The sequence below is a fragment of the Simplicispira piscis genome (genome assembly GCF_054783455.1).
This window is the reverse complement of sequence record NZ_BAAGQN010000007.1, coordinates 306,194-420,709: the sequence shown is the minus strand read 5'-3', so window position 1 is coordinate 420,709 and position 114,516 is coordinate 306,194. Positions and strand designations below refer to the sequence as shown.

General features: G+C 63.7%; 97 protein-coding genes, 1 other RNA gene and 1 riboswitch (1 of these 99 running past the window's edge). Of the genes, 36 read left to right on the top strand and 62 right to left on the bottom strand.

Annotated features, from left to right (window positions below; all coding sequences use genetic code 11):
* On the top strand, positions 1-2,953 hold the 3' portion of the coding sequence (locus ACYVOC_RS05325) for an EAL domain-containing protein (protein ID WP_461161088.1). 887 nt of this gene lie to the left of the window's left edge; 2,953 of the gene's 3,840 nt are visible here — the last part of the coding sequence; the start codon falls outside the window, past its left edge; the stop codon is at positions 2,951-2,953.
* A gap of 18 nt (positions 2,954-2,971) precedes the next feature.
* Here the strand turns inward: ACYVOC_RS05325 and argH are convergent, their stop codons facing one another.
* Entirely contained in the window at positions 2,972-4,447 is a 1,476-nt protein-coding gene (gene argH, locus ACYVOC_RS05320) for an argininosuccinate lyase (protein ID WP_461161087.1), read from the bottom strand.
* 51 nt (positions 4,448-4,498) lie between these two features.
* Between argH and ACYVOC_RS05315 the strand changes: the two genes are divergently transcribed.
* Together ACYVOC_RS05315 and ACYVOC_RS05310 are read left to right on the top strand one after the other, a co-directional pair.
* Positions 4,499-5,626, top strand: coding sequence for a sensor histidine kinase (locus tag ACYVOC_RS05315; RefSeq protein ID WP_461161086.1), 1,128 nt, complete (start codon positions 4,499-4,501; stop codon positions 5,624-5,626).
* The gene (locus ACYVOC_RS05310) at positions 5,623-6,387 is read left to right on the top strand and encodes a LytR/AlgR family response regulator transcription factor (RefSeq protein ID WP_461161085.1); all 765 of its coding nucleotides are present in this window, start codon (positions 5,623-5,625) and stop codon (positions 6,385-6,387) included. Before ACYVOC_RS05315 ends, ACYVOC_RS05310 begins: the two co-directional genes overlap by 4 nt.
* A gap of 16 nt (positions 6,388-6,403) precedes the next feature.
* Here ACYVOC_RS05310 and ACYVOC_RS05305 read toward each other — a convergent pair whose 3' ends face one another.
* Both ACYVOC_RS05305 and ACYVOC_RS05300 read right to left on the bottom strand, forming a co-directional pair.
* Positions 6,404-7,105, bottom strand: coding sequence for an MOSC domain-containing protein (locus ACYVOC_RS05305; protein ID WP_461161084.1), 702 nt, complete (start codon positions 7,103-7,105; stop codon positions 6,404-6,406).
* A 2-nt stretch (positions 7,106-7,107) separates the two neighbouring features.
* Complete coding sequence (locus tag ACYVOC_RS05300; protein WP_116002866.1) at positions 7,108-7,593, bottom strand: CZB domain-containing protein; 486 nt, start codon at positions 7,591-7,593, stop codon at positions 7,108-7,110.
* Positions 7,594-7,781: 188 nt separating this feature from the next.
* Between ACYVOC_RS05300 and ACYVOC_RS05295 the strand changes: the two genes are divergently transcribed.
* Positions 7,782-8,813: an LLM class flavin-dependent oxidoreductase gene (locus tag ACYVOC_RS05295; RefSeq protein WP_116005896.1), complete on the top strand. Its 1,032-nt coding sequence runs from the start codon at positions 7,782-7,784 to the stop codon at positions 8,811-8,813.
* 24 nt (positions 8,814-8,837) lie between these two features.
* On the opposite strand, the gene ACYVOC_RS05290 is transcribed toward ACYVOC_RS05295, so the two are convergent.
* Positions 8,838-9,587: an SDR family oxidoreductase gene (locus ACYVOC_RS05290; protein WP_116002864.1), complete on the bottom strand. Its 750-nt coding sequence runs from the start codon at positions 9,585-9,587 to the stop codon at positions 8,838-8,840.
* 233 nt (positions 9,588-9,820) lie between these two features.
* Between ACYVOC_RS05290 and gspF the strand changes: the two genes are divergently transcribed.
* The 3 genes from gspF (at position 9,821) to ACYVOC_RS05275 (ending at position 12,582) form a co-directional block, all read left to right on the top strand.
* A complete protein-coding gene (gene gspF, locus ACYVOC_RS05285; protein ID WP_461161083.1) occupies positions 9,821-11,047 on the top strand; it encodes a type II secretion system inner membrane protein GspF in 1,227 nt (408 codons plus the stop codon).
* A 183-nt stretch (positions 11,048-11,230) separates the two neighbouring features.
* Positions 11,231-12,148, top strand: coding sequence for a 5'-nucleotidase (locus ACYVOC_RS05280; RefSeq protein ID WP_116002860.1), 918 nt, complete (start codon positions 11,231-11,233; stop codon positions 12,146-12,148).
* Between the two features lie 38 nt (positions 12,149-12,186).
* On the top strand, positions 12,187-12,582 hold the full coding sequence (locus ACYVOC_RS05275; protein ID WP_461161082.1) for an EF-hand domain-containing protein: 396 nt from the start codon (positions 12,187-12,189) through the stop codon (positions 12,580-12,582).
* 120 nt (positions 12,583-12,702) lie between these two features.
* Here ACYVOC_RS05275 and ACYVOC_RS05270 read toward each other — a convergent pair whose 3' ends face one another.
* From ACYVOC_RS05270 to ACYVOC_RS05260, 3 genes are all read right to left on the bottom strand, one after another.
* Positions 12,703-13,134, bottom strand: coding sequence for a hypothetical protein (locus ACYVOC_RS05270; RefSeq protein ID WP_116002859.1), 432 nt, complete (start codon positions 13,132-13,134; stop codon positions 12,703-12,705).
* 135 nt (positions 13,135-13,269) lie between these two features.
* On the bottom strand, positions 13,270-13,755 hold the full coding sequence (locus ACYVOC_RS05265; RefSeq protein WP_116002857.1) for a cyanophycin metabolism-associated DUF1854 family protein: 486 nt from the start codon (positions 13,753-13,755) through the stop codon (positions 13,270-13,272).
* Positions 13,756-13,774: 19 nt separating this feature from the next.
* On the bottom strand, positions 13,775-16,093 hold the full coding sequence (locus tag ACYVOC_RS05260) for a cyanophycin metabolism-associated ABC transporter (protein ID WP_116002855.1): 2,319 nt from the start codon (positions 16,091-16,093) through the stop codon (positions 13,775-13,777).
* Between the two features lie 237 nt (positions 16,094-16,330).
* On the opposite strand from ACYVOC_RS05260, the gene ACYVOC_RS05255 reads away from it, so the two are divergent.
* Complete coding sequence (locus ACYVOC_RS05255) at positions 16,331-18,535, top strand: cyanophycin synthetase (RefSeq protein WP_461161081.1); 2,205 nt, start codon at positions 16,331-16,333, stop codon at positions 18,533-18,535.
* 48 nt (positions 18,536-18,583) lie between these two features.
* Positions 18,584-21,151 carry a cyanophycin synthetase gene (cphA, locus tag ACYVOC_RS05250; protein WP_461161080.1) on the top strand — a complete coding sequence of 856 codons (2,568 nt, stop codon included), beginning with the start codon at positions 18,584-18,586 and terminating at the stop codon, positions 21,149-21,151.
* Positions 21,152-21,301: 150 nt separating this feature from the next.
* Here cphA and ACYVOC_RS05245 read toward each other — a convergent pair whose 3' ends face one another.
* Positions 21,302-22,816 carry a CoA-acylating methylmalonate-semialdehyde dehydrogenase gene (locus ACYVOC_RS05245; protein ID WP_116002849.1) on the bottom strand — a complete coding sequence of 505 codons (1,515 nt, stop codon included), beginning with the start codon at positions 22,814-22,816 and terminating at the stop codon, positions 21,302-21,304.
* A 110-nt stretch (positions 22,817-22,926) separates the two neighbouring features.
* Positions 22,927-24,141, bottom strand: coding sequence for an ABC transporter substrate-binding protein (locus ACYVOC_RS05240; protein ID WP_116002847.1), 1,215 nt, complete (start codon positions 24,139-24,141; stop codon positions 22,927-22,929).
* A gap of 151 nt (positions 24,142-24,292) precedes the next feature.
* Between ACYVOC_RS05240 and ACYVOC_RS05235 the strand changes: the two genes are divergently transcribed.
* Together ACYVOC_RS05235 and ACYVOC_RS05230 are read left to right on the top strand one after the other, a co-directional pair.
* Positions 24,293-25,222 (top strand): LysR family transcriptional regulator, encoded by a 930-nt coding sequence (locus tag ACYVOC_RS05235; protein WP_116002845.1) that lies wholly within the window; start codon positions 24,293-24,295, stop codon positions 25,220-25,222.
* Positions 25,223-25,354: 132 nt separating this feature from the next.
* A complete protein-coding gene (locus tag ACYVOC_RS05230) occupies positions 25,355-25,804 on the top strand; it encodes a CreA family protein (protein ID WP_116002844.1) in 450 nt (149 codons plus the stop codon).
* A gap of 64 nt (positions 25,805-25,868) precedes the next feature.
* On the opposite strand, the gene ACYVOC_RS05225 is transcribed toward ACYVOC_RS05230, so the two are convergent.
* Complete coding sequence (locus tag ACYVOC_RS05225) at positions 25,869-26,516, bottom strand: DsbA family oxidoreductase (RefSeq protein ID WP_116002842.1); 648 nt, start codon at positions 26,514-26,516, stop codon at positions 25,869-25,871.
* Between the two features lie 305 nt (positions 26,517-26,821).
* Here ACYVOC_RS05225 and ACYVOC_RS05220 point away from each other — a divergent pair, with 305 nt between their 5' ends.
* The 4 genes from ACYVOC_RS05220 to ACYVOC_RS05205 all read left to right on the top strand — a co-directional run bounded on the left by ACYVOC_RS05220 (position 26,822) and on the right by ACYVOC_RS05205 (position 30,496).
* Positions 26,822-27,106: a DUF4148 domain-containing protein gene (locus ACYVOC_RS05220; RefSeq protein ID WP_116002840.1), complete on the top strand. Its 285-nt coding sequence runs from the start codon at positions 26,822-26,824 to the stop codon at positions 27,104-27,106.
* 71 nt (positions 27,107-27,177) lie between these two features.
* On the top strand, positions 27,178-27,468 hold the full coding sequence (locus tag ACYVOC_RS05215) for a DUF4148 domain-containing protein (RefSeq protein ID WP_461161079.1): 291 nt from the start codon (positions 27,178-27,180) through the stop codon (positions 27,466-27,468).
* A gap of 104 nt (positions 27,469-27,572) precedes the next feature.
* Positions 27,573-28,844 carry an SPOR domain-containing protein gene (locus ACYVOC_RS05210; protein ID WP_461161078.1) on the top strand — a complete coding sequence of 424 codons (1,272 nt, stop codon included), beginning with the start codon at positions 27,573-27,575 and terminating at the stop codon, positions 28,842-28,844.
* Between the two features lie 128 nt (positions 28,845-28,972).
* On the top strand, positions 28,973-30,496 hold the full coding sequence (locus ACYVOC_RS05205; RefSeq protein ID WP_461161077.1) for an AMP-binding protein: 1,524 nt from the start codon (positions 28,973-28,975) through the stop codon (positions 30,494-30,496).
* Positions 30,497-30,514: 18 nt separating this feature from the next.
* Here the strand turns inward: ACYVOC_RS05205 and pgi are convergent, their stop codons facing one another.
* From pgi to tal, 3 genes are all read right to left on the bottom strand, one after another.
* Positions 30,515-32,080, bottom strand: a complete 1,566-nt coding sequence (gene pgi, locus ACYVOC_RS05200) for a glucose-6-phosphate isomerase (protein ID WP_461161076.1) — start codon at positions 32,078-32,080, stop codon at positions 30,515-30,517.
* Between the two features lie 97 nt (positions 32,081-32,177).
* Positions 32,178-33,299, bottom strand: coding sequence for a beta-ketoacyl-ACP synthase III (locus ACYVOC_RS05195; RefSeq protein ID WP_116002834.1), 1,122 nt, complete (start codon positions 33,297-33,299; stop codon positions 32,178-32,180).
* Positions 33,300-33,359: 60 nt separating this feature from the next.
* Positions 33,360-34,307, bottom strand: coding sequence for a transaldolase (tal, locus tag ACYVOC_RS05190; RefSeq protein WP_461161075.1), 948 nt, complete (start codon positions 34,305-34,307; stop codon positions 33,360-33,362).
* A gap of 126 nt (positions 34,308-34,433) precedes the next feature.
* Between tal and ACYVOC_RS05185 the strand changes: the two genes are divergently transcribed.
* Positions 34,434-35,279 carry a MurR/RpiR family transcriptional regulator gene (locus ACYVOC_RS05185; protein ID WP_116002830.1) on the top strand — a complete coding sequence of 282 codons (846 nt, stop codon included), beginning with the start codon at positions 34,434-34,436 and terminating at the stop codon, positions 35,277-35,279.
* Positions 35,280-35,385: 106 nt separating this feature from the next.
* Here ACYVOC_RS05185 and ACYVOC_RS05180 read toward each other — a convergent pair whose 3' ends face one another.
* The 9 genes from ACYVOC_RS05180 to ACYVOC_RS05140 form a co-directional block, all read right to left on the bottom strand.
* Entirely contained in the window at positions 35,386-35,880 is a 495-nt protein-coding gene (locus ACYVOC_RS05180) for a YbhB/YbcL family Raf kinase inhibitor-like protein (RefSeq protein WP_461161074.1), read from the bottom strand.
* Positions 35,881-35,974: 94 nt separating this feature from the next.
* Complete coding sequence (locus ACYVOC_RS05175) at positions 35,975-36,991, bottom strand: ABC transporter ATP-binding protein (protein ID WP_116002826.1); 1,017 nt, start codon at positions 36,989-36,991, stop codon at positions 35,975-35,977.
* Positions 36,988-37,968 carry an ABC transporter ATP-binding protein gene (locus ACYVOC_RS05170; RefSeq protein ID WP_116002824.1) on the bottom strand — a complete coding sequence of 327 codons (981 nt, stop codon included), beginning with the start codon at positions 37,966-37,968 and terminating at the stop codon, positions 36,988-36,990. The genes ACYVOC_RS05175 and ACYVOC_RS05170 overlap by 4 nt, the downstream gene beginning before the upstream one ends.
* A gap of 172 nt (positions 37,969-38,140) precedes the next feature.
* On the bottom strand, positions 38,141-39,052 hold the full coding sequence (locus ACYVOC_RS05165) for an ABC transporter permease (RefSeq protein ID WP_116002823.1): 912 nt from the start codon (positions 39,050-39,052) through the stop codon (positions 38,141-38,143).
* A gap of 91 nt (positions 39,053-39,143) precedes the next feature.
* Entirely contained in the window at positions 39,144-40,724 is a 1,581-nt protein-coding gene (locus tag ACYVOC_RS05160; RefSeq protein WP_461161073.1) for an ABC transporter substrate-binding protein, read from the bottom strand.
* Positions 40,725-40,758: 34 nt separating this feature from the next.
* Positions 40,759-41,979: a M20 aminoacylase family protein gene (locus ACYVOC_RS05155; protein WP_116002821.1), complete on the bottom strand. Its 1,221-nt coding sequence runs from the start codon at positions 41,977-41,979 to the stop codon at positions 40,759-40,761.
* Position 41,980: 1 nt separating this feature from the next.
* Complete coding sequence (locus ACYVOC_RS05150; RefSeq protein ID WP_116002820.1) at positions 41,981-42,961, bottom strand: ABC transporter permease; 981 nt, start codon at positions 42,959-42,961, stop codon at positions 41,981-41,983.
* A 120-nt stretch (positions 42,962-43,081) separates the two neighbouring features.
* Positions 43,082-44,662 carry an ABC transporter substrate-binding protein gene (locus ACYVOC_RS05145; protein WP_116002818.1) on the bottom strand — a complete coding sequence of 527 codons (1,581 nt, stop codon included), beginning with the start codon at positions 44,660-44,662 and terminating at the stop codon, positions 43,082-43,084.
* Between the two features lie 412 nt (positions 44,663-45,074).
* Complete coding sequence (locus ACYVOC_RS05140; protein WP_116002816.1) at positions 45,075-46,013, bottom strand: porin; 939 nt, start codon at positions 46,011-46,013, stop codon at positions 45,075-45,077.
* A 294-nt stretch (positions 46,014-46,307) separates the two neighbouring features.
* On the opposite strand from ACYVOC_RS05140, the gene coq7 reads away from it, so the two are divergent.
* Positions 46,308-46,949, top strand: coding sequence for a 2-polyprenyl-3-methyl-6-methoxy-1,4-benzoquinone monooxygenase (gene coq7, locus ACYVOC_RS05135; protein ID WP_461161177.1), 642 nt, complete (start codon positions 46,308-46,310; stop codon positions 46,947-46,949).
* A gap of 53 nt (positions 46,950-47,002) precedes the next feature.
* Here coq7 and ACYVOC_RS05130 read toward each other — a convergent pair whose 3' ends face one another.
* The gene (locus tag ACYVOC_RS05130) at positions 47,003-47,452 is read right to left on the bottom strand and encodes an OsmC family protein (RefSeq protein WP_116002812.1); all 450 of its coding nucleotides are present in this window, start codon (positions 47,450-47,452) and stop codon (positions 47,003-47,005) included.
* 318 nt (positions 47,453-47,770) lie between these two features.
* On the opposite strand from ACYVOC_RS05130, the gene ilvA reads away from it, so the two are divergent.
* From ilvA to ACYVOC_RS05115, 3 genes are all read left to right on the top strand, one after another.
* The gene (gene ilvA / locus ACYVOC_RS05125; protein WP_461161072.1) at positions 47,771-49,348 is read left to right on the top strand and encodes a threonine ammonia-lyase, biosynthetic; all 1,578 of its coding nucleotides are present in this window, start codon (positions 47,771-47,773) and stop codon (positions 49,346-49,348) included.
* Between the two features lie 63 nt (positions 49,349-49,411).
* Complete coding sequence (cobS, locus tag ACYVOC_RS05120) at positions 49,412-50,227, top strand: adenosylcobinamide-GDP ribazoletransferase (RefSeq protein WP_461161071.1); 816 nt, start codon at positions 49,412-49,414, stop codon at positions 50,225-50,227.
* The gene (locus ACYVOC_RS05115) at positions 50,224-50,808 is read left to right on the top strand and encodes a histidine phosphatase family protein (RefSeq protein WP_116002807.1); all 585 of its coding nucleotides are present in this window, start codon (positions 50,224-50,226) and stop codon (positions 50,806-50,808) included. The genes cobS and ACYVOC_RS05115 overlap by 4 nt, the downstream gene beginning before the upstream one ends.
* On the opposite strand, the gene ACYVOC_RS05110 is transcribed toward ACYVOC_RS05115, so the two are convergent.
* From ACYVOC_RS05110 to mraZ, 19 genes are all read right to left on the bottom strand, one after another.
* On the bottom strand, positions 50,801-52,468 hold the full coding sequence (locus ACYVOC_RS05110; protein WP_461161070.1) for a methyl-accepting chemotaxis protein: 1,668 nt from the start codon (positions 52,466-52,468) through the stop codon (positions 50,801-50,803). The two genes, ACYVOC_RS05115 and ACYVOC_RS05110, sit on opposite strands and share 8 nt — an antisense overlap.
* A 178-nt stretch (positions 52,469-52,646) precedes the next feature.
* The gene (gene thiC / locus ACYVOC_RS05105) at positions 52,647-54,542 is read right to left on the bottom strand and encodes a phosphomethylpyrimidine synthase ThiC (RefSeq protein ID WP_461161069.1); all 1,896 of its coding nucleotides are present in this window, start codon (positions 54,540-54,542) and stop codon (positions 52,647-52,649) included.
* A 108-nt stretch (positions 54,543-54,650) separates the two neighbouring features.
* Positions 54,651-54,770, bottom strand: a riboswitch (TPP riboswitch).
* Between the two features lie 29 nt (positions 54,771-54,799).
* Positions 54,800-54,976, bottom strand: coding sequence for a hypothetical protein (locus ACYVOC_RS05100; protein WP_165829141.1), 177 nt, complete (start codon positions 54,974-54,976; stop codon positions 54,800-54,802).
* Between the two features lie 24 nt (positions 54,977-55,000).
* Positions 55,001-55,924: a UDP-3-O-acyl-N-acetylglucosamine deacetylase gene (gene lpxC / locus ACYVOC_RS05095; protein WP_461161068.1), complete on the bottom strand. Its 924-nt coding sequence runs from the start codon at positions 55,922-55,924 to the stop codon at positions 55,001-55,003.
* A 91-nt stretch (positions 55,925-56,015) separates the two neighbouring features.
* Positions 56,016-57,239, bottom strand: a complete 1,224-nt coding sequence (ftsZ, locus tag ACYVOC_RS05090; RefSeq protein ID WP_116002800.1) for a cell division protein FtsZ — start codon at positions 57,237-57,239, stop codon at positions 56,016-56,018.
* 157 nt (positions 57,240-57,396) lie between these two features.
* Positions 57,397-58,626 (bottom strand): cell division protein FtsA, encoded by a 1,230-nt coding sequence (gene ftsA / locus ACYVOC_RS05085; RefSeq protein ID WP_116002799.1) that lies wholly within the window; start codon positions 58,624-58,626, stop codon positions 57,397-57,399.
* A gap of 32 nt (positions 58,627-58,658) precedes the next feature.
* Entirely contained in the window at positions 58,659-59,453 is a 795-nt protein-coding gene (locus ACYVOC_RS05080) for a cell division protein FtsQ/DivIB (RefSeq protein ID WP_116002797.1), read from the bottom strand.
* Positions 59,450-60,436 carry a D-alanine--D-alanine ligase gene (locus ACYVOC_RS05075; protein WP_116002796.1) on the bottom strand — a complete coding sequence of 329 codons (987 nt, stop codon included), beginning with the start codon at positions 60,434-60,436 and terminating at the stop codon, positions 59,450-59,452. The genes ACYVOC_RS05080 and ACYVOC_RS05075 overlap by 4 nt, the downstream gene beginning before the upstream one ends.
* Entirely contained in the window at positions 60,433-61,866 is a 1,434-nt protein-coding gene (gene murC, locus ACYVOC_RS05070) for a UDP-N-acetylmuramate--L-alanine ligase (RefSeq protein ID WP_461161067.1), read from the bottom strand. Before murC ends, ACYVOC_RS05075 begins: the two co-directional genes overlap by 4 nt.
* The gene (gene murG / locus ACYVOC_RS05065) at positions 61,863-62,936 is read right to left on the bottom strand and encodes an undecaprenyldiphospho-muramoylpentapeptide beta-N-acetylglucosaminyltransferase (RefSeq protein ID WP_461161066.1); all 1,074 of its coding nucleotides are present in this window, start codon (positions 62,934-62,936) and stop codon (positions 61,863-61,865) included. The genes murC and murG overlap by 4 nt, the downstream gene beginning before the upstream one ends.
* A gap of 112 nt (positions 62,937-63,048) precedes the next feature.
* Positions 63,049-64,359, bottom strand: a complete 1,311-nt coding sequence (ftsW, locus tag ACYVOC_RS05060; protein WP_461161065.1) for a putative lipid II flippase FtsW — start codon at positions 64,357-64,359, stop codon at positions 63,049-63,051.
* Positions 64,356-66,350 carry a Mur ligase family protein gene (locus ACYVOC_RS05055; RefSeq protein WP_461161064.1) on the bottom strand — a complete coding sequence of 665 codons (1,995 nt, stop codon included), beginning with the start codon at positions 66,348-66,350 and terminating at the stop codon, positions 64,356-64,358. Before ACYVOC_RS05055 ends, ftsW begins: the two co-directional genes overlap by 4 nt.
* Positions 66,347-67,525: a phospho-N-acetylmuramoyl-pentapeptide-transferase gene (mraY, locus tag ACYVOC_RS05050; protein ID WP_461161063.1), complete on the bottom strand. Its 1,179-nt coding sequence runs from the start codon at positions 67,523-67,525 to the stop codon at positions 66,347-66,349. The genes ACYVOC_RS05055 and mraY overlap by 4 nt, the downstream gene beginning before the upstream one ends.
* On the bottom strand, positions 67,519-68,949 hold the full coding sequence (locus tag ACYVOC_RS05045) for a UDP-N-acetylmuramoyl-tripeptide--D-alanyl-D-alanine ligase (RefSeq protein WP_461161176.1): 1,431 nt from the start codon (positions 68,947-68,949) through the stop codon (positions 67,519-67,521). Before ACYVOC_RS05045 ends, mraY begins: the two co-directional genes overlap by 7 nt.
* Entirely contained in the window at positions 68,946-70,439 is a 1,494-nt protein-coding gene (locus tag ACYVOC_RS05040; protein ID WP_461161062.1) for a UDP-N-acetylmuramoyl-L-alanyl-D-glutamate--2,6-diaminopimelate ligase, read from the bottom strand. The genes ACYVOC_RS05045 and ACYVOC_RS05040 overlap by 4 nt, the downstream gene beginning before the upstream one ends.
* Positions 70,439-72,184, bottom strand: coding sequence for a peptidoglycan D,D-transpeptidase FtsI family protein (locus ACYVOC_RS05035; protein ID WP_116002782.1), 1,746 nt, complete (start codon positions 72,182-72,184; stop codon positions 70,439-70,441). Before ACYVOC_RS05035 ends, ACYVOC_RS05040 begins: the two co-directional genes overlap by 1 nt.
* Positions 72,181-72,477 (bottom strand): cell division protein FtsL, encoded by a 297-nt coding sequence (ftsL, locus tag ACYVOC_RS05030; RefSeq protein ID WP_461161061.1) that lies wholly within the window; start codon positions 72,475-72,477, stop codon positions 72,181-72,183. The genes ACYVOC_RS05035 and ftsL overlap by 4 nt, the downstream gene beginning before the upstream one ends.
* Positions 72,478-72,480: 3 nt before the next feature.
* Positions 72,481-73,404, bottom strand: a complete 924-nt coding sequence (gene rsmH / locus ACYVOC_RS05025; protein ID WP_116002778.1) for a 16S rRNA (cytosine(1402)-N(4))-methyltransferase RsmH — start codon at positions 73,402-73,404, stop codon at positions 72,481-72,483.
* A 9-nt stretch (positions 73,405-73,413) separates the two neighbouring features.
* Positions 73,414-73,842 carry a division/cell wall cluster transcriptional repressor MraZ gene (gene mraZ / locus ACYVOC_RS05020; protein WP_461161060.1) on the bottom strand — a complete coding sequence of 143 codons (429 nt, stop codon included), beginning with the start codon at positions 73,840-73,842 and terminating at the stop codon, positions 73,414-73,416.
* A 591-nt stretch (positions 73,843-74,433) separates the two neighbouring features.
* Between mraZ and ACYVOC_RS05015 the strand changes: the two genes are divergently transcribed.
* From ACYVOC_RS05015 to ACYVOC_RS05005, 3 genes are read left to right on the top strand one after another with little or no spacing between them, the layout of a single operon-like run.
* Positions 74,434-76,698, top strand: a complete 2,265-nt coding sequence (locus ACYVOC_RS05015; RefSeq protein ID WP_461161059.1) for a type I secretion system permease/ATPase — start codon at positions 74,434-74,436, stop codon at positions 76,696-76,698.
* Positions 76,695-78,203, top strand: coding sequence for an HlyD family type I secretion periplasmic adaptor subunit (locus ACYVOC_RS05010; RefSeq protein WP_461161058.1), 1,509 nt, complete (start codon positions 76,695-76,697; stop codon positions 78,201-78,203). The genes ACYVOC_RS05015 and ACYVOC_RS05010 overlap by 4 nt, the downstream gene beginning before the upstream one ends.
* Positions 78,204-78,221: 18 nt before the next feature.
* The gene (locus ACYVOC_RS05005; RefSeq protein ID WP_461161057.1) at positions 78,222-79,016 is read left to right on the top strand and encodes a hypothetical protein; all 795 of its coding nucleotides are present in this window, start codon (positions 78,222-78,224) and stop codon (positions 79,014-79,016) included.
* A gap of 443 nt (positions 79,017-79,459) precedes the next feature.
* Here the strand turns inward: ACYVOC_RS05005 and ACYVOC_RS05000 are convergent, their stop codons facing one another.
* Entirely contained in the window at positions 79,460-79,801 is a 342-nt protein-coding gene (locus ACYVOC_RS05000; RefSeq protein ID WP_461161056.1) for a hypothetical protein, read from the bottom strand.
* A 342-nt stretch (positions 79,802-80,143) separates the two neighbouring features.
* On the opposite strand from ACYVOC_RS05000, the gene ACYVOC_RS04995 reads away from it, so the two are divergent.
* Complete coding sequence (locus tag ACYVOC_RS04995) at positions 80,144-83,680, top strand: calcium-binding protein (protein ID WP_461161055.1); 3,537 nt, start codon at positions 80,144-80,146, stop codon at positions 83,678-83,680.
* A gap of 94 nt (positions 83,681-83,774) precedes the next feature.
* Complete coding sequence (locus tag ACYVOC_RS04990; RefSeq protein WP_461161054.1) at positions 83,775-84,161, top strand: hypothetical protein; 387 nt, start codon at positions 83,775-83,777, stop codon at positions 84,159-84,161.
* Between the two features lie 79 nt (positions 84,162-84,240).
* Here ACYVOC_RS04990 and hslU read toward each other — a convergent pair whose 3' ends face one another.
* From hslU to dapF, 8 genes are all read right to left on the bottom strand, one after another.
* Positions 84,241-85,563 (bottom strand): ATP-dependent protease ATPase subunit HslU, encoded by a 1,323-nt coding sequence (hslU, locus tag ACYVOC_RS04985; RefSeq protein ID WP_116002774.1) that lies wholly within the window; start codon positions 85,561-85,563, stop codon positions 84,241-84,243.
* An 82-nt stretch (positions 85,564-85,645) separates the two neighbouring features.
* Positions 85,646-86,209, bottom strand: a complete 564-nt coding sequence (hslV, locus tag ACYVOC_RS04980) for an ATP-dependent protease subunit HslV (protein WP_116002773.1) — start codon at positions 86,207-86,209, stop codon at positions 85,646-85,648.
* Between the two features lie 64 nt (positions 86,210-86,273).
* Positions 86,274-88,010, bottom strand: a complete 1,737-nt coding sequence (locus tag ACYVOC_RS04975; RefSeq protein ID WP_461161053.1) for an STAS domain-containing protein — start codon at positions 88,008-88,010, stop codon at positions 86,274-86,276.
* 45 nt (positions 88,011-88,055) lie between these two features.
* Positions 88,056-88,784, bottom strand: coding sequence for an RNA polymerase-binding protein DksA (gene dksA, locus ACYVOC_RS04970; RefSeq protein WP_116002769.1), 729 nt, complete (start codon positions 88,782-88,784; stop codon positions 88,056-88,058).
* A 181-nt stretch (positions 88,785-88,965) separates the two neighbouring features.
* Positions 88,966-90,033 carry a CobW family GTP-binding protein gene (locus tag ACYVOC_RS04965; RefSeq protein ID WP_116002768.1) on the bottom strand — a complete coding sequence of 356 codons (1,068 nt, stop codon included), beginning with the start codon at positions 90,031-90,033 and terminating at the stop codon, positions 88,966-88,968.
* Between the two features lie 179 nt (positions 90,034-90,212).
* Complete coding sequence (locus ACYVOC_RS04960) at positions 90,213-91,175, bottom strand: tyrosine recombinase XerC (protein WP_461161052.1); 963 nt, start codon at positions 91,173-91,175, stop codon at positions 90,213-90,215.
* Between the two features lie 165 nt (positions 91,176-91,340).
* Positions 91,341-92,027: a DUF484 family protein gene (locus ACYVOC_RS04955; RefSeq protein ID WP_116002764.1), complete on the bottom strand. Its 687-nt coding sequence runs from the start codon at positions 92,025-92,027 to the stop codon at positions 91,341-91,343.
* Entirely contained in the window at positions 92,024-92,902 is an 879-nt protein-coding gene (gene dapF, locus ACYVOC_RS04950) for a diaminopimelate epimerase (protein WP_461161051.1), read from the bottom strand. The genes ACYVOC_RS04955 and dapF overlap by 4 nt, the downstream gene beginning before the upstream one ends.
* Positions 92,903-92,976: 74 nt before the next feature.
* On the opposite strand from dapF, the gene ACYVOC_RS04945 reads away from it, so the two are divergent.
* The 5 genes from ACYVOC_RS04945 to ACYVOC_RS04925 all read left to right on the top strand — a co-directional run bounded on the left by ACYVOC_RS04945 (position 92,977) and on the right by ACYVOC_RS04925 (position 99,313).
* The gene (locus ACYVOC_RS04945; protein ID WP_461161050.1) at positions 92,977-93,681 is read left to right on the top strand and encodes a glutathione S-transferase N-terminal domain-containing protein; all 705 of its coding nucleotides are present in this window, start codon (positions 92,977-92,979) and stop codon (positions 93,679-93,681) included.
* 177 nt (positions 93,682-93,858) lie between these two features.
* Complete coding sequence (locus ACYVOC_RS04940) at positions 93,859-95,541, top strand: MBL fold metallo-hydrolase (RefSeq protein ID WP_461161049.1); 1,683 nt, start codon at positions 93,859-93,861, stop codon at positions 95,539-95,541.
* A 127-nt stretch (positions 95,542-95,668) separates the two neighbouring features.
* The gene (locus tag ACYVOC_RS04935; RefSeq protein ID WP_461161048.1) at positions 95,669-96,436 is read left to right on the top strand and encodes an rRNA pseudouridine synthase; all 768 of its coding nucleotides are present in this window, start codon (positions 95,669-95,671) and stop codon (positions 96,434-96,436) included.
* A 266-nt stretch (positions 96,437-96,702) separates the two neighbouring features.
* A complete protein-coding gene (locus ACYVOC_RS04930; RefSeq protein WP_461161047.1) occupies positions 96,703-97,944 on the top strand; it encodes a YjgN family protein in 1,242 nt (413 codons plus the stop codon).
* 178 nt (positions 97,945-98,122) lie between these two features.
* Entirely contained in the window at positions 98,123-99,313 is a 1,191-nt protein-coding gene (locus ACYVOC_RS04925; RefSeq protein ID WP_461161046.1) for a M48 family metallopeptidase, read from the top strand.
* Positions 99,314-99,370: 57 nt separating this feature from the next.
* Here ACYVOC_RS04925 and rnpB read toward each other — a convergent pair.
* Positions 99,371-99,806, bottom strand: an RNA gene (rnpB, locus tag ACYVOC_RS04920) — RNase P RNA component class A.
* Positions 99,807-99,867: 61 nt separating this feature from the next.
* Between rnpB and ACYVOC_RS04915 the strand changes: the two genes are divergently transcribed.
* The 4 genes from ACYVOC_RS04915 to ACYVOC_RS04900 all read left to right on the top strand — a co-directional run bounded on the left by ACYVOC_RS04915 (position 99,868) and on the right by ACYVOC_RS04900 (position 104,647).
* A complete protein-coding gene (locus tag ACYVOC_RS04915; RefSeq protein ID WP_116002751.1) occupies positions 99,868-100,476 on the top strand; it encodes a class I SAM-dependent DNA methyltransferase in 609 nt (202 codons plus the stop codon).
* Positions 100,477-100,634: 158 nt separating this feature from the next.
* Positions 100,635-101,552, top strand: coding sequence for a cysteine synthase A (gene cysK / locus ACYVOC_RS04910; protein WP_461161045.1), 918 nt, complete (start codon positions 100,635-100,637; stop codon positions 101,550-101,552).
* A gap of 135 nt (positions 101,553-101,687) precedes the next feature.
* Positions 101,688-103,442, top strand: coding sequence for an NAD(P)/FAD-dependent oxidoreductase (locus tag ACYVOC_RS04905; protein WP_116002748.1), 1,755 nt, complete (start codon positions 101,688-101,690; stop codon positions 103,440-103,442).
* A gap of 185 nt (positions 103,443-103,627) precedes the next feature.
* A complete protein-coding gene (locus ACYVOC_RS04900; protein ID WP_461161044.1) occupies positions 103,628-104,647 on the top strand; it encodes a formylglycine-generating enzyme family protein in 1,020 nt (339 codons plus the stop codon).
* 31 nt (positions 104,648-104,678) lie between these two features.
* On the opposite strand, the gene htpX is transcribed toward ACYVOC_RS04900, so the two are convergent.
* The 10 genes from htpX to ACYVOC_RS04850 all read right to left on the bottom strand — a co-directional run bounded on the left by htpX (position 104,679) and on the right by ACYVOC_RS04850 (position 113,148).
* On the bottom strand, positions 104,679-105,557 hold the full coding sequence (htpX, locus tag ACYVOC_RS04895; RefSeq protein WP_461161043.1) for a protease HtpX: 879 nt from the start codon (positions 105,555-105,557) through the stop codon (positions 104,679-104,681).
* Positions 105,558-105,620: 63 nt separating this feature from the next.
* The gene (locus tag ACYVOC_RS04890; protein WP_461161042.1) at positions 105,621-106,376 is read right to left on the bottom strand and encodes a DUF3025 domain-containing protein; all 756 of its coding nucleotides are present in this window, start codon (positions 106,374-106,376) and stop codon (positions 105,621-105,623) included.
* Positions 106,361-107,401, bottom strand: a complete 1,041-nt coding sequence (pyrC, locus tag ACYVOC_RS04885) for a dihydroorotase (protein ID WP_461161041.1) — start codon at positions 107,399-107,401, stop codon at positions 106,361-106,363. The genes ACYVOC_RS04890 and pyrC overlap by 16 nt, the downstream gene beginning before the upstream one ends.
* Positions 107,402-107,472: 71 nt before the next feature.
* The gene (locus tag ACYVOC_RS04880) at positions 107,473-107,664 is read right to left on the bottom strand and encodes a DUF7706 family protein (protein ID WP_133243655.1); all 192 of its coding nucleotides are present in this window, start codon (positions 107,662-107,664) and stop codon (positions 107,473-107,475) included.
* 143 nt (positions 107,665-107,807) lie between these two features.
* Positions 107,808-108,545 carry an amino acid ABC transporter ATP-binding protein gene (locus ACYVOC_RS04875; protein ID WP_116002736.1) on the bottom strand — a complete coding sequence of 246 codons (738 nt, stop codon included), beginning with the start codon at positions 108,543-108,545 and terminating at the stop codon, positions 107,808-107,810.
* A gap of 34 nt (positions 108,546-108,579) precedes the next feature.
* Positions 108,580-109,245 carry an amino acid ABC transporter permease gene (locus ACYVOC_RS04870; RefSeq protein ID WP_116002734.1) on the bottom strand — a complete coding sequence of 222 codons (666 nt, stop codon included), beginning with the start codon at positions 109,243-109,245 and terminating at the stop codon, positions 108,580-108,582.
* Position 109,246: 1 nt separating this feature from the next.
* Entirely contained in the window at positions 109,247-109,999 is a 753-nt protein-coding gene (locus tag ACYVOC_RS04865; RefSeq protein WP_116002733.1) for an amino acid ABC transporter permease, read from the bottom strand.
* Positions 110,000-110,086: 87 nt separating this feature from the next.
* Entirely contained in the window at positions 110,087-110,986 is a 900-nt protein-coding gene (locus tag ACYVOC_RS04860; protein ID WP_116002731.1) for an amino acid ABC transporter substrate-binding protein, read from the bottom strand.
* A gap of 127 nt (positions 110,987-111,113) precedes the next feature.
* Positions 111,114-112,001: an amino acid ABC transporter substrate-binding protein gene (locus tag ACYVOC_RS04855; RefSeq protein WP_461161040.1), complete on the bottom strand. Its 888-nt coding sequence runs from the start codon at positions 111,999-112,001 to the stop codon at positions 111,114-111,116.
* Between the two features lie 196 nt (positions 112,002-112,197).
* Complete coding sequence (locus ACYVOC_RS04850) at positions 112,198-113,148, bottom strand: LysR family transcriptional regulator (protein WP_116002729.1); 951 nt, start codon at positions 113,146-113,148, stop codon at positions 112,198-112,200.
* Positions 113,149-113,312: 164 nt separating this feature from the next.
* Here ACYVOC_RS04850 and ACYVOC_RS04845 point away from each other — a divergent pair, with 164 nt between their 5' ends.
* Together ACYVOC_RS04845 and ACYVOC_RS04840 are read left to right on the top strand one after the other, a co-directional pair.
* On the top strand, positions 113,313-113,858 hold the full coding sequence (locus ACYVOC_RS04845; RefSeq protein WP_116002727.1) for a TRAP transporter small permease: 546 nt from the start codon (positions 113,313-113,315) through the stop codon (positions 113,856-113,858).
* Positions 113,855-114,516: TRAP transporter large permease subunit (locus tag ACYVOC_RS04840; RefSeq protein WP_461161039.1), on the top strand; the 662-nt coding region annotated here is incomplete at its 3' end. The genes ACYVOC_RS04845 and ACYVOC_RS04840, both read left to right, overlap by 4 nt.

Genomic DNA, 114,516 nt, shown 5'->3' with positions numbered 1-114,516 from the left:
GCTGCGCACCCGTACGCTGGCGGATTTTGCCAACCTCTCGTCGGACTGGTTTTGGGAACAAGACACCGCGTTTCGTTTCACCCGGTTTTTCGGGCACTCGATAGAAAAGCTGCACCGAGAGCCCGGCTACTTTCTGGGCAAACGGCGCTGGGACATGCCTATTCGCGGCATCACCGGCGAACAGCTTGCCGAACACATTGCCTGCCACGAGCGACATGGGCTTTTCCGCCATTTCGAGTACGAAATCGACGCACCAGATGGCTGCACACAGTATTTTTCCGTCAGCGGTGCCCCCCGGTTTGACGACCAAGGCCACTTCGTGGGCTACCACGGCATCGGCAGCAACATCACCGGTTTGCGGCACGCCGAACTGGCCATCCGCGAGCGTGAACGCCAGCTCGCACAAATTGTGGACGGCAACCCGCTGGCCACCTTCGTCATCGATGCCCACCGGCACATCACCCACTGGAACCGCGCCTGCGCAGCACTGACCGGGATGGAGGCTGCCGCGATGCTGGGGCACCACGAACCCTGGCGCGCCTGGTACGAGAGCCCCCGGCCCACCTTGGCCTGTCTGCTGGTCAACCAAGCCACGGACGAAATGCTGGCCACCTACTACCCCGATTTCCGCCACTCCACGCTGATCGCCGGCGCACTGGAGGCCGAGGTGCATCTCCCTGGCCGGGGCAACGACGAGCGCTGGCTCTCCATGATGGCGGCTCCGCTGCGCAATGCCCAAGGCACGCTGACGGGCGCGATCGAAACCGTGCAGGATGTCACCGCGCGGCGGCGAGACCAGCAACTGCTGGAAGATCGCAGCGCAGCGCTACAACAGGCCAATCTGGTGATGGAAGAGCGCGTGCACATGCGCACCGAGGAGCTGTCCCGGCAGCTGGGCTTCATGCACCAACTGATCGAGGCGATTCCCAGCCCCGTGTTCTACAAGGACGCCCAGGCCCGCTACCTGGGTTGCAACAGCGCGTTCGAAGCCTTCATCGGAAGCCCCGCAGCCCACCTGATTGGCAAAACTCCCCACGACATTGCCCCCAAGGAGCTGGCAGACCGATACCTGGCCGCAGACCGATCCATTCTGGACCACCCCGGAAAACAGATTTACGAAAGCGACGTCCGCCACGCCGACGGGCAACGGCACCGCGTCATCTTCCACAAGGCCACGTTCACCCACCCTGACGGCAGCGTGGGTGGGCTGGTTGGCGTCATGCTCGACATCACCGATCGCATACGCATGGAAGACGATTTGCGCCAGGCTGCCACGGTGTTTGACAACATCGCCGAGGGCGTGACCATTGCCGAGCGTGACGGCACCATCATTGCCGTTAACCGTGCGTTCAGCGCCATCACCGGCTACGACCGCACAGAAGTGATTGGCCAAAACCCCCGCATATTCCAGTCGGGGCGGCACGATCGCAAGTTCTACGCCGACATGTGGACGGCCATCACCAGCCACGGCCGCTGGCAGGGCGAGGTCTGGAACCGGCGCAAGACGGGCGAGATCTATCCGCAATGGCTCTCCATCACGGCGGTGCATGCTCCTCAGGGCCCAACAACCCACTATGTCGCCACGTTCTCCGACATCACGCACCAGAAACAGAACGAAGAGCGCATCCAGTTGCTGGCCTTCTCCGACCCACTGACCGGCCTGCCCAACCGGCGGCTGTTGCTCGACCGCCTGGAACACGCGCTCATCGTCAGCACACGCAACCAGCGCCGGGGCGCGCTGTTCTTCATCGATCTGGATGACTTCAAGGGCTTGAACGACACGCGCGGCCACCACATGGGCGACCTGCTGCTGCAGCAGGTCGCCCAGCGCCTGGTGGCCTGCGTGAGCGAAGGCGACACGGTGGCCCGGCTCGGAGGCGACGAATTCGTGGTCATGCTCGAAGGTCTGAGCCCGGGCACCCTGGAGGCCGTCAAGCAGGCCGAGGCGGTTGGCAACACCATCCTGCACGCCCTCAACGAACCCTATGTGCTGCAGGACAACGTGCACCACAACACCCCCAGCATTGGCGTGGTGCTGTTTGGGGAGCCTCAAGGCTCGGTGGAAGAACTGCTCAAGCAGGCCGACCTGGCGATGTACCGCGCCAAGGCCTCAGGGCGCAACGCCATGTGTTTTTTCGACCCGCAAATGCAGTCCGTGCTGGCCGAACGGGTGGCGCTTGAAAAGGAACTACGCATCGCACTGCAACGGCAGCATTTCGTGCTGCACTACCAACCCCAGGTGAACGAGGCTGGCGCCATGGTCGGGGTGGAGGCGCTGGTGCGCTGGCAGCACCCCGAGCGCGGCATGGTTTCGCCGCTCGACTTCATTGCGCTGGCAGAGGACACCGGCCTGATCCTGCCGCTGGGCCACTGGGTGCTGGAAACCGCATGCACGCAACTGGCCGCATGGGCACAGCGCGCAGACCGCCAGCACCTGACGATGGCCGTCAATGTAAGCGTGCGGCAATTCCACCATGCCGATTTCGTGGAGCAGGTGCTCAGGGTGCTGCAGGCAACCGGCGCCAACCCGCAGCGGCTCAAACTTGAACTGACAGAAAGCCTGCTCATCACCCAGGTTGACGAAGTGGTGGCCAAAATGAGCGCCCTCAAAGCCCGGGGCGTGTGTTTCTCGCTCGATGATTTCGGCACGGGGTATTCATCGTTGGCCTACCTCAAGCGCCTGCCGCTGGATCAGCTGAAAATCGATAAAAGCTTTGTCTCACATGTGCTGACGGACACCAACGATGCGGCCATCGCCCGCATGATCGTGGCCTTGTCTGAAAGCCTGGGCCTGGAAGTGATTGCCGAAGGGGTGGAGCACGCCGACCAGCGGGATTTTCTGGCGCAGCACGGCTGCCACGCTTACCAGGGCTACTTCTTCAGCCGCCCTCTGCCGCTGAACGCCCTGGAGGCCTACGCCGATGCCCATAGGCTGGCAAGTGCCCCCGCTTGAAGCATCCATCGCAAGGCGTCAAACCAGCCTTGCGCGGTGACGCTCGATCTGCGCCTGCACCTGGATGGGTGCCGTGCCCCCCAGCGTGCTGCGGGCGTTGAGCGAACCGCGCAGGCTCAGGCACTCATACACATCTTTTTCAATCTGCGGGTGAAAACCTTGCAGAACGGCCAGGGGCAGTTCGGACAGGTCGCAAGCGTGTGACTGGGCCGCCTTGACGGCATGTGCCACGGTTTCGTGCGCGTCGCGGAACGGCAGGCCCTTTTTCACCAGGTAGTCGGCCAGGTCTGTGGCGGTGGCGTAGCCCTTCTTGGCGGCGTCTTCCATGGCCTGGGCGTTGACGGTAATGCCACCCTCCTTCTGGCCCGTGGCGGGGTTGAGCTGGCCACCCACCATCTCAGCAAAGATGCGCAGCGTGTCCTTGAGCGTGTCGACGGTGTCGAACAGCGGCTCCTTGTCTTCCTGGTTGTCCTTGTTGTAGGCCAGGGGCTGGCCCTTCATCAGTGTGATCAGGCCCATCAGGTGGCCGACCACACGGCCGGTCTTGCCGCGCGCGAGTTCCGGCACGTCGGGGTTTTTCTTCTGCGGCATGATCGATGAGCCGGTGGTGAAGCGGTCGGCAATCTTGATGAAGCCGAAGTTCTGGCTCATCCAGATGATGAGTTCTTCGCTCAGGCGGCTCACGTGCACCATGCACAGGCTGGCGGCAGCAGTGAACTCGATGGCAAAGTCGCGGTCGCTCACGGCGTCCAGGCTGTTCTGGCACACCACGGGGAACCCGTTCACATCCACCATGCCCAGCGTTTTCGCCACGCGCTCGCGGTCCAGCGGGTAGGTGGTGCCGGCCAGCGCGGCGCTGCCCAGGGGCAGCACGTTGGTGCGGCGGCGCACATCCTGCATGCGATCAAAGTCGCGCGCAAACATTTCCACATAGGCCAGCAGGTGGTGGGCAAAGCTGACGGGCTGGGCCACCTGCAGGTGGGTAAAACCGGGCAGGATCACCTCCACGTTGCGGCTGGCCACTTCCACCAGCGCCTTCTGCAGGTCGGTGAGCAGGCCGGCAATCAGATCGATCTCGCCGCGCAGCCACAGGCGCACATCGGTAGCGACCTGGTCGTTGCGGCTGCGGCCGGTGTGCAGGCGCTTGCCCGCATCGCCCACCAGTTGTGTGAGGCGTGCCTCGATGTTCAGGTGCACATCTTCCAGGTCCAGCTTCCACTCGAACTGGCCGGACTCGATTTCCTGCGTGATTTGCGCCATGCCGCGCTCGATGTCGGCCCGGTCCGAAGCGCTAATGATGCCCTGGGCAGCGAGCATTTCGGCATGCGCCAGGCTGCCCGCAATGTCGGCCTGCCACAGACGCTTGTCAAAGAAGACGCTGGAGGTATAGCGCTTGACGAGGTCGCTCATGGGTTCGGAAAACAGCGCCGACCACGCCTGCGCCTTGGTATCGAGCTGATTGTGTGACGGGGCGGAGGCTTGGGCTTTGGGCATGGCAGGGCAATAATCCAGTGAAACAGACACCCGGAACACCCGGATGCCGCAATGCAAGAGACGCAAATTTTATCGACCCTTCCGGGCGATCCCCCTACAACCGCTTTCACGGCACGCTCCAGCGTGCCTGCGGGGCGTGCGCTGGTGTTCGATGCCTGCCATGCGGGCGTGGTGCTGCGCGCGGTGATGTTCGTGGAAGTGGTGCTGGCCGTGGGCGTGCTGTATGGCGCGGAAAACCTGCCCGACTGGGTGGCTCGGCTGGCTCTGCTGACCGGCGTGGCCCTGCCCGCCACGCTGGCCTGGCTGGTCGCCGCCTGCAGCCTCAAGCAGGTGCTGCAACGCTTGCCCACCACCGGCCAGTATCTTGCGGGTGTGCTCCTGGGGGCGCTGGCGGGTGCCGGGGCCTGCGGCATGCTCTTTTTGGTGGGCGCTGCATTGCAGCCCCCGTGGGTAGCCAGCGCCGCCTCGGGCGCACTGCTGGCCGCGCTGCTGGTCGCCGCCCTGGTACTGCGCGCGCGCGGTCGCACGCCCGCCGCCACCACGGCCCGCCTGACCGAACTGCAGTCCCGCATTCGCCCACACTTCCTGTTCAACACACTCAACAGCGCCATCGCCCTGGTGCGCGAGGAACCCGCCAAGGCCGAGTCGCTGCTCGAAGACCTGAGCGACCTGTTCCGCCACGCACTGGTCGAGCAGGGCGAGGCCGTGACCTTGGCCGAAGAGATCCAATTGGCGCGCCGCTACCTGGCCATCGAACAGGTGCGCTTTGGCGACCGGCTGCGCGTGCAGTGGCAGCTCGACCACCGCACCGACGCGGCACTGCTGCCCCCGTTGCTGCTCCAGCCCCTGGTAGAAAACGCCGTCAAGCATGGCGTGGAGCCCAGCGCCCGGGGCGGCAAACTGCGCGTGCTGACCGAATTGCGGGGCAGCCGCGTGGTCGTGCGCATTACCAACACCTTGCCCGAAGGCCAGCCCAACCACAGTAGTGCATCGCGCGGTCATGGCATTGCCCTGGCCAACGTGCGTGCCCGCCTGGCCCTGCTGCACGACGTACAGGGCGAATTCAGCGCAGGCATCGAGGAAGGCCTGTACCAGGTGCGCATCACCCTGCCCGCGCCCCTGTTCACACCCGAAAAACCACCCGCCGCCACGCCCCGCCAACGGGCACGCACGCCATGAACATCCTCATCGTTGACGACGAAACCCTGGCCCGCAACCGCCTGCGCACTTTGCTGGGCGATTGCGCCGACACCGAACGCCACAACCTGGCAGAAGCCGCGACGGCCGCCGAGGCTCTGGCCCTGCTGGCCCCCAGCGGCGGACGGGCGTTTGATGTGCTTTTGCTGGACATCCACATGCCTGGCCAGGACGGCCTGTGCTTGGCGCAGGCCATTCAGACGCTGAGCTACCCGCCCGCCGTAGTGTTCGTGACAGCCCATGCCGACCATGCCGTCAGCGCATTCGAACTGGACGCCGTCGACTACCTCACCAAGCCTGTGCGGCTAGAGCGCCTGCAACAGGCCCTGGCCAAGGTGCAGCGTGCTCTGGGCCCCGCCACTGGCACCACGGGGAATGCGCCAGCGGCCACCTTGCCAGCAGGCGAGGCCCTGGTCATCCAGGACCGAGGCCGCACCGAGCGTGTGCCACTGGCTGAAGTGCTTTTCCTCAAGGCTGAGCAGAAGTACGTGACCGTGCGCACCACAGCACGCAGCTACATCCTGGATGGCTCGCTGAACGAACTCGAAGCCCGCTATCCTGGACAATTCCTGCGCATCCACCGCAATGCCCTGGTCGCCCGCCGGGCCGTGCGTGCCCTGGAAAAGCACTATGACCCCGAGGAAGGCGATGGCTGGGCCGTGCGCCTGCATGGCCTGGCGCAGTTGCTGACGGTGTCGCGGCGACAAGTGATTGCGGTGCGCGAAGAAATCGCACACCGCTGATCTGCTCCCCGGCCCATCAGGCGGGCGGGCCGACCAGACGAGGCGCCCAATCTTCCACGGCACCGCTGTCGAGTCGGCGCTGCAGCAGGCGCTGCCAGGAAGCAGGCAAGGGCAAAGCCAGCGCAGCCTGTAGCTGCGCACCATCCAGCACCGGGCGGTACAGCAGATCGAGCAGACGCTCCAGAGTCCACAAGGGGAAAGGCCGCGCCTCCAGCACCAGCGCGGCCCCTGCCCCAAAATCCCCCTCCTCCAGCACGCGGTAGTACCAACCCGTGCGGTGTGTCTGCTGCACGCGCCGCGCCATGTCTGGCAGGCCAAACCGTTCGTTGAGTTTCCAGCAAGGCTGGCGGGCCTGGGTGACCTCCAGCAGCACATCCCCCACGCGCCACTGGTCACCCAGGCACACCGTGGCCTCGGTCACGCCCTGGCTGTGCAGGTTCTCGCCAAAAGCGCCCGGGGCATCCAGCATGGCGTGGGCACCCAGTTCGGTACGCCAAGCGGCATAGTGCTCCTGGGGATAGTGGTGTACGGCCTTTTCCACACCGCCATGCAATCGAAGGTCGCCCTGCGCGTCACCCTGCAGACCCAGCGCAGTGGCACGCACGCGGCCTTGCACGGGCGTCTTGTGAATACCGCTGAGGCTGCCCCTGGCAAAAGGCACGGCAGCACCGGCACACACCACCAACAAAGCGGCCGCCGGTGTGACAGCATCGCTCATGGTCAACGCCCCAGGCTGCGTTTGAGTTCCTTGAGCAACAACGTCACCTGGTTGGAAGCGTGCCGATAGCCTCCCTTGAAGACCTGATGGGCTTTCTCATGTTCGCCTGCCTGGCTCAACGCCACCACGCTGGCCGCCTGGCCGTGGAAATACGCATGCCGCTGCACCAGCATCTCAAAAGCCGGGTAGTGGCCCAGACGGTCGCGCCCCTCGCCCTGCAGCCACTGGCCCAGGGGGCAGTGCTCGTACTGGCGAACCTGCTCGGGATCGAGGTTTTCTTCGGATTGCCCCGCCAGTAACTTTTCCAGGCGCAGCTTCCATTCTTCATGGCTGGCGATGGCCGCATCGATATCGAATTCGGTCATCAAGGTGGCTGCGTATTCCGGGTCGAGAATCAGCTCGCTGGCATTGTCCTCATAAGCCCAGGTGGTTTCGGGACTGGACGAATCCTGCTCCCGTATCTTGAACATGCGACTGAAGAAACCCATAACTTCCCTCGTTGTGATTCGAACGACCCGCTGTGGGCATAAATCGCTTTATGGCGATATATATGGATACATTCTGTGCCAGCTGGCGCGATTTGAACAGGCACTCGCACTGACGCATATTTTTTTGCGGAACTCAACTTCCCAGGCACTGCCATGGCAGCCGGGGCAATCTGGGCAACAATCGCCCCATGACAACCTCCCATCGCCCCGCACTGTCCATGCTGGACTTGGTGGCCGTCCGTGAGGGCGGCACCGTGGCCCAAGCGCTGGCCATTGCCCTGCGCACCGCTCAGCACGCTGAATCCTTGGGGTTCCAGCGCTATTGGCTGGCCGAGCACCACAACATGGCAGGTATCGCCAGTTCGGCCACGGCAGTACTGGTGGGCCACATCGCGGGAGGAACGCAGCGCATGCGCATCGGCTCCGGCGGCGTGATGCTGCCCAACCACGCACCGCTGGTAGTGGCCGAAGCTTTTGGTACGCTGGCCGAGTTGTACCCCGGCCGCATTGACCTGGGCCTGGGTCGCGCACCCGGCACCGACCCGCTGACCATGCGTGCCCTGCGCCGCGATCGACCAGAAACGGCAGAGGATTTTCCGCACGATGTAGCCGAGCTGCAGCGCCTGCTGGCACCCGCGCAGCCCGGCCAGCGCCTGGTGGCTACGCCTGGCGCTGGCACCCAGGTGCCCATCTGGCTGCTCGGCTCCAGCCTGTTCTCGGCCCAGCTGGCGGCAGAACGCGGGCTACCCTATGCTTTTGCCTCGCACTTTGCACCGCGTCTGCTGCTGCAGGCCATCGAGCTGTACCGCCGCCTGTTCAAGCCTTCAGCAGCACTGGCCAAACCTTATGTGGTGATCGGTGTACCCCTGGTCGCAGCCCCAACAGACGACGAAGCCGCCTACCTGGCCAGCAGCACCGGACAGCGCGTGCTCGGTATCCTCAAGGGCGAGCGGCTTCTGCTGCCACCCCCCATCAAAAACTATTCCGCCCAACTGCAACCGCAGGAACGTGCCGCGATCGACGACTTCCTGGCCGCCGCCGTGGTCGGTGGCCCGGATACTGTGCGCGCGGGCCTGGAGAAGCTTGCCCAAGCCACCAGCGCGGATGAACTGATGCTGGTGTGCGATGTGTTCGACCCAGCGCTGCGCCTGCGCTCGCTCGACATCGCGGCGCAGGCACACAGCGACATGCGGGTCACAGGCTCTTCGATGTCCGCCTGAGAAGGGCGCAACGAATCCCTGCGTTTACCGCGCCAGGTAGCCGCCATCCACGGGATAGTAGGCTCCGGTGACGAACGAGGCCTTTTCGGAGGCCAGCCAGGTCACCAGTTCGGCGACTTCTTCCGGGCGGCCCAGGCGTCCAATCGGGTGTGCAGCCACTAGCATGGCGTTGATGCCAGCATCCTGCTCCAGCGCACTGATCATGGGGGTGTGAATAAACCCCGGGCCCACAGAGTTGAGGCGCACGCCTTGCGCGCTGTACTCCAGCGCCGCGGCTTTTGTCAGCCCCAATACGCCATGCTTTGCCGCCGAATACGCGGGTGACGTGGCAAACCCCACCGATCCCAGGATGGACGCCATGTTGATAATGGAACCGCCGCCGTGCTTGAGCATGGCGGCAATCTGGTACTTCATGCCATAGAACACGCCCGAGAGGTTGATGTTGATGACCTGGGCCCAGCCGTCCAGCGGATAGTCGGCCGTGGGGGCCTGCGGACCACCGATGCCGGCGTTGTTGCACGCCACATCCAGTCGGCCGTATTGGGCCACGGTGCGATTCACCAGGGCTTCGCAGTCCCCAGGCTTGCCCACATCGGCCGCAACAAAAAGAGCATCCCCACCTGCTGCGCGCACCAGAGCGGCCGTTTCTTCGCCTGCCTGCGCATCGATGTCAGACACGACAACCTTGGCGCCTTCGCGTGCCCACATCAAAGCAACCGCGCGCCCGATACCCGACGATGCGCCGGTAACGATTCCCACCTTGTTCTTCAGCATGAAGGCTCCTTATCCAAAACGCCTGCAACCCATTGCCACAGGTTATGTTCCATTCTGCGACTTCTGCACGCCAGGACCTTGACATTGGTCATGTCCTTGGCGCAGCCACCATGCGTCCGCAGGAGCCGCGGACAGCAGCTACCATCGCAGACTCGCATATCTTTTGTTTGCGTACGCTTGTTGTGTAATCCACAGTCCGTCCGACCCCATTCTCACCACCTTGCCCGCATCGCATGCCCGCTTTTTCCTTCGAAGCCCTTGACGACCAGGGCCTGACCCGCAAGGGCGTGGTCGAGGCCGATACGGCCAAGGCCGCCCGCGGCCAGCTGCGCGCGCAGGCACTGGTGCCGCTGGTCGTGGAGCTGGTGGGCGACCAGGCCAGCAACGGGGTGGGCGCCGCAGGCCGCAGCCTGTTCACCCGTCCGGTCTTTGGCGCCACGGCCCTGGCCATTTGGACGCGCCAGCTCGCCGGGCTGGTCTCCTCGGGTCTGCCGCTGGAGCGTGCACTGACGGCCCTGTCCGAAGAGTCTGACAACGAACGCCAGCGCCACCTGGTGGCCGTGCTGCGGGCCGAGGTCAACGCCGGCTCCACGTTTGCCCGGTCTTTGCAGCAGCACCCACGCGAGTTTTCCGACATCTACTGCGCCGTGATTGGCGCCGGTGAACACAGCGGAAAACTCGGCCTGGTGCTCGAACGCCTGGCCGATGATCTGGAAGAGCGCCAGGAACTCAAGGCCCGGCTGGTGGGCGCCGCGCTGTACCCGGCCATCGTCACGCTGGTGGCCATCGCCATCGTGCTGTTTCTGGTCAGTTACGTCGTGCCCCAGGTGGCCAGCGTCTTTGCGGGCAGCAAACGCGCATTACCCTTTCTCACCGTGGCCATGCTGGCCATCAGCAGCTTTGTACGCACCTACGGCGCGTGGATGTTGATTGCTCTTGTTTTAATAGCTATTGGCGCCCGCTGGTCCTTGTCTATTGAGGCTTTTCGTGAAAAATTCGATGCGGCCTGGCTCAATGTCCCAGTGGTGGGGCGACTGGCGCGGGGCTACAACGCGGCCCGCTTCGCCAGCACGCTCGCCATGCTGGCAGGGGCGGGCGTGCCCATCCTCAAAGCCTTGCAAGCCGCCGCTGAAACCCTGCACAACCGCGCCTTGCGCGCCGACGCCCTGGATGCCTTGGTGCTGGTGCGCGAGGGCGCGCCCCTGGCCTCGGCCCTGGCCCAGAAGCGCAAATTCCCCAGTCTGCTGCCCATGTTTGCGCGCCTGGGCGAACAGACAGGCCAGTTGCCCGTGATGCTGCAGCGAGCGGCTACTCAGCTTTCAGCCGAAGTGCAGCGGCGCTCCATGCAGCTGGCTACCATCCTCGAGCCCCTGCTCATCGTCACCATGGGCGTGGTCGTGATGCTGATCGTGCTGGCCGTGCTGCTGCCCATCATCCAGCTCAACCAGTTCATGAAATAAGGCACGCCCCCCTGTGTCGCTTCGCTCCTTCCCCCCTCTCTCGCCCCGCTGTGCGATGCGGGAGGGGGGACGCCACCAGCGCGGCGGGGCGGCCCTTGCGCGGTGGCCGCTGGCCTGGGCCGCGCCATTTCGTGCGCTGCACATAGCGCGAGCACACAGTGAAGCCCCTTACGGAGATCCGCAATGGCCGTAACAATGGACGACAAGCTAGTGGTGGCGATTTCGTCGCGCGCCCTGTTCGACTTCGAGGAGGAAAACCGTCTGTTCGACCAGGGCAACGCGCAGGCCTACATGCAACTGCAACTCGAACGCCTCGATGTACCGGCGCCGCCGGGCGTGGCGTTCTCGCTGGTCAAGAAGCTACTGGCCTTCAACGAGCCCGGCCAGCAACGCGTGGAGGTGGTGGTGCTCTCGCGCAATGACCCGGCCAGCGGCATGCGCGTATTCCGCTCGGCCCGTGCGCACGGTCTGGCCAGCGTGCAGCGCGGCGTGTTCACGCAAGGAGCGGCACCTTTTCGCTACCTGCGCCCCCTGGGCGCGCACTTGTTCCTCTCGGCCAATGCCACCGACGTGAGCGAGGCCCTGGCCATGGGTTACCCAGCGGCACGGGTGGCCACCCAGTCGGTACAGGCCAGTGTGGCGCATCCGCACGAGGTGCGCATTGCCTTTGACGGAGATGCCGTACTGTTCTCTGACGAGGCCGAGCAGGTGTTCCAGTCTGCAGGGCTCGATGCTTTCCAGGCACACGAGCAAGAAAAGGCCCTGCTGCCATTGCCCCCCGGTCCGTTCAAGCCCTTTCTGTCGGCCCTGCACCGCCTCCAGCACAGTGGCGCGCCCAGCATGCGCATCCGCACCGCATTGGTCACGGCGCGTGGTGCGCCAGCGCACGAGCGCGCCATCCAGACATTGATGAGCTGGAAAATCACCGTGGACGAAGCCATGTTTCTCGGCGGCATGCCCAAAGGGGAGTTCCTGCGCGAGTTCGAGCCCGATTTTTTCTTTGACGACCAGACGGGCCACGTCACTTCAGCTGCGCTGCACGTGCCCGCCGGTCATGTGAGCAGTGGCATTGCCAACCGGCCGGTCAACACAAACAGGTGAGGAGGGGAACTTCCTGCGCCGACGGATGCCCTACTGCGGTGAATCACTTCGACACTCCTCTCAATCAACGCAATGGCAGTGCGCGCGTGCTTGCGGCGCGCACTCTCCTGGGCAGTGCCATCGCACTGCTCATCGCGTTGCCCGCACAAGCCGACAACCCAGCACCCGAACCTGCGCAAGCAGGTTTGAGCAAAGGTGAAATCAAGGCCCAGCGGGAATTCAAACTGCTCGACTTCAATGGCGATGGCCAACTGAGCCGCAGTGAAGTACGCCTGTTCCCCCGCCTGGCCGCGGCCTTTGACAGCGCGGATACGAACCACGACGGGCAGATTTCTTACGAAGAAGTGCGTGCTTTTGCGGCCACCTACCGGGCCGAACGGGCCCGACTGCGTGCTGCGCAGGCCAATACGATGCCGCCAAGCGAGGAGAAATGACCGGTGGCTGGCGAATCTACCCACCGAGCAAGCGGTAAAAAATTATACAAAAGTGGCTTGAACGCTTTATGGACAAGCGTTTGAAGCTACAAAAAAAAGAGCGCTAAACCGGCAAACCCATTACCCCCCGGTACGCTTGACCTTGGGATCGGAATACGTGAGCGGCTCGTCGTTGCGGGCCTGCTGGGCCATGCGCTCTTGCAGCGTCGTTTTGTTGACATCCTGCGCTAACTCGATGGCACTGCCGCTGGCACGCCACATCGATTGCAGGAATTCCAGCAACTGCTTGTAAATCGGCTCCTTGGGCGGCTCAGGCGGTTCTTCGACCGTGTCCTTTTTCTTGACCTCCGTCCAGTCGCGGTTCGACGTGTCCGGGGCGGACGGTTTGTCCGGCGTTTTCACGACGGCCCCCTCACCCAGTCGGTCCATGGACTCGACGGGGTTGGCGGCGTTGATCGGGCGCACTGGTACAGCTCCAGATGCCCCGGTGGAGTACAAATCAGCGCCCTGGGGGCGCCAGATCGGTGATCGGTCTACAGGTGGCAGTTGCATGACAGTGGCCTCGGTAAATGGAAAAACCGGGGAGGCTTTATCCCCTTCTCGTACCTCTATTACGGCAAAAAGAAGGGGGAGTTAAGCCTTTTTTCAACGATCAATGCAAAAAAAGGGAATTTACCGGGTTTGTACTTACAAAAACCGCTCCAGCAGGCGGCGCGACGCCCGGTCCAGGGCTGTGCTGTCGGCAATCGCATACTGCACACCCGAGGCGCTGGCAATCAGCAACGCGGTGCGGCCGCGCAGCCGACGAATATCCTCTTCGGCCTTCAACACCAGAGCGCTTGTGCCGCGGTCAGTCTCCACTTCCCAGGTGCTGGGCGTGGAAAAACTCGAAACACTGAGGATTTTTTGGATAGTGGGCACAAACTCCCGTGCGGCCAGCTCCTCCCGAACCAGCGCGAGTGCAGGTGCCGGCAGGTCGTCCAGGCGGTCCAGCCACAGCAGTTCGTGTCCATCTGAGCCGACCAGGGACAAGCCCTCATCGGGCGCCGCCAGCGGGAAGGCTCGCACGGGCAGCACACCGGCATGCACCGTGCCATTAGGCAGGGTCAGCACCAGGCGCCCATGGGCGTCGCGGTGCATTTGCGGAAGAAGTGACGGGGTGGCGTTCTGCATCAGGGGCCTCGCAGGCATATCAAGAATTGCCGGCCGGATGGGCCGGGTGCAGCAAGCTGCTGTCAAGGATGAGCACGCCCGCGGCCTGGGCATCTTCCTCTGCGCGGCGTGCCTGCGCCTCATACAGCCGCCAGTAGGCGCCCTGCTTTTCCATCAGTGCGTCGTGCGCACCGACCTCGACCACTTCGCCCCGGTCCATGACCACCAACCGGTCGGCCTTGCGCAGGGTGGAAAGACGGTGGGCAATGGCAATGGTGGTGCGGCCTTGCACCAGGTTGTCCAGCGCCTTCTGGATTTCCTTTTCAGTTTCGGTATCCACGGCAGAGGTCGCCTCATCCAGGATCAGGATGCGCGGATCAATCAGCAACGCGCGGGCAATGCTGATGCGCTGGCGCTCGCCTCCCGACAGGCCCTGGCCGCGCTCGCCCACCAGCGAGTCATAGCCGTGCGGCAGGCGCAGGATGAATTCGTGCGCATGGGCGGCACGCGCGGCCGCAATGATCTCGGCGCGCGTGGCTTCGGGTTTGCCGTAGGCAATGTTCTCGGCAATCGTGCCGAAAAACAGGAAGGGCTCCTGCAGCACCAGGCCGATGTGGCGCCGGTAGTCAAGCACGGAGAAACGCCGGATGTCGATGCCATCGAGCTGGATGGAGCCCTCGCTCACGTCGTAAAAGCGGCAGATCAGATTGACCAGGGTGCTTTTACCCGAGCCGCTGTGGCCCACCAGGCCGATCATCTCGCCGGGGCGGATATCGAGATCTAGGTTCTTGATAACGGCCCGGCTGCCATAGCGGAAACCCACGCCGCGCATGGCGATGGCCCCTTGCACCTTGCCCACCTGCACCGGCTGGGCCGGGTCGGGCACGTTGCTCACGTGGTCCAGGATATCGAAGATGCGCTTGGCGCCGGCAGCAGCCTTTTGCGTGACAGAGACGATGCGGCTCATGGAGTCGAGCCGCCCATAGAAGCGCCCGATATAAGCGATGAAGGCGGTCAACACACCCACAGTGATCTGGCTTTTGGACACCAGCCAGATGCCGAAGCCCCAAACGACGAGCAGACCGATCTCGGTCAGCAAGGACACCGTGGGCGTGAACAGCGACCAGGTCTTGTTGAGCTTGTCGTTGACTTGCAGGTTGTGCTGGTTGGCATCGTGAAAGCGCTGGGCCTCGCGCTTCTCCTGGGCGAAGGCCTTGACGACGCGGATACCAGGAATGGTGTCCGCGAGCACGTTGGTCACCTCACTCCATACACGGTCAATTTTCTCAAACCCGGTACGCAGACGGTCGCGCACCGTGTGGATCATCCAGCCGATGAAAGGCAATGGCACCAAGGTGACCAGCGCCAACCAGGGGTTGATGGAAAACAGGATGGCTGCCGTCATGCAGATCATCAGCACATCGGTGACGAAATCGAGCGCGTGCAGCGACAGGAAAACGTTGATGCGGTCGGTCTCCGAGCCAATGCGTGCCATCAGGTCGCCCGTGCGTTTTCCACCGAAATAATCGAGTGAGAGTCTGAGTAAATGCTCATACGTGGTGGTGCGCAGGTCGGCGCCAATGCGCTCGGACACCAGCGCCAGGATATAGGTACGCGCCCAACCCAGCCCCCACGCCAGCAACGCCGATGCCAGCAGGCCGCTCAGATACATCAGCACCAGAGCAGGATCGATCTGCTTGCCGTTCTGGAACGGGATCAGGATGTCATCCATGATCGGGATGGTCAGGTACGGCGGCACCAGCGTGGCGGCCGTGGAGGCCAGCGTCAGCCCGAAACCGGCAGCGAGTTGCATTCGGTAGGGATGCGCAAATCGCCACAGGCGCAGCAGCACCCAGGTCGACGGCTGAGGCGTCTGCGCGCGCGCGCAGGCCGGACATTCTTCGGTATCGGGCGGCAGCAAAGCCTGGCACACGGCGCAGCGGGCTTCGTCAAGCTCCTCGGCCAGAGCGCCGCCCTGGACGGCCAGGCGCTCGGTCAACTGCTCGAAGCGCTGCGCGAGCTGCAAAGCCTGCGCCTGAGCGCCCAGGGTGAAACGCCAGAACGCCAGGCGCTGTTGCGCATCGTGCAGCTCGATCGTGCCAACGCCTCCATGGTCCAGCAGGCGCAGCGACTGGCCCGGCGTCAGTGCCCACTCGCGCCAGGTAACAGCCCCGGGGTCGCAGGCCAGCAGGCGGCGCTGCGTCACGACCAGCATGCCCGTGCCAAAGTGCAGATGGGCGTCCAGGTCAACCGCCAGGGCTGCCCGCACGTTTTCGTCGGAAGCGAGCATGGCCCGCAAACCGGCCCCGAAAGGGCTATTCAAGACACCGAAGGCGTCCTCAAGATGGTGATGTTGCATTTTGGTTGGTATTTCCTCCGCCCCCGTCGGCGTAGCGTGCCGAACGTTGCGCTTACGCGGATTCTCCCTGATGGGGGCCAGCCGGGTGCACAGCGCACACATGGCCTGGAATGGAGATAACGTCTGCCCCCCCGCATTCGATGACAGTGCCCACCAGACTGGCGCACAATCCTCTCGTCTCTCTTTCCCTTATTCTGCAACGTCCGCACCCGGCAGGCCCTTCTTCCGCAGCACTCCATGGCGAAATTCAACGACATCCAACTCCTGCGCATCAACTACCTGCGCGGCCCCAATATCTGGACTTACCGTCCTGCGCTTGAAGTCTGGCTGGACCTCGGGGCTCTCGAAAACCATCCTTCGCACCAGATTCCAGGGTTCAATGAACGGCTGACAGCCTGGCTGCCTGCACTGATCGAACACCACTGCGGTGTGGGCGAACGGGGCGGTTTCATGCAACGCCTGCAGGAAGGCACCTGGTGCGGTCATGTACTGGAGCACATCGTCATCGAACTGCTCAATCTGTCGGGCATGCCCACGGGCTTCGGACAGACGCGCAGCACCTCGGTGCACGGCGTATATCGCATGGTTTTTCGGGCACGCGACGAGCAGGTGGCGCGCATGGCGCTGGAGCAGGGCCACCGCCTGATCATGGCGGCCATCAACGACGAACCATTCGATGTGCCAGCCGCCGTGGCCAAGGTCCGCACCGAGGTCGATGACTGTTACCTGGGCCCCAGCACCGCCTGCATCGTGACCGCCGCCACCGACCGCGGAATCCCGCACATCCGCCTGAATGACGGCAACCTGGTGCAGTTGGGTTACGGCGCCAGCCAACGCCGCATCTGGACGGCCGAAAGCGAATTCACCAGCGCCATTGCCGAGGGCATCGCCTCGGACAAGGACCTGACCAAGTCCCTGCTGAAATCCTGCGGCGTACCCATTCCCGAAGGCCAGGTGGTACACAGCCCCGAAGAAGCCTGGGAAGCAGCGCAGGACATCGGCCTGCCCGTGGTCGTCAAGCCTTCGGATGGCAACCACGGCCGGGGCGTGACACTGGACCTGCGCAAGAGGGAAGACATCGAGGCCGCCTTCCATGTGGCTTACCCCGAAGGCAGTGACGTGATGGTCGAGCGCTTCATCCTTGGCGATGAGCACCGCCTGCTGGTGGTCAATGGCAAGGTAGTAGCCGCCGCACGGGGCGAAGTGGTGGGCATCACCGGCAATGGCCGCTCCACCGTGGCTGAGCTGATCGACAGCCAGCTCAACTCTGATCCGCGCCGGGGTTACGAAGAAGAGTACCCCTTAGAGATCATCGATGCCAACACCAACGTGGCCGTGCAGCTGGAACTCAAACGCCAGGACCTCGATGCCCAGGCCGTGCCGACAGCGGGACGCCAGGTGGTGGTGCAGCGCAACGGCAACGTGGCGGTGGACTGTACCGACGAAGTGCACCCTGAAGTGGCCTACATCGCAGGCCTTGCAGCCCGCGTCGTAGGCCTGGACATCGCCGGCATCGACATGGTCGCGCAAAACATCGCGCGCCCCTTGCACAGCCAAGGCGGCGCCATTGTCGAAGTGAACGCAGGCCCCGGACTGCTGATGCACCTCAAGCCCGCCGTGGGCGCGCCCCGCCCTGTGGGCCAGGCCATCGTGGAACACCTCTTCCCTGCAGAAGAGCAGGCTGGCGAGGCAGGCCGCATCCCCGTCGTGGGCGTGGCCGGCACCCGTGACAGCGCAACGATTGCACGCCTGGTAGCCTGGCTGCTGCACCTGAGCGGCAGACACACGGGCGTCGCCTGCCGCGATGGCCTTTTCCTAGACCGCCGCCGCGTGGAGGCCGCCGACAGCGCCCACTGGGAAGCCGCACACCGCCTGCTGATGAACAAGACCGTGCAGGCCGTGGTGATCGAAAACGATGCCCGCACCATCTTGCGTGACGGCCTGGCCTACGACCGTTGCCAAGTGGGCGTGGTGACCGACATGGACGGCATGGAAACGCTGGCCGAGTTCGACGTGCACGCGCAAGAGCAGATGACCCGGGTGCTGCGCACCCAGGTCGATGTGGTGCTCGCAGGCGGCGCGGCTGTGCTGCATGCCGCCATTGCCCAAGTGGCCGAACTGGCACCCCTGTGCGACGGTAGCGTGGTGTTGTACGCCCAGGATCCCGGCCTTGCCACCGTTGCGCAGCACCGCGCCGAGAACAACGGCCGCGCCGTAGTGCTCAAGAACGGCCGCGTGGTGCTCGCCACGGGCAATGCAGAACACGTGCTGGGCGCCCTGAGCGATCTGACCTTTGGCCGCAATGCGGTGGTGCCCGATACCGACGCCCTGTTGGCCGCCGTAGCCACAGCCTGGGCGCTGGACATTGCCCCCGACCTGATCGGCGCGGGCATCAAGACCTTCGAGCCTGAGCTGAACGCCCAGGAAATCCTCCGCACCTGAACACCGCCCCGGCCCTTTCCTCCGGCAGATTTCTGAAAGAACGACCCCATGGATGTCACCCGCATCAGGGCCCTGCGCGGCCCCAACCTCTGGAGCCGCAACCTGGCCATCGAGGCCGTGGTTTCCTGTGCCGAATCCGAACGCGCCATGGCGCAGATCGAAGGCTTTGAAACCCGCCTGCGTGCACTCTTCCCGGCCATCGGTGCACTGCACCCCGAAGGGGGCGACACCGACCTGTCCCTGGCCCATGTGTTGCAAACCGCCGCGCTGGCTCTGCAGGCGCAGGCGGGCTGCCCCGTCACCTTTGCCCGGACCACGGCCACCGTCGATCCTGGCGTCTACCAGGTGGTGGTGGAATACAGCGAAGAATGCGTGGGCCGCCAGGCCTTTGCCGACGCGCAGCAGCTGATTGAAGCCGCCCTGAACCATGGCCATTTCGACGCCGAAGCGGCCATTGCCCATTTGCGCGAGCTGGACGAAGACGAGCGCCTGGGCCCCAGCACCGGAGCCATCGTCGAGGCAGCGGTGGCGCGCGGCATTCCGTACCGGCGCCTGACCCAGGGCAGCCTGGTGCAATTTGGCTGGGGCTCCCGGCAGCGCCGCATCCAGGCCGCCGAGATCGACTCGACCAGCGCTGTAGCCGAATCGATTGGCCAGGACAAAGACCTCACCAAACGCCTGCTGCACGCCGCTGGCGTGCCCGTGCCATTGGGCCAGCCGGTGGAATCGGTCGACGAGGCCTGGGCCGTGGCCCAGAAAGTGGGCTTGCCCGTGGTGGTCAAACCCCAGGACGGCAACCAGGGCAAGGGCGTCACGGTCAATATTTCCGACTTCGCACAGCTGGAAGAGGCTTATCGCAACGCCGTGGAATATGGCACGGTCATGGTCGAACGCTTCCTGCCAGGCCAGGACTACCGCCTGCTGGTGGTGGGCGACCAACTGGTCGCAGCCGCGCGCCGCGAGCCACCGCAGGTGCTGGGCGACGGCGAGCGCACCGTGCACGAGCTGGTGGACATCGTCAACCAGGACCCGCGCCGCGGCGAGGGCCATGCCACATCGCTCACCAAGATCCGGCTCGACGACATTGCGCTGGCCCGCCTCACGCAGCAAGGCCTGACGCCCGATTCCGTGCCCGAAAAAGGCCAGCGCGTAGTGCTGCGCAACAACGCCAACCTGTCCACCGGCGGCACCGCCACCGACGTGACCGACGACGTACACCCCGAGGTGGCCGCGCGCGCCGTGGCTGCGGCCCAGATGGTGGGCCTGCACATCTGCGGTGTGGACATGGTGGCCGAGACCGTGCTGCGCCCGCTCGAAGAGCAGGGCGGCGGTTTTGTCGAAGTGAACGCCGCGCCCGGACTGCGCATGCACCTTGCACCGTCCTATGGCAAGCCCCGCGCCATTGGCCAGGCCATCGTGGACCGCCTTTATGCCCCTGGCCAGGACGGGCGTATTCCCGTAGTGGCCGTCACCGGCACCAACGGCAAAACCACAACCGCCCGCCTGATTGCCCACCTGTTCGCAGCCCAGGGCCTGCGCGTGGGCATGACCAATACCGACGGCGTCTATGTGAACGGCCGCCAAATCGACAGCGGCGACTGCTCGGGCCCCAAGAGCGCTCGCAACGTGCTGCTGCACCCCGACGTGGACGCCGCCGTCTTCGAGACGGCCCGCGGCGGCATTTTGCGCGAGGGGCTGGGTTTTGACCGCTGCCAGGTGGCCGTGGTGACCAACATCGGCGCCGGCGACCACCTGGGGCTGAACTACATCACCACAGTGGAAGACCTGGCGGTGCTCAAGCGCGTGATCGTGCAGAACGTCGACCCGGCGGGCTACGCGGTGCTCAATGCCACCGACCCCATCGTGGCGGCCATGGTGAGTGCGTGCCCCGGCAAGACCATCTTTTTCGCCAGCGACCGCCACCACCCCGTGATGGCCACGCACCGCGCCCAGGGCCACCGCACGGTGTATGTCGATGGCGACTCCATCGTCGCTTCTGAGGGCTCGTGGCGCGAGATCATCCACCTGCGCGACGTCCCCATCACGCGCAACGGCAAGATTGGCTTCCAGGTCGAGAACGTCATGGCCTCCGTCGCAGCAGCCTGGGGCGTCGGGCTGCCCTGGCAGACCATTCGCCGCGGCCTCTCGGGTTTTGTCAACGACAGCGACAACGCGCCTGGCCGCTTCAACATCATGGACTACCGCGGCGCCACGGTGATTGCCGACTATGGCCACAACCCCGACGCCATGCGCGCCCTGGTGGCCGCCGTCAACGCCCTGCCTGCCCAGCGGCGCAGCGTGGTCATCAGCGGTGCGGGCGACCGGCGCGACGAGGATATCCGCGAGCAAACGGTCATTCTGGGCGCGGCATTTGACGATGTGATCCTGTACCAGGACGCCGCCCAGCGCGGCCGGGCCGACGGCGAAGTCATGGCCCTGCTGCGACAGGGCCTGGCCGGGGCCGCTCGCACCAGCCACGTGGAGGAAATCCGCGGCGAGTTCATCGCCATCGACACCGCCCTCGCGCGCCTGCAGCCCGGAGACCTGTGCCTGGTGCTGGTCGACCAGGTGGAAGAAGCGCTGGCCCATCTTGCCCAGCGCTGCGCCGAGGCCTGAGCGCCCTACGGTACGTAAAAAGAGCCCTGCACCACGCAAAAAGGCCCCGCCGCTCGATGCGCCGGGGCCTTTTTATTTGATACATTGCTATTACTAAAATAGCTTACAGCGCTTGCTCCATAAGCGCTAAAGCCCTATTTTGCTTGAAATTTATTTCATCGAAATAGTGGTATTCAGCCCCTCGGAAGCGCTGCCATCCTCAAACCAGCGCGCCGTCACCGTCTTGGTCTGTGTCCAGAACTGCACGGCCTGCTTGCCGTTGGGGCCCAAATCGCCCATTTTGGAAGCACGCGACCCGGTGAAGCTGAAATAGGCCACCGGCACCGGGATCGGCACGTTGATGCCGACCTGGCCGACGTTGATGTCGTGCTGGTACTTGCGCGCCGCCCAGCCACTGGAAGTAAAGATGGAGGTGCCATTGCCGTTCGGGTTGGCATTGATCAGGGCAATGGCCTCTTCCAGCGTCTCGACGCACACCACATTCAGCACCGGACCAAAAATCTCCTGCTGGTAAATGTCCATTTCGACTTTGACGTCGGAAAAAATCGTCGGTCCCACGAAGTTGCCGCTCTCATAGCCTGGCACCGTGCACTGGCGGCCATCGAGCAGCAGGCGCGCACCCTGCTCCACGCCCGAGTCAATCAAACGCAGCACGCGCTGGCGCGCATGGGGGTTGACCAGCGGCCCCAGATCCGCCTGGCGGTCGCTTCCCGGGCCGACCTTGAGCGCTCCGGCGCGCTCGGTCACCTCGGGCAACCAATCGCGCGCAGCGCCCACCAGCACGGCCACCGAATTGGCCATGCAACGCTGGCCGGCAGCGCCAAAGGCCGAACCCAGCAGGTTGTTGATGGCCTGCTCCTTGTGCGCGTCCGGCATGACGACGCAGTGGTTTTTCGCGCCCATCATCGACTGCACACGCTTGCCGGCATCTGAAGCGCGGCGGTAGATGTGCTGGCCGACATGGGTCGAACCGATGAACGACAGCGCGGCAATGTCCGGATGGTCGCAAATCATGTCCGCCACCTGCGCGCCGCCATGCACCACGTTGAGCACGCCGGGCGGAATGCCCGCTTCGTGCGCCAGCTCCACCAGGCGCATGGTCGAGCTGGGGTCTTGCTCGGACGGTTTGAGCACAAAAGTATTGCCGCAGGCAATGGCCATCGGGAACATGAAGCACGGCAGCATGACCGGAAAGTTGAACGCCGTGATGCCAGCGCCCACGCCAATCGGCTGGAGCAGGTTGTACACATCCACACCCGTAGCGGCGTTTTCTGCGATCTCGCCCAGTTGCAAGGTGGTGATGGAGCAGGCGTGCTCAATCACTTCCAGGCCGCGTGCCACCTCGCCCTCGGCGTCGGGCAAGGTCTTGCCATGCTCCAGGGTGATGAGCTGCGCCAGCTCGGGCAAGTGCTCGCGCACCAGGTGCTGCAGCTTGAGCATGATGCGCATGCGCGCGCCCAGCGACGTGGAACGCCAGGTCTGGAACGCCTCGCGGGCACTGGCTACGGCCAGGTTGACCTCTTCAGGTGTGGCAAAGGGCACGCGCGCCACCACTTCTTGGGTAGCCGGGTTGGTGACATTACGCCACTCAGTGCTTTTCGACGGGTAGGCTTTGCCGCCGATGAAGTGGTGGATGGTGGCGGGGGTGGAGGCAGGGGTGTTCATGGCAATCTATCGTGAAAAACAGGCAGGGAGGCGCCACCCTTGCGCACGCATGCCGCACGCCAGGGAGTCGTGGTGGCACCACCAACACGGCGCCAGGGGAAGGCCGGGCCTTACTTCTTGACCAGCGGGCAGGTCGAATCGGCCAGGGGTTTAAAAGCGATTTGCGCAGGCACGGTGCTGACCGTGTTGTAGTAGTCCCACGCGCCCTTGGACTCGGAAGGCTTCTTCACCTGGAAGAGGTACATGTCATGCACCACGCGGCCATCAGGGCGAATACTGGCGTTGCGCATGATGGGGTCCTGGATCGGCAAGTCGCGCATCTTTTGCGCCACGGCCTTCCAGTCATCGGTCTTGGCCGCCGCCACCGACTTCAGGTAATGCAGCACGCTCGAATACACGCCCGCCTGCACCATGGTGGGCTTGTAGCCTTTGTGCAGTTTTTCAAAACGTGCGGCGAAGGCGCGGGTTTTGTCGTCCATATCCCAGTAAAAGCCCTCGGAGAACAGCAGGCCCTGCGCCTGGTTCAGACCCAAAGAGTGCACGTCCGTCAGGAACATCAGCAGCGCAGCAACCCGCTGGTCCTTGCCGTCCACGCCAAACTCCCGTGCCGCCTTGATGGCATTGACCGTGTCCTGCGCGCCGTTGGCCAGGCCAATGACCTGGGCCTTGGAGTTTTGCGCCTGCAGCATGAAGGACGAAAAATCGCTCGCATTAAGCGGATGGCGCACGCTGCCCAATACCGTACCGCCCTGGGCCTTGACCACGTCCGAGGCGTCTTTTTCCAGCGAGTGGCCAAAAGCGTAGTCGACGGTGAGGAAGTACCACGATTTGAAGCCCGCCTGCGTGAGCGCCGCTGCCGCACCCGAAGCCGACGAATAGGTATCAAACATCCAGTGGAAACCGTTGGTTGCGCAATCCTCATTGGTCAGCCGCGTGGTGGCGGGGCCGCTGTAGAGCGCAATGCCGCCTTTTTCCTTGATCAGCTTCTGGATTGCCAGGGCGCCTGCCGAATTGGTCAGGTCGGCCAGGGCATCGACCTTGTCGCGGTCCATCCACTCGCGCGCCCGGGTAGCGGCGATGTCGGCCTTGTTCTGGTGGTCGGCACTCACCACCTCGATCTTCATGTCCTTGCATTCAGCCTTGAGGCAGTCCTCGACCGCCATGCGCGCTGCCACTACCGAGCCTGCACCGCCCATGCCCGAATAAGGTCCGGCCATGTCAGTCAAAACACCAATCTTGACCACGCCATCCGAGATTTGCGCCTGTGCACCGGCGCAAAGGGCCAACACCCCCACCGCAACCGAATTTCTGATGAATGTCTGCATATTTGTCTCCTTGTTTTGTACGGCCTGAACCTGCAGTCTGTGGACTACGGATTCACTCTATCATTGTGTTTATGCATTCGGATATAGCACTTATGAATTCATAGAATGCAAATTTGCACCACCACAGCGACCCCATGACCGGACTCCATCCATGACACAAGCGGGCATCAACTGGGACAACCTGCGTCTCTTTCTGGCGGTGGTGCGCGCCCAATCGGCCCAGGAAGCCGCGCGGCGCCTGGACGTAGACCACTCCACCGTGACGCGCCGCCTGCACCGCCTGGAAAAAGAACTGGGCACCCAACTGTTCGAGCGCACTCCGGCCGGGCACGTCATGACCGCTGCCGGCCATCGGCTGCTGGAACATGTGGAACGCATCGAGAGCACGGTCGCCCTGCTGGACGAAGACATCGGCGACGACAGCCAGATGCTGACAGGCCATGTGCGCCTGGGTGCGACGGAAGGTTTTGGCAGTTTTTTTCTGGCGCCCCATCTGAGCCATTTTTGTGACCGCCACCCCGCCATCACGGTCGAGTTGCTGGTGGTGCCCCGGTTCATCAACCTGTCGCAGCGCGAGGCCGATCTGGCCATCAACATCGAGCGCCCGCGCAGCAGCACCCAGGTCACCAGCAAACTGTCGCAGTATCGGCTGCAGCTTTACGCCTGCAGGCGCTACCTGGCCCGTCATCCAGGCATCCATTGCGTCGCCGATCTGGCCGAGCATCGCCTGTTTGGCTATGTCGACGAACTCTCGTTCAGCCCCGAGTTGCGCTACCTCGAAACCATCGCACCGCACGCCCACACCCCGCTGCGCAGCACCAGCATCGTGGCCCAATACAACGCCGTGCGCGAAGGCCAGGGCCTGGCGGTGCTGCCATGCTTTCTGGCCGCACAATGCCCCGACCTGGTGCCCGTTCTGCCGGCAGACATCGACATCATTCGCACCTTCTGGATCGCAGCGCCCAGCGAGCGGCGCGAACTGGCCCGCGTGCGCGCACTGTGGGACTATTTGCGCGAGGCCACCCAGCGCAACCAGGCTTTTCTCATGGGAGAAACCCACACCATGCAGCGCATGGACTGAGACAATGAGGGCACCGCACCAGAGACCCCTCCTCCATCCCTGCAACGCCGCCACACGCCCATGAAAACATCCCTCTCACGCTTTCGCCCTTCCATTCGCCGCCCTGCACGGCACCTTTGGCTGGGGCTTGCCATGGCCTGCTGCAGCGTCGCCGCGCTGGCTTCGTCCGGCGAGAAAATCGGCACGGTGGACACCGCCTTCCAGTGGCTCGGCCGCGACCACGACATCATCGTGGAAGCCTATGACGACCCCGGCGTACAGGGCGTGACCTGCTATGTCTCGCGGGCACGCATCGGCGGCATCAAAGGCACGCTGGGCCTGGCCGAAGACCGCGCTGAAGCCTCCATTGCCTGCCGTCAGGTGGGCCCGCTCAGTTTTCCGGGGCCACTCAAAAAGCAGGAAGAAGTGTTCAGCGAACGCATGTCCATCCTGTTCAAGCGCCTGCGCATCGTGCGCATGGTGGATCCGGCACGCAATGTGCTGGTCTATCTGACGTATTCGGAAAAGCTCATCGACGGCTCGCCCCAGAACAGCGTGACGGCGGTGCCGGTGGACCGGGCCTTGGCCATCCCGCTGAAATAATAGTAAAAATGGCTATAACGCTTACATATAAAGCGTTAGAAGCTATGTTTTAAATAGCAATCCGTCATTCTGCCGCAACAATCTGCCGCAGCGCCTGCTCGAACACTTCGACCGGCTGGCCACCCTGAAGGAGGTGGCGGTCGTTGATGACGATGGCGGGCACCGAGTGAATGCCTTGCTGCTGATAGAACTGCTCCCGCTCACGGACTTCATCAGAAAAGCGGCCGGACGCCAGCAGTGAGCGCGCTTCGTCCTCGTTCAGTCCCACCCCACCCGCAACACGCACCAGCAGGTCGTGGTTGCTCGGGTCTTGCCCATCGGTGAAATAGGCCTTGAACAAGGCCTGCTTGAGCGCAAGCTGACACCCCTGCAGCTCTGCCCAGTGCAGCAGGCGGTGTGCATCAAAGGTGTTGTAGATGCGGCCACGGGCGCCGGGGGTAAAGGTAAAACCCAGTTCCGCGCCGCGCGCAGCAATGGCCGCGCGGGTAGCTTCTCGCTGCTCGGCCGAGGCGCCGTATTTTTCCTGCAGATGCTCGCCAATGTCCTGCCCTTGCGGCCCCATCTGCGGGTTGAGTTCAAACGGCTGGAAATGCAGGTCCAGCGTTACTTCGTCCTTCAGCCGATCTGCCGCCTGCTGCAAGGCCCGCAGGCCAATGACGCACCAGGGGCACGATACATCGGACACAAAGTCAATCTTCAAGGTCTTGGTCATGGCAGCCCACGGCAATGGTTTTGGGCCTGCCATGGTAGGGCGAACGCAATGCCCTTGCCCTCCAAACGCCTTGTACCGATACCAGGATGCCAGCTGCCACGCGCCCCTCGATTTCAAGATTTTGATTGTGTCGAATACTGGAACAGTTAGTTTGTGACTTGATAGTTTTTCTTTGGCCTAGATGGGATTAAAGTTCACCCATCGATGAGACGCAGCCCACCAGAGCCCCTCACCGACCCGGATCAGCACCGCCTCAAGGTTGCGGACCCGGCTCCCTGAAATAACTTTGACCCAAGGACTTCACCATGACCGCATCCCGCATCCTCTCCATCGCCGCTGTTACTGCTTTTGCCTCGTTCGGCGCCCAAGCGAATAACCTCTACGGCACCCAGTTCGAAGCCGGCTTCCAATCGACCCGCGCCCGCTCTGCGGTGCAGGCCGAGGCCGTGCAGGCGGTGTCGCAGTTCAAGAACTTCGAAGTGGCCGATCGCCAGGGAGATACCCCATCGGCCGTGACCCGCGCCGCCATCCGCGCTGAAGCCGTGACCGCCGCCCGCGCTGGCCAGATCGCCACCGGCAACCGCAGCTGATTGATTCCCTCTCCTGCAAAGCCCTTGCAGGAGCACTCACAACCAAACCTGTTTCTCCCAAGGACACCATCATGAACACCGCTCGCATTCTCTCTATCGCCGCCGTAGCCGCTTTCGCCTCGATCGGCGCACAAGCTGTTGAACTCAATGGCAACCTGTACGGCACCAATTTCGAAGCCAACTTCCAGTCCACCCGCAGCAGCGCCGATGTGCGCGCCGAAGGTGTCAAGGCTTTGCCCAGCTTCAAGAACTTCGCCGTGGCCACCCCGGCAGCCTCTTCGGCGCTGGACCGCGCTACGGTGCGCGCCGAAGCCGTGACGGCCGCCCGCGCGGGCCACATCGCCATCGGCAATCGCAGCTGATCACGCTGCACCCGGCAGCACCCCGCCCGCAGGACGCAAGCCCTGCGGGTTTTTTTGTGGGCGCGCACTCTGGCATGCCCTGCGGCTGCATGCCAGAATCGGCCATGCCCACGCACCAGGATCCTGCCGACGCCTTGCGGCCGTCCGCCGAACCGGCCGACAGCGCCATGACGACCTTGTACCGGGCGGCACTCGGCCCGATCGGGACGGAACGCTATCTGCCCCGTTTCGCCCATTTCGATCGCCTGGGCCGCACGCGCCCTGGCTGGAATACCGGCGCCAGCTTGTGTACCTTGAGCTGGATGGCGCTGCGCCACTTATGGGGGCCTGCCCTGATGTATGTGGCGGCCGCTGAAGGGCTGGCCCTGCTGGTCTTTGGCGTGGGCCGTGCCCAGCTGCAATGGCCCGATGCCGTGCACTGGGGGTTGATGACGGTCTTTGGCCTGCTGGCTTTTGTCCTGCCCGGCCTCTATGGTGACGCCATCTTGCACACCGAAATCCGCAAGCGCATTGCCCGCGCCCTGGCGGCCACCCGCACCATTCCCGAGGCCTGTGCCCAGCTGGAACGCCAGGCGGGGAGCTTCAAGCGCCTGTCCGGCCTGGCTGCGCTCAACCTGTTGTTACTGGCCGCCGCCCTGGCCGCTTACTGGGTTTTGCCCCCGGGCGACACGCCAGACACATTGGCGTCCAACGAAGCGATGACTCCGCTCGTCGTGACGACTCCCGCTTCGCAGGCAGCGCCGGTGGCCTTGCCCGCTTCAGCCCCACTGGTGGCCGACGACAACAATACACCGGAGCCCACACCCCCGGCACCCAGCAGCAGCGAAGCTCCTGCTCCTGCTCCTGCTCCTGCTCCTGCTCCTGCTCCTGCTCCTGCTCCTGCTCCTGCTCCTGCTCCTGCTCCTGCTCCTGCTCCTGCTCCCGTAGCCGTGGTGCCCACGCCTACACCCGCCAGCGCCGCTGAGGCTATCCAACCACCACCTGCGACTCCCGCCACCTCCCCGTCGGCAGCCCCACTCCTGCCCAAATCGGGGGCGGTTAGCAGCACAAAGCAGCGCCCGCCCGCCCGCAAGAACAACCCTGCGGCCGCCGTGGCGCCACAGGCATCCACACCTGCCAGCGCGCCCTTTCCCGTCGTTGGCAGCACGCCGGGTTACTACATCAACGTAGGGCTTTTTGCCGAAGAAGCCAATGCCCGCAAAACCCAGGCACGTCTGCTCAACGAGGGCTTGCCGGCGTTTCGTCAGCTTCTGGAAACCGCCAAAGGCTCGCGCATCCGGGTGCGCGTTGGCCCTTACGCCTCCGCCAAGGAAGCCGGTGCGGCGGCCACCCGCATACGGGGCCTGCAACTCGAAGCCGTCGTGTTCAAGCAGTAAGAGGCGTTTCTTGGCGGGCTTGAAATGCCCCTGCTCCGTATTCCTACGGTATAGGCAGAAACGGCGTTGCTGTTTATGGTCGAGGGCATGGCAAACGCACAGGCCGTTTGCCGAACACTGAAAGCCCCATGAACCTTATCCACCTGCTGCTGCGGCATGCCCGCCTGTCACCCGACCGCCCCGCCCTCTTCCTTGGCAACGCGCCATGGGCGACCTACGGCGCGTGGGCAGCGCGCAGCGCCGCACTGGCGCAGCATCTGCGCGCTGCCGGTTTACAGCCAGGGGACCGTGTGCTGCTCTTCATGCGCAACCATCCCCGCTACCTGGAGGTGCTGTGCGCTGCCTGGTGGGCCGGCCTGGTGGTGGTGCCCGTCAACGCCAAACTGCACCCCAGAGAGGTGGAATGGATCGTCGAGGACGCCCAGGCCCGCTGGGGATTCACCACCAGTGATGTCGCTCCTGGCGTACTCGCAGGATTGGAACAACAGATCGATATCGAGTCCGAAAGGGCCAACGCCCTGCTGACGCCCCTGCAAGACCTGGAGGCCGCGCCCACCACCGAACGCGCACCCGACGACGTGGCCTGGCTGTTCTACACCAGCGGCACCACAGGCCGCCCCAAGGGCGTGATGCTGACGCACCGCAACCTCATGACCATGGGGTTAACCTATTTCGTGGATGTGGACCCCGTAGCCGCCCAGGACACCATCGTCTATGCCGCGCCCATGTCGCATGGTGCCGGGCTGTACGCCATTCCCCACCTGATGGCCGGGGCGCGCCATGTGGTGCCAGCGTCGGGCGGCGTAGACCCTGCGGAGCTGTTTGCACTGGGCTGGCAAATGGGGGCTCTGTCCACCTTCGCCGCACCCACCATCGTCAAGCGCCTGGTAGACCATGCCGAAGAAGCCGGTATCCCCGTGGTCAATTGCGCGCGCGCCTTCAAAACCATTGTGTATGGCGGCGCACCCATGTATGTGGCCGATATCGAGCGTGCCCTGCAGGTCATGGGGCCGCGCTTTGTGCAGATCTATGGCCAGGGCGAAACACCCATGGTGGCCACGGCCCTTGCGCGCGCGCAGCTGGCCGACACAGGACACCCGCGCTATCAGGAGCGCATTGCCTCGGTCGGCGTGGCCCAGACGCCTGTCCGGGTGCGGGTAGCCAACGCGCAGGGCGAGGTACTGCCTGTGGGCGAAGTGGGTGAAGTCCTGGTACAGGGCGACAGTGTGATGGCCGGCTACTGGCGCAACCCCGAAGCGACGGCCGCAGCCTTGCGCGGCGGATGGCTATGGACGGGCGATGTGGGCAGCCTGGACAAAGACGGCTTCCTCACCTTGAAGGACCGCAGCAAGGACCTGATCATCAGTGGCGGCTCCAACATCTATCCGCGCGAAGTGGAGGAAGTGCTGCTGACCGCCCCCGGCGTGGCCGAGGTGGCTGTGGTGGGCGCCCCCGACGCGGAGTGGGGCGAAATTGTGGTGGCTTTCGTCGTGGCGCAGGACGGGGCAAAAGTGGTGCACGCCGAACTCGATCAACATTGCCTGGAAAGGATAGCCCGCTTCAAGCGACCCAAGCGCTACATCACGGTGAGCGCCCTGCCCCGCAACAACTATGGGAAGGTACTCAAAACAGTCCTGCGCGAACAGATTTGAGAACCCTGGCGGCCAACTTCACTCAGAGCGCAGCCGCTGCAGCAACCCCGCGGTAGATGCATCCAGCCCTTCCACATTCCCGGTGGCCAGGCGCTGCTCCAGGTCCCGGGCCAGCACCTTGCCCAGCTCCACGCCCCACTGGTCAAAGCTGTTGATGCCCCAAAGGCTGCCGCTCACGAACACACGATGCTCCTGCAATGCGATCAACGCGCCCAACGATGCCGGTGTGAGCGCCTCCAGCAGCAAGAAACTGCTGGGCCGGTTGCCGGGAAAATGCCGATGCCCGCACTCGCTGGCACGCCCCTCCATCAAGGCTTGGGGCTGCGCCAGGGCGTTGGCGAGCAGCATGCTGTGGTGCCCCGCCAATGAATGCGCGCAGCGGCGCACGGCCACAATCTCCAGCGGCAGGACATCACTGCCCTGGTGCAGCATCTGGAAAAACGCATGCTGGCCATTGCTGCCTGGTTCGCCCCAGAGCACGGGCGATGTCGCCATGGGCAGCAGGCGCCCTTGCCGATCCACCTGCTTGCCATTGCTTTCCATCTCCAGTTGCTGCAGATAGGCGGGCAGCCGCCGCAAGTAGGCATGGTAGGGCGCGATGCAACGGCTGTCGAAGCCGTGGAAGTTGCGGTACCAGACGTCGAGCAAACCCAGGCGCACGGGCAGGTTGCGGGCCAATGGCGCGGTGCGAAAGTGCTCGTCCATGGCATGTGCACCTGCCAACAGCTCGCGAAAACCCTCGGCCCCCACGGCAATCGCCACAGGTAAACCGATGGCAGACCACAGCGAGTAGCGCCCGCCCACCCAATCCCAGAACCCGAATGTGGTGGTGATGCCCAGCTCGCGCGCGGCATCCACATTGGTAGTGAGTGCGGCAAAGTGCCGCGCCACATCGCGCCCGCCCTGCGCATGGAACCAGGCCAGCGCCGACCGGGCGTTGGTCATGGTTTCCACGGTGGTGAATGTTTTGGAGGCTACCAGGAACAGCGTGCGACTGGGCTGCAAGGACTGGAGCGCGGCATGCAGTTCATGCCCATCGATGTTGGAGACAAAGTGCAAGCGCTTGCCTTGCGCACGATAAGCCTCCAGCGCCTGCACCGCCATGTGCGGGCCCAGATCCGAGCCGCCGATGCCGATATTCACCACATCGGTGATGCCCTCGTCGGCGCGCACCGCCTCGGCATAGGCCAGCATGGCATCGAGCGTGGCGTGCACCTGCACCAGACCGCCTGCCACTTCCGGCCGATCACCCGGCAAGGCCAGCCCCCGGGGGCGGCGCAATAAAGTGTGCAGCACCGCCCGCTGCTCCGTGCTGTTGATCGGATCGCCACGCAGCATGGCATCGCGGCGCGCCTCCAGCCCACAGTGCGCGGCCATGTCTAGCAGCAAAGACTCGGTCTGCCGATCCCAGAGGTTTTTTGACAAGTCCGCAAAAACATGGGGCGCCGTCTGGCTGAAATGCGCAAAGCGCTGGGCATCCGCGGCAAAGGCCTGGCGCATGTCCAGCATGCGGCCCTCGTTTTCATACAAGGCGCGCAGGCGAAGCCATTGTGGGGATTCGTCGCAACGGATAGGCTGGTTCATGGGGTGCAAAGTCTAAACCCAGACGGCGCCATCCGATTTCGCAATCGCGCGACCCAACATCCTTTTACAACGCGCCCCAAGGGTGGCAAAAGAACGATCAGCGCTTGCGCACCACCACACTGCCGACCGAATAGCCGGCGCCAAAGGAGCAAATCACCCCCAGGTCGCCCGCAGCCAAGTCGGCCCGGTGGCGGTGGAAGGCGATGATGGAACCCGCTGAGGCGGTGTTGGCGAACTCGTCCAGGATCAGCGGCGCGACATCGGCGTCGGGCTGCGTTCCCAGCATCTTGCGCACGATCAGGTCATTCATGCTCTGGTTGGCCTGGTGCAGCCAGAAGCGGCGCACTGCCGCTGGCGATTGCTGCAGTGCGGCCAGGTGCGACTCGATATGCGCCGCCGCCATGGGTACGACTTCCTTGAACACCTTGCGGCCTTCCTGGCGGAAGGTTTTGTCGCGGGCGTTGGGGTCGCTGTCTTCGCTGCGGTTCAAAAACCCGAAATTGTTGCGGATATTGTTGGAGAACTGGGTGACAAGGCGCGTGCCCAGCACTTCCCACTGGTCAGCCGATGGGGCGTCGTCAGCCCGCTCGACGATGACGGCGGTGCAGACGTCGCCAAAAATGAAATGGCAGTCGCGGTCGCGCCAGGCATGGTGGCCCGAGGTGATTTCAGGACTCACTACCAGCACGCAGCGCGCGCTGCCGGTGCGCACGGCATTGACCGCCTGCTCGATGGCAAAGGTGGCCGAAGAACAGGCCACGTTCATGTCGAACCCATAGCCGCCAGCCCCCAGGGCCTGCTGGATCTCCACAGCCATGGCCGGGTAGGCGCGCTGCATGTTGGATGCGGCGCACAGCACAGCATCGATCTGATCCCCCGTACGGCCCGCCGCCGCCAGCGCCTTTTGCGCGGCATCCACGCCGATCTCGGCCATCAGCGAGAGCTGGTCGTCAGGGCGCTCAGACAAACGCGGGCACATGCGTGCCGGGTCCATCAAACCGCTTTTCTCGATCACGTAGCGCTGCTGGATGCCCGAGGCCTTTTCGATGAACTCGACGCTCGAATACGGCAGGGCCGGGCGCGCCCCCGCAGCGATTTCGCCGGCATGGAGCGTGTTTTGCTCGTCCACGTAGCGGTTGAAAACATCCACCAGTTCGGCATTGCTGATGGTGTACGGGGGCTGGTAAAGACCTGTGCCGCTAATAACAACTGAATGCATAGAAATCAAATCCTGCGCCCTGAACTGCCAAGGCGGTTTCGGAGTGTAACGAGGAGGCCGTCAAGCGGCCCGGATCAAATGCTCCAGCTTGACCGCATCAGCCGCGAAGGCACGGATGCCTTCCGCGAGTTTCTCGGTCGCCATGGCGTCCTCGTTGAGGGCGTACCGAAAGCCTGCTTCATCGTATTGCACGGCTGGCAAATCCATGGTGCGCGCGGCCTGGGCGTCCAGCGCACGCTGCAGGGGTGCCTCTGTGGCGGCCAGCTGCGCCAGCAGATCGGGGGCAATGGTGAGCAGGTCGCACCCGGCCAGCGCGGTGATCTGGCCCACATTGCGAAAGCTCGCGCCCATCACCTCGGTGGCGATGCCGAAATGCTTGTAGTGGTTGAAAATCTTGTGCACCGACTGCACGCCGGGGTCGTTGGCACCGGCCCTGTCGGCTTCCACCCACTGCGCACCGGCCTGTTTCTTGTGCCAGTCGTAAATGCGCCCGACAAACGGCGAGATCAGCTGCACCCGCGCCTGCCCGCAGGCCACGGCCTGGGCAAACGAGAACAACAATGTGAGGTTGGTGTGGATGCCTTTGCTCTCGAGCTTGCGTGCCGCCTCTATGCCCTCCCAGGTGGCGGCGATCTTGATGAGTACGCGGTCGATATGGATGCCTTCGGCCTGGTACAGCTCGATGATGCGCTCGGCCCGCGTGATGGTGGCGCTGGTGTCAAAGCTCAGGCGGGCATCCACCTCGGTGGACACGCGGCCCGGAATGGTGGCCAGGATTTCGCAGCCAAAGCGCACCAGCAGGCGGTCAATCACCTCATCCATCGTGCGGTCCTTCCAGCGGGCCACTGTATCCTTGAGCAGCGGTGCGTATTCTGGCTTTTGCACCGCCTTGAGGATCAGGGACGGGTTGGTGGTGGCGTCCTGGGGCTGGAACTGGGCCAGCTGCTTGAAGTCGCCGGTATCGGCCACCACGGTCGTGAACTGTTTGAGTGCGTCGAGCTGGTTCATGCAAATCCTCATGGGTCAGTCTGGCGGGCCCACAGACGGCGCGCCCAACCCCGAGTGTATGCGTCCGCCAGGGGCTGAAACTGCGTTACATTCTGCCCCACCGCACCCAACCCCGCCGCACACACCATGCTCGATCGCATCACGGCCTCCCTGCCCTCCCTCGCCCCGGCAGAGCAGCGCGTGGGGCGCCTCGTGTTGCAGGATGCGCGCGCCTTTGCCCGCCTGCCCGTGCGCGAACTGGCTGAGCGCGCCCATGTGAGCAAACCGACGGTGGTGCGCTTTTGCCGCAGCATGGGTTACGACGGTCTGGCCGACTTCAAGCTCAAACTCGCGGGCAGCGTGAGCGAGGGCGTGCCCTTCATCCACCGCAGCGTAGACGCCGATGACAAGACCAGCGATGTGCTGGTGAAGGTGGTGGACAACGCCGTGGCCGCCTTCCTGCAGTACCGCAATGCCGCCAGCACGGTGGCCATTGAACGGGCCGCCGACGCAATTACCGCCACCTGGAAGATGGGGCGGCGCATCGAGTTCTATGGGGCGGGCAATTCGGGCATCGTGGCGCAGGATGCGCAGCATAAATTCTTCCGCCTGGGGGTCACGTCCATTGCCACCAGCGACGGCCACATGCAGGTGATGAGCGCCACGCTGCTGGGGCCGGGCGACTGCCTGGTGATCATCTCCAACTCGGGCCGCACGCGCGATCTGATGGACGCTGCCGACATTGCGCGCAAGAACGGGGCCACAACAATAGCCATCACGGCCAGCGGCTCGCCCCTGGCCAGCACCTGCCCCATCCACCTCGCCGCCGACCACCCCGAGGGCTACGACCGCTACAGCCCCATGGTCTCGCGCCTGCTGCACCTGCTCATCATCGACGTGCTGGCGACCTGCGTGGCGCTGCGCATTGGCAGCCCGCTGCAGCCCATCCTGCAGCAGATGAAGGACAACCTGCGCGCCAAGCGCTACACTTGATTTGCTACAAAAAATAGAGCTATCAGCGTTTATTGAATAAAGATTTCAGAGCAAAAACACTCTGAAACATCCAATCAACAAGCGCTAGCAGCTCACTTTTTTGACATCAACGCCCGTAGGTCGATGTGAACGTGGCCTTGCCCAGACTGTTGGCATTGACCATGAAACCGGCCAGCGCTGCCGAGGCATCGTCGGGAATCTCCAGCCGGCCCACGCCCAGGGCATGCACGGTGAAGATGTAGCGGTGGGGCTTGTCGCCCGGGGGCGGGCACATGCCGCCCCAGGCAAAGGCGCCGTAGTCGTTGCGCACCTGGCGCGCCCCTGCGGGCAGCCCGGCGCCGCCCTTGGCACCGGCGTTGGGCGCAAGCGCCACCGTGTCCGCCGGAAGGTCCACCACAAACCAATGCCACCAGCCCGACCCGCTGGGCGCGTCGGGGTCATACACCGTCAGCGCAAAGCTCTTGGTGCCTTCGGGCGCGCCGCTCCAGTGCAGGGCGGGCGACTCGTTGCGGCCCGAGCAACCAAATCCATCAAACTCAAAGTGCTGCGGTACCGTGCCTCCGCTGGCAATGTCGGGGCTGGTCAGGGTGAATGCAGTCATGGGCCATCTCCTGGGTTGTAAAAAATCAACAAGAAAAACACCTCTAGCGCTTTACTGGCAAGCGCTAGCAGCTATTTTTTTCATAGTCATTCATTCAAATCCTGCCTTCTTCCACCGCATGGCAGGCAATGCGGATGCCGCCCAGGTTCAAGAGCTGCGGGCGTTCGCTGCGGCAGCGGTCGTTGGCATGGGGGCAGCGCGGGTTGAAGGCACAGCCCGGCGGCGGGCTGAGCGGATTGGGCACCTCGCCCTGCACAGGGGTGCGCGCCTTGCCCGTGTCGTGCATCTTGGGGATGGCATCGAGCAGCATGCGCGTGTAGGGGTGGCGCGGGGTGTCGAACAGGGTGTGCTTGTCGGCCAGCTCCACCAGGCGGCCCAGGTACATCACGCCCACCTGGTCGCTCACGTGGCGCACCACGGCGAGGTTGTGGCTGATGAACAGGTAGGTGAGCTGCCGCTCGCGCTGCAGGTCTTTCATGATATTGAGCACCTGGGCCTGCACCGACACGTCGAGCGCGCTGGTCGGCTCGTCGCACACCAGAAACTCGGGCTCGGTGGCCAGGGCGCGCGCGATGGAAATGCGCTGGCGCTGCCCGCCCGAAAACTGGTGCGGGTACTTCACCATGTCGAGCGGCGACAGGCCCACGGACTGGAGCAACTCGCCCACGCGTGCTTTCAGCTCGGCCTTGTCGGTGATCAGGCCATGCTCCTTGAGCGGCTCGCCCACGATGTCTTCCACCAGCCAGCGCGGATTCAGGCTGGCGTACGGGTCCTGGAAGATCATCTGGATGCGCCGGCGCATGGCCTTGGCATTGGCGCCCTTGAAGGCGGCATGCGCGTCCTGGCCATCAAAAGTGAGGCCGCCGCGCGTGGGCTCGTACAAGCCCACGAGCAGGCGCGCCACCGTGCTTTTGCCGCAGCCCGACTCGCCCACCAGGGCCAGGGTTTTGCCTTTTTCGATCTCGAAGTCCACACCATCGACCGCGTGCAGCAGCGTGCGCGGCTTGCGCTCGATCACGCGGTTGAGCCAGGGTGCCGATACGTCGAAGGTCATGGCCAGATCGTGCGCCTGCACGAGGGCCTTGCCGCGCACAGGTGCTGCGGCGCTCATACGGCCACCTCGGTCGGTGCGTGGGCATGCAGCCAGCAGGCCGAGCGGGTACTACCGGCCTCCATCAGGTCGGGGCGCTCACGCAGGCAGCGGTCAAACGCGCTGGCGCAACGCGGGTGGTAGGCGCACCCGGCAGGAATGGCATTGAGGCGCGGCATGGCTCCGTCGATCTGGTTCAGGCGCTCGCGGTCTTGCTCCATATCGGGAATGGAAGCCATGAGACCGCTGGTGTAGGGGTGCGAGGGCTGGTTGATAACGTCATGCACCGGTCCAATCTCGGCGATGCGCCCGGCATACAGCACGGCCACGCGGTCGCAGGTTTCGGCAATCACGCCCATGTCGTGCGTGATCAGCATCACCGCGGCGCCCCGCGATTTGCAGATGTTCTTGAGCAGCTGGATGATCTGCGCCTGGATGGAGACATCCAGCGCCGTCGTCGGCTCGTCGGCCACGATCAGCTTGGGCTCGGCCGCCAGCGCCAGGGCAATCACCACGCGCTGGCGCATGCCACCCGAGAACTGGTGCGGAAAATGGTCTACCCGCTGCTCGGCGGCCGGAATACCCGTGTCCTGCAGCAGCTGGATGGCCCGCTGGCGCGCCTCGGCCGGGCTGACCGGCAGGTGCGCCAGAATGGTTTCGGTCAGCTGGCGGCCCACGGTATAGAGCGGGTTCAGCGAGGTCAGCGGGTCCTGAAAAATGGCGCCAATCTGCCGCCCCCGGATGTGGCGCATCTCCTCATGCCCCAGATGATCGATGCGCTGGCCCTCCAGCAAAATCTGGCCCGAGGCCACGCGGCCCGGAGGCTCGAGCAGGCCGATGATGGCCGCACCCGTGAGCGATTTGCCCGCGCCGGACTCACCCACCACGCCCAGGATTTCGCCGGGTGCGATGGAAAAAGAAATATCGTCCAGGGCGCGCAGGGTACCGCGACGGCCCGGAAACTCGACCACGAGGTTTTTGACTTCCAAGAGAGACATATCAGTGATTCACAGTTCTGTGCGCTGCACACAGTCAATTGAATAGGCATGACCCAGGCCAGCGACCGCCGCGCAAGGGCCGCCCCGCCGCGCTGGCGGTGTCCCCCTTCCCGGCGAAGCCGAGAGAAGGGGGATGCGGCGCAAGCCGCTCAGAGGGTTGTTCTCCATTTCTTCAGCGCAACCGGGGGTTGAGCGCATCGCGCAGCCAGTCGCCCAGCAGGTTCACCGACAGGGCAATCAGCACCAGCATGGCGCTGGGGAAGACGGTGATCCACCACTCGCCCGAGAACAGGTAGTCGTTGCCAATGCGGATCAGCGTGCCCAGCGAGGGCGATGTGGGCGGCGCGCCCACCCCCAGAAAGGACAGCGTGGCCTCGGTGATGATGGCCGTAGCGACCTGGATGGTGGCCAACACCATCACCGGGCCCATCACATTGGGCAGCACATGCTTGCGCATGATGCGCAGGGAGGAAACCCCGGTCACACGCGCGGCCTGCACGTATTCCTTGTTGCGCTCCACCAGCGTGGAGCCGCGCACGGTGCGTGCGTACTGCACCCAACCGGTGAGCGAAATGGACAGGATGAGCACGCCAAAGGCCAGCGATTCGTGCGCATGCGGGAACAGCGCCCGGCCTACGCCGGCAATCAGCAGGGCTACCAGGATGGCGGGGAAGGACAGCATCACATCGCACAAGCGCATGAGCACGGCGTCGATCCAGCCGCCGCGAAACCCTGCCAGCAACCCGAGCGCCACACCCACCACCACAGACAGAACCACCGAAGCGATACCCACGATCAGCGAGATGCGTGCGCCGTAGATCAGCGCCGAGAGAATGTCGCGCCCCTGGTCATCCGTGCCCAGGAGGTACTTGGATGTGCCCTCGGCACTCCAGGCTGGCGGCAGCCGGGCATCGCTCAGTTCCAACGTGGCCAGGTCAAAGGGGTTGTGTGGGGCCACCCAGCCGGCAAAGACCGAGCAGAACAGGCAGACCAGCGCGATCGCTGCAGCCAGCATGGCCACGGGCGATGTGCGGAAGCTGTAGCCCACATCGCTGTCCAACCAGCGTGCAAGAGTTGTTTTCATTGTGTGAATACCAGGAGTCATACGGCAACGCACAGCGCTTATGGCGACCATGCGTTGCAACTGCGGGTCAATCGCTACGATCGCGTGCGAACTACTTGCTGATGCTCATCCACTTGAAGGGCATGAAATTGTCGGCCAGTTGCACCAGCTTGACTTTCTTGCTGACACCCCAGGCCAGCGCCTGCTGGTGCAGCGGCAGGTGGCCGATGTCGGCCGAATGCAGATCAAAGGCTTCCTTGATCATGGCATTGCGCTTGGTCACATCGGTCTCGGACTGGATCTTCTTCGTCAGCTCGTCCACCTTGGGGTTGCAGTACGCGCCCAGGTTGAACTGCCCAGCACCCTTGTCATCCACGCAGGCCATCAGCGCATTGAGGGCGTTGTGCGCGTCGTAGGTCGTCGGCGTCCAGCCCAGCATGTAAAAGCTGGTGTCGCGGCGCAGCACCTTGGGGAAATAGGTGCCCTTGGTTTCGGCCTGCAGATTGATCTTGACGTTGATGCGTGACAGGTTCGCGGCCACCGTCTGGCAAATGCGGTCGTCATTCACGTAGCGGTCGTTCGGGCAATTCATCGACACTTCAAAGCCATTGGGGTAGCCCGCCTCGGCCATGAGTTTTTTGGCGGCTTCCACGTCATAAGGCAGACGTTTGGCGTCGGGCTGGAATCCATTGATACCTGGGCCCACCATCAGCGCCGACGGGTTGGAAGCACCGCGCATCACCGTCTTCTTGATACCTTCGATGTCGATGGCCTGGTAGAAGGCTTGGCGCACGCGCTTGTCCTTGAACGGGTTCTTGCCCTTGACGCTGGAGTACAGCAGCTCGTCACGCTTTTGGTCCATGCCCAGGAAGATGGTACGCAGTTCGGGGCCGGTGATGGCCCGCGTGCCGGGGTTGTTGTTGACACGTTCAATGTCCTGCACCGGGATGGGTTCCATGACATCAATTTCACCCGACAGCAAGGCCGCCACGCGCGTGGGAGCGCTGCCGATGGGGGTAAAGACCACTTCAGCCACGTTGCCCTCAATGGGGCCCCAATAAGCGCCATTGCGAACGAACACGGTGCGCACATTGGGCTGGCGTTCGCGCAGGCGGAACGGACCGGTGCCATTGGCGCGGAAAGACGCCGCGTTTTCGATGCCCTTGCGGCGATCGACCGGGCCGGTGGCGTTATTGGCCTCGCACCACTTCTTGCTCATCATGAACACCTGCGAGATCACGTCGGGCAGGATGGGAAACGGGGTCTTGGTTTCGATCTCGACCGTGTGGTCGTTGATCTTGCGCACTTCCTTGAAGTCGTTGGTGTAGCTCTTCATGTCAGAGCCCTCCATCTGCGTGCGTGCAAAGCTGAACAACACGTCATCCGCAGTGAACGGCGTGCCATCATGGAATTGCACACCCTTGCGCAATTCGAAGCGCCACACCGTGGGCGAAGTCTGCTTCCAGGCAGTGGCAAGCGCTGGCGCCAGGCTCAGATCCTTGTTGCGGCCGACCAGCGGCTCATAGACATTGCTCGTCGTGCTCAGTTGCAGCGATTCATTGAGCGAGTGCGGGTCCATGGAGAGGGCATCGCCCTGATTGGCAATCCGGATGGTTTGCGCGTGGCCCACCAAGCTGGCCACCGACAGGGCAGCGAACAGGGCTGTGGCAACCAGTTGTCTCGTCTTTTTCATGTAGTTCTCCTGGGTAAAAAAAGAAAATTCACCATCATTGCGCCGCAGGCAAGGGCATGGCGCGCTCGATCAGGCTGGCGTGCAGGGCAGCACCCAGCGACAGAATATCGTCGTTGAAGTCATAGCGGCTGTTGTGCAATACGGCGCCACTCGCGCCCATACCCTGGCCGATGCGCAAGTAGGCACCGGGCTTGGTCTGCAGCATGAACGAAAAGTCTTCGGCGCCCATGCTGGGCTCCAGGTCACGCACCACGTTCTCCGCGCCCAGCAGGGCTTCGGCCACGTCGCCCGCGAAACGCGCCTCGGCTTCGGTGTTGATCGTGGCAGGGTAAATGCGCTGGTAGTCCAGCGCCACCGTGGCACCAAAGGCCATCCCCACCGCGCTGCACAGTTCGTGCAGGCGGCGCTCGACCAAGGCCTGCACCTCGTGGTCGAAGGTGCGCACGGTACCCACCAGCGTGGCCGAACCCGGCAGCACGCTGAAGGCCCCCAGATCGCCCGCCTGCACGGCGCACAGGCTGACGACCGCACTGTCGATGGCGCGCACATTGCGCGACACAATGCTCTGCACCGCCGTAATCAGGTGCGCCGCCACCAGCACCACATCCACCGTTTGATAGGGATGCGCGCCATGTCCGCCCCGCCCTGTGATCTGGATGGTGATGCGGTCGGCCGCCGCCATCATGGCGCCGTCGCTCAGGCCCACCGTGCCCGGTTTCATCGCGGGCCAGTTGTGCATGGCGTAGATGGACTGCACGGGAAAGCGGTCGAACAGGCCGTCTTCCATCATCACGCGCGCACCAGCCATGCCTTCTTCGCCCGGCTGGAAAACCAGCACCGCTGTGCCATCGAAGTCACGGGTCGCCGCCAGGTAGCGCGCAGCGCCCACCAGCATGGCGGTATGGCCGTCATGCCCGCAACCATGCATCAACCCTTGCTTGCACGATTTCCAGGAAAAATCGTTGTGCTCGGTCATGGGTAGCGCGTCCATGTCGGCACGCAGGCCCACCATGGCGCCACTGGCAGTACTGCGCCCACGTACCACGGCGACGATGCCGGTGCGGCCAATACCGTCATGGATTTCATCCACGCCGCAAACCTTGAGTGCCTCTTTCACCCGGGAGCCGGTGTACACCTCTTCGAAACCCAGTTCCGGGTGGGTGTGCAGATCGCGGCGCAGGGCGGTCAGTTCGGGGTGGTATTGGGCGATATGGGCAAAGGCTCGCCCACCAGCCTTCAAACGCGGACCCAGCATGTCAGTGCCCCCCCGCCTTGCCCACGCGCAGGCGTGGGTCCACAGCGAAATAAAGTAGATCGACCACGAGATTGATGACCACAAAAATCAGGGCGATCAGGCACAGATAGGCTGCCATCACAGGAATATCGGCAAAGGTTACCGCCTGGATGAACAACAGCCCCATGCCCGGCCACTGGAAAACGGTTTCGGTAATGATGGCAAAAGCAATCAACCCGCCGAGCTGCAGGCCGGTGATGGTCATCACCGGCACCAGGGTATTCTTGAGTGCATGGCCAAAGTGGATGGTGCGGTCCGACAGGCCGCGCGCCCGCGCGAACTTGATGTAGTCGGTGCGCAGCACCTCCAGCATTTCAGCACGTACCAGCCGCATGATGAGCGTGAGCTGAAAAATCGCCAACGTGATCGCCGGCAGCGTGATATGGTGCCAGCCCTTGGCGGTCAGCAGGCCCGAACTCCACCAGCCCATGTGCACGACCTCGCCCCGACCAAAGCTGGGAAACCAGCCCAGCGTGACGGAAAACACCAGAATCAGCAGGATACCGATCACGAACGTCGGTAGCGACACGCCCAGCAGCGACAAGGTCATCAATGCCTGGCTGGTGAAACTACCGCGCTTGAGAGCGGCGTAGACCCCCATGGGAATACCCATGGCCAGCGCCAGAAAGGCAGCCACCAAAGACAGCTCCAGCGTCGCCGGAAAGCGCTCGGCAATCAGCCGCGACACCTTTGCGCCCTGGCGCAGGCTCAGGCCAAATTCACCCTGTGCGGCGTTGACCAAAAAATGGCCGAACTGCACGAAAAAGGACTTGTCCAGCCCCAAGGCTGCGCGCAACTCCCGTATCTGATCCGGCGTTGCATCCTGGCCCAGCAAAAATACGACAGGGTCACCCACATACTGGAACAGCATGAAGGAGATAAATGCCACGGTAACCATGACGATCACGGCCTGGATCAGGCGGCGCAGTATGAAGGCAAGCATCTATAGGAATCGAGTGTGTGTTCGACAGCGCCACCTGACCACTTATGGCGGCCGGTGACGAGTAATAAAAATCATCATGCCACAGGGTGTGCGCAAAATTGTGCGCACACCCTGCATGGCTTAGTTCACCTTCACCAGCCGCATGTCCACGCGGTTGTCGGCGCGGTGCACCAGCTCGATGTTCTTCTTCATGGCCCAGGGAATGACCTGGTCATGCAGCGGAAGGTGTGAAACGGTGTCGTTGGACAATTGCAGCGCCTCGGTCAGCATGCGGGCACGCACGGGCGCATCAGTCTCGGCCTTGATGCGATCGACCAGGTAGTCCATGCGCTGGTTGCTGTAACGGCCCACGTTGTAGTTGCCGTCGCCGCCCTGACCCACGGTACGCACCAGCGATTGCAGGCTGTACAACGAGTCGAAAGTCGGCACGCCCCAACCCAGCATGTAGATGCTGGCTTCGTAGCGCTGGATCATGGGGAAGTAGGTGGCCACCGGCAGGGTGCGCAGCTTGGCCTTCACACCAATACGCGACCACATGGCGGTGACTGCCTGGCAGATGGCCTCGTCGTTGATGTAGCGGTTGTTCGGGCAGGCAAAGTCCACCTCGAAGCCATCGGCATACCCCGCTTCGGCCAGCAGTTTCTTCGCGGCCTCCACGTCGTAAGGGAAGCGCTTGCCCACGGCTTCGGTATAGCCCGCCACCTGGGGCGCCACAATCGCGCCCGTGGGCTTGCCCAGGCCGCGCATGATGTTGCGCGAAATGGTGTTGGCATCAATCGCCTGGTACAAGGCTTTGCGTACGCGCACGTCCTTCAGCGGATTCTTGCCTTTGATGTTCGAGCCTGGCAATTCATCGCGGAACTGGTCCATGCCCAGGAAGATGGTGCGGTTCTCCACACCGTCGACCACCTTCAAATCCGGGCTGGCACGCAAACGGCCCAAATCCTGGGGCGTAGGGTCGAGCACCATGTCCACTTCACCCGACAGCAAAGCAGCAACGCGCGTGGCCGCCGACTTGATGGGGGTGTAGACGATTTCGGTCACATTGCCGTCCATCTTGCCCCACCAGTTCGGGTTGCGCTTGAAGACCATGCGCTGGTCCGGCTGCCAGGATTCCAATGTGTAGGGGCCTGTACCCATGGCATTGCGGTGCGCAAAGTTTTCGTCGGCTGCCTTCATGTCCTTAGGTTCGACCGATTTGTTCTTCTCGGCCCAGGCCTTGCTCATCATGCGCAACTCGGTCATCTGGCGCAGCAGCACGGGGTTGGGCGACTTGAGCAGCACATCAATGGTCTGCCCATCCACCTTGACCACCTTGTCGATCCCCTGCACATACGGCGTGAAGTTGGACGTCTTCGCCATGGCGCGCTGAATGGAGTACACGGCGTCATCGGCGGTGAAAGCTGATCCGTCATGGAACTTCACCCCCTGGCGCAGGTTGAAGCGGATCTGCGTGGAACTGATCTCTTTCCAGGAAGTTGCCAGTACAGGCTCTACATCGAAGGTCTTGCTGTTGTAGTACACCAGGCTTTCATACACGTTGGCATGCAGGCCGTTTTGCAGCGCGTTGTTCTGCGAGTGAATATCCCAGGTAGAAATTTCACCCTGACTGGCCCACTTGAAAGGCTTGGCTTGTGCGGCAGGTGCCGCCACCAAAACTGCAGCAACCGCCAACGACAACAGATTGAATTTGAGATTCATACAACCCTCTTGATCAAAAAAAGGGGACTATGCCGGAAGCCACACTGAACTGGTCATGGGTTATCCCTAAATCAGGGTAGATGCACAGGGTCTTGATCGCGCAAACCGAACACGCAACTCATTCTGTTTCCAAATCATTCGTGTCTAGGCGCGAAGCCGCAGACAGTGCTGTAGCACGGCAAGGCGAAGCAACAACGACACGGATGATTTAGAAATGGAATCACTTCCTGGATGGGCTGCTGTGGCGCGCTATGCAGTGATCTCATTTGATTGGTATACAAAAACACGCCATGGCAGCACATGTGTATTGATTCTTATCGGAGATCACCTCGCAAGATCACGAAAAAAAACCGCCAACCCGAAGGTTGGCGGTTTGATCTGCCAATGGAAGCTGGCTTACGCCAGCACACCATTAGAAGTTGTGGCGAATGCCCAGACCCAGGTGGTTCTTGGCGCCGGTAGCGTAGCCACCAGGCAGCGCGCCATTGTTGTCGCCGTCCTTGTAGTAAGCAGCGTAAGCAAAGGTGCGCTTGGACATGGCGTACTTGCCTTCCAGAACGAAGTCGGTGTTCTTCATGCCGGTGCCGTTTTCACGAGCGATGTCCAGCGTCAGAGCAAATGCGCCAACTGGAACAGTTGCGCCGATGGTGAAGCCCTTGGAAGGACCACCGTTGTTCTGGATCGAACCAGCAACCTTGGCCATGCCGAAGTCATACGAAGCACCCAGAGCCATGTTGCCCTTCATGGTGTTGGTCTTGTTGTACGACAGAGCAGCAGCCAGAGGGCCGTTTGCGTAGATCACGTTCAGGTCGTACTTGGCATTGCCACCGTTGTCGGGCTTCATGATGTAGCCGATGGTGGAGCTGAAACCGCCCATGTTGGGGGTGCTGTACTGGAACAGGCTGTTGGTACGAGGACCTTGGCCCGTGAAACCGAACTGGTTACCAGCTGCGGAGTAGTTGGCCGTGCCAGTCAGTTCCCAGGTAGCCACGCCGAAGAAGCTGGGGTTCAGCGTACGGCCCATTTGGAAGCGACCGAAACCACCCGACAGTGCAACCCAGGTAGCACGGCTCCAAGCGCCAGCAGCGCCATTGGCCAAAGCGCCGTCTTCTTGGTTAATGCCTTGTTCGAAGTTGAACGAAGCCTTCAGACCGCCACCCAGGTCTTCCACGCCGCGTACGCCCAAACGGCTGGTACCGTTGTTCATCAAGCCAGCGCTAGTCATTTGAGCGGAAATACCATTGGACTTGACCAGACCCACGTCAGCCACGCCATACATTGTCACGGAAGATTGAGCCATGGCGACGCCAGAAGCAGCCAGCACGGCCAGGGCAATCAGGGATTTTTTCATTGCGAGTTACTCCAAGGTTAAACATAGGGCGCCGGTACGGGGGGTCTTGGGTGTTGTTGCACCTGCACAGTCCCGCCGGTTCCCCGGGCCAACCTCCTGGTGGGGAAGTTGTTGCTATTGCACCAGACGTCGGCCTGTTTCGCAAAGGAATTCACCCACAACCGGCCTCAAAGGCGGAAATCGTTGTCGTACTGCAACACTCCGGGCATGGATGCAGAATACGCTCATCCGATAGTGGGCTCTTGGGCCGCACCACTGCCTATTTTGTGACGAAATGAAAATTCTGTGGCGCGATTGTTTGTTCGAAAATTTAACTCTCTAGACCCTTGGCTGGGCGCAGCCGATACGGCCTTGCGCACCCTGTTTGCCAAGCCGCGCGCCAGTGAAGCTTCTCCGGCCGATGCGGAGACAGAGGTGGCGTTGCGGCCTGCGGATCGGCACTTGTCGGGCGCTTTGATGCGGGTCAACCATGTGGGCGAGGTCTGCGCACAGGCCCTTTACACGGCACAAGCCGCCATGACACGCGACGGCCCTCTGCGGGAGCACCTGCTGGAAGCTGCCCGCGAGGAAACAGACCACCTGGCCTGGACACGCGCACGTCTCGACGCCCTGGGCGCCCGTCCGAGCCTGCTCAACCCGCTGTGGTACGCAGGCGCCTTTGCGCTCGGCACGGTAGCCGCAGGCTGGAGCGATCGCGTCAGCCTGGGTTTCGTGGTGGAAACCGAGAACCAGGTGTCCGCCCATCTAAGCAGCCATCTGCAGCGCCTGCCGGACGACGACCGGCCCTCCCGGGCCGTGGTGGCCCGCATGAAGGCCGACGAGGAGCGCCACGCAGCGCAAGCGCGGGCCTCAGGCGCAATGGAACTGCCCCGCCCGGTGCGCGCGCTCATGCGCGCTGCGGCGCGGGTCATGACGACGACCGCCCACCACCTCTGACGCCCGTCCCAGCACCGCCTGCGATGCCTGACGAAGTCGGAGGAGGAGAAGGCTCAGGCCTCGACCACCTCAAAGCCCGTGGTGATCTCGGCGGTCTTGCCCAGCATGATGCTGGCAGAACAGTATTTTTCGTGGCTCATGGCGATGGCACGCTCCACGGCCACTGGGGTCAGCCCCTTGCCGGTCACGGTGAAGTGCATGTGGATGCGGGTAAAGACCTTGGGCTCGGTCTCTGCACGCTCGGAAGTGAGCTTGACGCTACAGCCACGCACATCGTGCCGTCCGCGTTTGAGGATCAGCACCACGTCATAGGCCGTACAGCCCCCCGTGCCGGCCAGCACCGCCTCCATGGGGCGCGGGGCCAAGTTTTGACCGCCGTTGGCGGGATGGACTGCGTCAGGCGCTCCATCCATGGCCAGGACATGGCCGCTACCGGTTTCGGCGATGAACCCCATGCCGGACCGCGTTCCTGCAGCGCCTGTCCAGCTCACTGTGCATTCCATGCTTTTTCTCCTTGAGGTGCGTGGTTTTTTTCGGACAGACTGTAACGTACAAATACCTACCCGTGCTGCGCCGCAACAAACCTTGCGCTACACTGAGCCCAAGCGAACCCCCTGCTGACATGGGCAGGTTGGCGGCAAACCCCTCAGAGGCTCCGCCACGCACCGATTGTCTCCTCCACCTCCCCCGGTGGATTACGCCCCAGGCCTTACGGCCCGGGGCTTTTTTTTGCCCTGCGGGCCCGGCGACAACCGCAGGAACGCACGCCCTATGATGTGGGCCCCGCCACCCCTTCTGCGGCGGCGCAGCATTTGCACCCCATGACCCAGCACCTCACCCCTGCCGATTACCTCACAAAGATTTTGACCGCGCGCGTTTACGACGTCGCCATCGAGTCCGACCTGGAGCCCGCCCACAACCTGAGCCGCCGCCTGCACAACAAGGTACTGCTCAAGCGCGAGGACCAGCAGCCCGTGTTCAGCTTCAAGCTGCGCGGCGCCTACAACAAGATGGCGCACCTCACGCCTGAGCAGTTGCAGCGCGGCGTGATCTGCGCCTCGGCCGGCAACCATGCCCAGGGCGTGGCCATGAGCGCACGCAAGCTGGGCGCACGCGCCGTGGTAGTCATGCCCACGACCACGCCAGCGCTCAAGGTGGACGCAGTGCGCGCCCTGGGGGGCGAGGTAGTGCTGCACGGCGACAGCTACTCCGACGCCTATAGCCATGCCGTGCGTCTGCAGCAAGAGCAGGGGCTGAGCTTCGTGCACCCGTTTGATGACCCCGACGTGATCGCTGGCCAGGGCACCATCGCGATGGAAATCCTGCGCCAGCTGCAAAAACTGGGCAGCACCCGGCTGGATGCCGTGTTCGTCGCCATTGGCGGTGGCGGCCTGATTTCTGGTGTAGCCAATTACATCAAGGCCGTGCGCCCGGAGATCAAGGTCATCGGCGTGCAGATGAATGATTCAGACGCCATGATCCAGTCCATCCAGGCGGGTGAGCGCGTCACGCTGGCCGATGTGGGCCTGTTCTCTGATGGCACCGCCGTCAAGCTGGTGGGCGAGGAAACCTTCCGCATCGCCAGCGGCCTGGTCGATAGCTACATCACCGTGGATACCGATGCCGTGTGCGCGGCGATCAAGGATGTGTTCGTGGACACCCGCAGCATCGTCGAGCCCGCAGGCGCATTGGCTGTGGCGGCCATCAAACAGTACGTTGCCACGCACAAGACCCGGGGCGAGACCTACGCCGCCATCCTGTGCGGCGCCAATATGAACTTCGATCGCCTGCGCTTCGTGGCCGAACGGGCCGAGGTGGGCGAAGAGCGCGAAGCGCTGCTGGCCGTCACCATTCCTGAGGAACGCGGGAGCTTCCGGCGCTTTTGCGAGGTGATTGGCGACTTGCCCGGCGGCCCGCGCAACGTGACCGAGTTCAATTACCGCATCAGCGACGCCGCAAGCGCCCATGTTTTCGTGGGCCTCACCACCCATGGCAAAGGCGAGTCCGAGAAGCTGGCGCGCAACTTCAGCCGCCACGGTTTCGAGGCGCTGGACCTGACGCACGACGAACTGGCCAAAGAGCACCTGCGCCACTTGGTCGGCGGGCACTCGGCCCTGGCGCGCGACGAGCGCCTGCTGCGCTTTGTCTTCCCCGAGCGGCCCGGAGCATTGCTCAAGTTTTTGAGCCTGATGGAGCCCACCTGGAACATCAGCCTGTTCCACTACCGCAACCAGGGCGCCGACTACGGCCGTATTCTTGTGGGCCTGCAAGTGCCGCCTGGCGACGCTGCGGCCTTTGACGCCTTCCTCGCCACGCTGGGCTATCCATACGTCGAGGAAACCCTGAACCCAGCCTACCGGTTGTTTCTGCAAACATCCCGGAATGCAGTACAAAAATAGCAGTCAAAACGCATTCTAGCGCTTATTCTACAAGCGCTATTAGCTATTATTTTTATAGTATTCATGCAAACCCTGCGCCACTATTTGCTGGCCGTGCAGTTCTTCACGCGCATCCCCGTCACGGGGCGGCTGGCGCAGTGGGTGGGCTACAGCCCGGCCATGCTGCGTGCCAGCAGCGCGCATTTTCCGGGCGTGGGCTGGCTGGTGGCTGCGGTGGCCACGGGCGTCTTTGCTGCGTTGCAAATGGCGCTGGCGCCCAACCCCATGGCCCCGCTGGTCGCGGCAGTGTTCTGCACCATTACCACAGTGCTGGTCACAGGGGGTTTTCATGAAGATGGCCTGGCCGACGTGGCCGATGGCCTGGGCGGCAGCCAGGACCGCGAGCGTGCGCTGGACATCATGAAAGATTCGCGCATTGGCGCCTTTGGTGCCATGGCGCTGGTGCTGGCCCTGTTGGCCAAGCTCAGCCTGCTGGCCTTGTTGGGCACGCACAGCCTGACAACCGCCCTGGCAGCACTGGTGGGTGGACATGTGCTGTCGCGCTTCTGGCCGCTGCTGCTGGTACGCCACCTGGAGCACGTGGGCGACACGGCCCGCTCCAAAAGCAAGCCGCTGGCGGATCAGATTTCGGGGTCTGCGCTCGGTATCGCATTTTTATGGTGTTTTTTGCCTCTAGCGCTTACGTGGAAAGCGCAGTCAGCTCTATTTTTAATAGCATCCATGGCCTGCAGTGCCCTGGCCGCAGGCGGGATGGCGCGCTGGTTCGCACGGCGCTTGCAGGGCTTTACGGGCGATTGCCTGGGGGCAACGCAGCAGGTCAGTGAAATCGGCTTTTACCTGGGTGCCGCCCTGGCACTGGGGCGCGGCTTCGGCGCATGAAACCCCAACGGCTGTGGATTGCTCGGCACGCGCCCGTACTATTGACTCCGGGCACCTGCTACGGCAGGCTGGACACCCCGGTCGACCCCGCCACCAGCGCTGCCAGCGCCCAACGCCTGGCCAAGATGCTGCCCATGGGCATACAGGCACGCCATTCGCCCCTGCAGCGCTGTACGTTGCTGGCCCACCAACTGCAGGCGCTGCGGCCCGATATGGCGTTTGCACCAGACGCCCGTTTGGTCGAAATGGATTTTGGTTCCTGGGAGGGCCAGGCCTGGAATGCCATCGCACGCGCCGACATCGACGCTTGGACGGCCCGTTTTGTCGACCACCCACCTGGTGGGGGTGAAAACCTGGCACAGATGCTGGATCGCGTACACGCAGCACTGCAACAAGCACGCCGACAGCCCGGCGATACCCTGTGGATCAGCCACGCCGGCGTGGCGCGCTGCGTGCAATGGTTGCTCGGTGCGCAGGGGCAACAAGGTCAGCGCCCCACATCAGCGCAGTGGCCCGTGCAGGCCCCCGCGCCAGGGCAGTGGGCCTGTTACCGCCTGAACGGCGCAAACACGGCTATTTGAGCCGCAACGAGGCGCCCACACCGACAGACTGCGTGATCGGCGCAGCCTGCCAGGCGGATGCAGAATGCGGGCCTGCAGCCGACGCACCGGCTTCCTGCCCACCTTCGCTGAGCTTGAACTGGCTGACCGCGCTGGTCAACCCACGCGCCTGCTCGCGCAGCGACTCGGAAGCGGCGGTGGACTGCTCCACCAGAGCCGCGTTCTGCTGCGTCATCTGGTCCAGCTGGCGCACCGCCTGGCTGATTTGGGTAATGTTGTCGCGCTGTTCGGCGGTCGATGCAGTGATTTCGCCGATGATGTCCGTAACGCGGCGCACACTGCCCACAATTTCGGTCATGGTCTCACCAGCCTGGCCCACCAGGCGCGCACCGTCTTCCACGCGCTCGACCGAGGCACCGATCAAGGCCTTGATTTCCTTGGCGGCCTCGGCACTGCGGCCCGCCAGGCTACGCACCTCGCTGGCCACCACCGCAAAGCCGCGGCCCTGCTCGCCCGCACGGGCGGCCTCCACAGCGGCGTTGAGCGCCAGAATGTTGGTCTGGAACGCGATGCCATCGATCACACCGGTGATGTCGGCGATCTTGCGCGAGCTGGTGGTGATTTGCTCCATGGTGCTCACTACCTGGGCCACAACCGCGCCGCCCCGCCCTGCCACTTCGGCCGCTGAATTGGCAAAATCATTGGCATGGCGCGAGGATTCAGCGCTTTGCTGCACGGTGCTGGTCAATAGCTCCATGGACGACGAGGTTTCTTCCAGGTTGGCCGCCGTCTGCTCGGTACGGTGGCTCAGGTCGTGGTTACCGCTGGCAATTTCGCCGCTGGCGGTGGAGATGTTGCCTGCGGCATCCTGCACCTGGCGCACCAGCCCACGCAGCGCCTCCTGCATGCGGCCCATAGCCATGACCAACTGGCCCACCTCGTCTTGCTGCTGGACCTGCACGTCGCGCGAGAGATCGCCACCGGCAATGCGTTCGGCCAGCCTGCGCGCCAGTTCGAGCGACTGGGTGATGGAACGCACACTGAAGAAGGTGATGGGGATGAGCACCGCCAGCCCCAGCAGCAGGGCAACACCGATCAACACTGACATGGAGGCCGTGCGCGTGTCCACCCCTTGCCGCGCCTCGTCCATGCGGATGCGTGCACCGGCTGCCAAATCACTCATCAGCTTGTCGGCGTTCTCCGTGTGGCTTTTCAAACGGTTGGCGTAGGCCCCGCCACCCGCTCCATCCAGCATGGCGCCTTCGATCTGTTCGAAGATGGGGCTGATGCCTGTCTCGTACTGTTTGACCTCGTCCAGCACCTTGTCGATCACACCGACAAACTCCGCATCGGCCGCCTGCACCTGCCGCACGGCATCCAGGCTTTTGCGCAACGAGGTCAGCGTGGCAGCCCAACGCTCGCGCATCGACGCCACTTCAACGCTGTTGTTGAAATTGATGATGATGTCTTTTTCGATGCGACGCAGATCACCCAAGGTGGTGCGCAGGTCGGACATGTCGGTGAGCGTCTGCACGCGGTGCGCGAACAAATCCTGCACGGTGTCGCGGGTGCGGTCCAGCGCCACATAGCCCATGCCTCCGAGCACGACCAGCAGAACCAGGGAAAAAATCGTGCTGAAGTACAGACGTGCACGGATCGACAAACGGCCCAGAGCGTTCATGGCTCCCCTTCCAGAAAATGGTATTCACGGGCACCCGCCTTGTGGCCATGCCCCGCCCGCAGCCTTGTGGGCTGCATTTGTAATGAATATAAGCGAGGCTGTAACAGGTCACGCACAGGGTATTCACCGCCTGCGACAGCGGCACATCGGCAAGCCACCGCCGCGGGTGGCGACTGCGTCACGCCACCGGGTGCAGCGGGACGTACAGGCGTCCCCCAGTTTTCTGGAACTCTTCGGCCTTGGCTGCCATTCCCTGCGTGAGCGCCTCGCCCTCCGCAACGCCTTTCTGCGCAGCGAATTCACGCACTTCCTGCGTGATCTTCATCGAGCAAAATTTGGGGCCGCACATGGAGCAGAAATGCGCCACCTTGGCCGAGTCCTTGGGCAGCGTCTCGTCGTGGTATTCCTGCGCCGTCTCCGGGTCCAGGCCCAGGTTGAACTGGTCCTGCCAACGAAAGTCGAAGCGCGCCTGGCTCAGGGCATCGTCGCGTGAGCGCGCGCCCGGGTGGCCCTTGGCCACATCGGCGGCGTGGGCCGCGATCTTGTAGGCGATGATGCCCTGCTTGACGTCGTCGCGGTCGGGCAGGCCCAGGTGTTCCTTGGGCGTCACGTAGCACAGCATGGCCGTGCCCATCCAGCCGATCATGGCGGCGCCGATGGCCGAGGCAATGTGGTCGTAACCCGGTGCGATGTCGATCGTCAGCGGGCCCAGGGTGTAGAACGGTGCCTCGTGGCAGGTCTTGAGCTGCTCGGTCATGTTGGCCTGGATCATGTGCATGGGCACGTGGCCGGGGCCTTCGATCATGGTCTGCACATCGTGCTTCCACGCCACCTGGGTCAGCTCGCCCAGCGTGTGCAGTTCGGCAAACTGGGCCTCGTCGTTGGCGTCGGACGCGCAGCCGGGCCGCAGGCCGTCGCCCAGGCTGAACGACACGTCGTACGCCTTCATGATGTCGCAGATGTCCTCGAAGTGCTCGTACAGAAAACTCTCGCGGTGGTGCGCCATGCACCACTTGGCCATGATGGAGCCGCCGCGCGAGACGATGCCGGTGCGCCGCGCCGCCGTGAGGTGGATGTAGGCCAGGCGCACGCCGGCGTGGATGGTGAAGTAGTCCACGCCCTGCTCGGCCTGCTCGATCAGCGTGTCACGGAAGATTTCCCAGGTGAGGTCTTCGGCGATGCCGCCCACCTTCTCCAGCGCCTGGTAGATCGGCACCGTGCCGATGGGCACGGGCGAGTTGCGCACGATCCAGTCGCGTGTGGTGTGGATGTTCTTGCCGGTGGACAGGTCCATCACGTTGTCGGCGCCCCAGCGGATGGCCCAGACGAGTTTTTCCACCTCTTCCTCGATGCTCGACGTGACGGCCGAGTTGCCGATATTGGCGTTGATCTTGACCAGGAAGTTGCGCCCAATGGCCATGGGCTCGACTTCGGGGTGGTTGATGTTGGCCGGAATGATGGCGCGGCCGCGCGCCACTTCGTCGCGCACGAATTCGGGGGTGATGATTTTCGGGATCATCGCGCCCATGGGGTTGCCCGCCAGGCGCTGCTCGCGCGCTAAGTCTTGCTGGTATTGCGCCATCCACTCGCGTTTACCGTTTTCGCGGAGGGCGACGTACTCCATCTCGGGCGTGATGATGCCGCGCCGCGCATAGTGCATCTGCGTGACGTTGGCACCCCTTTTGGCGCGCAGGGGCTGGCGTTGCAATGCCGCAGCTTCTGCGCGCAGCGTGGCCAGGCGCACCGCATCTTCGCTTTTGCTGCCGTCGTCCAGTGCCACGGATGGGCGACCCTGGTAGCCCTCTGTGTCGCCACGCGCCTCGATCCAGCGGCCACGCACACTGGCGAGGCCCTTGCGCACGTCGATCTGCGCCTGCGGATCGGTGTAAGGGCCCGAGGTGTCGTACACGCTGACCTGCTCACCATTGGTGAGCGCAATATCGCGCACCGGCACACGCAGGTCGGGGTGCAGGGCGCCTGCAATGTAGGCCTTGCGCGATGCAGGAAAGGGGTCGCGGGCGCGTGCCAGCAAGCTGGCGAAGGATTCACGGGCAAGGGGTTCGGGGGCGTTCATGGCAGGTCTCCTAGGTCCGGTGGATGGATGCTCCGGACTGGACCTGCGCTCCCATAGACACGGATGGCGTCTGTGGACGGCGTACGCGCCCGATGGGACATGCACGCAGACAAGGAGGTCGGCTCTTCTTCCGCCGGTATGAACCGGATCAAGTTCGTCGGGTTCGCCAGGGAGCCTGTTTCCAGACCCCCGGCATCTCAGCGCATCAGCACACCCCGGAGCAGGGGCGAGTATAGGCCGAGAAACAGTTCACAGCGTCAGAAGCCGCGCTCCAGGATGAGCACGGCAAAGAAAACTCCTGCGGCAATCATGGTCCACTTGAGCACAACAAAACCCAGCTGCTTGTACCGCGCCCGGCCGGTACCGGCATAAAACGCAAAGCACAGCGCCGCTACGAGCAGCAACAGCATGACGATCCAGCGAAACAGCAGCATACGCGGGAGGCTTGTGGGTTGGCGCTACCAGGCGCGCACCGGCTGCGCAAAACCGGCAGGGGCCAGGCGTTCGTTCTCGAAGGTGACGATTTCCCAGGCATCGGGATGGGCTTCGAGTTCGCGCAGCAGCAGGTTGTTGAGCGCATGGCCCGAGCGGAAGGCGCTGTAAGCCGCCAGCAGCGGCTTACCCACCAGGTACAGGTCGCCCATGGCGTCCAATATCTTGTGCTTGGCGAACTCGTCGTCATAACGCAGGCCGTCGGCATTGAGCACTTTGTAGTCGTCCATGACGATGGCGTTGTCCATGCCACCACCCAATGCCAGCCCGTTGGCACGCATCATTTCCACGTCCTTGGTGAAGCCGAAGGTGCGCGCGCGGGCAATGTCGCGGCTGTATTGGCCTTGGCCCAAGTCAAATTCGACGGATTGCCCCGTGGAATCGACGGCCGGATGGGCAAAGTCAATTTCAAACCGCAGCTTGTAGCCGTGGTAGGGGTCGAGTCGCGCCCACTTGGTGTGCACACCCTCGCCCTGGCGAATTTCTATGGGCTCTTTGACCCGAATGAAGCGCCTAGGGGCGTTTTGCAGAACGATGCCCGCACTTTGCAGCAGGAAAACAAAAGAAGCCGACGACCCGTCCAGGATGGGCACTTCCTCTGCGGTGATGTCTACATACAGGTTGTCCACCCCCAGCCCGGCACACGCTGACATGAGGTGCTCGACCGTATGCACGCAGGCGCTGCCCGACGAAATGGTGGACGCCATGCGCGTGTCCGTCACGGCCTGGGTGGATACCGGAATGTCCACCGGCTCGGGTAAATCGACACGACGGAACACGATGCCGGTGTCAGGCTGCGCAGGGCGCAGTGTCAGCTCGACCCGCTGGCCGCTGTGCAGGCCGACGCCCACCGCACGGGTGAGTGTTTTGAGGGTTCGTTGCGCGAGCATCCATTGATTTTAGTGTGGACTGCGCGTTGTTGCTGCACTGCGCCATCGCGTTTTTCTATCACGGCGATGGCACAAACGTGCAGCGCCCACCTCAATCAGCCTGTTTGCGCAGGAAGGCAGGGATTTCCAGGTCGTCCATGCCGCCCGAGGACAAGGCATCCACCCGCGCTGCAGCCTGCGTGCGGTTAGTACGCCAGACACTGGGCACGGCATAGTCTGCCTGGCCACCCACAGCCCCCGGCGCAGCGCCCACGGAGCCGGACAGCATGCCCGTGCCAGGCATCGGGTAGGACATGTTGTCCGTTCCCGTGCGCAGGCCGCCCTGCACCACCGAGATGGGCTGGCGGCGCGCATTCTGGCGCGAAAGACCGGTGGCCACCACGGTCACACGGATCTCCTCGCCCAAGGTTTCGTCGTAGGCGGCGCCGAAGATCACATGTGCGTCGGTCGATGCATAGGCATTGATGGTGTTCATGGCCTGGCGCGACTCAGACAGCTTGAGGCTGCCCTTGCTCGCCGTAACCAGCACCAGCACGCCCTTGGCGCCCGACAGGTCGATGCCTTCGAGCAGCGGACAGGCAATAGCCTGCTCGGCGGCGATGCGTGCGCGATCCGGGCCGCTGGCCGTGGCCGTGCCCATCATGGCCTTGCCGGGCTCGCCCATCACGGTGCGTACGTCTTCAAAGTCGACGTTCACCTGACCGTACTCGTTGATGATTTCGGCGATGCCCCCCACGGCGTTCTTGAGCACATCGTTGGCGTGGGCAAAGGCCTCGTCCTGGGTAATGTCGTCGCCCAACACTTCCAGGAGTTTTTCGTTCAGCACGACGATGAGTGAATCGACGTTGGCTTCCAGCTCGGCCAGGCCGTCATCGGCATTCTTCATGCGGCGGCCGCCTTCCCATTCGAAGGGCTTGGTGACCACGCCCACGGTGAGAATACCCATTTCCTTGGCGATGCGCGCAATGACAGGTGCGGCGCCCGTGCCCGTGCCGCCGCCCATACCGGCGGTGATGAACAACATGTGCGAGCCCTGAATGGCGGCGCGAATGTCCTCTACAGCGGCCTCGGCGGCTTCACGCGCCTTCTCGGGCTTGCTGCCAGCACCCAGGCCGCTCTGGCCCAGCTGAATGACGCGGTGCGCCGTGCTGCGGGTCAGGGCCTGCGCATCGGTGTTGGCGCTCACGAACTCCACGCCCTGCACGCTGCGCGCGATCATGTGCTCAACGGCGTTGCTTCCGCCGCCGCCCACACCAATCACCTTGATTTGCGTGCCCTGGTTGAATTCTTCGACTTCGATCATTTCGATGGTCATGTTGGAGCTCCTTGGATTGACTGATTTGCAATGAATGGCGATGAATGAATAGGGTGGATGGCGCATGGCCATCGGTGCACGCGGGGCGGCCCGGTACTGCACCAGCGCAAGCGCGGCGGTGGGTGGGGCCAGACTTGCCAGATGAAGTGGTCCATGGTCAGAAATTCCCCACGATGAAGTCTTTGAAGCGGCCAAACGCCGACTGCACCGAACCCGTCTTGTGCGCCACCTTGAAGCCGCGCATGCGCGCCAGGCGCGCCTCTTCCAGCAGCCCCATGACGGTGGCCGCACGGGGCTGAGCAACCATGTCGGACAGGGCGCTTGAATACTTGGGCACACCCCGGCGCACGGGCTTGAGGAAGATGTCTTCGCCCAGCTCCACCATGCCCGGCATGACCACGCTGCCACCGGTGAGCACGATGCCCGACGACAGCACCTCTTCATAGCCCGAGTCGCGGATGACCTGTTGCACCAGCGAGAAAATCTCTTCCACGCGCGGCTCGATGACCCCGGCCAGGGCCTGCTTGCTGATCATGCGCGGGCCCCGGTCACCCAGGCCGGGCACTTCGACCTGGGCCTCGGGGTCGGCCAGCAACTGCTTGGCGTAGCCGCTTTCGACCTTGATGTCCTCGGCATCCTTGGTGGGCGTGCGCAGCGCCATGGCGATGTCGCTGGTGATGAGGTCTCCAGCGATCGGAATCACCGCGGTATGGCGAATCGCACCGCCGGTAAAGATGGCGACATCGGTCGTGCCCGCGCCAATATCGACCACCACCACACCCAACTCGCGCTCATCGTCGGTCAGCACGGCCTGGCTCGACGCCAGCGGGTTGAGCAGCAGTTGCTCCACTTCCAGGCCACAGCGGCGCACGCACTTGATGATGTTCTCGGCCGCACTTTGCGCACCGGTGACGATATGGATTTTTGCCTCCAACCGGATGCCGCTCATGCCGATGGGCTCTTTCACGTCCTGCCCGTCGATCACGAATTCCTGCGGCTCCACCAGCAGCAGCCGCTGGTCGCTGCTGATGTTGATGGCCTTGGCTGTCTCGACCACACGCGCCACATCGGCGGCGGTCACTTCCTTGTCTTTCACCGCCACCATGCCGCTGGAGTTGAGCCCGCGGATGTGGCTGCCGGTGATGCCGGTGTAGACACGCTGGATCTTGCAGTCGGCCATCAGCTCGGCTTCCTTCAAAGCCTGCTGAATGCTTTGCACCGTGGCGTCGATATTCACCACCACGCCGCGCTTGAGGCCGTTGCTCGGCGCCACGCCCAGGCCGGCGAGCTTGAGCTCGCCTCCGGGCAGCACCTCGGCCACGACCGCCATGATCTTGGCCGTGCCGATGTCCAGCCCCACCACCACGTCTTTGTATTCTCTTGCCATATGCGTTTTCGCCTCTTGTTCTGCCGTACTGCCTACTTGCGCACTGGCGCACTGGATCCCACCGTCACCGTCGTCACCCCGCGCAGGCGCAGCGCATAGCCGCCGCTGTGCCGCAAGTCGGCCGATTCCAGCGCGTCCGCGCGCCGGCCGTAGTGCTGCGCCACCTGCGTCAGCGTGCGCACAAAGCGCTGCGTGCGCTGCAACACCTCTTCGGTCGTCCCCCCACCCAGTTCCACTGCGGCACCGCTGTCGAGTTCCAGATGCCAGCCACCCCGGCTGCTCAGGTCCAGCGCCTGCACCACCATGCCCAGCGGCTCGAAAATTGTCTGCAGCTGCCTCTGCATGGACATAACCTGGCCCGACTGGCCGTTCGGACCACTCAGGCGGGGCAGCCCTTCGTATTCGGCTTCGTCAGCGTTGGCGTCGAACACCTCACCCTGGCGGTTCACCATGGTGGTGCCCGACTCGGGGCCCCAGTGGGCAGCCGCCTGGTGCTCTTCCAACACCACCTCAATGGTTCCTGGGAACTCACGGCGCACCTGCGCGGTGCGCACCCAGGGAGCTTGCTCGAAGGCTTCGCGCGCGGTGCGCAAGTTGAGGGTGAAGAAATTGCCGACCAGGCGCGGGGCCACATTGGCCCGCAGCGTGACAGCGTTGTTATGCACAAGATCGCCTTGCACCACGATGCGGCCAATGGAGAGCGCCGGATGGCGCAGCACCCACCAGGCACCGGCGGCCAGCACCAGCACGACACAGCCCAGGAACAGGACCGATGCGGTCAGGTTCATGAGCTTGACGTCCAGTGGCGCTGGCATGGCGGTATTCATCCGGCGATGCCTCCCACGGCGCCGGCCGGCGTGTCCAGCGTGGCGCTGGCCAGCAGGCGCAGACACAGGTCTTCGTAACTGATACCGGCCGCGCGGGCCGACATGGGCACCAGCGAATGGCCTGTCATACCCGGCGAGGTGTTGATCTCCAACAGAAAAGGCTTGCGGTCGCTGGCACGCACCATGATGTCGGCCCGTGCCCAGCCCCGGCAACCCAGGGTGCGAAAAGCCTCTACCACCAGGCGCTGGATGGCTTCGTCCTCGGCCTGCGGCAGGCCGCTGGGGCAGTGGTACTGGGTGTCGTCGGTGAAGTATTTGTTCTGGTAGTCGTAGTTGCCTTGGGGCGCGACGATGCGGATCACCGGCAATGCGACGGCGCCGGCACCCTCGCCCAGAATGGGACAGGTGGTTTCGTCCCCTTCAATGAACTGCTCGCACAACACCTCGGGGTCGTAACGTGCCGCCAGTTCGTAGGCCTGCGCGCACTGGCCGGGGTCGGTGACCTTGGTCAAACCAATGGTGGAACCCTCGCGCGCCGGTTTGACGATCATCGGTGCACCCAGCGCTGCCAGAGCGGCCTCAGTTTCAGCGCTGCTGGCCACCTGGCGCCAATCAGGGGTAGGCAAGCCTTCGGCACGCCAGATGCGCTTGGTCATCGTCTTGTCCATGGCGATGGCGGACGCCATGACGCCCGGACCGGTGTAAGGAATGCCCAGCAGTTCCAGCGCACCCTGCACCGTGCCATCTTCGCCATGGCGGCCATGCAGCGCGATGAAGCAGCGTGCATAACCAGCGCGCTTGAGCTCACCCAGATCGGTGTGGGCGGTATCAAACGCGTGGGCATCGACACCACGCGCGCGCAATGCCTGCAGCACCCCGGCACCCGACATGAGCGAGACCTCGCGCTCGGCGGACGAACCACCCATGAGCACAGCCGTCTTGCCCAGGCCCTGCACGTCTATGTTGGAGTCAAATTGGCTCATAGCGCTTGTTCACCGTGCCCTTCCAGCTCTTTTTTTCGTAGCAGTTCAACCACTTTGGCGGGCACGGCGCCGATGGTTCCCGCACCCATGCACAGAACCACATCGCCCCCCTGCGCCAGGTCGGCAATGGCCTGCGGCAGCGCCGCGATGTCGTCCACAAACACCGGCTCCACCCGCCCGGCGACGCGCAGCGCACGTGCCAGAGAGCGCCCGTCGGCCGCCACCACGGGCGCCTCGCCTGCGGCATAGACCTCGGTGAGCAGCACAGCGTCGGCGCCACCGATGACCTTGACGAAGTCCTCGAAGCAGTCGCGCGTGCGCGTGTAGCGGTGCGGCTGGAAGGCCAGCACCAGGCGGCGCCCGGCAAAGGCCCCGCGCGCGGCGGCCAGTGTGGCGGCCATTTCCACGGGGTGGTGGCCGTAGTCGTCAACCACCGTGAACTGGCCGCCGCCAGCGGCAGGCAGGTCGCCATAACTCTGGAAACGCCGCCCCACTCCCTTGAACTGTGCCAGCGCACTCAGCACGGCAGCGTCTGGAATATTCAGCTCCACCGCCACGGCGATGGCCGACAGGGCATTGAGCACGTTGTGCTCGCCTGCCAGGTTGAGCACCACATCCATGTCCGGCAGCGTGACGCCGTTGCGCCGCTGCACCGTGAAGTGCATCTGCGCTCCCTCAGCGCGCACGTTGATGGCGCGCACCTGGGCGTCCTCCGAGAAGCCATAGCTGGTGATGGGGCAGGACACCTCGGGCACGATTTCACGCACGGCCGGGTTGTCGATGCACAGGATGGCCGTGCCATAGAACGGCATGCGGTGCAGAAAATCGACAAATGCTTTCTTGAGACGGCCAAAGTCGTGGCCATAGGTCTCCATGTGGTCGGCGTCGATGTTGGTGACGACCGCCATCACCGGCAGCAGATTGAGGAAAGAGGCGTCCGATTCGTCGGCCTCGACCACGATGTGGTCGCCACTGCCCAGCTTGGCATTGGCCCCGGCGCTGTTCAGGCGCCCACCGATCACGAAGGTCGGGTCCAGCCCCGCCTCGGCCAGCACGCTGGTGACCAGGCTGGTGGTGGTGGTTTTGCCGTGCGTGCCGGCAATGGCGATGCCCTGCTTGAGCCGCATGAGCTCGGCCAGCATGAGGGCGCGCGGCACCACGGGAATCTTCTTCTCGCGGGCAGCCAGCACTTCGGGGTTGTCCGCCTTCACGGCGGTAGATGTCACCACCGCATCGGCCCCCTCAATATGGGCCGCCGAATGGCCCAGGTGCGTGGCTATGCCCAGCGCCTGCAGACGCCGCAAGGTAGGGCTGTCCGACAAGTCGGAACCCGAAATGCGGTAGCCCAGGTTGAACAGCACCTCGGCGATGCCGCTCATGCCGGAGCCGCCTACGCCGACAAAGTGGATGTGGTGAATGGCATGTTTCATGCAGCCAACTCCTCGCACGCGGTGACCACCTCGCGGGTGGCATGGATTTTTTGCATGTTTTTGGCCTTTAGCGCTTTATCCACAAGCGCTGTTCGCTCTGTATTTTGTAGCATTTGAGCCAACATCTGTGGTGAGAGATCGCGCTGCTGCACCAGCCAGCCGCCCCCGGCCTGCACCAGGAACTGGGCGTTGGTGGTCTGGTGGTCGTCCACAGCTGCCGGAAACGGCACAAACACGGCGGCGGCGCCCACGGCGGCAATTTCGGTGACCGTGCTGGCGCCCGCACGGCAAACAATGATGTCGGCCTGGGCAAAGGCGCTGGCCGTGTCGTCGATGAACGGCGTCAGCTCGGCCTGCACCCCGGCTGCTTCGTAGTTGGCGCGCAGCTGCTTGATCTGCGCCGCGCCGCTTTGGTGCGTCACCACCGGGCGCTGGTCTTGTGGAATCAACGCCAGCGCCTGCGGCACGATCTCGTTGAGGGCACGCGCCCCCAGGCTGCCGCCCACCACCAGCAGCCGCAGCGGCCCGGTGCGACCCGCAAAACGCTCCGCCGGGTCACCCTGGCGCGTGAACGCGGTGCGCAGCGGGTTGCCCACCCATTGGGCCTTTTTCAGCACCTGCGGGAACGCGGTGAACACCCGGTCGGCCACAGTGGCCAACACCTTGTTAGCCATACCGGCCACGGAATTTTGTTCGTGCAATACCAAAGGCTTGCCCGCCAGCACGGCCATCATGCCGCCGGGAAAACTGATGTAGCCGCCCAAGCCCACCACCACGTCGGGCCGCACGCGCCGCACCACCTGCCAGGCCTGCCAGAAGGCGCGCAGCAGGCGCAGTGGCAACAGGGCCAAAGTGGCCAGGCCCTTGCCACGCACGCCGGAAAAATCAATGGTTTCCAGCGCAAAACCCTGGTTGGGCACAATGCGCGCCTCCATGCTGCCCGGCGCGCCCAGCCAGTGCACGCGCCAGCCGCGCGCGCGCAACTCCTCGGCCACGGCCAGGCCTGGGAAGATGTGGCCGCCGGTGCCACCAGCCATGATGAGCGCGGTCTTGGGCGTGGTACTGCTCATGCGCGTTCTCCCCGCTTGCGCGTGGTGGGCAGCTTGCCGCTGCCCCGCATCGGCACATGCGTGCCGACAGCGCTGGCGCGCTGGCGTAATTTGCTGTGCAGAAACAAATGACTCATGCTCGCTCTCCCCGCTTACGCGTGGTGGGCAGCTTGCCGCTGCCCCGCATGAGTAATTTGTTTTCGTAGTCCACGCGCAGCACCACGGCGATGGCGACCAGGTTCATCAGAATGGCCGAGCCGCCGTAGCTCATCAGCGGCAGGGTCAGCCCCTTGGTGGGCAGCGCGCCCAGGTTTACGCCCATGTTGATGAAGGCTTGAAAGCCCATCCAGATGGCCACCCCCTGCGCGACCAGACCGGCAAACACGCGATCCAGGGCAATGGCCTGGCGGCCGATGTGCATGATGCGGCGCGTCATCCACAAGAACAGCACGATGAGCATGAGCACGCCCACCAGGCCAAACTCTTCACCGATCACTGCGAGCAGAAAGTCGGTGTGCGCCTCAGGAAGCCAGTGGAGTTTTTCGACGCTGCCGCCCAGGCCCACACCAAATATTTCGCCCCGCCCGATGGCAATGAGGGAATGCGAGAGCTGGTAACCCTTGCCCAGGGCATGCTGCTCGCTGAACGGGTCGAGGTAAGCAAACACCCGTTCGCGCCGCCACGGTGAGCTGGCAATCATCAGGCTGAAAGCCCCCACGAGGATGGCCGCGATCAGGAAGAACATGCGGGCATTGACGCCTCCCAGAAACAAAATGCCCATGGCGATCACTGCGATCACCATGAAAGCACCCATGTCCGGCTCGGCCAGCAACAGCACCCCGACAATCGCCACAGCCGCCCCCATGGGCAGCACGGCGCGGAAGAACCTCTCTTTGACCTCCATCTTGCGCACCATGTAGTCGGCGGCGTAGATGAGCACGGCAAACTTGGCCAGCTCAGACGGCTGAAAGCCAAACGGCCCCAGCGACAACCAGCGTCGCGCACCATTGACAACAGTGCCCACATGCGGCACCAGCACCAGCACCAGCAGCGCCAGAGAGAACATGAACAGCGCACGCGCCGACCGCTCCCAGGTCGCCATGGACACTTGGAAGGCCAGCAGCGCCGCCACAAAAGCGACGATCAGGGAGAACACATGGCGCATCAAGAAATGCGTGGGGGCGATCTTGCCAAAGCGCGGGTTGTCCGGCAGTGCGATGGAGGCTGAATACACCATCACCAGCCCCCAGGCCAGCAGGGCCACCACCACCCACAGCAAGGCTTCGTCAAAACCCAGCACGCTGGCCGGTGTGGATGTGGTCTGGCGGTATTCCGTGCCGCCGGCGCGCACAGGTAAAACTTCGGCGGCCTTGCCCGGCAGACCGCCAAACCAGCCCGCCATGCGCTGCATCACCCCCCCGGAAGTGCGTGCGGTGCTGCTCATGCTGCGCCCTCCAGGTCCTGGCCTGCATCCAGCGCCAGTTGCTGCACCGCTTGCACAAACACCTGCGCGCGGTGCCCGTAGTTGTCAAACATGTCAAAACTGGCGCAGGCGGGCGACATCAACACGGCGTCTCCGGCATGGGCGCGCTCAGCAGCCCATTGCACGGCCGCAGGCAACGCATCGGCGTCGTGCAGAACAACACCCGTCTCCTGCAGCGCAGCGCGGATCAATGGCGCATCGCGCCCGATCAGCACCACGGCCCGCGCATAGCGCGCCACCGGGTCGGCCAGGGGTGAAAAGTCCTGTCCCTTGCCATCACCGCCCAAAATAACCACGATGCGCCGCTCGGCGCCCAGCCCCGTAAGGGCCGCCACCGTGGCACCCACGTTCGTGCCCTTGCTATCGTCGAAATACTCCACTCCGTTCAGGCGCCCCACAGGCTCCACGCGGTGGGGCTCGCCCCGGTATTCGCGCAAGCCATACAGCATGGCGCCCAGCGGGCAAGCTGCCGCCTGTGCCAGCGCCAGCGCGGCCAATGCGTTCACGGCGTTATGCCGCCCACGGATGCGCAGGGCATCGGCCGGCATCAGGCGCTGGATGTGCAGCTCTTCCTCCAGCCCTGCGCCTGCGCCCAGCGGCAGCGCGGCAGCGCGGCGTGGCCGTTTGAGGGTTTCGTCGGCTTCCTGCGCGCGCACCAGCCAGGCCATGCCGCTGACGACTTCGATACCGAAATCACCCGGGCGGCGCGGCATGTCGCCGCCAAAAGTGACGTGGGCGCGTTGCTGGAGCTTCTGGAATTTCGCACGCACCGGAGCCAATGCTTCGCTGGCGCGCACCGACACTTCGCCCTTCGGACGGCTCGGCGGCGGCAGCATGCGCATGACGGCCGGATCTTCGCGGTTGAGCACCATGAGGCCGGTCTCGCCAAAAATGCGTGCCTTGGCCGCTGCATAGGCCGCCATGTCGCCATGCCAGTCCAGGTGGTCTTGTGTGATGTTCAGCACCGCCGCCGCCGTGGGCTCGAAACCGGCGACGCCGTCGAGTTGGAAGCTCGACAGCTCCAGCACCCACACATCGGGGAGCTGCCCTGCGTCGATGCGCGCAGCCAGGGTGTCGAGCAGCGTGGGGCCAATATTGCCGGCCACAGCCACTGTCTTGCCGGCGTGTTCCACCAACCGCCCAGTGAGTACTGTCACGGTGGTCTTGCCGTTGGTGCCTGTGATGGCCAGCACGGCCGGTGCATAGCCGTGCGCGGCACGCAGCGCACGCAAGGCCATCGAATACAAGCCCAATTCGCCTTCAGCGCTTATTCCACAGGCGTTAGCAGCTACAAATACAGAAGCAACTTCGGCAGGACTGAGACCTGGCGACCGGTACACCGCCGCCAGTCCCTGGTCCTCGACCAAGTGGGCGCCGAAGGCCCCCGAGACAAAGCGCACCTGGGGCAGCTCATGCTGCAGCACCGCCCGTTGCGGCGGGGCTGCGCGTGTATCGGCCACGGTCACTTGGGCACCGCAGCGCACACACCAGCGCGCCATGGCCAGACCCGAAGCACCCAACCCCAGGATGAGGATGTGTTGACCCTGCAGCGGCCCCGTGCCTGCCAGCGGCCAGCCCACAGGAACAGGGGTGGGCACGAAAGCATCTTCGGGTGGCTGCGCCTGCGTCGTCTCGGCGGCCTGCACATCAATCTTTGATTCGTTGGACGCAACGTCGGCAAAAATCTGCGCGACAAAGGCAGCGGCGTCCCGGGCTGCGTTCAGGGTCTGCGGGAGTTCAGGGGTGCAGGCCGCCACGGGCGCGGCGGCCGAATTCACCATGCCGTCATCGGCGGTCACTGGCGCCTCATCCTGCGATGCCTGCAACACGCCTTCAGCCAACGGGCCCACCGCTTGAACCGACCCGTCGGGCGCGGGCGCGGCGAGACCCGGCAGCGCTGTGGGCGTTACCGGGTCGGCAGGCAAGGCGTGGAGGTCGTCGTTCGGATTCATCGCAGCTTGAGGGTGGACAGGCCGATCAGGCACAGCAGCATGGTGATGATCCAGAAGCGCACAACCACCTGCGTTTCCTTCCAGCCGCTCTTTTCGAAATGGTGGTGCAGCGGCGCCATCTTGAGCAGGCGCCGGCCCTCGCCGTAGCGCCGCTTGGTGTACTTGAACCAGGTGACCTGCAGCATGACCGACAGGGCCTCGACGACGAAGATGCCGCCCATGATGGCCAGCACGATTTCCTGGCGCACGATCACGGCGATGGTGCCCAAAGCCGCGCCCAGCGCCAACGCACCCACATCGCCCATGAACACCTGGGCCGGATGCGTGTTGAACCACAAAAAGGCCAGCCCCGCGCCCGCCATGGCGGCGCAGAAGATGAGCAGTTCGCCCGCACCCGGAATATGCGGAAAAATCAGGTACTTGGAATACAGCGAACTGCCGACCACATAGGCAAAAACACCCAGGGCAGAGCCCACCATCACCACCGGCATGATCGCCAGACCATCGAGCCCATCGGTCAGGTTGACGGCGTTGCTCGACCCGACGATGACCAGATAGGTCAGGATCACGAAGCCCAGAACGCCCAGCGGGTAGCTGACTTCCTTGAAAAACGGCAGCAGCAAGCCTGCCTGCGGCGGCAGATCGACCGAAAAACCCGAGCTCACCCAACTCACAAACAGCTCAAACGCCTTGGGGTTGGTGCCCTCGGAAATACTGAACACCAGCGCCAGCGCAGCGAGCAGACCGATGATGGACTGCCACATATATTTCTCGCGCGAGCGCATGCCATTGGGATCCTTGTAGACCACTTTGCGCCAGTCGTCCGCCCAGCCGATGGCGCCAAAGCCCAGCGTAACGATGAGCACAATCCAGACGAAGCGGTTCGACAGGTCGGCCCACAGCAGGGTGGATGTGGCAATGGCCAAAAGGATCAGCACGCCACCCATGGTGGGCGTACCGCTTTTGACATGGTGCGTCTCCATGCCGTTGGTGCGGATGGGCTGACCAATCTTGAGTTCCGTCAGTCGCCGGATGACGCGCGGCCCGGCAAATAGGCCAATGAGCAACGCCGTCATCGCGCCCAGCACCGCGCGCAGCGTGAGGTACTGGAACACCCGCAGAAAGCCGAGATCCGGCGACAGGTTTTGCAACCACTGGGCCAACCACATCAGCATGGCGCACCTCCGTCCGTACTGCGGCGCTCGTTGCTGGTTGCCATCGTGTTCTCCTGCGCAGCGGCGGCCACGGCCTCCACCACCTGTTCCATCTTCATGAAGCGCGATCCCTTCACCAGCACACTGCCCACACTGGGCAAGGCAGCGCACACCGCTGCCTGCAGCGCTGCCATGTTGTCGAAATGCCGGGCGTGCCCAAAGGCTGCCACTGCGTGGGCCGACTGCGTACCCAGGGCGTACAGATGCTCGATGCCGCAAGCGTGGGCATGGCGCCCGGCCTCCGCATGGAATTGGGGCCCCTGGTCGCCCACCTCGCCCATGTCACCCAACACCAGCAGGCGGGGCGCGGGCAGCGCGGCCAACACAAGAATGGCGGCGCGCACGGAGTCCGGGTTGGCGTTGTAGCTGTCGTCCACCACTGTGATGGAGCGGCCAGCGCTGCACACACTGAAGGCCCGTGATCGCCCCTTGACTGGCACGAAAGCCGACAGGCCGCCTGCAATGTCGGGCAGCGGCACACCCGCAGCCAGCGCGCAGGCCGTGGCGGCCAGCGCGTTGTCCACGTTGTGGCGACCCGCGATGTGCAATGTGCAGTGCAGTGCGCCCTGGGGCGTGGCGATCTCCACGCGCCAGGCGCCGTCCGTCCATTCGGCGCGGTCACAGCGCACGTCGGCACCTGCACCGCCAAAAGTCAGGCAGCGCCGACCACCCGCCAGGGCTTGCCACAGCGGTGTGTAGGCATCCCCTGCCGGAAACACGGCCACCCCCGATGCGGGCAGTGCGGCCAGTACCGCGCCGTTTTCTTCGGCCACGGCCTGCACCGTGTGCATGAACTCCAGATGCTCGCGCTGCGCGTTGTTTACCAGCGCCACGGTCGGCTGGGCGATGCGCGCCAGCTCCGCAATTTCGCCGGGGTGATTCATGCCCAGCTCCACCACGCCCACCCGGTGCTGTGCCGTCAGGCGCAGCAAGGTCTGCGGGACGCCGATGGCGTTGTTCAGGTTGCCCTGGGTCGAGAAGGCCGCCTCCTGCGCGTGCGCCTGCAGGATGGCCGCCAGCATTTGCGTGACCGTCGTCTTGCCGTTGCTGCCCGTCACGGCGATCAGCGGCAGCGTGAACTGCGCACGCCAGCCCGCAGCCAGTGCGCCCAGGGCGTGCAGGCTGTCAGGCACCTCGATACCGGCCAGCCCAGCCTCCTGAAGACCTCGCTCGGCCAGGGCGGCTACCGCGCCGGCGACACGCGCTTGCGCTAGAAATTGGTGGGCATCGAAACGCTCGCCGCGCAGGGCGACAAACAGGTCACCCGCCCGCAGCGTGCGCGTGTCGGTGTGCACGCGCACCAAAGGCGTCTCGCCATCACCCACCAGACGCGCCCGTGGCTCGCGCGCATGGATCCAGGCAAAGGCCTGCCGCAGGGTCATCATTGCCATACGCTGGCTCCTCGGCGTACCAGCGCAGCACGCGCATGCGCCATGTCGGAGAACGGCTGGCGCACGCCCGCCGTCTCCTGGTAGTCCTCGTGGCCCTTGCCAGCGATCAGCACCACGTCCCGGGCATCGGCCTCGGCCAGCACCTGGGCAATGGCGGCGGCACGGTCGGGTTCGACCCGTACCGTCTCTCCAGCGATGGTTCCCAGCAAGATCTGGTGAATGATGGAAACGGGTTCTTCGCCGCGCGGGTTGTCGCTGGTGACCACCACCCTATCGGCATGGTGCTGCGCCGCCGCGCCCATCAGTGGGCGCTTGCTGGCATCGCGGTCGCCGCCACAGCCAAAAACGCACCAAAGCTGGCCGCCACGCTCTGCCGCCAGAGGGCGCAGTGCTTGCAGCGCCTTGTCCAATGCGTCCGGTGTATGCGCGTAGTCCACTGCCACCAACGGCTGGCCCTGTGCCACCAGGCGCTCCATGCGGCCAGGTACCGGCAGCAACTGAGCGCATGCGGCGACCGCCTGCGCCAGCGGTACGCCCAGGGCACGCTGCGCAGCAATCACGCCCAACAGGTTGGAGACGTTGAAGTCGCCGAGCATTCCCGTCTGCAATGAATGCTTCTCTGCACCTTCCACCACGTCCAGGCGCAGGCCGCCGTCGCCCCACGCCACGGCCTGCGCCTGCAGGCGCGCGTCCTGGCGCATGGAAACACTCCACACATCCAGCCCGCGCCCGGCCAGGGCACTGTGCAACTCGGCACCGTGCGGGTCGTCGATGTTTACCACCGCGGCCTGCAACCCAGGCCAATCGAACAGCGCCCTTTTGGCTTGCCAGTAGGCGTCCATGTCGGGGTGGTAGTCGAGGTGGTCCTGCGTGAAGTTGGTAAACACGGCCACGCGGATAGGCGTGCCAGCCAGGCGGTGTTCGGCCAGGCCGATGGACGAGGCCTCGATGGCGCAGGCGCGCACGCCCGCATCGACAAACTGGCGAAAGGCCTGCTGCAAGCGCACCGGGTCGGGCGTGGTCATCCCGGTGGATTCGAGATGCCCCGGCATTCCAATGCCCAAAGTACCCACCAGGGCGCATGGAGAAAGCGCATCGTGCTGCAAATTTGAGAGTGCATGGGCCAACCACCACGCGGTGCTGGTTTTGCCGTTGGTGCCGGTAACCGCCACCACAGCGAGTGCATCGCCCGGTGCGCCAAACCATTCGGCAGCGATCAGGCCGGTTGCCTGCTTGAGGCGGGGCAGCGCGGCAACAACCAGGCTGTCGAAGGCAAAGGCTTCCACGCCCTCGTGCTCGACCAGGCAGGCCGCTGCGCCGCGCACCAGGGCATCCTGTACATGCGAACGGCCATCGGTCGCCGCACCGGGCCAGGCGATGAAGCCATCACCGGGCATCACCTGGCGGCTGTCGGTCTGCAGCGTGCCCGTGACATGCGCACGCAGCCACTGCACGGCTTGCGAAGGGGTCTGGATCATCTGCATCACACCGACTCCTCCACCGTGTCGGCGACGATCTGCGGCTTGACGGCCATGTCCGGCTGCGCGCCCATCATGCGCAGCGTTTGCTGCACCACCTCGCTGAACACGGGTGCGGCCACGGCGCCGCCGTAGTACACGCCGTTGCTCGGCTCGTCGACCATCACGGCGACGATGATGCGCGGCTTGTCAATGGGCGCCATGCCGGTGAACCAGGCGCGGTACTTACCGCTGGAATAGCTCTTGCCCACCTGTTTGCGCGCCGTGCCCGACTTGCCGCCGACCGAGTAGCCCACTGTCTGGGCCTTCTGGCCCGTGCCGCCGGGGCCGGCGGCCATCTGCAGCATCTTGCGCACCTCGTCGGCAGTTTTGGGTGAGAACACCGGCACGCCGACCGCAGGCTCAGAGCTCTTGAGCATGGTGGCGGGAATGATCTGGCCGTTGTGCGCAAACACGGTGTACGAGCGCGCCATCTGGAACAGGCTGGCCGACAGGCCGTAGCCATAGGACATGGTGGCCTGCTCGATCGGGCGCCAGCTCTTGTAGGGGCGCAGCCGGCCACTGACCGCACCGGGAAAGCCCACATGGGGCTTCTGCCCGAATCCAGCGGCCGAGAAGGTCTCCCACATCTCGCGCGCCGGCATCTGCATGGCCAGTTTGGTGGTGCCCACGTTGCTTGACTTCTGGATCACGCCTTCGACCGTGAGCACGCCGTAGTTGTGCGTATCCGAGATCGTTGAGCCGGTGATGGTCAGGCGCCCAGGTGTGGTGTCCACCAGCGTGCCAGGCTTGACACGGCCGCTATCGAGCGCCAGCCCGATCGTGAAGGGCTTCATGGTCGAGCCAGGCTCGAAGGTATCGGTGATGGCGCGGTTGCGCAACTGCTCGCCCGTGAGGTTCTGCCGCTTGTCGGGCGAATAGCTGGGATAGTTGGCCAGCGCCAGCACTTCGCCCGTGACGGCGTCGAGCACCACCACGCTACCGGCCTTGGCCTTGTGTGCGATGACCTGGTCGCGCAGCTTCTGGTAGGCAAAAAACTGCACTTTGCTGTCGATGGACAGCTGCATGTCGCGCCCGTCCATCGGCGGCACTACCTCGCCCACCCCCTCGACCACCCGACCCATGCGGTCTTTGATGACGCGGCGCGACCCGGCACGCCCGGCCAGCAGATCGTTGAACGCCAGCTCCATGCCCTCCTGACCCTTGTCTTCCACATTGGTGAACCCCACCACATGGGCTGCGGACTCACCTTCAGGGTACTGGCGCTTGTATTCTTTGCGTTGGTAAATGCCGGGAATCGCCAGCGCAGCAATTTGCTGCCCTACATCCCAGTCCAGCTGGCGCCGAATCCAGACGAAAGTCTTGTCCTCGTCGGCCAGTTTGCGCTGCAGTTCGGCCAGCGGCATACCCATCAGGCGCGCTAGCTCCTTGAGCTTGGCCCGCACTTCGGGCTTGTCTTGGTCCACATCCTCGGGGATGGCCCAGATGCTGGCTGCGGGCACGCTGGACGCCAGGATCAGGCCATTGCGATCGAGAATACGGCCCCGGTTGGCCGGTAACTCCAGGGTGCGCGCAAAGCGCACCTCGCCCTGGCGCTGAAAGAAGTCATTGCCCACCACCTGCACATAGGCGGCACGGGCACCCAGGCCGACAAAACCCAGCGCAATCATCGCCACGATGAATTTGCTGCGCCATACCGGCGTCTTGCTGGCCAGCAGGGGGCTGGAGGTGTAGAGCACACTGCGGCTCATGGACGCACCTTCGATGCGACCGCGCCAGGCAGCGGGTCCGGCACGTACTGGGTGATGGCTGGCGTGGCAGTGCGCATCTGCAGCTTGGCTCGCGCCAGGGTTTCCACGCGCAGTGGCGTGGCCTGGGCCCGCTTTTCCACCTCGAGTCGATGTTGCTCGGTTTCCAGGCGGCGCGCTTCGGCGACCGCACGGTCCAGCGCGGTGTAAAGCAGGCGCGACTCGTACTGCGTGTGCACCAGGTACAGGGCACTGCCCATGACCAAGGCAAAAAGCAGAAGATTCAGGCGTGCCATGGCTCAGACCTCGGTACGCTCAGCCACGCGCATGACCGCACTGCGCGCGCGCGGATTGGCCGCAACCTCCGCTGCGCCCGGTTTGATGCGATCGAGCGCCCTGAGCCGCATGGGCTGGGGCACGGCAAATGGAGCACGGCGGTCGAACACCTCTTTGGAATGCAAGGCGATGAACTGTTTGACGATGCGGTCTTCCAGCGAATGGAAGCTGATGACCACCAAGCGCCCGCCTGGCTGCAGCACCTGCAGGCTGGCTTCTAGCGCCTGTTGCAACTCTTCAAGTTCGGCGTTGATGAAAATCCGAAGAGCCTGAAATGTGCGCGTTGCAGGGTTCTGGCCCTGCTCGCGGGTTTTGACCGTGCCAGCCACGAGATCGGCCAGTTCTGCAGTGGTTGCGAGAGGCCCCCTTTCCTGCCGCCGAGCAACAATCGCCTTTGCAATGGGGCCAGCAAACCGTTCTTCACCATATTCACGTATCACCTCCGCAATCTGCCCTACTTCGGCGTCCGCCAACCACTCGGCCACGCTTTGACCGCGCGTGGTGTCCATGCGCATGTCCAGCGGACCGTCGAAACGAAAACTGAAACCCCGCTCCGGGGTGTCGATCTGCGGTGAACTCACGCCCAGATCCATGAGCACACCCGCGGCACTGGCGGGCGGTAAATCCGCCAGGTGGCGAAATCCCTCGTGCCGAATGGAAAAGCGCGCATCCGGGATGCGCGCTGCTTCTTGAATGGCTTCGGGGTCCTTGTCGAACGCCAGCAGACACCCCTGCGGCGAGAGCCGTGAGAGGATCCGCCGCGAATGCCCTCCCCTGCCAAAGGTGGCGTCGATCCAGGTACCGGCCGGTGCATCGCCTGCGCCGCCCAGCAATGCGTCGACCGCTTCTTCGAGCAGCACCGTGGTGTGTAAGGACTGGCCGGTCACCGTACGCCCTCAGAACGAAAAGTCACTGAAAACATCGGGCATCGCGTCCTGCATGGCCTTGGCTTCCTGGGCCTCGTAGGCGGCCTTGTCCCACAGCTCCAGGTGGTTGCCCATGCCCAGCAAAATGGCGTCCTTGGTGATGCCGGCGGCCTGGCGCAGCTCAGGAGAGACCAGCACCCGGCCCGTGGCATCCATGTCCACATCCATCGCATAGCCCATGAAGATGCGCTTCCAGCCTTGTGCCGACATGGGCAGCTGCGCAATGCGCTCGCGGAATTTTTCCCACTCGGGGCGCGGGAACACCATCAGGCAGCCGTGCGGGTGCCGGGTGATGGTGAGCATGCCGGAGGCGGTCGCGCTCAGGACGTCACGATGCCGGGTCGGCACAGAAAGCCGACCCTTCGCATCCAGACTGAGCGAAGAAGCCCCTTGAAACACGGTCCCAACCCCTTGCTGTTCGATAAACCCGGCACAAACCCCCAACGCGGGGGTGGACGGCACTTTTCACCACTAAATTGCACTTTTTTGCACTGTAGCAGGAAAAGCCTGTTCAACAAGGGGGCTTGCAACATCTTCTTGCAATGAAATCAAGGACTTAGGCGCGAGTCTGCAAGTCTGCGAACAGCAAAAACCGTTATGCAGAAAGCAGTTAGGCACGCCAATGAAAGTAACACCTGAGGCAATGGCGGGCATCGCTCCTCCGGCTAAGAACTTGTTTCGAGGACTCAGAACGTTGCGAACGTTCTCATTCCGCGGCCAAAGCATTCATGTCTGGACGCTGTCAAACCCAAGGTGGGCAGCGTCGTACGGTTCCACGTGGTGGTGGGCTGCCTCAAAGAATTGTATTGAAACGCAACAGAGCCCTTTGCGGGCAACGATTTTTTCTCCACTGAAATGCTGCGATGCATGAAGAAACGGAGATCACACGCGGTTGCAATTGAGCGGCCCTGATTCCCCATTGAACGGTCTGAAAGATTGGAATTTTGCTTAGCATTCGGCCCACAAAAAGATGAATGCAGAGGGAATGTTATGCAAGAGTACCAAGCGGTATCGGCTGGCGCGGGGCAAGGCGTTGCTTGCGCCGTAGGCGAAAAGAGACGGCCAAGCAACACCAGCGCCCTGGCTGCCCTGTGCACCCTAGCCCGCCTGCACCAAATAGCCGCAGACCCCGCCACCCTGGCCCACCAATTGGGCCTGCAGCCCAGCCAGTCGGCCAGCACCCAAGACCTGCTGCGCGCCGCCAAGCACGTAGGTCTTCAAGCCAAACTCTCACGCACCACCCTGGAGCGGCTACCCCTGTCCTCCTTGCCCGCACTGGCCCTGCTGCGCTCAGACAACGGTGAGGTGCGCTCCGTGGTGCTGGCCCAATGCGACGGCCAGCGGGTGCTGCTGCAAGACCCTAGCTCCCCGGGCTCCGGAGCCCGCCCCGTCATCGAATCTCTAGAAGCATTCGCCGCCCAATGGAGCGGCGAACTTATTTTGGTGACCAGCCGTGCCAGCTTGGCGGGGGCGCTCGCCAAGTTCGACTTCTCCTGGTTCATCCCCAGCCTCGTCAAACACCGCAAGCTTTTGGGCGAAGTGCTGCTGATTTCCTTCATGCTGCAGCTCTTTGCGCTGGTCAGCCCGCTGTTCTTTCAGGTGGTGATGGACAAGGTGCTGGTGCACCGGGGCGTCACTACGCTGGACGTGCTGGTCATCGGCCTGGTGGTGGTCGTGGTGTTCGAGAGTGTGCTCAATGCGCTGCGCAGCTACGTCTTCAGCCACACCACCAGTCGCATCGACGTAGAACTGGGCGCCCGGCTGTTTCGCCACCTGGTGCAACTGCCCCTGGCCTACTTCCAGGCACGCCGCGTGGGCGACTCGGTGGCGCGCGTGCGCGAACTCGAGAACATCCGCAGCTTCCTCACCGGCAACGCCCTCACGGTGCTGCTCGACGTGCTGTTCTCCGGCATCTTCATCGCCGTCATGCTGTTCTACAGCGTGCCACTGACGCTGATCGTGCTGGCCAGCCTGCCCCTGTACTTTGGCCTGAGCCTGGCCATCGTGCCCATCTTGCGCAAGCGGCTGGACGTCAAGTTCGCCCGAGGTGCAGAGAACCAGGCCATGCTGGTAGAGACCATCACCGGCATCCAGACCGTCAAAGCCAGCGCCCTGGAGCCCAGCTTTGCCCGCCGCTGGGACAACCAGTTGACCGCCTACGTCAGCGCCAGCTTCAAAACCCAGAACCTGGCCAGTTGGGCGCACGAAGGCGTCAACCTCATCGGCAAACTGGTCAACGCCGCCACCCTGTGGTACGGCGCCCATCTGGTGATGGGCAATCAACTCACCGTGGGCCAGTTTGTAGCCTTCAACATGTTCGCGCAGCGCGTGGCCCAGCCCATCATGCGCATGGCCCAGCTGTGGACCGACTTCCAGCAAACCGGCATCTCCATGGCCCGCCTGGGCGACATCCTGAACACCCGCACAGAAGTGCCCCCCAGCAGCGCCGCCCAGTTGCCCCCCATCAAGGGCCGCATCACGCTCGATGGCATCCACTTCCGGTACCGCCCCGAAGCAGCCCCGGTACTCGGCGGCGTCAGCCTGGACGTGCGCCCCGGTGAAGTTATCGGCATCGTGGGCCGCTCGGGCTCCGGCAAAAGCACACTCACAAAATTAGTGCAGCGCCTGTACACGCCCGAGCAGGGCCGCATCCTCGTGGACGGCATCGACATCGGTCTGATCGACGCCGCCCAGCTGCGCCGCCAGGTCGGCGTGGTGCTGCAGGAGAACCTGCTGTTCAACCGCAGCGTGCGCGAGAACATCGCCATCGCCGACCCCGCCGCCCCCATCGCCGCCGTGGTGCATGCCGCGCAACTGGCCGGCGCCCACGACTTCATCAGCGAACTGCCCGAAGGCTACGACACCCTGGTGGGCGAGCAGGGCAGCAGCCTCTCGGGCGGGCAGCGCCAGCGCATCACCATTGCGCGCGCCCTGTTCACCAACCCCCGCATCCTCATCCTGGACGAAGCCACCAGCGCGCTCGACTACGAATCCGAGGCCATCGTGCAGCGCAACATGGCGCACATCTGCCAGGGGCGCACCGTGCTCATCATTGCCCACCGCCTCTCCGCCGTGCGGCATGCCGACCGCATCATCGTGATGGACAAGGGCCGCATCGTCGAGGCGGGAGCGCACGACGCACTCATCCAAAAACAGCAAGGCCTGTACGCCCACCTGTGGCGCATGCAGGACGGCAGCCGGGCCGCGCCACCCCCGGCCAGCGCACCGGCCAGCACCCAGGGGGTGGCGGCATGAACGCCCCCGTGCCAACCGCCGCGCAAGCTGCTGTGCCAGCACCAGCACCCCCACTGCGCCACCCCGCCATTGAACTGCTGGAGCGCTACCGCGCCATCTTTCAGGCCGCGTGGGCCCACCGCACCGAGCTGGCCGGCCCCGCGCGCCTGGCCGACGAGCGCGCCTTCCTGCCCGCCGCGCTCAGCCTGCAGGAAACCCCCGTCCACCCCGCGCCGCGCAGGCTGGCCTACGCGCTGATGGCGCTGTTCGTGATCGCCCTGGCCTGGACCATCTTCGGCCAGGTCGACATCGTGGCCGTGGCCCCCGGCCGCATCATCGTGAGCGACCGCACCAAAGTCATCCAACCCCTGGAGCGCAGCGTAGTCAGCCGCATCCTCGTCAAGGACGGCGACCAGGTCGAAGCAGGCCAGGCCCTGGTGGAACTGGACCCCACCGCCGCCCAGGCGGACAAAGCCAGCCTGATTGAGACCCGCAAGGCCGCAGAGGCGGAATGGCTGCGCACCCGTGTCTTGCAGCAAATGCTATTAAAACAAGAGCATTTAACATATGCCCATAAAGTGCTAGGGGCTAAAAATACCACCAATCTGGAGCCCCCCGCCGACTGGACCCCCGGCGACAAGGCCGACGCCCAGGCCCAACTGGCGGCGGAGTGGAGCGACATCACCGCCCGCCTGGCCAAACTGTCTGCCGAACACCAGCGCCGCCAGGCCGAGATGGCCACCGTGCGCGCCATGATCGCCAAGCTGGACGCGACCGTGCCCATCGCCCGCCAGCGCGAGCAAGACTTTGCGGCACTCACCGCCCAGGGCTTCATGTCCGGCCATGCCAACCAGGACCGCACGCGCGAGCGCATCGAGTTGGAGCGCGATCTGGCCACCCAGCAAGCCCGGCTGCAAGAAGCCCGGGCCGCCCTGACGGAGGCCGAGCAAACCCGCAGCGCCTACCTGGCTGAAACCCGGCGCACCCTGAGCGAGCGCCAGGCCCAGGCCGACCTCAAGCGCCACCAGACCGGCCAGGAACTGACCAAGGCCACCCAGCGCGAACAACTGGCCACGCTTACCGCCCCGGTGGCGGGCACCGTGCAGCAGCTCGCCCTGCACACCGAAGGCGGCGTGGTCACCGAAGCGCAAGCCCTGATGGTCATCGTCCCGGGCAGCGCCAGCGTGAGCGCCGAGGTGACGCTAGAGAACAAGGACATCGGCTTCGTCACCCCCGGGCAGGACGTGGCCATCAAGCTGGAGACCTTCCCCTTCACGCGCTACGGCACGGTGAACGCCACGGTGCAGAAGGTGACGCAGGACGCGGTGAATGACGAGAAGCGCGGGGCAATCTTCCCGGCGACCCTCAAGCTCGATAAGACCTCCATCGATGTGGACGGCAAGCCCATAAAACTCGCGCCGGGGATGAATATCACGGCGGAGATCAAAACTGGCCAGCGCAGGGTTATTGAGTATCTGCTCAGTCCGATTCAGCGGGCGGGGGGCGAGAGTTTGAGGGAGCGGTGAGTGAAAAAAGGAATGCTCATGCACAAATTGGCAGAGATATTTGTAAATATCAATCCAATCAAGCACTGGAACAAAATTCGTCATCCAGTATATTTTCTTGCGATTTGCTACGGCATATGGGGATGGAACCCGCTCCCCAGTGATGAAGAGATGATTGAAAACTTCAAGACGCATCGTAGCGATTTTAAGGAAGCAGTTCGACGCTACAGAGAATACCAGTTTGGGAATGGAAAGAATGAATCAAACTGGTTCAAAGAGGGCGATACCCTGAATATTTTTAATAGAGCCAGCATCCATCATATAGATGATCAACTCGGAATATGGCTCCCCAATCCATATGCGGTTGAAACGGCGCTCAAGGTAGATGAGATTTTTAAAGAATTCGGAGAAATATCTGCGCGCGACAAATATAACCAAGATTTTTCCAGGGTCATGTTTTACAAAAAACACTCCACTCTCAAAATTGGACCCACCAATAACCCAAGAACAGGGAACCCTGAAACCGATAGCGCCATTGGGTACAGCCAGGTAACTATATTTTTTGGATCTATCTGGAAAGATTATGTGTACTTTCCGGAGGTGCCAAAGGTTGAGGATGGGTGGCTCTTGTACCCCTTGCAAACCACTTTGCGCAAATCTGACGACGCCACATATCATGAAAAAGAGAAAGTGATGACATGGCAAGATAGGGAAAGGGTTTTTTCATCACTCAATAGCTTCCCATTTCATTGGAGGAGATACGAATGCATCTATAGAAAAATAGAATCGCAATGGTATTTACGAATGTGCCATGGTAATAATATTTTCTTTTAAGGATTTTTATGGGTAAAGTGGTTTATTTGAGTGGTGCTGTCAGCGAGGCTTACAGCAAAAATGCCTTGGATTACATCAGAAAATTTGGTGGAGAAATAAATTCGGTTGCACAAGCAGCAAAAATTTCAGCTGGAGCAATTGCCGGCGCAATGGCGGAGGAAAACACGGCCTACGGATTCGGTGACATAGCACTTGATAAATACGCCAAATCAAGCTTCAAGCCGGATGAAGTAGGCTCTTCTTTGTTGGATGCTATCGCAGGAGGCCCCCTGGCTGTTGCCGCCTGGGAGGCGGCAAATGCCGCAAAATTGGCGACCGACCGAACCCATGCAGAATGGCAGGCGTTATACGCTGCTGCAAAAAGTTTCTCCGGGGTGCCCAGTGCAACCGACAAGCTTAAAAACCCCGCTCTGATTGATTCTGGACTGGGTAATTTCAAAATTTCAACAGCAATTGATCTTGTTATCGCCAACGCAAACAAGCCGGAATATGAATCGCTCAAACTGACGCAATATCTGACAGACTACCAAAAGCTTGTTTTGGATTTGATGAGTGACAAAAGCGACCTTACGGTGAAGTTGTATGCCTTGTACATGAAGGAAAATGCGGAACCATTTTTTATCAAAAACAATGCCTACGGTGGGCAATGGAACGCGCTGCCCCAGACGCTTCGCGATGCTTTGTTGGTAACCTACACCAATATTGGCGAGGAAGGGATGATTAAGCTCATGAAGACTCCCTATGAGCCTCAGCCTGCGTTGAAAACAGGAGGCGGCATCAATCATTTGTTCAATGCCAAAGCAATTGGCAGTGCATTGTCTCTTGCAGACTATGGTGCAGATGCAGAAGGCATGAGTGATCTTTCGGATATTGCGAAAAACCCAAGCGCAGCGGGATTGGCTTCCAGATATGCACTATCCAAATTGCGCTATGTTTCAATAGAAGGTATTGACTACTCTGCTAAAAACACATCTGGAGAACTTGATCTGTACGATCCAATCACTCGCACTGGGCAAATAACCAATCAATGGATTGAAGATCGCTCCAATGCGTTGATTGCATTCACGTCCTATAGCAAATCAGATCGGACGGATAATTTTCTCAATGCCGCAGGTCTTCCCTTCTGGATGCTGGGTGACGCAGAAATCACTGATGCAGCTACGGGAAAGCGCCTGACTGTGGATGGCTTTGATGCGGGGATCGTTGACAAACGCTACATCCACTTCGGCGACGCCCAAGCCAATCAACTCACAGGCGGTAGCAAGGAAGACCACCTCTACGGCGGCGCAGGCGCCGACACCCTCTCTGGCAAAGACGGCGCAGACTACCTCGAAGGCGGGGCCGATGCCGACACCTACGTGCTACAAACCGGCCTCACGGGCATAGACACCCTTGTTGACAGCGGCAGCAACACCCTCCAGGTCGACGGTAAAACCGTCTCCGGCGCCTTTGCCCAGGTGGCGGGCATGGGTGGCGACATTTACTACAGCGCCGACAAGTCCTACCAACTGCGCAAGGCAGAAAACGGCGTCTGGCGCCTGGCGGCCAAGGACGCAGGTACAGGGCAATACAGCGCAGTGGCCGACCTCAAGGGCTGGAAAGACGGCGACTACGGCCTCACCATCGGCGCGCCCACGCAAGAACCCGAACGCATCGCCCCGGTGGTGTACCCCAACAGCGTCGCCTACCTGGCCATGGACGGCGCAGCAGCCCCCAAGGGCGTGACCTTTGGCGGGGGTACCAAGAGCGACAGCTTCAACGGCAGCGCCTTTGACGACGTGATCACCACCGGCGGGGGCCTGAGCAACTACGTCATGGCCTTTGCGGGCGATGACATGGTGGTGGGGGGTGATGGCAGAGACTTCATTCGCACTGGCCAGAATTCCACCAGCCCCACGATCAAGGACAACGATATTGCCTTTGGTGGCGAGCACAGCGACGTACTCATGGGCGGCGCAGGCGACGACCAGCTTTGGGGTGAATACATCGACAGCGCCAACGAAGCGGCCGGGGCCGACAGCAGTGAACGCGGCGACTGGGTCAGTGGAGAGCTGGGCAACGATACCCTCAGCGGTTCTAGACGAAGCGACGTGCTGTTTGGTGGGGCGGGGCAAGATATCGCCAAGGGCGGCGCGGGCGATGATTTGATTCTGGGCGATGGGCATTACACACCGTATTCCAAGAGCATTGCACTGGACTATGCCGAGAGCCTTACCCAGTCCTTCATATGGGACGATGCCAGGCAAGACATGGTCAAGGTGACGCCGGGCAACTACGGCTTGCACCCGGTGACGATTGCCTCGGGCCAGGCCTTCAATTGGACCTGGGCGCCCACCGCGCAGAACGACTACGAACTCAAGGCGCCGGTGGGCCTGATCACCGACAAGCGTGTCGCTGCAGATGGGGGCGATGACCGCCTGTTTGGCGGCGAGGGGGCCGACTGGATGGCTGGGCAGACCGGAGGCGACACCCTGTTTGGCGGCGCGGGCGACGACATCATGTACGGCGACGACCTGGGCATGGCAGACGCCGATGCGGGCCAGGATCTCATGTATGGCGATGCAGGCAACGACAAGATGTATGGCGGGGCCAAGGAAGACGTGCTTGACGGTGGCCAGGGCGACGACAAGCTCTATGGCGAAGCGGGCAACGACTTTCTGCTGGGCCAGGAGGGCAGCGACGAGCTCTCGGGCGGCGAAGGTGCCGACACCTTGGACGGCGGCACCGGAGCAGACCGCCTGCTGGGCGGCGAGAATGACGACCAGCTGTGGGGTGCAGACGGGGACGACACCCTGGAAGGCGGCGCTGGAGCCGACCTCCTGCATGGCGGGCGCGGCAAAGACCAGCTGCAAGGGGGCGCGGGCGACGACACCTACCTGTTTGATGCAGGCGACGACGCAGGCGTGGTGAGCAGCGCCACCGACAGCGAGGGCAACAACACCATCGAGCTCAGCGGCGGCGCGCTCAAAGACATGCAACTGACCGGCAGCGACAGCGCCTGGCTGCTGCGCTACACCAAAGATGACAGTGTCCAGCTGAGCGGCAGCTTCAAGGTGCAGTGGGGCGGGCGCAGCTACACCCTGGCAGAACTCGTCAAGGCCATTGCCGACGCCAGCGGACCGGACACGCCACCGCCGGTGGACAACCGCGCGCCCAGCGTTGCGACCCCGCTCAAAGACGCCACCGTGGTCGAGCACGTACCGCTGATGCTCCTCATCCCCGAGGCCACCTTCACCGACCCCGACAAAGCCGACAAACTCACCTACAGCGCCAGCCTGGTCGGCGGTGCCGCCTTGCCCGCCTGGCTGGTGTTTGACGCGCCCACGCATACCCTGCGCGGCACGCCCGATGGCAATGCCGCTGGCACCCTGCAAGTGCGCATCACCGCCACCGACCCAGGGGGGCTGAGCGCCAGCAGCGACTTTGCGCTGACCATCAACGACGCACCAGTGCCGCCCGTGCCCCACACCATCGTGGGCACCCAGGGCGATGACACCCTCAAGGGAAGCGCCCAGGCCGATACCATGCGAGGCGATGCCGGCAACGACACCCTCAAGGGCATGGAAGGCGACGACGTGCTCTACGGCGAAGACGGCGAAGACACCCTGCGCGCAGGCGACGGTGCCGATACGCTCTATGGCGGTGCGGGCGATGATGCACTGTACGGCGATGCAGGAGACGACATCCTGGATGGTGGCGCGGGCAACGATATCGTGCAAGGGGGCCTGGGGAACGACACCTACCTGTTTGGCCGGGGCGACGGGCAAGACATGCTCAAAGGCCAAGCCGATGCTGCGCCGGGCAAGCTCAACACCTTGCGTTTTAAGGACGATGTCGCTGCAAGCGAAGTGCAGACGGAGCGCGACGGCACAGCGCTCTTGCTGCGCATCGCAGGCACCAGCGACAGCGTGCGGGTGGAGAACTTCTTTACCAGCAACGACCCCGGCAACGCCAGTAACCCGCTGCAGCAGGTGCAGTTTGCCGACGGCACGGTATGGGATCTGGCAGCCATCACCACTCGCGCAGCCACCGGCAATGACACCAGCGAAACCATCAAGGGCACCAACGGCGCAGACACTATCTACGCCGGTGCAGGCAACGACACCCTGCAAGGCCTGGGCGGAGACGACCTGCTCTACGGCGAAAACGGCGAAGACACGCTGCGCGCAGGCGACGGTGTAGACAAGCTCTACGGTGGTGCGGGGGACGATGCACTCTACGGCGATGCAGGCGATGACATCCTGGACGGCGGCACGGGCAATGACATTGTGCAAGGGGGCCTGGGCAATGACACCTACTTGTTTGGGCGCGGGGACGGGATCGATCGCCTGACAGAAAACGACAGCACACCCGGCAACACCGACATGCTGCAGTTTGCTGCAGGCGTCAGCACCGACCAACTATGGTTCCGCCGGGTCGGCAGCAATCTGGAGGTGAGCATCATCGGCAGCGGTGACATCTGCACGATCAGCCAGTGGTATGCGTCGGACGCGCGACACATCGAGCAGTTCAAGACAGCCGACGGCAAGATGCTGCTGGACAGCCAGGTCAACAACCTGGTGCAGGCCATGGCGGCGTTTGCACCGCCCGCAGCAGGGCAGACCATGCTAGCGGCCGACTACCAGACGGCACTGAACCCGGTGATTGCTGCCAACTGGCAGTAACACCAGGCTGCTGGGTATGCACCTGCGGCAGGTGCATACCCAGTGCCAACGGGGCGCCATCCATTACCAAGCAACCAACACTGAAGGAAAAACCATGCACAACATGCACTGGGACGAAAGCACGCAAACCTGGCGCGGCCAGGCACAGCCCTGGCAGATAGGGCAAGAGCCGCTGCACTACGCGGCATGGAACAAGCCTTTGCGGGTACCGAATGAATGGCTCGTACCCGTAGACGGACAGGCATTGCACGACCTGTGGCAACAACTACAGCGCCAAGACCTCGGCGCAACAGTTGTTGGCCTGGAGACTTACCCCATGAAGGATGCGCCCCAGGATACGCAGAGTGCGCTGAACCAACTGGTGCAAGCCATGGCAGCCTTTGCGCCGCCGGGCGCAGCGCAGCAGCAAGAGACATGGGGGCATTCGGCGGCGCAGCAGCAGATAGTGCTGTGGGCGGTCGATGGCAGTCAGTGGGCGTGAGTGCAGTTGCACGTCAACCGGCCGGGCTCTCGGAAGCATCGGCTGCCATTGGGCTGATCGGCCAAAGGCAAGACCTGTATCAGAGAATGTAGCGCGACAGGTCTTCGTCCTGGCTCAGGGCCTGCAGCCGCGCATCGACATAGGCGGCGTCCACGGTGACCGTCTGGCCCGAGCGGTGTGCGGCGTCGAAGCTGACTTCGTCGAGCAGGCGCTCCATCACGGTGGACAAGCGCCGCGCGCCAATGTTTTCGGTGCGCTCGTTCACCTCGAAGGCAATACTGGCCAGTCGCGTGATGCCCTCGGCCGTGAAGTCGAGCGTGACGCCCTCGGTGGCCAGCAAGGCTTTGTACTGCAGTACCAGCGAGGCGTCGGTCTGCATGAGGATGGCCTCGAAGTCCTGCACCGACAGGGAATCGAGCTCCACGCGGATCGGAAACCGCCCCTGGAGTTCGGGAATCAGGTCGCTGGGCTTGGACAGGTGGAATGCACCCGAGGCGATGAACAGAATGTGGTCCGTCTTGACCATGCCGTACTTGGTAGACACGGTAGTGCCTTCCACCAAAGGAAGCAGGTCGCGCTGGACACCCTGGCGGGAGACATCAGCGGAACTGGTCTCCTGGCGGGCAGTGACCTTGTCGATTTCGTCAATGAAAACCATGCCGTTCTGCTCGGCGCTGCGCACGGCCCGCAGCTTGATCTCTTCCTCATTGACCAATTTGCCTGCCTCCTCCTCGATGAGCAGGCGGCGCGCCTCGGCAATCGTGAGCTTGCGTACCTGGCGCTTGCCCTGGCCCATCTGACTGAAGACGCCGCGCAACTGCTCGGCCATCTCCTCCATGCCTGAGGGCCCCATAATTTCAAGCTGCGGCCGGGATTCGGCCAGGTCAATCTCGATGTCCTTGTCGTCGAGCTGCCCTTCGCGCAGTTTCTTGCGAAAAACCTGGCGCGCCGTGCTATCGGCGGGGGGCTCGCTGCCTGGGGTGCGCGCCGTGGGAACCAGCACATCAAGAATGCGCTCTTCTGCTGCGTCCTCGGCACGTGTGCGAACCTGGCGCACCTGGACCTCGCGCTCTTGCTTGACGGCCACTTCCATCAGGTCACGGATGATGGCGTCCACATCCTTGCCCACGTAGCCCACCTCGGTGAATTTGGTGGCCTCGACCTTGATGAAGGGCGCATCGGCCAGGCGCGCCAAACGGCGGGCGATCTCGGTCTTGCCAACCCCCGTGGGACCGATCATGAGAATATTCTTGGGCGTGATCTCGTGGCGCAGGGGCTCCTGCACCTGTTGGCGGCGCCAGCGGTTGCGCAGTGCGATGGCCACCGCACGCTTGGCGGACGCCTGGCCCACGATGTGCCGGTCGAGTTCGGAGACGATTTCCTGGGGGGTCATGGAGGACATGGGCAATTCTTCAAGAGAAATAGCCTTCGAACGCTTATGTAGAAAGCGCCTGCAGCTATCAAAAATATATCAAAATACGCCGTTACAGCGTCTCGATGGTGTGGTGCATGTTGGTGTAGATGCACAACTCCCCCGCAATCCCCAGCGACTTGCGCACGATTTCCTCGGCCGACAGATCGGTGTTCTGCAGCAGCGCCTTGGCAGCCGAGTGCGCGTAAGCGCCGCCCGATCCAATCGCCACAATGCCCTGCTCGGGCTCCAGCACGTCGCCATTGCCGGTGATGATGAGCGACGCCTCCAGGTCGGCCACGGCCAGCATGGCTTCGAGGCGGCGCAGCACGCGGTCGGTGCGCCAGTCCTTGGTCAGCTCGATGGCAGCACGCACCAGATGGCCCTGGTGTTTGTCCAGCTTGGCCTCGAAGCGCTCGAACAGCGTGAATGCATCGGCCGTAGCGCCGGCAAAACCCGCGAGCACCTTGCCGTGGTGGAGTTTGCGCACCTTGCGCGCTGTGCCCTTGACGACGATGTTGCCCAGGGTAACCTGGCCATCGCCGCCAATGGCAACCTGCACGCCGTCGGGTGTCTGGCGGCGCACGCTGATGATGGTGGTGCCGTGAAACACCGGAGAGGAGCTGGATGAAGTCATAGCGCCAGCAGGTGCGGGCGATGGGCGCAATTACAAGCCCCACAAGCCAGGATCTGCCGCGCCTTCAATCCTTGCGAGGAACGACCCAGGCGTGCTCGCTGACGCCCACCACGTTGAAGAACACAGCCACCAAACGGTGCAGGTTGATGAACTGCACCACCCGCCCTTGGCCCTGCTGCTGGGCAGCCCAGTTGAGCACCGAGCCAGCCGCCGAAAAATCGATGCGGATCAGGCGGTCGCAGGGAATAAAAATGGGCTCTCCTGCGGGCACCAGTTCCTCCAGCCCCTCCAGCAAAGGACCTGCATCGCCTTCGATATGGCCCGACAAACCCGCCAGCGGCGGCCGCGAGTCGCCAAATCCGGTCAGAGGCGCAGGCGTGGTGGAGTCCTTCCAGTGAGGCCGTGCAACCAGTCCCTGCACAGGAGCCGGCGGGGGCGCGGGTTCGGCGTTCAGCGCAGCATCGCTGTAACCACAACGCGGCGGCACCCAGGAAGGGGGGGAGACTTCATAGGTCACGCAGTAGTCGAGCGCCACCATCTCAAACTCATCGGGCCGCCCCATAAAGCGCAGCGCCTCCATGCGCAGGCGCCACCATTCGGGATTGGTGTTGCGGTCACCCGACTGGGTATTCGCTTCCATCAGTGCCTGCAGCACATCAGCGCCCACAAAAACGATTTGTGCATCCTGCCCCGCCCAGCGGGCGAACTCGTTGGCCAATGCCGTCAAGGCGGCATCGTCGATGCTGGTGATGCGCGACCAGGTCAGTGTCCAGGGCGAAGCCGCCCGAGCGAGCGAAGCCTGCAGCGCGGCGACCGATTGGAGCGTGAGCGCCGGTGGAGCGTTCCAGTGGAAGTCACGGCGTGCGGGCGCGGGCGTGTCCTGCACCACGGTTTCCAGGCCGAGCTGCTCAGGCATGGAGAACCACAGGGGCGCAGAGCGCGAAAAACGGGCGGCAAAATCAATCGCCAGGGTATCAAAGCGCTCCTGCTGACCAGTGGCGCGGTACAGGTCGAACAGCGTCATCCAGATCTCAAACTGATGCTCTGCAGCGTCCTGCGCGTGCCGTTCCAGCACTTCGAGCAGGCCTGCCTCTGCGCCGGCATGGTCGCCATTGGCAAAACGGATGGCTGCTTCTTCCAGGTCGGGTTCGTGCACGAATTCCTCCATTTCGGGTGCCGATGCGGACACGGGCGCGGCGGGGGGGCCGGGCGGGCGGGCGGGCGGCGGGCTGGGGGCTCCGGTCAACACCTGCGAGGAGACATTGCCAAACCCCGCGATGGTCATACTGTCGTTGGCAAACAGCGGCTCTGCACCGGCCTGGGGCGCCAGAGCCGCTGGCAGAGACAAGGGAGCTGTGGGTGCAAAAGCCTGGGCCGCCTGCTGCGCACTGCCTGCATCCTGCGCAGGAGGCGTAGAGGTATCGCCATTCTGCTTGCTTTTCCACCACTGCATCGACATCTGCGCTTCGATTTCGTCGATCTTCTTGATCGTCACCGCGCGTTCGCCAGGTGAAGTGAGGCTGCTCTGGAAAAATGAAGGACGGGCGGCAGGGTCTTCGACCCGCTGGCCCGTCAGGGTGTCGCGTTGGCGCAGCTTGCGCAGCTGATCGAACTCCCGGCGGCGCACGAAGTCGTTGCGACGCTTGCGCTCGATCATCTCCTTGAGCATCTGCTTGCTGTACTGGCTCTCCTTGTCTTCCTGGATAGAGTCCAGATCCGTCCAGCTGACGGTCGGGTTGCGCACAAACCGCACCACCTTGGACAGGAGGCCGCCGCCGGAGGGGGTGTCTTCCTTGCTCATGGTGGTGGTCTGGTTCTCAATGGCGCACGGTTTTCTCGCGCAAGCTCAATCGCCAAACATCTTCTGTTTGAGCTCGCGGCGCTGCTGCGCTTCGAGCGACAAGGTGGCCGTGGGTCGCGCCAGAAGGCGGCCCACGCCAATGGGCTCACCCGTCTCGTCGCAGTAACCGTAGTCACCGGCGTCGATACGGCCAATCGACTGCTCGATCTTCTTGAGCAGCTTGCGCTCGCGGTCGCGTGTGCGCAATTCCAGCGCGTGCTCCTCTTCGATGGTGGCGCGGTCGGCCGGGTCGGGCACGACCACGGTGTCCTCGCGCAGGTGCTCGGTGGTCTCTCCGGCGTTGGCGTGTATGTCTTGCTTGAGCAGCACCAGCTTATGGCGGAAAAACGCCATCTGCTTGTCGTTCATGTACTCGTCGTCGGGCATGGCCAACACTTCCGCGTCGGTCAGTTCCTCAACAGACTTGGTTTTCCAGTTGTTCGCCAGCTTGACATCCTTCTTGATGGAGGCCAGAGACGGGGACACTTGCATGGTCGTGGGCATGGTATTCGTGTAGCTCGCTTTGGCAGCCGTTGATGCAACAGACTGCGCCATGGATGGTACGGTCAATTGGGCCAGGCGCGAAGAAGGTCGAGTACTGCGTGCGGGCACCTGTCCGGCGGCCACGGGCGCCACGGGTTCAATCACCTTGGCCGGCGCCTTGGCGGCTACCGGCTTAGCGGCGGCCGCAGAGGTTTTGGCGGGTGCCTTGGTTTTGCTGGTTTCAGCTTTCAATTCAGGTCTCCTCGCGGTTCGGGCAACCCGCAACAGCACAGATGGAGCGCTGGCGGGAGGGTGAATAGTATGCCCTTGTGTTCACCGGGGCGCGATTGTATCGACACCGGCTGACTGTGGGCACTGCGTTGCTCATTACCCACATACCCCGGTGCGATCAACGCAGTGCGTATTCTTGACTTCAGGCAAGACAGCGGTCCAGGCCCTGTTCCAGGATATCGCGCGGCAGGTCGATGCCGATGAACACCATGCGGCTCTGGCGCGCCTCGTCTTGCGCCCACTGCGGCCCCAGGTCGCTGCCCATGAGTTGGTGCACGCCCTGAAAAATGACCTTCCGCTCGGTACCCACCATGTTCAGCACCCCCTTGTAACGCAGCATGCGCGGGCCATAGATATTGACGATGGCGCCCAGAAAATCCTCCAGCTTGGCAGGGTCGAAGGGGCGGTCCGAGCGGTAGACAAAGCTCTTGACGTCATCGTCGTGGTGATGGTGGTGGCCATGGCCGTGCTGGTGCGACGGGTGGTTGCAGTGTTCACCATGCGCATGGTCGTGGTGTTCATGCCCGTGGCCATGGTGGCTGTGGGCCTCTTCTTCCTGGAGGAATTCGGGGTCGATGTCGAGCTTGGTGTTGAGGTTGAAGCCCCGCAGATCCAGCACCTCGGCAATGGGCACCTCGCCAAAATGCACGGCCTTGATGGGCGCACGCGGGTTCATGTGTTTGAGCCGGTGGATCAGCGCATCGGTTTCTTCCTGGCTGACCAACTCGGTCTTGGACAGGAAGATCTGGTCCGCAAACCCCACCTGGCGACGCGCCTCCTGGCGGTCGTTGAGCTGCTGGGCAGCGTGCTTGGCATCGACCAGCGTGATGATGGAGTCGATCAGGTAGGTCTCGGCGATCTCTTCGTCCATGAAGAACGTCTGCGCCACAGGGCCAGGATCGGCCAGGCCGGTGGTTTCGATCACGATGCGGTCGAAATCCAGGAGCCCCTTGCGCTTTTTGGCGGCCAGCAGTTGCAGCGTCTCGCGCAAGTCTTCGCGAATGGTGCAGCAGATGCAGCCGTTGCTCATCTGCACGATCTGCTCCTTGGAGTCGGTCACGAGAATGTCGGTGTCGATGTTTTCTTCACCGAACTCGTTCTCGATCACAGCAATTTTCTGCCCGTGGGCTTCGCTCAGCAGGCGCTTGAGCAGCGTGGTTTTGCCCGAGCCCAGAAAGCCGGTCAGGATGGTGGCAGGAATGAGAGACATGGAAGGCCTTGAAATGAAAGACGACCGCCGCACCCGCCCGGGCGCAGTACGGTGATGGCAAAAAGATAGGGAGACTGTAGCGGAGCTGTCAAGCCCCTGGCGCTGCGAGGCCTGCAGCTCTCAAGGCATTTGCGCTCCAAAGCTCATGGACAAAGCGGAAAACGCTATCACTTCAATAGCTATTTGCGCCGCGCGCGGGGGTGGGCCTGGTCGTACACCTTGGCCAGGTGCTGGTAATCCAGCCGCGTATACACCTGCGTGGTGGTGATGCTGGCGTGCCCCAGCAGTTCCTGCACGGCGCGCAGGTCGCCGCTCGATTGCAGCAGGTGGCTGGCAAACGAGTGGCGCAGCATGTGCGGGTGCACCGGCGTGGTCAGCCCGGCCTGCCCGCTGCGCTGGCGCAGGCGCAGCCAGACCGACTGCGCCGACAGCCGCTTGCCGCGCTGGCCCACGAACAAGGCCGCATCCAGCGCGCCGGGCGCAAAGGGTGTGGCGCGCAGCTGCAGCCAGGCCTGCAGCGCCTGCAGCGCCGCGCCGCCCACGGGCAGGCTGCGGCGCTTGCTGCCCTTGCCCAACACATGGGCCTCGGCGCCCTGCAGGTCGATCCAGCCTCGGCCCAGGCGCTCGGTATCGGGGCCGGCGGCGGCGTCCAGCCCTACCAGTTCGCCCACGCGCAGGCCGCAGCCGTAGAGCAATTCGACCATGGCAATATCGCGCGCCTCCAGCCAGGGGTCGGCGCCACTTTCGGCATAGTCGGACAGGCGCACCGCGTCGTCCACGCCCAGCGCCTTGGGCAAGGGCTTGGGGGCTTTGGGGGCGCGCACGTCCTGCACGGGGTTGTGCCCTGTCAGCCCCTGGCGCGCGGCCCAGACGAAGAAACCGCGCCAACCCGAAAGAATGAGCGCGATACCGCGCCCGCTGCGCCCGCTGCCGTGCATCTGCGCCACAAAGCGGCGGATGTGGGCGGCCTGCAATTGCAATAGCGGCACCCCCGCCTGGGCGGCATGGCGCGCCAACCGATCCAGATCCAGCGTGTACAACACCAGCGTGCGCGCGGCCAGGCGCTTTTCGACACGCACATGCTCCAGGTAGCGCAGCACCAGCGGGTCGGTGGGCTGCGGTGTGGCCAGCGCGTCGGGCATGGGCTCAACCCACCATAAAGAACACCGGGCTGTCAGCACACGCCACAGCGCAGGTCCGCCGCATCGGGTGCAGCTCCAGCGCGGGACGCGGAGCCAGGGCCGCCCCGCAGCAAGGGCGTCGTCCCCCTTGGAGGGGAGTGCGCCACAGGCGACGCAGGGGGGGCTTCATTTCAACCGCTGCAGCGCAGCGCTGGCCAGCTCGGACATGCGTGAGAGAAAGTCGGTCCCCATGGTGGCGTCAAAGCGCTGCGGGTCGGGCGAGCCCAGCACCAAGAGGCCAAAGGCGGGCGTCGCGCTGTCGATGGCGCCCACGCGCAGCGGCAGCAAGGCAATGGACTGGGCGGTCTCTCCCGGCGCTTGCGCCAGCCAACCGGCCGGCTCGAACCCCAGATTGGGGCCGCAGAACGGCATGGTGAGCGACGAAGCAAAGGCCTGGGCATCTTCACTCGCGCCCAGGGCAAAGTCGCAGTCGATGTAGGCGCCCGACACCCCCCACACGCGCACGGCGGCCAGCGGCACATCGAACAAGGCGCATACGCCATCCACCACGGCAGGCGGCAGGTCGATGGGGTCGCGCACCTGCAGCAGGGAGCCGGTCCACTGGTGCACCTTCTGGGCGATGGCCTCGTTTTCGTGGCTGTTGCGCACCATTTCCATCACGCGCTGTTCCAGCCCCTTGATCTTCTCGCGCAGCATTTCGGCCTGGCGCTCCTGCAGGCTCACGGCGCGCTGGCCGTGCGGGCTGGTGAACTGCACGCTGGCCAGCACCTCGGCGTGGCGTTCAAAGAAGCCGGGTGTGCTCAGCAGAAAGTTGGCGATGTCTTCTTCGGTGATGGGAGGGATGTGGTTCATGGTGCGTCAGGGATGTCGATCTGGCCTTCGAACACGGTAGTGGCCGGGCCGGTCATGAAAACGGAGTCGGCCTCGTCGCCGCTCCAGGCAATGGTGAGCAAGCCGCCGTGCGTTTGTACATGCACGCGCGCATCGAGCAGCCCCAGCCGGATACCCGCCGCCACGGCCGCGCAGGCACCCGTGCCGCAGGCCAGGGTTTCACCGGCGCCGCGCTCATACACGCGCAGGCGCACATGCCCGCGGTCCAGCACCTGCAAAAAGCCCGCGTTGACCCGCTGCGGAAAGCGCGCATGGCGCTCGATCAGCGGGCCGGTCAGCAGCACGGGCGCGGTGTCCACATCCTGAACCAGTTGCACGGCGTGCGGGTTACCCATGGACACAACCGCTACAAAAACAGTAGCTTGTTGCGCTTGCGCATCAAGCGCTAGAGGCCATTTTTGCCCCGAACCCTGGGACACGGGCGCAAGGCCTGATGCGTCGAACGGCACGCGCGCCGGGTCGAACACGGGGCGACCCATGTCCACCGTCACGCGGCCATCGGGGGTGAGCTGGGGAGCAATCACGCCCGAGAGCGTCTGCACCCGGATGGTGTCGCGCGTGGTCAAACCCTTGTCGCGCACATAGCGTGCAAAACAGCGTGCGCCGTTGCCGCACTGCTCCACCTCGCTGCCGTCGGCGTTGTGTATGGCGTATTCAAAGTCGATCCCTTCGCCCGGCGAGGGCCGCACCGAGAGGATCTGGTCGGCACCGACACCAAAGTGCCGGTCGGCCAGAAAGCGGTATTGGGCCGTCGTCAGGCCCAGCGGGCCCTGGGTTTCGTCGAGCACGACGAAATCGTTGCCCGCGCCTTGCATTTTGGTGAAGCGAATCTTCATGGCTTGGATTATCGTGGCTGGCTGCTGTCCATGTCCGGGCATTTTTTCCGGTCTGATTTCACCAAGGAACCGCCATGCACGATCTCTCTGCCTTCCCCATCACCCGCAAATGGCCCGCCCGGCACCCGGACCGCATCCAGCTCTACTCACTGCCTACGCCCAATGGCGTGAAGGCCTCGATCATGCTGGAGGAAACCGGCCTGCCTTACGAGCCGCATCTGGTGCGCTTTGACAGCAACGACCAGATGTCGCCGGAGTTTCTATCGCTCAACCCGAACAACAAGATCCCCGCCCTCATCGACCCCGACGGCCCCGGCGGCCAGCCGCTGGCGCTGTTCGAGTCGGGCGCCATCCTGGTCTACCTGGCCGATAAGAGCGGGCGCTTCATGCCCAAAGACCCCGCCGCGCGGTACCACACGCTGCAGTGGTTGATGTGGCAAATGGGCGGCGTAGGCCCCATGTTTGGCCAACTGGGGTTCTTCAACAAATTTGCCGGCAAGGATTGGGAAGACAAGCGCCCGCTGGGCCGCTACGTGGCCGAGTCCAAGCGCCTGCTGGGTGTGCTGGAGCAGCGCCTGACGGGCCGCGACTGGATCATGGGCCAGGACTACACCGTGGCCGACATCGCCACCTTCCCGTGGGTGCGCAACCTGGTCGGGTTCTATGAAGCCGGTGCACTGGTGGAGTTTGACCAGTTCCCGCAGGTGCAGCGCGCGCTGGCGGCGTTTGTGGAGCGGCCCGCAGTGCAGCGCGGGCTGGCGATTCCCGCCCGCGACTGAAAAACGCATCGCCCACAGCGCACGCAACTGGCGCGCCCCAGGCCAGGGCTCCCGCGCAAGGGCCGCCAGCATTCCCATGTACGGGCGCTGGGAGCGTCCCCCTGCCCGCTGCGCGCAGCGATGCGAGAGCGAGGGGGAAGCGGCGCAGCCGCTCAGGGGGATGCTCATAATGCAGCCATGACACGCCCCAGCCAGCAACTGCACCCGCAGCGCGAACCCGTTCGCCCCCTCTCCGCCGCCACCGTCCTGCTGCTGCGCGACGCACCGCCCGAGAGCGGGCCCCCCGGCCTGCAGGTGCTGATGACGCGGCGCTCGACCCAAGCCAGCTTTGCGCCTGGCGCCTATGTGTTCCCAGGCGGAGGCATCGACGCACTGGACGCCGACCCCGCCACGCACGCCGCTGCAGCGCGCCGCCCCAGCCAGAGCGACGAACACCTCACCCAAGCCATTGCCGCCATCCGCGAGAGTTTCGAGGAGCTGGGCGTGCTGCTGGCGCGCCACGCCGATGGCCGCATGGCGGGCGCCAACGACATTGCCGCGCTGAACCGCCACGCGCCCTTTGCCGCCCAGTGCCAGGCCCGGGGCCTGCAGCTGGCGGCCGACAGCGTGTTTGTGCTGGCACGCTGGACCGCCGACCGCGACCTGCCCAAGCGCTTTGACGTGCCTTTTCTGGTGGCGCGCATGCCCGAAGGCCAGACCCCGATCGCCGATGAAACCGAGCAGTTCGAGCCCGTGTGGGTGCGCCCGCAAGAGGCGCTGGAGCGGCACGAGGCCGGCCAGTTCTTCATGATTTTCCCGACCATCCGCACGCTGCAGCGCCTGGCACGCTTCGACAGCGCCCAGGCCGTGCTGACCGCCTGCGCGGGCGAGGCGCCGTTGTGGACGAGTTGCCCGCGCGCGGGCCTGCTGGCCGGCAAAGAGGCACGCTACATGGAAGACGAAATGCCGTTTGGCGAGTTGGCCCTGGTTTGCCCCGACGGGCAGATCGTGCACCCGCTGGACTGGCAGAGCGAGCGCCCCGTACAGCTTTTGAAAAACCTGCAGCGCCTGACCGCACCCAACCCCGGCGTGATGACCGGCCCCGGCACCAACAGCTACCTGGTGGGCGACCCGGCCACGGGCTACATCGCCATCGACCCCGGCCCGCAGGACGCACAGCACCTCGAACGCTTGTGGCGCGCCGCGGGGGGCGACATCCGCATGATCGTCTGCACCCACTCGCACCCCGACCATTCGCCCGGCGCAGCACCGCTGCAGGCCTTGTGCGTGCAGGCCGGGCGCGCTGCACCGCCCATCCTGGGCCTGCCCTCGGCCCCCACGGCACGGGCAGCCAGCGAATTCACGCCCGAGCGTTCGCTACAAAATGGAGAGCTACTCACGCTTACTGGACAAGCGCTAGATGGCAAAATTACCCATACCCTACAGGTAGTGCACACGCCCGGCCATGCCGCCAACCACCTGTGCCTGCTGTTGGTCGAAGATGCCCTGCTGTTCAGCGGCGACCACATCCTCAACGGCAGCACCACCGTGGTCGACCCGCCCGACGGCAACATGGCCGACTACCTGGATTCGCTCAATGCGCTCGATGCGCTGTGTGCGCAGCACGGGGTCGAATTCATTTTGCCCGCGCACGGTTACGTGCTGGGCTTTGCCCGCCAGGCCATTGCCCAGCTCAAGGCGCACCGACTGGCACGCGAGGCCAAGGTCATCGCCGCCATGCAGGCCCTGCCGGACGGCAGTGTGGAGGACTGGGTGGCGCATGCCTACGCCGACGTGCCGCAGCGCATCTGGCCCGTGGCCCAGCGCTCGCTGATCGCCCATGTGGAACGCATCCGCGCTCTGGGCCCTGGGAATGATTAACCCCCCCCTGCGCCGCTGCGCGTCTTCCCCCAGGGGGACGCCACCCGTGCGGCGGGGCGGTCCTTGCACGGCGGCCCACGCCGCAAGCGTGCCAGTTTCATAGGCAGCGAGCGACATACCAAACAATATGACTGAAACACAACGACTGGCCAAGCGCCTGGCCGCCGAACACAGCCTCTCGCGCAGCACCGCCGAGCAGTACATCGAAGGCGGTTTCGTCAGCGTCGATGGCAAAACCGTCGAAATACCCGGCGCCCGCGTGGCGCCACACCAGCGCGTACTGCTGACACCGGGCGCCAGCCTGTTCGACCTGGTTCCCGTCACCCTGCTGCTGCACAAGCCACCGGGCTTTGAAGCCGGCTTGGGCATGGAAGCGGGCCACGCCGCCCACAGCAGCCGCAGCCAGGGCGCGCCCGCAGCCCTTGGCCTGCTGAACGCCGCATCGCACATGCCCGAGGATGCCTCCGACATCCAGGTGCTGCTGCGCCACTTCAAACAGCTCGAATGCTTTACGCCCCTGCCCACACCCGCCAGCGGCCTGGTGGTGTACACGCAGGACAAGCGCATTGCGCGCAAGCTGCAGGAGGACATCGAGTCGCTGGAGCAGGAGTGCATTGTGGAAGTGGCGGGCCAGATCGCCGAGAACGGCCTCAAGCGCCTGTGCCACGGCCTCACATTCAACGGCCGGCCGCTGCCGCCCATCAAGGTGAGCTGGCAGAACGAGACCAAGCTGCGCTTTGCGCTGCAGGGCATCCGCCCCGGGCAGATCCCGGCCATGTGCGAGGCCGTGGGCCTGCGCGTGATGGCGATCAAGCGCATCCGCATCGGCCGCGTGCCCCTGGCCAAGGTGCCCGAGGGCCAGTGGCGTTATCTGCAGCCTTGGGAAAAATTCTGACACCCCCCTGTGGCGCTGCGCGCCTTCCCCCCTCTCTCGGCTTCGCCGGGAGGGGGGACGCCCCCAGCGCGGCGGGGCGGCCCTTGCGCGGGGGCCGCTGGCCTGGGCCGCGCCGGGTTCATGCGTTGCGGGCGATGCGCGGTGCCTTGGGTCACAGACATCAAAAACCATAGCTGCCTGCGCAGAATGTATGCGCCGCGAAGGCACTTTTGACTTAAAAACCTGCCCTCCACTGCTACACTGCGCGGCCACCCTGGAGGGAGACCATGGACCAACGCAACAGCAGCAGCGCCCCGGCGAACACCATCGACACGCATCCCCTGGAATTCACCGGCAGCGGCGGCGAATATTTCCGCGTCTGGATCGTCAACGTGCTGCTCAGCGTCATCACCCTGGGCTTTTACACGCCCTGGGCGCGGCGGCGCACGGCGCAGTATTTCTACAGCCACACGCAGGTCGCCGACAGCCCGCTAGAGTTCACCGCCCCCCAGGGCAAGATGGTCAAGGGTTTTGTACTGCTGGTACTGATCACGCTGGCCTACAACATCGCGGCCAACACCGGGCAGGACACGGCCGTGGCCCTGTTCTTGCTGGCCGGTGCCGCGCTGGCACCCTTCATCTGGGCCAGCGCCATGCGCTTTCGCCTGGGCGCCACGCGCTGGCGCGGCCTGCGCCTGCAGTTCACCGCGAGCTGGAAAGAGGTCTACATTGCCAGCTGGCCGGTGTTTGCGCTGGCGCTGGTGTGGTTTGGCGTTTTCTTTGGCCTGCAGATGCTGTCCCCCGAACTCTCGGACGTGCTGCAAGCGGCCGAAGAAGAAATCCGCAAGCCGCGCATGCCCGCGTTCACACCGGCCATGGGCGGCCTGCTGGTGCTGGGACTGGTGCTCACGGTGCTGTGTTTCATCCGCCTCGAATACAACTACAAAAGCCTGCTGGTGCGGCGTGCGCATCTGGGCGCCGAACCGGGCCGCTGGAAACCCGTGTACATGGATTTCGTGAAAGTCTGGCTGGCCACCGTGGCGGTGTTCATCGTGTGCGTGGTCCTCATCTCCGTGCTCGTCAGCGTGCTGGCGGGCGGCTCGCTCGCCCTGGCGGCGGCGGCCAGCAAGCAGCTGGGGCTGTGGATGTTCGTGATCCTGATGGTGGCCATCGTGGCGGGCGTCTTCTTGCTGTTCCTTGCATCGGCCCCAGCCCGCGCCTACCGCGAGGCCCGCATGTTCCAGCTGATGTGGAACAACATCGGCGTGGGCCAGATCGCGCGTTTCAAGTGCGATTTGCGCAGTACGGGCTATGTGTGGCTGCGCCTCAAGAACATGCTGCTCACCCTGTGCACGCTGGGCCTGTACCGGCCCTTTGCGCGGGTGAGTGAATACCGCATGAAGGTGGAATCCGTGACAGCGCATGTCAAGGGCGGCGTGGAGCAGGTGGCGGGCCGCATGGTGCGCCAGCAGCAGGGCGGCCTGGGCGATGCGCTGGCCGATGCGGCAGGCCTCGATCTGATTGGGTGATGGGGAACACCCCCCTGCGGCGCCTTCCCCCCGCTCTCGAATCGCTGCGCGATTCGGGCAGGGGGACGCTCCCAGCGCCCGTACATGGGAATGCTGGCGGCCCTTGCGCGAGAGCCCTGGCATGGCGCCGCGCTAGCTTTGGCAGTCGGCGCACTGGCTTTGTGGAGGAGACAACCCGGTGAACACCTCTCCAGAATCCACCAGCGCGCCTGGCGATCTGCTGCCGGGGCGCTGGTTTGATGGGCGCAGCAGCAAGGCCCGGCCCGTGGTGGTGGGCCTGCAGCCCACGCCCCAAGGTCCCTCGCTGGTGCTGCACCCGCTGTCGCCGCCGGGCGCGGCGCCCGTGGTGTTTACCAGCACACAGGTCGACTGGCCCGAAGCCTGGAACGAACGCCGCCCGCCCCTGCGCGTGGTGGTGGACCTGCGCGATCACGGCAGTGTGGAGATCGACGCCGTGGCCCAGTGGCGTGCCGCCCTGGCCGCCGCGGGCAACCGCCCCGGCATTGCCCAGCGCATGCAGACCCGCTGGCCCGCGCTGCTGGGCGTGGCACTCGCCGCCGTGGTCGGCCTCGCCCTGTTCTACCGCTATGGCACGCCCTGGGCAGCCACGCAGCTCACGCGCTTTGTACCGCTGTCATGGGAAACCAGCGTGGCCCAAAGCGCGCTACAGCAAATGGACGACGGCACGCTCAAGCCCAGCACGTTGCCCCGTGCGCGGCAAGACGCACTCAAGGCACGGTTGGATGCGCTGGTGCGGCAAACACCCGCTTCGCTGCACCGTTACCACGGCTACCGGCCGCCGCTGTCGCTGGAATTTCGCGCGGGCATGGGGGCCAACGCCTTTGCCCTGCCCGGCGGCAAGATCGTGATGACCGATGGCATCGTCAAAGCCGCCGCCGACAAGGGCCTGCCCGACGATGCCCTGGTGGGCGTGCTGGCCCACGAAATCGGCCATGTGGTGCACCGCCACACCACGCGCATGGTGGTGGAGCAGGGCGTGCTGCAAATGGGCCTGGGGCTGGCGCTGGGCGATGTGTCGACCATGGTGTCCACGGGCAGCGCACTGCTCACGGGGCTGCACTACCGCCGCAGCCACGAGCGCGAGGCCGACTGCTACGCCATCGGCCTGATGCGCCACGCCGCCCTGCCCACGGCACCCATGGGCCAGTTGCTGCTGGCCATGGCGCATGAGGAAGAAGCCCAAGCGAAGAAATCAGACGCCCCCGCATCGGCGGCGGACAAAGGCAAGGCCCGTGCGGACGCAAAGGCGCACCCGGTCTGGTCGCTGCTGAGCAGCCACCCGGACACCATCCAACGCGCCACCGAACTGCAGCAGGGCCAAGCACCGCACTGCCCGCAAATGTATTGAAAAAGATAGCTACCAGCGCTTACTGCATAAGCGTTGGAGCCATTTTTTGCGTGTAAAGTGTGAAGCATGCCGATAAGCCGGATTCTGTGCACTGCGGTTGCCCGCAATGTGACCGCCATTACTCTGGGCCGGGTGTCGCCACCACGGCTCGATGCTACCTACCCGCCAACTCTGCGGAACCACATCAACGTTGGCCTACTTGGCATTGCTGCGCGTAGAGATTGCCCGTTTCACCCAAGTCGCGTTCCGCGCCTTGGGTGGCTATGGGGCTTCAGGCTTGCGCCTGAGCGTCTGGCTTGCGCCAGCCGGTGCCAGCTTGCGCTGGCCCCCCATAGAACACCCTTGGTGGCTGAAAACGACCTGACTCGTCTCTGTTGCTCTGATCCTCACCTCACGGTGGGCAGCCGTTAGCTGCTACGCTGTCCTGTGCAGTCCGGACGTTCCTCCAGTGCCTGGTTTCCCAGATTGCACCAGCGGCGGTCTGGCGTGCTTCACGGGGCCGATTATCGCTGACCCCAAGCCTTCATTCACTCCATGCCCCTCACGACAGCACCATGACCACGCCCTCCCCCACCCATTTCGACGCCGCCGCCCGCGATTGGGATCAGCGCCCCCTGTCGCAGCAACTGGCCGCCGTGCCCGAGCGCCTGCTGGCGCAACTGCCCTTACGGGCCAGCGACCATGTGCTCGATTTCGGGGCGGGCACGGGGCTCCTGTCCACCCCCATTGCGCCCAAAGTGGCGCAGGTGACGGCGCTGGACATGTCGGCCGCCATGCTGCAGGTGCTGGATGAAAAGGGTTTTGCCAACATCACCCCGCTGCAGCAGGACATCTTTGCGGGCCTGCCAGGGCAATACCACGCTGTCGTGAGCTGCATGGCCCTGCACCACGTGGCAGACACTGCGGCACTGCTGCGCGCATTTGCCGCCGCCTTGCACAGCGGCGGGCGCATTGCACTGGTGGACCTGTACCAGGAGGACGGCAGCTTTCACGGCGACAACCAGGCCAAGGGCGTGCAGCATTTCGGTTTTGCACCCGAGGCCTTGCAGGCGCTGGCCGAGCAGGCCGGGTTGATGGACATCGCGTTCAGCGAAATCCTGCGGCTGCAGCACAGCAATGGTCGGGGCTATCCGCTGTTCCTGATGACCGGGCGCAAGCCTTAATCGCACCGCGCGCATGTCGGGCACAAAAATCACCAGCCGCAGCCAAAAAACCGGCGCAGCAGGGGCACCGCCCGACCGGGTATATCCATATGGCGAAACGGGCAGAACAAGTGGGACAGAATGAACCCCACTGTTTTCACCTCGTTTCAGGAGACGCCATGAAAGTCGACAACATTCTGCAAACCATTGGCAATACGCCGCATGTGCGCATCAACCGCATCTTCGGGCCGGATGCAAAGGTCTGGATCAAGTCCGAGCGCAGCAACCCCGGTGGCTCGATCAAGGACCGCATCGCCCTGTCCATGGTGGAGGACGCTGAAAAATCGGGCGCCTTGAAGCCCGGCGGCACCATCATCGAGCCCACCTCGGGCAACACCGGCATCGGCCTGGCGCTCGTCGCGGCCGTCAAAGGCTACAAGCTGATTCTGGTGATGCCCGACAGCATGAGCATCGAGCGCCGCCGCCTGATGCTGGCCTACGGCGCCAGCTTTGACCTGACGCCCAAAGAAAAGGGCATGAAGGGCGCCATCGCCCGCGCCGAGGAGCTGAAGGCCCAGACACCTGGCAGCTGGATTCCCCAGCAGTTCGAAAACCCGGCCAACATCGACGCGCACGTGCGTACCACGGCGCAGGAAATTCTGGCCGACTTCCAGGGCGGACTGGATGCACTCATCACCGGCGTGGGCACAGGCGGGCACCTGACCGGTGTGGCGCGCGTGCTCAAGGCCCAATTTCCGCGGCTTTTGGTGTTTGCCGTGGAGCCCACGCTCTCGCCCGTGATCTCCGGTGGCCAGCCCGGGCCACACCCGCTGCAGGGCCTGGGCGCTGGATTTATCCCGAAGAACCTCGACGTCAGCCTGCTCGACGGCGTCATCCAGGTGGACGCTGAACCGGCCCGCGAATACGCCCGCCGCAGCGCCCGCGAGGAAGGCATGCTGGTCGGTATCTCGTCCGGTGCGACGCTGGCCGCCATCGCCCAAAAACTCCCCGAACTGCCTGCAGGCAGCCGCGTGCTGGGTTTCAACTACGACACGGGCGAGCGCTACCTGTCGGTTGAAGGCTTTCTGCCATCTTGATGAAAATGGGCTCCAGCGCTTATGGATAAAGCGCTGGAAGCTATTGTTTGAATAGCAATCGGTGCAAAATCACACCAGCCCGTAAAATCCAGGCGTTTCCATTGCCCTGCCCGATCACCACGGGCCTGCAAACCCATGATCCGCCTCTCCGAAATCCGGCTGCCGCTGTCCGCGCTGGCCTCCTGCCCCGACACCCACCCGCAGGCCGCGCTGCACACCCATGCCGCCCAGGCGCTGGGGTTGGCCGATGCCGACATTGCTGCACTGCAGGTCTTCAAGCGCAGTTTCGACGCACGCAAGGCGGCGCTGCTGGCGGTGTACATCGTAGACATCACCCTCGCCAACACGGCCAGCGAAGCGGCTCTACTGGCCCGGCACGCGGACAACCCACACATCCAGCCCACGCCCGACATGGCCTGGGTACCGGTGGGTCGTGCACCAAACCCGCTGGCCGAGCGCCCCGTCGTCGTCGGCTTTGGCCCCTGTGGCATTTTTGCGGCGCTGGTGCTGGCGCAGATGGGTTTTCGGCCCATCGTGCTCGAGCGTGGCAAGTGCGTGCGCGAACGCACCAAGGACACCTGGGGCCTGTGGCGCAAGCGCGTGCTGCATGCCGAGAGCAATGTGCAGTTTGGTGAAGGTGGCGCCGGAACGTTCAGCGACGGCAAGCTCTACAGCCAGATCAAAGACCCGCGCCACCTGGGGCGCAAGGTGATGCACGAGTTCGTCAAGGCCGGAGCGCCTGAAGAAATTCTGTATGCGGCGCACCCGCACATTGGCACCTTCAAGCTGGTGAAGGTGGTGGAAAGCCTGCGCGAGCAGATCATCGCGCTGGGCGGCGAGGTGCGGTTCGAGCAGCGCGTGACCGATGTGGTGATAGAGCACGACGCCCAGGGCCAGCGCCATTTGCGCGGCCTGAAGGTGCTCAACCAGGCCACGGGTGAGACCACCGAGCTGGCAGCGTCCCATGTGGTGATGGCGCTGGGCCACAGCGCCCGCGACACCTTTGCCATGCTGTACGAGCACGGCGTGCACATGCAGGCCAAGCCCTTCTCCATCGGTTTTCGCATCGAGCACCCGCAAGGCGTGATCGACCGCGCGCGCTGGGGCCGCCACGCGGGCCACCCCCTGCTGGGCGCGGCCGACTACAAGCTGGTGCACCACGCCCACAATGGCCGCACAGCCTACAGTTTCTGCATGTGCCCGGGGGGCACCGTGGTGGCCGCCACGTCGGAGCCCGGCCGCGTCGTGACCAACGGCATGAGCCAGTATTCGCGCAATGAGCGCAACGCCAACGCCGGCATGGTGGTGGGCATCGACCCGCAGGACTACCCCACCGATCCGGCCGCATTCGAGGCCACACTGGGCGCCACGCACGGAGCAGAAGCCCTTGGCGCAGGCCAGTACCACCCGCTGGCCGGTATCGTGCTGCAGCGCCAGCTGGAATCCAACGCCTACGTGCTGGGCGGCAGCGACTACAGCGCGCCGGGCCAATTGGTAGGCGACTTTATTGCGGGCAAGCCCTCGCGCCAATGGGGCGGCGTGGAGCCTTCGTACCAGCCCGGCGTGCTGCTGGGCGACCTGCACACCGCCCTGCCCGGCTACGCCATCGAGGCCTTGCGCGAGGCGTTGCCGGTATTCGGCCGCAAGATCAAGGGTTTTGACATGCACGACGCCGTACTCACCGGCGTGGAGACGCGCACCTCGTCGCCGCTCAAGATGGGACGGGGCGAGAACCTGCAAAGCCTCAATACCGCGGGCCTGTACCCCGCAGGCGAGGGGGCCAGCTACGCCGGCGGCATCCTCTCGGCCGGTGTGGACGGTATCAAAGTGGGCGAGGCTGTGGTGCGCAGTCTGCTGGGCGCGGCGACTCCAAACCACGGCACATCCTGAGCGTCATTCTGTTTCTAAATCATTCGTATCCAGGCGCGAAGCCGCAGACGGTGCTGAAGCACGGCAAGGCGAAGCAACAACGACACGGATGGTTGAGCAATGGAATAACCCCGCTGTGCAAACGCGCAGCGCGGCGCTACAGTGCAGCAAGACGGCACCACCGTATCGGTGCATCTACCCCACCCATGCGCCTATTGCGTTCGCTGACAGCCCTGCCCCTCTGCGCGTGCCTGCTTGGAGGCTGCGCTGCCCCGGACGATCCCTCCCGGCCGCGGGTGACCACCAACAGCCTGGGCATGGAATTTGTGCTGCTCCCCGCAGGCGACTTCCTGATGGGCAGCGACGAGGGGCCCGAGCGCCTGGCACACGACTACCCACGGTACGAGCGCAGGCGCCTGACTGCGCTGGGCGATGAGGCGCCGGTGCACCGGGTCCGCATCACGCAGCCCTTTTTCATGGGCCGGCACGAAGTCACGGTGGGGCAGTTCCGCCAGTTCGTCGAAGCCTCGGGCTACACGCCCGAATCCATGGCCGATGGCACTGGCGGCTATGGTTACAACGCCGCCTACAACCCGGCCACTACCCAGCGCGGCGACGCCTTCGAGGGGCGCGACCCAAAATACTCATGGCAGAACCCCGGCTTTGCCCAAGGCGACCGCCACCCGGTGGCCAACGTGACCTGGAACGACGCCGTGGCGCTGGCCGCATGGCTGAGCCAGCGAGAGAACGCGGTGTACCGACTGCCGACCGAAGCCGAATGGGAATACGCCTGCCGCGCGGGATCGCGCACACGCTACCCTGGCAGCGATGCGCCCGAGGCCTTGCTGGGCATTGCCAACACCTTCGACGCCGATGCCGCCACCTTCTGGCCCCGTTGGCAGGCCTATGCCCTAGCGGGCCACGATGGCCATGCCTTCACCGCGCCGGTCGGAAGCTATCCGGCCAACGCCTTCGGACTGCATGACATGCTGGGCAATTTGTGGGAGTGGACGGCCGACTGGCACAGCGACACCTACTACGCGCAATCACCCCTGGACGACCCACAGGGCCCGCAAAACGGCGAGGTGCGCGTGCGCCGTGGTGGCTCCTGGCACACCTGGTCGCTGTATGCGCGCTGCAGCTTTCGCAACTGGAACTCGCCGCAAACGCGCTACACCCTGGTGGGCATCCGGCTGGTGCGCGAGGCGCCACCTGCACGGCCCTGAACACGCGCCGCCCATGGCGGCGCTTGCGCCATCAGCCCTTTTGCGCGTTCTGCAGCGCGGCGATGCGCTCTTCAATCGGCGGGTGCGTGCTGAACAGCTTGCCGATGCCACCAGCGATGCCCATGGCCGCCATGCTCTTGGGCAGCTCGGCCGGGTGCACACCGCCCAGGCGGGCCAGAGCGTTGATCATGGGCTGGCGGCGGCCCATGAGCTGGGCGGCGCCGGCATCGGCGCGGAATTCGCGCTGGCGCGAGAACCAGGCGACGATGATGGCGGCCACAAAGCCCAGCACGATATCGAGCACCACGGTGGTGACCATGTAGCCGATGCCGGGGCCCGAGCGGTTTTCGTTGTTCTTGTTCAGGAAGCTGTCCACGGCATAGCCGATCACGCGCGAGAGGAAGACGACGAAGGTGTTCATCACGCCCTGGATCAGCGTCATGGTGACCATGTCGCCGTTGGCGATGTGCGCCACCTCATGGCCGATCACGGCCTCGACCTCCTCGCGCGTCATGCTTTGCAGCAGGCCGGTGGAGACGGCCACCAGGGCCGAGTTCTTGAAGGCGCCCGTGGCGAAGGCATTGGGGTCGCCCTCGAAGATGCCGACCTCGGGCATGCCGATGCCGGCCTTGTCGGCAAACTTGCGCACGGTCTCGACGATCCAGGCCTCGTCCACCGAGCGCGTGCCGTCGATGATCTGCACGCCCGCGCTCCACTTGGCCATGGGCTTGCTGATCAGCAGCGAAATGATGGCGCCGCCAAAGCCCATGACCAAGGCAAAACCTAGCAAGGCCCCCAGGTTCAGGCCGTTGGCGGTGAGGTAGCGGTTGACGCCGAGCAGACTGGACACGATGCCGAGCACGGCCACGACAGCGATGTTGGTCAGCAGGAACAGAAAGATTCGTTTCATGGTGCTTGCACAAGCGTGCAGGTTTATCAAGGTTTCAAAAGGTGGGGACGACCGTGCGTGGCTTCAAGCCGGGTGGGCTGCTGCGCGGCGAAAAACCGAAAGATCATCATAAAAGGAAACCGCGTCGTTCCCATGGCACCAGCCCGGTACCCCCATGAGAGGCAAAGGAACAAAAGGTTTCTGCACCCAAATACCCGGCTGCAGCTCCGCAGCCAGCCAGGCATCCGTTTGCGCTATTGTTTCAATAGCGATAGGCGCTTGATAGACATGCGCTGTGATGCCTTTACGGGGCACGACCAGTTTTTCCATCAGCGCATGGCCGACGAGCAACAGCCGCGCCTGCGCCCACAGCGGCCGCAGGTCAATGAAGAGGCGGCGCCAGTCGCGCGCACGCAGCGCCTGCCACAGCGGCGCGGGGGCATCGAGCACGGCGCCGTTTTCATCAAACAGCGTGAGCGCATCGCGCAGCGGCCCGCGCACCGCCCCCACGCCCTGGGCAGCGATGGCCTGGGCCTGCAGCTGGTTCATGCGCCGCTTGGCCTGCGGCAGGTGCAGCCAGACCAGACCGTTGAAAAAATCGTGCAGGTTGTCGCGCGTGGGAACCTGGCCGGTGGTGAAAATGAACTGCTCGTAGGCCGAGCCCGGCGGCAAGGCTGTCTGCGGCACAAAGCGGACGGGTGTGGCGGCATGGCTGTCCAATGCCTGCGCCACGCTGGCACCGGCCTTTAAGTGCTGCGCCAGCGGCTCGCCCACCGCACGCCACGAGGCCAGCCAGGGGGCGCTCCAATCGATCGCAGCGAAATCTAGACCAGCCGCCACGGCAGCGCTTCACCCGCGCGCAGAGGCTTGAGCTCGGCCTCGCCAAAGGCAAAGCTGTCGGGCGGTGTCCAGCTTTCGCGGCGCAGGGTGATGGTGCCCTGGTTGCGCGGCAGGCCGTAGAAGGCGGGGCCGTGAAAGCTGGCGAAGCCCTCGAGCTGGTCCAAGGCACCCGCGCTGTCGAAGACCTCGGCGTACATCTCCATGGCGGCGTGCGCGGTGTAGCAACCGGCGCAGCCCGTGGCGTGCTCCTTCAGATGTGCAGGATGGGGGGCGCTGTCGGTGCCCAGAAAGTACCGGTCTGATCCGCTGGTAGCCGCCTGCACCAGGGCCTGGCGGTGCTGCTCGCGCTTGAGCACGGGCAGGCAGTAGTAGTGCGGGCGAATGCCCCCCGTAAAGAGGGCGTTGCGGTTGTAAAGCAGGTGGTGCACGGTGATGGTGGCAGCCGTATAGGGGCCCGCCTCCTGCACGTACTGCGCGGCTTCCTTCGTGGTGATGTGCTCGAAGACGATTTTCAGCTCGGGGAAGTCGCGGCGCAGCGGGATGAGTTGCTGCTCGATGAACACGGCTTCACGGTCGAACAGATCAATGTCGGGGCTGGTCACTTCGCCGTGCACCAGCAGCAGCAGGCCCGCCTTCTGCATGGCCTCCAGGGTCTTGTAGGTCTTGCGCAGGTCGGTCACGCCCGCATCGCTGTTGGTGGTGGCGCCCGCAGGGTAGAGCTTGGCGGCGACCACACCGGCTTCCCTGGCACGCGCAATTTCATCGGGCGGCAGGTTGTCGGTGAGGTAGAGCGTCATCAGCGGCTCGAAAGCGACGCCTTCGGGCACGGCGGCCAGGATGCGCTGCTTGTAATCACACGCCTGCTGGGCCGTGGTCACGGGCGGGCGCAGGTTGGGCATGATGATGGCCCGGCCAAACTGGGCGGCCGTGTGCGGCACGACGGTGTGCAGGGCCTCGCCGTCGCGCACGTGCAGGTGCCAGTCGTCGGGGCGGGTGATGGTGAGGGTGTCTTGGGCGGCGGTCATGGCTGCCATTGTCCCATCACTCCCCCGCCCTGGCGCCTGGCGGACCCGCCAGGCTTCACCCGGGGGCGGGCTTATTCGGGGTCGAATCCGGCCAGATCCAGGGCCTCGCGCAACGAATCGAGCGCGTCGCGCACCAGGAAGGTTTCCGCATCATCGCGGGAACACGCCCGGATGGCCTCATGGCTGATCTGCTTGACGAACTGCGCCAGTGCCTGGGCATTCTCGGACGTGAGTTCGGCGGTGATGACCACGGGTTGTTTCATATTCAGCTTCTCGTTCAGACCATGTTGGTCACGCCGGGGGATTCCAGTGCCCTGCATCTTACCGGCGCCACCGCAAGCCAGCGCCTGGATGCAAACGCAAAAACGGCACCCGAAGGTGCCGCTGGTTCGGTAACCGTTTGCACTCAGTGCTGCAGGATCTTGTTCAGGAAGTCCTTGGTGCGCGGCTTGCGGGCGTCGGGGTTATTGAAGAACTCTTCCCTGGAGCAGTCTTCGAGGATTTTTCCGCCCACATCCATGAAGATCACGCGGTGGCTCACTTTGCGGGCAAAACCCATTTCGTGGGTCACACACATCATGGTCATGCCTTCGTTGGCGAGGCCTACCATCACATCCAGCACTTCGCCGACCATTTCGGGGTCGAGTGCCGAGGTGGGTTCGTCGAACAGCATGACGATGGGGTCCATGGACAGCGCACGCGCAATGGCTACGCGCTGCTGCTGGCCGCCCGAGAGCTGACCAGGAAACTTGTCCTTGTGGCCCGTTAAACCCACGCGCTCCAGCATCTTCAGGCCGCGCTTCTTGGCGTCGTCTGCGCTGCGGCCCAGCACCTTGATCTGTGCGATGGTGAGGTTCTCCGTCACCGACAGGTGCGGAAACAGCTCAAAGTGCTGGAACACCATGCCCACACGCGAGCGCAGCTTGGGCAGGTCGGTCTTAGGGTCGTGCAGCGGGATGCCATCGACCGTGATCTCGCCCTTCTGAAAGGGTTCGAGTGCGTTGATGGTCTTGATCAGCGTGGATTTGCCCGAGCCCGATGGGCCGCACACCACCACCACTTCGCCCTTACTGATGGAGGCCGTGCATTCGTTGAGCACCCGTACCGGGCCATACCACTTGGATACGTTCTTGAGTTCGATCATTTCTTGTTCCTCAATCCAATCTCTTTTGCCCGCTTCAGCGGATGATGGCGATCTTCTGGTGCAGGCGCTTGACCGTCCAGGAAAGGGCGTAGCACATCACAAAGTACAGCACCGCCGCGGCCAGGTAGGCCTCGATGGGGCGTCCAAAGTTCTTACCGGCTACCTCGAAGCCCTTGAGCATGTCGTAGGCGCCGATGGCGTAGACCAACGAGGTGTCCTGGAACAGGATGATGGTCTGCGTGAGCAGCACCGGCAGCATGTTGCGAAACGCCTGCGGCAACACGACGAGCTTCATGTTCTGGCCGTAGGTCATACCCAGCGCCTGGCCCGCGTACACCTGGCCCCGCGGGATGGACTGGATACCGGCGCGCATGATTTCACTGAAGTACGCGGCCTCGAAGGCAATGAAGGTAATCACTGCCGACACCTCGGCGCCAATGGGCCGACCGATGATGGCGGGCACCAGCAGGAAAAACCAAAGAATCACCATCACCAGCGGAATGCTGCGCATGCCATTGACGTAGATGGTGGCCGGCATATCCAGCCACTTCTTGCCCGAAAGCCGCATGAGCGCCAGCAAGGTGCCGAAGAACACACCGCCGATGGTGGCCACCACCGTGAGCATGAGGCTGAAATACAACCCCTTGAGCACGAAGTTGGAAATCAGGTCCCAGTTGTAGAAGGAAAAATCCAGTTGCATATCAGTGACCTCCCCCGCTCGCGGCGACCATGCCCGGAACCCGTGCACGCTTTTCGACGAACGCCATGATGCGGTTGATGGCAAACGCCGAGATCACGTAGAGCGCCGTCACGGCCAGATAGACCTCGATGCCGCGCGAGGTTTCTTCTTGTGCCTGCATGGCGAACATCGTCAGCTCGGCCACCGACACGGCAAACGCCACAGACGAGTTCTTGAAAATATTCATGGTCTCGCTGGTCAGCGGCGGGATGATGATGCGCAACGCCATCGGCAGCAGCACATAGCGGTAGGTCTGAAACGTGGTGAAACCCATGGCCAGCCCGGCGTAGCGCTGGCCGCGTGGCAGCGCCTGGATACCTGCACGCACCTGCTCGGCAATCCGCGCCGAGGTAAAGAAACCCAGCGCAAAAACGACCAGCACAAAACCCGGTACGCCCTGCAGCACCGGGAAGAAAGTGGGCAGCACGTGGTACCAAAGAAAAATCTGCACCAGCAGCGGGATGTTGCGGAACAGCTCGACCCAGGCATTGCACAACCCCACTACCACGCGGCGCCCCTCCAGAGTGCGCAGCGTGCCAATGACCGCGCCCAGCACCAGCGCCAGCGCCAGCGCCAGCAGCGATACGGACACTGTCCAGCCCCAGGCCGACAACAACCAGTCCAGATAGGTGATGTCGCCGCCCTTGCCAAAGCAGCCTGGCACCGCCTGGCGATCCAAGGTGTCTTCGCAGAACACCTGCCAATCCCAGCTCATAGGATTCCTTTCATGTGACGGCCTACGCCGCGCAACAAAAAAAGCCCCCCCGAACGCATGGCTCGAAGGGGCATGGGATCGCTCCGATTACTTCTTGGCGTAGTCTTCCATGGGCTTGTCGTTCGGATTTGCCCAGGCGTTCTTGGTGGCTTCAGACAGAGGCAGGCCGATCTTGGTGTTGGTGGGCGGCACAGGCTGCATGAACCACTTGTCGTACAGCTTGGCCAGCGAACCATCAGCAATCTGGCGCTTGATGGAATCGTCTACAGCCTTCTTGAAGGCCGGGTCATCCTTGCGCAGCATGCAGGCAATGGGTTCGACCGACAGCACCTCACCCACGATCTTGAAATCGGCCGGGTTCTTGGACTTAGAAATGTTGGCGGCCAGGATGGAGCCGTCCATCACGAAGGCGTCAGCACGGCCGGTCTCCACCATCAGGAAGCTGTCAGCATGGTCCTTGCCATAGACTTCCTTGAAGTCCAGGCCACCGGCGCGTTCATTCTTGCGCAGGGTCTGCACCGAGGTGGTGCCGGTGGTGGTGGCCACGGTCTTGCCGTTCAGGTCCTTGATGGCAGCAATGCCCGAGCTGGCCTTGACCGCCATGCGCACTTCTTCCACATAGGTGGTCACGGCAAAGGCCACGTCCTTCTGGCGAGCGGCGTTGTTGGTGGTGGAGCCGCACTCCAGATCCACTGTGCCGTTGGTGACCAGCGGGATGCGGTTTTGCGAGGTCACAGGCTGGTACTTGGTTTCCAGCTTGGCCAGACCGAGCTGCTTTTGCAGGTCGGAAATGATGTGCTCAGCCATCTCGGTGTGAAAACCGACGTACTTGCCATTACCCAGCGTATAGGACAGGCCCGAGGACTCCCGCACGCCCAGTGTGATAGTGCCAGAGGATTTGATCTTGGCCAGGGTGTCATTGGCCTGTGCAAAGGCACTGCTTGCAGCCAGAACGGTGATGGCTGCAGCCAGCAAATGTTTCTTCATACTTGTCTCCTTGTGGGTAAACGGGAAAAGAGTTGATTCTAGAGAGTCGTCACCTACGCTGCACAGCGTGGCAAACCCTCACAGAATCGGGCATTGTGCAACGCCCCCGCCAAGGCGCTGCACAAAATCAAAACGGAACGAAGTCGGTGGGGTACTTCCAGAAGTCGCGCAACAGGTAGCTGATGGGGAGGTTCAGCGTTGTATTGTTGGGCGGGATAGGCTTGGCAAACCACTTGTCGTAGATGGGGTTGATTTCGCGGCTGGTGATCAGGCGGCGCATTTCCTCGTCCACCAGTTTCTTGAAATCCACGTCATCCTTGGGCAGCATGATGGCCAGGGGTTCGGTGGTCATGAATCGCCCCACCACCTTGAGAGCCTTGGGGTCGGGGCGGTTGGCGGCCAGACCATAGAGCAACACGTCGTCCATGAGAAAGGCATCGGCTTCACCCGTCTCCACCATCTCCAGGCCTCGGGCGTGGTCAGGGGTTTCCAGAATGGTGATACCCATCAGCCGCTCGCGATTGGCCTGCTCGGCCGCCTTGAGGGGCGTCGTGCCCTTGGTGGACACCATCTTCTTGCCCATCAGATCTTCCACCCGATTGATGGGGCTGGACGCCTTGACCAGCAGACGCGCGCCGGTGATGAAGTGCGGAATAGTGAATGTCACTTTCTGGCGCCGCTCGGCATTGTTGGTCGTGGAGCCGCATTCCATGTCGGCTTTGCCCTGGGCGACCATATCAACCCGATTGGCCGGAGTGACTTGCAAAAACTGCACCGGCATGTTCTTCATGCCGGTCTTGCGGCGCACCACATCGGCCAGGTGCAGACACAGGTCCACGGCATACCCGATGGGCTTGCCTGCGGCGTCCAAATACGAGAAGGGGACAGAGGACTCACGGTGGGCAATGACCAGTGCGCCCCCTGCACTCACACGCTCAAGCACCGTCGCAGCGCCTGCAGAGCCTGCAGCGCAAACTACGGCAAGGCCCCAGGCCCATCCTTTTAATGCGTTCATGTGGATTCTCTTGTTCAGCATCGACCTGGTTCAGGTCATGAAAATGGTCGGCCTCGTGCCTTGTGGACACTTCGCACCGGCACACTGTGAACGCAATTTCCGCATTCCGGCAATGAAACGGCGTCAAGGGGCGGAATAGTACGTTCCGTCCAGGAGCAATTCCAATGCCGAATATGCGCGGCGTTATGCAAATAAATTATGCGAGCGCCGCACCCGCAGGGCCACTGGCCTGCGCCTGCAGGTAGGCCCAGAGCGCCTGAGCCGTGCCTTTGGGCTCCTCCTTGCCGGTGGGCCGCTCGCGGTAGGCACGCACGTCCATCACCATCTGCAAATTTTCCATGCCGGGTGGCACTGCGCTCACCAAGCGGCGGGCGCGCAGTTCTTTCTTGACCGCGCTGTGGGGCAGAAAGGCCACTCCCTGGCCTTCCAGCGCCATGGCCTTCAGGCCTTCGGCCATGTCGGTTTCGTACACCCGGTCGAGGTGGATGGCCGTGCCCGACTGTTTGAGGATGAGCTCTGTCACCCGTCCCAGGTAGGCGCCCGGCGCGTAGCCCAGGTACGGCAGCGGCTGACCCGGTTTACCGGGCAGGCAGTACAGCGGCCGCCCCTCGGAATCGGGCTTGCTGTAGGGCGACAGCACCTCCTTGCCCAGGCTGACCATCTCGTAGTGGTTGGCATCGAGCTGAAAAGGCTGGGATTCATGGTGGTAGGTGACCAACACATCGCAGCTGCCCTCCACCAAACGCATCACGGCGTCATGCACATTGAGTGCAATGAGCCGACTCTTGAACGGGCCGAACTGGTTGTGCAAACTAGCCACCCACGCCGGAAAAAACGTGAATGCCAATGTGTGCGGCACGGCAAACTCGATCATGTCCTGGCTGGACGTGCTGTGCGCGCGCAGCATCGCACGGGTATTTTGCAGCGCCTGCAGCACCTCCAGCGACTGGTCGTACAGCGTCTTGCCCGCCGCCGTCAGGCGCGTGGGATAGGAGCTGCGGTCCACCAGATCGGCGCCCGCCCAGGCTTCCAGGGCCTGGATGCGGCGGGAGAATGCCGGTTGCGTCACATGGCGCAGTTGCGCTGACCGGCTGAAACTGCGCGTTTCAGCCAGGCTGACAAAATCTTCAAGCCACTTGGTTTCCATCGGCACATTATCCGCGCGCCCGGGCGTCCCCACAGACCCGGCATGCACACGCCGGGCCGCTGCGTACGCAGAATAATCACCGCATAATGCAACGCTACGCCTGCCTTGCGCAGGCATGCGGCCTTGCACGCCGTGCTTCAGAACCTCCCACGCGACCTGCAACCATGTCCTCCCATCACCCCGCCGCGCCCGAGCGCCCGGCTGCGCCTTCCATCCCTGTCGCCGCCCCTGCCCAAGCCCGCTTTCTGGGTCTGGAAGACTGGCTCACCGTGATCGTCATGGCAACCCTGGCCCTCATCACCTTTGCCAATGTGCTGGTGCGCTATTTCACTGATTCTTCTATTGCCTGGACCGAGGAAATTTCGGTCTTTCTGATGATCGTGCTGGCCATGGTGGGTGGCTCGGCCGCCGTCGCGCGCGACCGCCACATCCGCATTGAATACTTTGCCGAGAGCGGCTCGTTGAAACGGCGCCAGCGGCTGGCCCAGCTGGGCGCACTGATGGTGGCGCTGCTGTTTGCCACAATGGCCGTACTCAGTGTGCGCCTGGTGTGGGACGACTACCGTTTTGAAGAAACCTCACCCGGCATTGGTGTCCCACAGTGGTGGTATTCGATCTGGCTACCGGTGTTCTCCACGCTGATTGCCCTGCGTGCACTGGGCCATTTCGTACGCAGTGGTCGCAAGGCCCGTCAGGAGCCTGCGGCATGACGGCAACCTTGCTGTTCGTGGCCTTTGCGTTGCTGATGCTGGCCGGTGTGCCCATCGGCGCTGCGCTAGGCCTGGCAGGTGCCACCGCTATTGCTGTCGCCAATGCCGATTCACAGTGGTTTGGCCTGCTGGCCGTGCCGCAGAATTTTTATGCCGGTCTGGGTAAATACCCCTTGCTGGCTATTCCGATGTTTGTGCTGGTGGGGTCGATCTTCGACCGCTCGGGTGTGGCGCTGCGGCTGGTGAATCTGGCGGTGGCCGTGGTGGGGCGCGGCCCCGGCATGCTGCCGCTGGTCGCGATTGGCGTGGCCATGTTCATGGGCGGTATTTCGGGCTCCGGCCCGGCAACGGCGGCAGCCATTGGCGGGGTCATGCTGCTGGCCATGCAGCGCGCAGGCTACCCGCCGGCGTATTCGGCCAGCGTCGTTGCGGCGGCCGCATCCACCGACATCCTCATCCCCCCCTCGGTGGCCTTCATCGTCTATTCGGTGCTGGTACCAGGCGCCTCGGTACCGGCGCTGTTTGCCGCCGGTATGGTGCCAGGCATTCTGGCCGGTTTGGCGCTGGCTGTTCCCACCGTGTGGCTCGCTCGGCGCCACCGCATGGGACAGCTTGAAGCGGCCCTGCCGCGCCCTCCTTTCTGGCGCAGCCTGCGCGA

What these genes read in the sequence shown, in the direction of transcription:
- pgi (WP_461161076.1), bottom strand. Translation starts at nt 32,080, where the DNA reads ATGAACCAGCCTATCCGTTGCGACGAATCCCCACAATGGCTTCGCCTG.
- ACYVOC_RS05185 (WP_116002830.1), top strand. Translation starts at nt 34,434, where the DNA reads ATGCTCGATCGCATCACGGCCTCCCTGCCCTCCCTCGCCCCGGCAGAG.
- cobS (WP_461161071.1), top strand. Translation starts at nt 49,412, where the DNA reads ATGCAAACCCTGCGCCACTATTTGCTGGCCGTGCAGTTCTTCACGCGC.
- ACYVOC_RS04855 (WP_461161040.1), bottom strand. Translation starts at nt 112,001, where the DNA reads ATGAACGCATTAAAAGGATGGGCCTGGGGCCTTGCCGTAGTTTGCGCT.
- ACYVOC_RS05155 (WP_116002821.1), bottom strand. Translation starts at nt 41,979, where the DNA reads ATGCTGGGTCCGCGTTTGAAGGCTGGTGGGCGAGCCTTTGCCCATATC.
- ACYVOC_RS04935 (WP_461161048.1), top strand. Translation starts at nt 95,669, where the DNA reads ATGACTGAAACACAACGACTGGCCAAGCGCCTGGCCGCCGAACACAGC.
- murC (WP_461161067.1), bottom strand. Translation starts at nt 61,866, where the DNA reads ATGAAACATGCCATTCACCACATCCACTTTGTCGGCGTAGGCGGCTCC.
- ACYVOC_RS05235 (WP_116002845.1), top strand. Translation starts at nt 24,293, where the DNA reads ATGACACAAGCGGGCATCAACTGGGACAACCTGCGTCTCTTTCTGGCG.
- ACYVOC_RS05080 (WP_116002797.1), bottom strand. Translation starts at nt 59,453, where the DNA reads ATGAATACCGCCATGCCAGCGCCACTGGACGTCAAGCTCATGAACCTG.
- ACYVOC_RS05295 (WP_116005896.1), top strand. Translation starts at nt 7,782, where the DNA reads ATGACAACCTCCCATCGCCCCGCACTGTCCATGCTGGACTTGGTGGCC.
- tal (WP_461161075.1), bottom strand. Translation starts at nt 34,307, where the DNA reads ATGAACCAGCTCGACGCACTCAAACAGTTCACGACCGTGGTGGCCGAT.
- ACYVOC_RS04945 (WP_461161050.1), top strand. Translation starts at nt 92,977, where the DNA reads ATGCACGATCTCTCTGCCTTCCCCATCACCCGCAAATGGCCCGCCCGG.
- ACYVOC_RS05000 (WP_461161056.1), bottom strand. Translation starts at nt 79,801, where the DNA reads ATGATTGATGCCGCCTCCTGTTTTCAACGCAGGCTGAGGCTCATAGGG.
- ACYVOC_RS05165 (WP_116002823.1), bottom strand. Translation starts at nt 39,052, where the DNA reads ATGAAAACAACTCTTGCACGCTGGTTGGACAGCGATGTGGGCTACAGC.
- ACYVOC_RS05145 (WP_116002818.1), bottom strand. Translation starts at nt 44,662, where the DNA reads ATGAATCTCAAATTCAATCTGTTGTCGTTGGCGGTTGCTGCAGTTTTG.
- ACYVOC_RS04965 (WP_116002768.1), bottom strand. Translation starts at nt 90,033, where the DNA reads ATGTCTCTCATTCCTGCCACCATCCTGACCGGCTTTCTGGGCTCGGGC.
- ACYVOC_RS05305 (WP_461161084.1), bottom strand. Translation starts at nt 7,105, where the DNA reads ATGAGCGATGCTGTCACACCGGCGGCCGCTTTGTTGGTGGTGTGTGCC.
- ACYVOC_RS05115 (WP_116002807.1), top strand. Translation starts at nt 50,224, where the DNA reads ATGAAACCCCAACGGCTGTGGATTGCTCGGCACGCGCCCGTACTATTG.
- ACYVOC_RS04850 (WP_116002729.1), bottom strand. Translation starts at nt 113,148, where the DNA reads ATGGAAACCAAGTGGCTTGAAGATTTTGTCAGCCTGGCTGAAACGCGC.
- ACYVOC_RS05055 (WP_461161064.1), bottom strand. Translation starts at nt 66,350, where the DNA reads ATGAATCCGAACGACGACCTCCACGCCTTGCCTGCCGACCCGGTAACG.
- ACYVOC_RS04995 (WP_461161055.1), top strand. Translation starts at nt 80,144, where the DNA reads ATGCTGGGTGACGCAGAAATCACTGATGCAGCTACGGGAAAGCGCCTG.
- cysK (WP_461161045.1), top strand. Translation starts at nt 100,635, where the DNA reads ATGAAAGTCGACAACATTCTGCAAACCATTGGCAATACGCCGCATGTG.
- ftsW (WP_461161065.1), bottom strand. Translation starts at nt 64,359, where the DNA reads ATGAGCAGCACCGCACGCACTTCCGGGGGGGTGATGCAGCGCATGGCG.
- htpX (WP_461161043.1), bottom strand. Translation starts at nt 105,557, where the DNA reads ATGAAACGAATCTTTCTGTTCCTGCTGACCAACATCGCTGTCGTGGCC.
- ACYVOC_RS05035 (WP_116002782.1), bottom strand. Translation starts at nt 72,184, where the DNA reads ATGAGCCGCAGTGTGCTCTACACCTCCAGCCCCCTGCTGGCCAGCAAG.
- ACYVOC_RS05015 (WP_461161059.1), top strand. Translation starts at nt 74,434, where the DNA reads ATGCAAGAGTACCAAGCGGTATCGGCTGGCGCGGGGCAAGGCGTTGCT.
- ACYVOC_RS05280 (WP_116002860.1), top strand. Translation starts at nt 11,231, where the DNA reads ATGGCCGTAACAATGGACGACAAGCTAGTGGTGGCGATTTCGTCGCGC.
- lpxC (WP_461161068.1), bottom strand. Translation starts at nt 55,924, where the DNA reads ATGCTCGCGCAACGAACCCTCAAAACACTCACCCGTGCGGTGGGCGTC.
- ACYVOC_RS04870 (WP_116002734.1), bottom strand. Translation starts at nt 109,245, where the DNA reads ATGCAACTGGATTTTTCCTTCTACAACTGGGACCTGATTTCCAACTTC.
- ACYVOC_RS05300 (WP_116002866.1), bottom strand. Translation starts at nt 7,593, where the DNA reads ATGGGTTTCTTCAGTCGCATGTTCAAGATACGGGAGCAGGATTCGTCC.
- ACYVOC_RS04865 (WP_116002733.1), bottom strand. Translation starts at nt 109,999, where the DNA reads ATGAGCTGGGATTGGCAGGTGTTCTGCGAAGACACCTTGGATCGCCAG.
- murG (WP_461161066.1), bottom strand. Translation starts at nt 62,936, where the DNA reads ATGAGCAGTACCACGCCCAAGACCGCGCTCATCATGGCTGGTGGCACC.
- ACYVOC_RS05290 (WP_116002864.1), bottom strand. Translation starts at nt 9,587, where the DNA reads ATGCTGAAGAACAAGGTGGGAATCGTTACCGGCGCATCGTCGGGTATC.
- thiC (WP_461161069.1), bottom strand. Translation starts at nt 54,542, where the DNA reads ATGAACGCCCCCGAACCCCTTGCCCGTGAATCCTTCGCCAGCTTGCTG.
- ilvA (WP_461161072.1), top strand. Translation starts at nt 47,771, where the DNA reads ATGACCCAGCACCTCACCCCTGCCGATTACCTCACAAAGATTTTGACC.
- ACYVOC_RS05150 (WP_116002820.1), bottom strand. Translation starts at nt 42,961, where the DNA reads ATGCTTGCCTTCATACTGCGCCGCCTGATCCAGGCCGTGATCGTCATG.
- ACYVOC_RS05245 (WP_116002849.1), bottom strand. Translation starts at nt 22,816, where the DNA reads ATGAACACCCCTGCCTCCACCCCCGCCACCATCCACCACTTCATCGGC.
- ACYVOC_RS04940 (WP_461161049.1), top strand. Translation starts at nt 93,859, where the DNA reads ATGACACGCCCCAGCCAGCAACTGCACCCGCAGCGCGAACCCGTTCGC.
- hslV (WP_116002773.1), bottom strand. Translation starts at nt 86,209, where the DNA reads ATGACTTCATCCAGCTCCTCTCCGGTGTTTCACGGCACCACCATCATC.
- ACYVOC_RS05225 (WP_116002842.1), bottom strand. Translation starts at nt 26,516, where the DNA reads ATGACCAAGACCTTGAAGATTGACTTTGTGTCCGATGTATCGTGCCCC.
- ACYVOC_RS05010 (WP_461161058.1), top strand. Translation starts at nt 76,695, where the DNA reads ATGAACGCCCCCGTGCCAACCGCCGCGCAAGCTGCTGTGCCAGCACCA.
- ACYVOC_RS05170 (WP_116002824.1), bottom strand. Translation starts at nt 37,968, where the DNA reads ATGTCTCTCTTGGAAGTCAAAAACCTCGTGGTCGAGTTTCCGGGCCGT.
- cphA (WP_461161080.1), top strand. Translation starts at nt 18,584, where the DNA reads ATGGATGTCACCCGCATCAGGGCCCTGCGCGGCCCCAACCTCTGGAGC.
- pyrC (WP_461161041.1), bottom strand. Translation starts at nt 107,401, where the DNA reads ATGACCGCCGCCCAAGACACCCTCACCATCACCCGCCCCGACGACTGG.
- ACYVOC_RS05210 (WP_461161078.1), top strand. Translation starts at nt 27,573, where the DNA reads ATGCCCACGCACCAGGATCCTGCCGACGCCTTGCGGCCGTCCGCCGAA.
- ACYVOC_RS04915 (WP_116002751.1), top strand. Translation starts at nt 99,868, where the DNA reads ATGACCACGCCCTCCCCCACCCATTTCGACGCCGCCGCCCGCGATTGG.
- ACYVOC_RS05230 (WP_116002844.1), top strand. Translation starts at nt 25,355, where the DNA reads ATGGCCTGCTGCAGCGTCGCCGCGCTGGCTTCGTCCGGCGAGAAAATC.
- ACYVOC_RS05160 (WP_461161073.1), bottom strand. Translation starts at nt 40,724, where the DNA reads ATGAAAAAGACGAGACAACTGGTTGCCACAGCCCTGTTCGCTGCCCTG.
- dapF (WP_461161051.1), bottom strand. Translation starts at nt 92,902, where the DNA reads ATGAAGATTCGCTTCACCAAAATGCAAGGCGCGGGCAACGATTTCGTC.
- ACYVOC_RS05175 (WP_116002826.1), bottom strand. Translation starts at nt 36,991, where the DNA reads ATGAGCGCCGCAGCACCTGTGCGCGGCAAGGCCCTCGTGCAGGCGCAC.
- ACYVOC_RS05220 (WP_116002840.1), top strand. Translation starts at nt 26,822, where the DNA reads ATGACCGCATCCCGCATCCTCTCCATCGCCGCTGTTACTGCTTTTGCC.
- ACYVOC_RS05110 (WP_461161070.1), bottom strand. Translation starts at nt 52,468, where the DNA reads ATGAACGCTCTGGGCCGTTTGTCGATCCGTGCACGTCTGTACTTCAGC.
- ACYVOC_RS04960 (WP_461161052.1), bottom strand. Translation starts at nt 91,175, where the DNA reads ATGCCCGACGCGCTGGCCACACCGCAGCCCACCGACCCGCTGGTGCTG.
- ACYVOC_RS05265 (WP_116002857.1), bottom strand. Translation starts at nt 13,755, where the DNA reads ATGCAGAACGCCACCCCGTCACTTCTTCCGCAAATGCACCGCGACGCC.
- ftsL (WP_461161061.1), bottom strand. Translation starts at nt 72,477, where the DNA reads ATGGCACGCCTGAATCTTCTGCTTTTTGCCTTGGTCATGGGCAGTGCC.
- ACYVOC_RS04860 (WP_116002731.1), bottom strand. Translation starts at nt 110,986, where the DNA reads ATGAAGAAACATTTGCTGGCTGCAGCCATCACCGTTCTGGCTGCAAGC.
- ACYVOC_RS05260 (WP_116002855.1), bottom strand. Translation starts at nt 16,093, where the DNA reads ATGCAACATCACCATCTTGAGGACGCCTTCGGTGTCTTGAATAGCCCT.
- ACYVOC_RS05180 (WP_461161074.1), bottom strand. Translation starts at nt 35,880, where the DNA reads ATGACTGCATTCACCCTGACCAGCCCCGACATTGCCAGCGGAGGCACG.
- ACYVOC_RS04955 (WP_116002764.1), bottom strand. Translation starts at nt 92,027, where the DNA reads ATGAACCACATCCCTCCCATCACCGAAGAAGACATCGCCAACTTTCTG.
- ACYVOC_RS04975 (WP_461161053.1), bottom strand. Translation starts at nt 88,010, where the DNA reads ATGAGCAAGGAAGACACCCCCTCCGGCGGCGGCCTCCTGTCCAAGGTG.
- ACYVOC_RS05240 (WP_116002847.1), bottom strand. Translation starts at nt 24,141, where the DNA reads ATGCAGACATTCATCAGAAATTCGGTTGCGGTGGGGGTGTTGGCCCTT.
- ACYVOC_RS04875 (WP_116002736.1), bottom strand. Translation starts at nt 108,545, where the DNA reads ATGATCGAACTCAAGAACGTATCCAAGTGGTATGGCCCGGTACGGGTG.
- ACYVOC_RS05215 (WP_461161079.1), top strand. Translation starts at nt 27,178, where the DNA reads ATGAACACCGCTCGCATTCTCTCTATCGCCGCCGTAGCCGCTTTCGCC.
- argH (WP_461161087.1), bottom strand. Translation starts at nt 4,447, where the DNA reads ATGCCCAAAGCCCAAGCCTCCGCCCCGTCACACAATCAGCTCGATACC.
- ACYVOC_RS05075 (WP_116002796.1), bottom strand. Translation starts at nt 60,436, where the DNA reads ATGAGCCAATTTGACTCCAACATAGACGTGCAGGGCCTGGGCAAGACG.
- ACYVOC_RS05100 (WP_165829141.1), bottom strand. Translation starts at nt 54,976, where the DNA reads ATGCTGCTGTTTCGCTGGATCGTCATGCTGTTGCTGCTCGTAGCGGCG.
- ACYVOC_RS04990 (WP_461161054.1), top strand. Translation starts at nt 83,775, where the DNA reads ATGCACAACATGCACTGGGACGAAAGCACGCAAACCTGGCGCGGCCAG.
- ACYVOC_RS05130 (WP_116002812.1), bottom strand. Translation starts at nt 47,452, where the DNA reads ATGGAATGCACAGTGAGCTGGACAGGCGCTGCAGGAACGCGGTCCGGC.
- ACYVOC_RS05255 (WP_461161081.1), top strand. Translation starts at nt 16,331, where the DNA reads ATGGCGAAATTCAACGACATCCAACTCCTGCGCATCAACTACCTGCGC.
- ACYVOC_RS05270 (WP_116002859.1), bottom strand. Translation starts at nt 13,134, where the DNA reads ATGCAACTGCCACCTGTAGACCGATCACCGATCTGGCGCCCCCAGGGC.
- hslU (WP_116002774.1), bottom strand. Translation starts at nt 85,563, where the DNA reads ATGTCCTCCATGACCCCCCAGGAAATCGTCTCCGAACTCGACCGGCAC.
- ACYVOC_RS05315 (WP_461161086.1), top strand. Translation starts at nt 4,499, where the DNA reads ATGCAAGAGACGCAAATTTTATCGACCCTTCCGGGCGATCCCCCTACA.
- ACYVOC_RS05205 (WP_461161077.1), top strand. Translation starts at nt 28,973, where the DNA reads ATGAACCTTATCCACCTGCTGCTGCGGCATGCCCGCCTGTCACCCGAC.
- ACYVOC_RS05005 (WP_461161057.1), top strand. Translation starts at nt 78,222, where the DNA reads ATGCACAAATTGGCAGAGATATTTGTAAATATCAATCCAATCAAGCAC.
- ACYVOC_RS04880 (WP_133243655.1), bottom strand. Translation starts at nt 107,664, where the DNA reads ATGAAACAACCCGTGGTCATCACCGCCGAACTCACGTCCGAGAATGCC.
- ftsZ (WP_116002800.1), bottom strand. Translation starts at nt 57,239, where the DNA reads ATGACCATCGAAATGATCGAAGTCGAAGAATTCAACCAGGGCACGCAA.
- ACYVOC_RS04905 (WP_116002748.1), top strand. Translation starts at nt 101,688, where the DNA reads ATGATCCGCCTCTCCGAAATCCGGCTGCCGCTGTCCGCGCTGGCCTCC.
- ACYVOC_RS05040 (WP_461161062.1), bottom strand. Translation starts at nt 70,439, where the DNA reads ATGCAGATGATCCAGACCCCTTCGCAAGCCGTGCAGTGGCTGCGTGCG.
- mraY (WP_461161063.1), bottom strand. Translation starts at nt 67,525, where the DNA reads ATGCTGATGTGGTTGGCCCAGTGGTTGCAAAACCTGTCGCCGGATCTC.
- ACYVOC_RS04900 (WP_461161044.1), top strand. Translation starts at nt 103,628, where the DNA reads ATGCGCCTATTGCGTTCGCTGACAGCCCTGCCCCTCTGCGCGTGCCTG.
- gspF (WP_461161083.1), top strand. Translation starts at nt 9,821, where the DNA reads ATGCCCGCTTTTTCCTTCGAAGCCCTTGACGACCAGGGCCTGACCCGC.
- ftsA (WP_116002799.1), bottom strand. Translation starts at nt 58,626, where the DNA reads ATGGCAAGAGAATACAAAGACGTGGTGGTGGGGCTGGACATCGGCACG.
- ACYVOC_RS05310 (WP_461161085.1), top strand. Translation starts at nt 5,623, where the DNA reads ATGAACATCCTCATCGTTGACGACGAAACCCTGGCCCGCAACCGCCTG.
- ACYVOC_RS05140 (WP_116002816.1), bottom strand. Translation starts at nt 46,013, where the DNA reads ATGAAAAAATCCCTGATTGCCCTGGCCGTGCTGGCTGCTTCTGGCGTC.
- ACYVOC_RS04930 (WP_461161047.1), top strand. Translation starts at nt 96,703, where the DNA reads ATGGACCAACGCAACAGCAGCAGCGCCCCGGCGAACACCATCGACACG.
- ACYVOC_RS05195 (WP_116002834.1), bottom strand. Translation starts at nt 33,299, where the DNA reads ATGCATTCAGTTGTTATTAGCGGCACAGGTCTTTACCAGCCCCCGTAC.
- ACYVOC_RS05045 (WP_461161176.1), bottom strand. Translation starts at nt 68,949, where the DNA reads ATGATGACCCTGCGGCAGGCCTTTGCCTGGATCCATGCGCGCGAGCCA.
- ACYVOC_RS04845 (WP_116002727.1), top strand. Translation starts at nt 113,313, where the DNA reads ATGTCCTCCCATCACCCCGCCGCGCCCGAGCGCCCGGCTGCGCCTTCC.